The following is a 111,645-nucleotide window of genomic DNA, read 5'->3' as shown; positions in this document are numbered from 1 at the left end:
GGCCTGTACAGGGGCGGTCTATTTGGCGGAAATAGGTATTTTGGATGGGATAGAAGCGACAACCCATTGGGCTTGGGAAGGTCTTTTTCAAAGGTTTTACCCAAATGTGCGGCTTCGCATCGACCGCGGCCTTTGCTTTGCCGATGCCTCTCGCGGACCCGTAACATCGGGTGGGACAACCGAGTGGCAGGAACTCGCGACGTTCCTGATCGCGCATTATGGCGGCGCGCAAAGGGCGGTGCGGGCAGCAAAAGTCTGGCTTATGGCCAACCGCGGAGAACTCCAGCTACCATTCTCTTCAATGATCACTACGGCACCTCATGCTGACGCCATTATTTCACAGGCTCAGTTATGGATTGCCGACAATTACGCCATTGATAACCCGGTCTCAGAAATGGCTAAACGCTCCGGGTTGCCGTCAACTACGTTTGCACGACGCTTCCGCAAGGCCACCCGTAAATCACCGCAAGACTACGTTTTAGCTCTGCGAATTGAAGAGGCTCGGCAGTTGCTGGAAACTACCGATTACTCCGTAGCGGAGGTCGGAGAAACTGTTGGTTACCTTGATACGCCTTCGTTTCGGAGGTTGTTTAAGCGAAAGACCGGTCTGACTCCTGTCGAACATCGCAAAATGTTCGGCCAGTCCCGGTTCTCTAAGTTCTCCTGATGCGCGGTGTTCAAGATAGGCACATCTTTTGACCGTTTAGAGCTCACTACTGCCGGTTACTGAAACTTGCGTTTCCACTATTCGCAGCCAGAAGTGGAAAAATGACAAGGTTTGCAGATAACGATTTGCGGACAAAGCGCCTATTGCGAGATCAGAAGTTAGAATTAGGGCTCGCTCTAGGTGGGCTTTCTGCACACAATCTGCACTGGTTGCGTTCTTCGCTCCTCAATATTGCGCGCAGCGTTTCTGACAATCTGCGGGGCCAATTTACCTAGTAAAATGTGGACACCGAAAACTGGCGCTTCGCCTTTCTCAGCAAGTTCAATGGCTCTCAGATATCCTTGGAGGTATTTTTCTCCGGTATCGGTGACTTGTACGTCTGCGAAACCTAGTCCCTTTAGCACTTCGACAGTTTCTGCGGGTCGCATTAGATAGGCCCCGCTTCCGTCTTCTGACCAAGGTACTGGATGATGCGGATCGCCGGCCTCACCCAATCCGTGTTCGGTCAACGCGAAGAAAGCTCCCGGCTTGAGAACGCGGTACGCTTCGCCGAAAAAAGTGGCGCGATCCGGAACATTCATCGTGACGTGTTGAGCATACCCACCATCAAATGTTTCGTCTGCATAGGGCAATTTTTGCCCGTCGCCGTGTACGATCTTCACGTCTTCTTGCATACCAACAAGCTGGGTTAGCTTATTTCCCGCCTCAACGAAGGGTGCGGTGATATCAAGGCCGGCAACCTTGCATCCGAAGCGTTTGGCAAGATATCTTGCTGGTCCACCAATCCCACAGCCGATGTCGACCAGATACTGCTCTGCCTCGATTGGAAGAGCGTCCGCCAACTCAACAGTGGCCGGAAATCCACGTGCGTGAAAGTGATCGACGGGCGCTAACTGTTCGATAGTCACGTTCTCTGGATCGATACCGGCGGTTCGCATGGCGTCCATTACTTTGGCTAATACGTCGCCTTTTCCCCAATGATCTGAAATCGAACGTGCATCTGTCATGAGTATTCTCTCCCGCTACACGTCTAAGCGATAGCATGAAAAACTGCCTGCAAGTAGCAGTGCGACCGCGCGTGACTTTCGCTCTGGGCTCGAAGCGGTTTTGGTTATTGCCCGGGTGCGTGGAAGTTTGGCGGACAAAACTACCATCCATTGAGTGGCAGGTTAGCTTCTCGAAACTGAGTGGGGAACTAGCGGAAGGTCAGGCCCCCGTCGATAACCAGCGTCTGCCCGGTGACCGTCTCCGCCCTGCAAAAGGTCAACGCCTGCTCAGCCACATCGTCTATGGAAGTGGTCTTCTTCAGTTTCGCCGCCTCGCGCCACGTCGAAACGAAGCTTTCTGGCGCCCCGCTGCTCATCACCGTGTTCTCCATCAGACCCGGCGCCACGCAGTTCACACGCACTTCCGGCGCCAGCGTGGCCGCCAGGAACCGGGTCAGGCCCGAGACGGCTGCCTTCGTCGGTTGAAAGGCCCGGTCGGCGCCCCAGGTCCCGTGTCCAATAGTTGAGCCGAAATTGACGATTGCGCCCCGCGCGGCGCGCAGATGCGGCGCAGCGGCTCGGGAGGCGAGAAAAGGACCGCGGAAATTGATGTCGCTGATGCGGTCCCAGGTTTCCGGGTCGTAGGCGACGAGATCGCCCGCCGGCGGTCCCCCGGCCGCGCCAGCGGCGTTCATCAGGATCGCGAGGCCGCCCAGTGCCTCTGCCGCGTGCGCTACACCTGCTTCAACCGAGGCTGGGTCGCGCAGGTCGAGCCGGACGGCAACCACCCGGCGTCCGCGCTTCTCGACAGCGTTGCAGGCCTCGGCCACGCGATACTCGCCGCCGCTATAGCCCACGGCGACGTCGGCACCGGCCTCCGCGAGTCTTTCTACCAAACGGCGGCCCAGGCCTCCGCTGCCGCCAACGACGAGAGCTGGCTTTCCTGCGATATCCATGTCGTGCGCCCCTTATCCTTGAGCTGGGTTACTCCAACTATGTTCGGTGCGAGCATCGGTCGAAAGATCATCATGGATCTACGCACCTCGGACGGCAGTCACTGCTATGGCAGGCATCGGAACGTGGTATTCCTCGCCGTCGAGAAAATCCTTTAACTGGGTATCCCAAGAGGAGTAGATTTCTTTCAGGACGTCTTCATTCTGCTTGTCGAGAATAACAGCCGCCCTTGCAGCGAAATTTCGGAAATGTTTGGCGAACTGTCCTTTCGGAGCTTTGAAGACGAGTGGAACTCGGGCGCTTGAAAACTCCCTAAAACCAGCCGCTTCCAATTTCTCTCGCATGGTATCTTCCGAAGAAAGAGCGAATGGAGGCGGTGATGCAGGGACGACGGACATATCCGCAAGGCTCTGCATCGTGCCGAAGACGATCCGGAACAACGGTGACTGTGGCGGTCCAATCCAATGGGTGAGTGCTACTCGCCCACCGGGTTTCAGAACGCGCGCAATCTCGTTGAACATGGTTTCTGGGCTGCCCACATGCATAATCCCAAACGAGCAAATCACAGCATCGAAGTCAGCATCATTTTTCGGTATCGCCTCGGCATCGCCGGTTACAAAGCGTGCCGCGGGGAAAGCGCTTTGCGCCACCTTGACCATCGACGCAGAGACATCAACGCCCTCGGCGTCAGCGCCAAGTGCGATTGCTGCGCCCGCAGCCCTTCCGGTGCCGCAGCAAAGGTCTAGAATACTTTTGCCAGGGGCCAATTCGGCCATCGCCAGAAGCGTCGGAATTGCGCCGGTCGTCACCCGCCCGGTGAATTCGTCATAGGCGGCAGCGCGGGCGTCCCATCCCTCTTTTTCTGCAAACTTGAAAGCTTCGTAGGTCATGATTTTCCTCGCGTGCTTTTGTAGTCTGCTCCAAACTGGTGGACGAAAAACGCATTTGTCAGGGTCGAACCGGCCACAAGAGGGCCAAATCGGCCATCGGATTCGAAGGGGAGAGTATGAAAATGACAACCAGGGATTTCATCGCTGAACCTCTGCGGATCGACATCCTTGCGGCCGAGAGTTGCCGGGGCGCCATTCTCTACGGCATCTATGATTTGCTGACGTCGGTAGGGTCTGCGTGGTCCTACCTCACCGAGGGCGCGCCCACCCCGCCAATGACACGAGTTAGGATCGTCGCCAGAGCCAAGGAGCCATTCCGCTGCATAAGCCGCGTCCCAGTGGCACCTGACGCGACGCTTGAAGAAGCGGACGATGCAGAGATCATCTGCCTGCCAAACTTCAGGATCGGTATGATGACCCCGCCGAAGGAGGTTTTGGGGCCGGAGATCGACTGGATCGTCGAGCGACATTCGGCAGGGGCGCGCCTGGCAACGGCATGCTCTGGCTCGGCGCTCTTGGCGGACGCCGGGCTCCTCGACGGTCAAGAGGCAACGGCGCACTGGTCCATGGCTGAGGTTTTTGAGAAGCGTTATCCGCGCGTGGCTTTCTGTTCGGACCGCACGCTTACTTTTGCAGGAGAGGGAGATTGCATCGTGATGTCAGGAGGTATGGCATCCTGGCAGGACCTCGCGCTTTACCTGATTGCGCGCTATATCGGACCGGAGCACGCAGCGAAATCAGCGCGGTTCTATTGTGTTGATCCCAAACCCGACGGCCAAAGACACTACGCTGCTCCAAAGAGAAGGTTGCAGAGCGACGACGCGGTCATTCAGGAATGCCAGACGTGGCTCGCCAATGCTTATGGAAAGCGCGACGCAGTAGCGCGGATGATCTCTCGCTCTGGCCTCCCGCGACGTACATTCGACCGACGCTTCCGCGCGGCAACGGGCTACAGCCCCAAAGACTATGTGCAGTCGCTGAGGGTCGAGGAGGCCAAGCAATTTCTGGAGATGGATGACCACAGTGTCGAAGCTGTCTCCGAGGCCGTCGGGTATTCAGATTCCCGAGCGTTCCGGCGACTATTCAAAAAAATGACTGGTCTCAGCCCTGCCGAATATCGACGACGATTTTCCAGCAGAGGCTTTCTTTCGGCTCGTTGAGGCCTCTTTGGCAACGTCGGCTAAAGGCTCGGAGCGGTCATTCGATCCGATCTGATGAACGGCTTCCATGCGGACAAAACTGATTTTCGCAATCGCTGGATCAATCGCCGCTCTATCCACGCTAACCGGAAGACGAACGTCCCACATAATAGTGCGGCCTTGTTGATACACGCAGGAAACTGTTGGAGCCCCAGTTCAATGCATCACGCTAAATTCAGAACCGGTCCGTCTAGCAACCGGATCAAGTCTCCGAAATAGCCGGCGGATCTCGCAGGGCGGGTTGGATCCGATGTAATTGCGACTGCAAGATTCCGCATGCGATGCGCCGCTATGATTTGACCTCCATATCCTCGGGCCAGGGCATACCCGGACGGTGATAGAAACCAGCCGTATCCGTATTCCAGCCCAGAGAATTGTGACCGGCCGTAGGCCTTGGTGGATGCGGAAACCCAATTTTCGGGAATAACTTGATTATTCGCAAAGAAACCCTTGTCCCGCAATAGAACAGCGATCCTCAGCATCGATCTAGGTGTTATAGCCATCTCGTTACCGCCTAGATAATACCCCTGAGGATCCTGGGTCCAGGCCGGTATCTCAATTCCCAGCGGAGACCCCAATCGTGCCCGCGCCAAGGAAAGCAGGCTTTGGCCCGTCGCTTCGGTCAACGCAGCACCAAGGATGTGTGTTGAACCCGTTGAGTACAACATTCGTTGTCCGGGCTCGGCCACCATCGGCCGGGTGAGTGCATCAGCGATCCAGTTAGGCGAATTGATCCATGCACCGTAGTTGCTGCCAGACGTCCGTTCCAGCCCTGCCCGAAGTGTAACGAGGTCTTCCATCGTTATTTTTTCGGAGCCCGGAGTTGCATTCGGCGGCAGCAACCGTGGCGCCACGTCTTGCAACGTAGCCTCGACAGAAGCGATTTCCTGCTTATCGATTGCGGTTCCAAGCAACAGGGCAACGATGCTTTTCGAACAGGATTTGATGTTTGCCGGACGATCCAACCCTGACCCTCTGGGCGCCTGCGCAAATATGATGTCTTCCCCGCGCTGTATCTGAAGCGAATGGAGCTGCGGCAGGCGACCGATCATCTCGCCAATCTCTTGGGTTTGCCCCCGTACAACGAACGGCGCAGACACAGTTGCGGTCGAAGCTATCAGGAACGAACGACGTGTAAACATAGCCTTCATGTGGACACTAAACCGAAGATGTCCAGTCGCTAGACCCGTCTAAATAACAGAGTTCCATCAAAAACGGGACCTAAGATTAAGGAGTTGGGACTTATGGCAACAGTATCTCTCGATGCCAAAAATCACACCCAAAGTCGGATCAGGTTTGCGTGTTAGAATGAACTCGAGGATAGTCTAACAGGAGTGGTCCCGTTGCGACCCAATTCAATCCGTCTCTCCATCGCAATCCTGATCGTTGCCATCATTGCTGGCGCTTTCCCCAACCAAGGCGATGCGTTGTCAAAGGAAGTACCAGCTTGGCTGCAAGAAAACGTAGGCATGTCTGAAGGTCAAATCGCGCCGATCGTCTTAGAGCGAGCGCGAGCGCTTTATCAGAAGAAACTCCGGCAAGGCAAAGTTTCGAATCCCTGCTATCTGGCGAAAGACGCAACTCGTCCCAGCACCGCGCGGAATGGAAATCCTGGGCGTCGGTTTTATGTGATTTGCGAAGCGCAAAGGTCGTTCCGTGCCGTTTCATCCGGCTACGGTAATGGTCGAAAACTGCAGCGGGCTAATTTCGCAAATGGTCGACAATGCGCGAAGAACTTCAGCAACGCAGAAGGTTCGAAACTAACCGCAGGTGGATCGTACGTTACCGCCGAGACCCGGACCTCCTTCAAGGGGTATTACCGGCAGTCCGGCGAGACAAAGCCATTTTACCGCACATTCCTGTTGTTTGACGGGGAAGGAGAAACACGCAACGCCCGGGAACGCGCCATAGGTGGTCATCCTGCTGTTTTTCTAAAGTGGCAATGCCGCTTCAAGAACACGCAAAGCGCACACGCCGACAAGGATGGATTTGTCCCGTACGGCAAGCTCGTGAACTATGTCGGTGGACGTAGCAACGGCTGCACAACCTAGTCACAATCCGCTTCAGAAGAGATTTTGGCACTGGTCGAAGGTAACCCGACCACCCTCTATATCTATCCTGAATCGAAGGACATTAATGCGGTTGCCAAAGCGGTGAAGAAGAGAAAATCGCTTTCGCGCGCGGGCGTCTACTGGAACGCTGCATGTCTGAAGACGATTGGCGCACCCAAGTTTTGGCCAAAAAGAACCTTACAACCGATCATCAATCAATGGCGGGCATCCCTACCCAAACAGCCGCCGCTTGAACTGCCAATTTGTCGATAGCGGTTTCCCGGATTCGTAAGCATAAATTCTCAATCGCATGGCTTGCGTGCAAAGCCTCTAAACAGGGTGCTAGGGCAGTAGCCTACGAGCAAGACTAGGTAGGATTGGGTTCAAAGCGGATCATCGAAATTCAGTGAGAATGACAAGTAACCGAAATCATGACAGTCATCAAAACCGGTGAATGTCCTTTGCGACCCGATAGGTGTTGGCGTAGGCCTTGACGGAAGCCTGAATGGGGTCGGCATAGCCGCCACCGATTGCCATTGAGACCGGGATGCCGTGGCCTTTGCAGGCGTGCAGCACCGCCCGATCGCGCCGGATTAGTCCATTATAGGTCAGCGCAAGCCGCCCTAGCCGGTCTTCTGCCAGCGGATCAACGCCCGCCTGGTACAGAACGAAGTCGGGGCGAAATTCGAACACAGCTGGCAAGTGATCGGATAAGGCGCGCAGGTAATCCTCATCGCCGGTGCCATCCGGCAGGGCAACATCGAGATCCGCCGGAAACTTGCGGAACGGAAAGTTCTTTTTGCCGTGCATCGAAAAGACGAAGACCGATGGATTGTCGGCGAAGATTGCGGCGCTGCCGTCGCTCTGATGGACATCAAGATCGATGATTGCGACCCTTTCGACCGTGCCAGACGCAAGCATGTGGAGCGCCGCGACGGCCTGATCATTGTAGACGCAATAGCCAGATCCAAACATTGGATGGGCATGATGCGTGCCGCCGGCGAGTTGCCCCGAGATACCGTACTCCTGAGCGGTCTCGGCAGCGGCAATCGCGCCACCGACCGTGGCACGAACCCGCCTCACAAGTTCCGGGCTCCACGGGAAGCCAATCCGTTTTATGGCCTTTTCTTCCAGTTCCCCGTTTTCGAACTGCGCTACAAAACTGGCTGCGTGCGCGCGCAGTATCGATTCATCACTGGCTGGCAAAGACTCCGCCAGCTGTGCCGCCTGAAGAATATCATCTTTCAGCAGCAGCGCGTGTAGCATGTTGTACTTGCCCTTCGGAAAACGATGTCCGGAAGGCAGCGTTAGGGAGGTTGTGTGAGGCGCGTAAAATCTCATGACTTGGGTGAAGTAGAACTCCGGCAACGCGCCAAAGCATAGACGAACTCTTAACAGATCGGCAACGTCAGCCGCCGATGAAATTGCGTTTCAAATAGCGCACAAATGCACAGGAAGGAGACGGTTGATATCTGATGCGAGTGTCAGGGAAATTCATGTCTTGGTGCTGGTTTCCATCGAACTTCAGGGCTGGACCTTGTCTGGGTTGGGTTTACCAATGACTTTGAAATGTCCGGTTTGCAGCGCAACGCTAAAGTTCGAGCAGTTTGCAGCATTTCTCGCTACGGGCTCATAACGGACCTCGGTGCCGTTGCAGTACAGGCCCTTGCCCCGCCGCCAGCGGTTTACGCAGACCGGCCCATACCGGACATTGGGCATGATGACCGGATGCTACGATTAAGCGCCAAAAGCGGACGTAAAGACGGCCCCCAAATACCATGGTGCGTCTGATGGCAAGATCCAACCAAAGCCAAATCGACCAATGTATTCGTTTACATTTCTATGTAATCGTATACATTTTTAAGCAGAGAATCAACGAAATTGGGAGGAAAACATGAACAGGATTGTCAGAGCCAGCGCGGTCGCAGCAGCGATTTCGGTCTTGCCGATCGTGACATATGCGCAATCAGAAGTGGTGGTTTGGGTCGCCGGTGAACCGGGGCAAACAAATATCTACGATGATCTTGCAGAGGCGTATAACGCGCAGAGTTCGGGTGTTAAGGTCACAATTGTCAAAAACTCATCCGACTTGTTTAACCCGGCGTTGATCCCTGCCCTTTCGGCGGGTGAAGGGCCTGATCTTTTCTCGTTCGGGACCGGCCCCGGCCAACCCGCGGCCCTGATCGCGGGTGGGCTGGTTGCTGATCTGACAGATGCCTATTTCGCAAACGACTGGAGCGGCACGATCCCCGAAGGCATCGTCGTGCAAACATCAAGCGACGGCAAGCTTTGGGCCTTTGGCAACGAAGTCGAGACGACCGGCATGTTCTACAACAAGGCGATCTTTGACGAGAACGGGATTTCGGTGCCCACCACATGGGCAGAAATGGAAGCCGCCGTTGCGAAACTACAGGACGCAGGCTTCGACACGCCCATCGGTCTTGGCGCTGCCGACAAATGGCCCGTTTCGCACTGGCAATCCATGATGTTTGGTCGTTACGCTGGGCCTGAAGGTATCGAGGATGTGCTGTTCGGCGATGGCGCATGGATCGACGCCCCCTTTGTAGCCGCATCCGCAAAACTTCAGGAAATGGGCAAAGCGGGCTGGTTCGGGCCGACGCCTGTTGCAATTGGATACGGCGAATTGATGGACCGCTTCTGGGCGGGTGAAGTGCCAATGACCTTTACCGGACCTTGGGTCATAGGCGGCGGAACCGAAGCCGCCGGTGATCGCATCGGCGACTTTAGCGTCTTTGCTGTTCCTCCATTCGAGGAAGGTCAGAAAATCCACCCGACCAATTCCATCGGCAGCGGCTGGTACATTCGCGAAAGATCTGACAACAAGGACGCCGCGATCGACTTCATGAATTACATGTTCGCGTCGCAGGAAGGTCGGGTCGCGCTGCTGAACGCCGGTACAGTCCCTGTCGGTCCGCTTGATCAAGCGTTGAGCGAGGCACAGATGCCGGCCTTGGCGGTGGACATATGGAAAGCATCGGATGACTACGCGGCAAACGGGTCCGTTCCGGCGTTTCTGGACACCATCACACCAGGTAGCCTGACGACTGTTTCATATGATGGGTTGCAGGCTCTACTACTGGACGTCATGACGCCGGAGGAATTCACCGCAGAAATGCAATCCGCATGGGCGGCCGCAAAAGAAGCCGGTGAAATCATGCTGCCGGGCGGCATCGCCGAACGGTAAGGCGCTTCAACCATCCGCCAGTCCTCAAGGCCCCCGTCCTGGGACTGGCGAGAGCCCCCGGAACCACGCGCATTTGTCGAAGGTTTAGCCATGTTTCTCGACCCGGATTCCAAACTAGCGCAGCGGCTGAACCCCGTTCTGTTCCTGCTGCCCGCGCTGACGATCTATATCGTTTTTGCGATCTATCCGACCTACTCGGTATTGGAATATTCCTTTACCGATTGGGACGGTATCAGCCCCGAACGAACCTTTGTCGGGTTGGAAAACTATCAAAAACTGTTCTCTGACAAGATCTTCTGGGAGGCGTTTCGCAACACCTTTGTCTGGTCCGCAGTGATCATCTTCATCAATGTCGGACTTGGCCTCGTGATCGCTGCCATGCTTGCTCGGGTCTGGAAGGCGCGGCTGCTGATCCAGACATGCATCGTTCTTCCGGTGGTGATCTCTCCGATGGCGGTCGCAACGATCTGGCGCTGGATGTATCAGCCGACCGGTGTCATCAATCAGGTGCTTGAAAACATAGGTTTAGGGGCATTCGCCACCCCGTGGCTCGGAAGCCCCGACGTCGTGCTGTACGCACTGGCGCTTGCGCATAGTTGGTCGACCATTGGCCTGAGCGTCATCATCTTCCTCGCCGGACTTCAGGCCGTCGACGAAGATCTGTACGAGGCCGCGCGGGTCGATGGCGCCAATCCGCTGCAGTCTTTCCGCTATGTCACACTGCCCGCCCTGCGGCCTGTGACGGCTGTGGTCTTCATTCTGACGCTGACGCAATCGTTCAAGGTTTTCGACATCGTCTGGGCCACGACCCAGGGCGGCCCGATCCGGTTCAGCGAAATTCTTTCGACCTACATGTACAAGCGTGGAGCACTTGAAAATCAGTACGGTTATGGCTCGGCCATTGGTGTTGCGCTGCTGGTGATCGTCAGCATTGCAACAATCATCTACATGCAAATCCAAAACAAGGAGGACCGGTGATGGGACGCTGGATTCTTCTGTTCATTCTGGGTGTCATCGCCGTGGTGATGGTTTCGCCGCTTATTCTGACGGTCTTCACATCGCTGAAGCCCACGACAGAGCTGGTGAATCCACCCTGGTACCCGCCGATCAGCGTAACGTTTGAACACTATGCCCGAGTTTGGACCGATGGGGGCTTTCGCGTGTATTTCTTCAACACGCTGATTATCTCGGCCGTGGACGCCGTAGTCATGATCTTCATCGCTTCGCTGGCGGCCTATGCCATGGTGTTCATGGAGTTTCGCGGCAAGGTGGTGCTGCAGATCCTGTTCCTGATCGGCCTGATGATCCCAGTGACGGCAATTGTTCTGCCGCTGTTTCAAATCGTCCGATCCTTTGGCCTGCTCAACACCCATCTGGGGGTTATTTTCGCGGACCTCGCCCTTGCGGTGTCGGTTTTCGTCTTCATGTTCTCATCGTTTTTTCAAGGCGTTCCAAAGGCGCTGCACGAAGCGGCCCGGATCGACGGCGCCACTGAATTTCAGATCTATCGCCGCGTCGTCATGCCGATTGCCACGCCCGCAGTGGTGACCACCGCGCTGCTGGAATTTCTCTGGAGCTGGAACGACCTGCTTCTCCGGCTGTTGCTGTTGACCCGGGATGAAATGCGCACGCTGTCGGTCGGGCTTTTGAACTTTCAAGGCACAATGACCCGCGACGTGACCGGTCTGTCGAGCGGTACGATCATCATGGCCATCCCGGTCGTACTGCTGTTTTTGTTTTTCCAACGTCATTTCGTGCGCGGCATGACAGCCGGCGCGGTGAAGTGAGGCGATGCATGTCTAAACCCCTTCTTATCCTGGATCAGTACTTTCGTCAGTTGGAAGAGCTTTTTCGCCCGACGGCCTATGCAGCCCTTTGTGACCTTTGCGACATCCATGGTGGCGTGAACTGGGCGATGCCGCGGGAGGACTTTCTTGCCCGGCTACCGGAGGCAGAGTTTATCGCTGCCGCCAAGCCGGAACTGAACCGGCAGGAATTGGATGCAGCCAAAAACCTTCGCGCGGTGATCGAGGTCTCGGGCACCTTCCAGACCGGGTTGGACTATGACGCATGTTTCGAACGCGGCATCGAAGTGCTGTCCTGCGCGCCGGGGTTTCGACGCTCGGTTGCAGAGATGGCGCTGGGTCTGATGATTGCCGGCGGCCGTGGCATCGTTGACGAACATGAACGTTTCCGCAGCGGCTCGGAGCGTTGGTTCAACGACAATATTGGCACGGATTTTTCGCTTTATGGTCAACATATCGGGTTTGTCGGGTTCGGATCGATCGCGCAGGAATGCGTACGCCTTCTTGCCCCGTTCGCACCGAGGATCGAAGCCTTTGATCCCTGGTTGAAGGCAAGCGGCGCGACCTGCGAAGGCGTTGAATTTTGCGATTTGGAACAGGTGGTCACCCAGAACCGCCTTGTGATCATTGCAGCAACTCCGACCGAAGAAAATTATCAACTGGTGTCCCGAGCCCTCATTGAACAGATGAAACGCGGAACGCTGGTCGTTGTCATCAGCCGGTCCCACCTTGTCGATTTCGACGCCCTGGTCGAGGCCGCCAGCACCGGGCGCATTCGCGTTGCCAGTGACGTGTTTCCGCAGGAACCTGTATCCAAGCGGGCTGAATTCCGCCAGGCCGACAACGTCATCTGGTCCCCGCATCGGGCCGCCGCCGTGGAAGGCGGTCGCCATCCGATTGGCGACATGATCGTGCACGACATAGGGGCGATTTTGTCAGGGTCCTCTCAGCGCCGCTTACAGGCCGCGTCTTTGGACACCGTCAGGAAAATCATCCGCGCGCCGCTGGTGGCCGGATAAGGGAGGAAGAAATGGCTGGAGTTGAACTCAGGAACCTGTCCAAGGCCTATGGCGATGTCGAAGTCCTGCACGACATCAACCTGTCGATTGCGGATGGCGAATTCATCGTGTTTGTGGGGCCTTCAGGATGCGGGAAATCCACGCTTTTGCGAATGATTGCTGGCCTCGAAAAGGTGACAGGGGGCGATCTGATGATCGGCGACAAACGCGCCAATGACCTTTCCCCGCGCCAACGCGACATTGCCATGGTGTTCCAGTCCTATGCGCTTTATCCACAGATGACGGTTGCTGAGAATATGGGTTTCTCTCTGAACCTTGAGCGGCGGTCGAAGGAGGAAATCGCCAAAAAGGTTCAGGACGCCGCCGACGCGCTAAAGTTAGGCCCCTTCCTGGATCGAAAGCCAGGCCAGCTGTCTGGCGGTCAGCGTCAGCGTGTTGCCATCGGTCGCGCCATTGTCCGCAATCCGCAGGTGTTTCTGCTGGATGAGCCGCTGTCAAACCTCGACGCTGCGCTTCGATCGGAAACTCGGGTCGAGATCAGCGAACTGCATCAACGCATGGAGACGACGATGATCTATGTCACCCACGACCAGGTCGAAGCGATGACCATGGCAGACCGTATCGTTGTACTGAACGGCGGTTACATCGAACAGGTCGGCAGCCCGATGGAGTTGTACAACCACCCCGCCACCGAATTTGTTGCTAGTTTCATCGGCTCGCCAAAGATGAACTTTGTCAAAGGTCGCTACGCCCAGGCTTTGGGCGCCACAACCATGGGCGTGCGCCCCGAGCATTTCACCGTCGGTGCCGCCGATGACGCCTGGGAGGGCACCGTCACACTGGTCGAGCGTCTGGGACATGATACGATACTTTACGTTCGGGTGCCGGACGCGGGCGTTCTGACCGTCAGCCTGGATGGGCAGCACACGCAAATCGTGGGCGACACCATCCACTTGCGGCCCAAACCGGAATTCATTCATAAATTTAACGAGCAAGGGCGTCCAATTGCGGCCTGAGACAGACTGGTAGGTGAAATGATTTCAAAGCGTCCAACGGTCAAAGATGTGGCGCGTGAGGCTGGCGTGTCTATCGCCACCGTCAGCCGAGCGATGTCACGCCCCGACGATGTGAAAGCCGCAACCCGCGAGCATGTTTTCGAAACCATGAAGCGTTTGGGGTATCGGGCCAACCAGGCGGCGGGCGATTTGCGCCGCGGGCGCAGCAAAACCCTGCTTGTCCTTGTTTCCGAAATCACAAATGCCTTCTTCGCAGAGTTCTTCAAGGGCATCGAGGAAGAAGCGCGCGCGCATGGCTATGTTCTTCTGATTGGCGACACTTCAGAAGACGCTGAAAGCGAACGCGCATTCTCGGACATGCTTTTGATGAACAAAGCCGGCGGGCTGATCCTCAACACTCACGGCTTTTTGGAAGACCTGTTGCCCAGCGATGCGGAAGGCGTTTATTCGGGACCACCTGTTGTCTCTTGTGGCGGCCACAAAGAAATCGACCTTCCCACAGTGCGAACTGACGATGTGTTGGGAGGGCGACTGGCTGCGGGGCATTTGATAGAGCTTGGCCACCGCGACATTGTTCAAGTCTGCGGACCACTACACGCCAACGGGTTTGAACGCCGTTATCGCGGCTTTTCGCAGACTTTGAAGAACGCAGGCATCCCGTTGCTAAGAGACCGTGAACTGGTGGGGACGCTCTCTGTAGACTACGGGTTGCAGGCCGCAGAACACTTGCTTGCATCAGGTGAACTGCCAACGGCTGTGTTCGTGCACAATGACGAAACAGCAACCGGCCTGTTGCATGGGCTGGTCCGCGCCGGTGTGCGCGTGCCAGAAGACATATCGGTGATAGGCTACGACGACATGCCTTATGCCGCGGTCTTCAACCCGGGCCTGTCCAGCATCCGTTTGCCACGCCGGGAATGGGGGCAACTGGCCTGCCGCAAGCTCGTTTCGATCCTGAATGCAGAGGAAGATGCCGACCAGCCGGTTATCATCGCGCCCGAACTGATCCGCCGCACAAGCACCGCCGCGCCCCGAAAGAAAAACTGATCGGAGGCTTTTGACTATGATCCACGCCGTTGTCTGGGGCGAAAACGTCCATGAACAGACCAATCAGATTGTCGCCTCGCTCTATCCCGATGGCATACATGGCTGCATCGCCGCCGCGCTTGACCAAGACCCTGATATCACTGCGACAACCGCTACTTTGCAGGAACCGGAACATGGGCTGCCCCAAGACCGGCTGGATGGCACTGACGTGCTGCTCTGGTGGGGGCATGCGGCACATGGCGATGTCTCTGACGAGGTGGTAGACCGCGTCGCCGACGCCGTATTCGGAGGGATGGGCTTGATCCTTTTGCACTCTGCGCATTTTGCCAAAATCTTCAAAAAACTTATGGGCACCCCGTGTGCGTTGACCTGGCGCGAAGCTGGCGAACGAGAACGCCTCTGGGTGACCGCCCCCGGGCATCCAATCACGCAGGGACTGTCGCGCTTTTTCGAACTTGAGCACGAGGAAATGTATGGCGAGCCATTCAGCGTTCCAGAGCCGTTGGAAACGGTCTTTCTCAGCTGGTTTCAAGGCGGAGAGGTCTTCAGATCCGGTCTGACCTATCGACGTGGCGCCGGCAATATTTTCTATTTCCGGCCCGGACACGAAACCTATCCCACCTACCACGACGAGACTGTTCAGCAGGTTCTGCGCAACGCGGTGAAGTGGGCAAAGCCGGGCACAGCGCGCCTCACAGATGTCCATGACGCGCCCAACCGAACGACCGCAAACGCGCTTGAACCAATTGAGGAGCGCGGTCCAAAGTTGCACGCGGACGGAGAAGATGGGTATCGCTAGACGCGCCCGGTCAAGAAATCGCTGTAGCCGACGTTGATAGCCTTGGCCGACTAACCCCGATATCGCCTTTGATGATATCTGAACCTTCAAATACTGAAGATTTCTAGCCCAACAGATCCTTGAGCCAACACTAGACCCTCTCGGTAGTTTGGCGAAACAATCCAGAAATCCGTTTTCCAAAACTGCTTCATGCTCTTTGTTCACGATCAGAGTAATTCGGATGTCTCCGGCGTGCTACGCGTCTATAGGTTCGGAAAATGTTATCATCGGCCCATACAGCCGAGGCCGAATATGAAAAGCGCCTTGTCGGTCTGATGAAAAGAGGTGCCTACCTTGTCGCTCCGCTTTGTGAATCCCACACAGAAGATACGCGCTTGGTATCGCTAGGGGAATTAGGGGTTATTTGGAAGTGGCTCTAGCTCTATTTTCAACATTGCATAGTGAAGACTAGAGAGACTTCCTTTGCTTGCCGTAACGGCGGCCCCTCGGTGTCTTTGCTAAGTCCTGAGGGAACAGCGGAATTGCCTGATGTCGCTGGATTTGGAGGTAGCGCCGACAGGGATCTAAAACTCATCACTAATACGCTTTTTGCATCCTGCCCGGCTAACAGGCTATGTTGAGCGTCATGGGACGATTTTCTAGGTGTTGAGAACCTTCTTCCGGCACAACGATTGAAAGCACTCCTCTGGCCTCCGAGAAGTCTCCCGTTCCTCCGACGATTGCCCAGTCGATAACCTCCTTCGGATTGCCCGAGTTCAAAGTGTTTGAGGCATCATTGAGCAACGTGCTTGTCGCTACAAATAGACTTCCATTAGGTAAGTTGATCGACCCGTCCACCCTCACGTAGTGACCCATGTCCGCTGTACCGCCCAGCACCGTTGTAACCACATCGAACTCACCGACATAGAAGCCGTCGCGGTCTTCAAGAAACCAGTGAAGTATACGCCTGTCTCCAATTTCTGCGTATGTGGGGTCAGCTCCGACGAACTTGATAGACGTGTTGGTATGCAGCAGCTCAGTTACGCCGCAACTGACATTGAGTTCATCAGCGCCTACCTGATAGGTCAAGGCGAACACAAGACTCGCAGCAAATGCAGTATTTCGGGCGACGCTCATTTTGACACTCCCAGCCGCTACCTTATGTGAGGCCCTTGAAATAATGAATACTTTAGGCCCCACACATCTCTGAATGGTGTTGGAGATAGCAGTGACACCTTAAGGCTGTCCCAACTTCAAATGAACTTGAATTCATGTGTTTTTGCGGGTGACCGGCTGCGCGCTGTTGCCTGGATGGTGGCATAATCCATGGAGGGTGCATCGAACTGGTCAGGACTCAAAACGTCCGATGCAGCATAGTGCTCAGCTGCGTATTTTCCTTTGACTAGTTACGCTGACATTCTCAAAACACGAACAAGGGCGAGCTCTCAAACATTCGACCAGCCGCCATCGATGACATGCGCGACCCCGGTGGTATAGGCGCTTTCGTCGGATGCCAGATAAACGGCCAGCGCAGCGATTTCATCGGCCTTGCCGATGCGGCCGATGGGCTGACGTGCGATGAATGCTTTGCGGGCCGCATCGTAGTCGCCTGTCTCGCGCAACCGGGTCTCGAGCGATGGGGAGTCGACGGTGCCTGGACATATGGCGTTGCAGCGAATTCCTTCCGTGATGAAATCTGCCGCCACCGATTTGGTCAACCCGATCACCGCTGCCTTAGTCGCGCCATAGGCACAACGGCTTGGCGCTGCGATGACGGAAGAGGCAACCGAGGCGATATTTATGATAGACCCACCGCCATTTGCGATCATCCCGGGCAGAAAGGCGCGGGTCATACGGTAGGTGGCCTTCACGTTCAGACTGAAGGAAAAGTCCCAAGTCTCCTCGTCACAATCGAGGAGTGAGCCGTTCGCGACGACGCCGGCGCAATTGAATAACACATCAATCCCTGTGAATTCAGCGGCGATTGAAGTGATCGCCTCTGAATCCAGCACATCCAATTTCCGCGATTCCACACCTTGGAGTTCTGCCAGTGCCGTCTCGTCGATGTCGGTTGCAATGACGCGTGCACCTTCTGAAACAAAGGCGAGAGCCGTTGCCCTACCGATACCCTGTCCAGCCGCAGTCAGCAGGCAGGTTTTGCCCCTTAGTCTTCCCATGATTTCTCCCTCTCGTTGCGCGGCACCGGATCGGGCCTTGCCCTATCGATACCTAATCATCTTGCTGTAGCCTTGGTGTCAGTCAGTTGCGGCAATTGTTGACCCTATCCTCCGATCAAGTGTCGTTGATGCAGTCCTGCCTCTGCTGGCCCAACCCTGAAATACCGAGTTCGACGACGTCTCCTGACCTTAAGTAGCGTGGCGGCGCGAGCCCCATTCCAACCCCAGGAGGTGTACCGGTCGAAATAATGTCGCCGGGATGCAAAGTGAAAAACTGGCTGAGATAGCTGATCAGATGCGCTACACCATAGACCATTGTCCGCGTAGACCCATCTTGCATCGCAGTGCCGTTAACCTTGAGCCACATCGACAGGTCTTGCGGGTCTTCAATCTCATCGCGGGTCACCAACCACGGGCCTGTCTGTCCGAAATTGTCGCAGGACTTGCCCTTGGACCATTGTCCCTGCCGTTCAAGTTGGAACGCACGCTCGCTGACATCGTTGATGACACAATACCCGGCGACATGATTGAGCGCCTCGACTTCGGTCACATGCTTTGCCGTCTTGCCGATCACCACGCCCAGTTCAACCTCCCAATCGGTTTTTGTGCTGCCACGCGGGATGACGATCGGGTCGTTCGGGCCACAGATCGCTGACGTCGCCTTCATGAACAACACCGGCTCGGACGGCACCGCCATACCGCTTTCCTCGGCATGATCTGCGTAGTTCAATCCGATGCACATGAACTTCCCTGTGCCGCCGACACAAGGACCAAGTCGCGGCGCGCCTTCCACTTTCGGAAGGCCATAAGGATCCAGATCTTGCAGTGGTTTCATATCCGAAAGCACGTCACCTGCGATGTCAGCGACGACGGCGCTGAGATCCCGGATCTCGCCGTCAGGATCAAGCATTCCCGGTTTTTCTGCGCCCCTTGGGCCGTAGCGAAGGAGTTTCATTGTCTTTCCTCATTCAAATGGTTGCCTCAAAGCCCAAAGCCAGCGACAAAAATGGGCACTCCGCAACGTCTTTGGGATCAGTAGGTTGCCCGTCCACCGGACAGGTCAAACACTGCGCCGGTCGTAAAAGAGTTTTCAGAAGAGACAGCCCAAACAATCATGTTGCGGCCTCTTCAACGGCTAGAAAGCGCCCACGAGGTATCTTTGACAGCATGTAGCTGATGTGCTCGTCGCTCATCTGGTCGAAGATCCGGGTCTTTGCTGCGGCGGGCGTGACGCAATTAACCGCGATGTCGTGCCCGGGCAATTCCTTGCCGAGCGACTTGGTCAACCCGATGACCGCCGCCTTGGATGCCGAATAGGCCGAAGCGTTCGGATTGCCTTCTTTCCCCGCGACAGATGCAATGTTCAAGATCCGCCCATACCCCGTGGCCTTCATACCTGGTACACAGGCGCGATTGAACATGAACGTGCCATGAACATTGACATAGAACACCTTTTTCCAGGCCGCGATATCGTAGTCTTCCAAGGTTAAATTCGGCCCCGTGATACCAGCACTGCTGACTGCAATATCGGGCGCACCAAGGCGCGAAACTGTTTCGTCTAACGCAGCTTCGATCTGGCTAGGATCTGACACATCGCAAGGCACGGCGACTGAATCGCCACCGAGTTTTGCCATCGCTTCCGCGTTTGTCGTGTCCAAATCCCAGCTCGCAACGCGTACGCCACGTTCGACCAACTGGCGCGCGACTTCAAACCCGATGCCCTGCGCACCTCCGGTAATAACTGCGATGTGATCTTTCATCTCTGTACCCCTGGAATCTGTGGTTCTTTTTGACGCCTAAGGACGGGTTCGAGGCGTTCGAATGCGGTCCTCAGCGTCTCAGCCGGTTGCGCGTAGCAAAGGCGCAGATATCCTTCACCGCTGTCCCCGAAGGCAATTCCGGGGGCCAATCCAACTCCGGTTGCTTCCAAAATAACCGTCGCTGCCTTATAGCTGTCTGACATGCCGTCGACGCGAAAAAAGCTGTAGAACGCCCCGTCGGGTTCGATAAACCTGACCCGTTCAAGGCCAGACAAAAATTCCGACGTGAGCTGATACCCGACCTGAATGCGGTCTCTGAGCTCGGTGACTGCCGGCTCGCAGTCTCTCAGAGCCACAACGCCAGCGTCCTGCACAAAACCTGCGGTGCAGGATGTATTGAATTCCGTAAGCTGACCGAGTTTCGCCTCCACCGCAGCAGGGGCGACGATCCATCCCAGCCGCCACCCCGTCATGCTCCAGGCCTTGGAAAACGAATTGGCGGAAATCAGCCGATCTTCTGCGTTGGCGATATCCAGAAATGAGGGAGCGACATTTCCATGCCGATACAATCGACGATAGACATCATCCGAGACGACCCAAATCCCGTTCGTGCGACAGTGGTCCAGAAGAAATGTCTGGTCTTCCATGGGCATGGCCCAGCCCGTCGGGTTATTGGGTGAATTGATTAGCACCGCAGTCGTTTCCGGCGTCAGCATGTCCAGCAGCGCGTTTATGTCCAACCACCACGAGCCGTCCTTGGGATGCAGTGCCAATCGGCAGATGTCGGCCCCCGAGTTCTGGAATGCTGCGGCAATGTTCGGCCAGTTTGGCTCGATCACAACCACCCGGTCACCGGGCGTGACGAGCAGTTCCGCAACCAGCCTAAGTCCCTGCATGCCCGATGGCGTCATCGTCACGCGGTCACGCGTGAGGGTCGTTCCCGTCAGTTCCTGTTGATACCGACAGATCTCATCCCTCAGCGCTATGCTGCCATTATTCGGCTGATACATGTGGTTTCCTGAGCGCAGGGACTTGACCGCGGCCTCGACAATCAAGGGGTTGGTGTCCCAAGCGCCTTCGCCAAACCACAAAAGAATGACATCACTCTGTCCCATTGCGCTTTCTGCAACCGCACGAATCTTTGACGCTTCCAGTGCACGAGCACGCACAGATATGGATGATTCAAGTGGGTGAATGTTCATGAGGGAAAGATTGCAGATGTCCGTCCGGTTTGTCGCGTGCTAGATCAAACAAACGGCTAGTCATTTTGACTATTGTCTTCGGTTTGGGCGGACAAAGGGGACGAGTACAGATGGTCGACCAAATAGATGAAAAGATCCTCGCGATTCTCAGAACGGATGCGCGCATGCCGGTTGCGGAGATTTCACGCAAAGTCGGTCGGTCAAGAACCGCCGTTGTCGCGAGGATTGCCCGTCTTGAGTCCAGCGGCAGGATCGCGCGCTACACGATTGATGAGCGCGGACAGGGTGACGACGGGCTGGGCGCCATCATTCTGGTTCAGACGGTCAAACGGGGAGAGGTCGAGAAATTTTCATCGCTGATACGCACATCCGGATGGGTTTCTGCTTGCTATGGAGTATCCGGCGAGTTTGATCTCGCGGTGGTACTCAAGTCACTTGACCCAGATGTACTCGAGAGGTTCATGAGGGACCTTATTGCCACCGGAGAGATTCGACACTCAAAAACGCTGGTGAAAATTTTACGGGATTTTTGAGGCTCGTACAAACCGGTCAGCCGACAAAAACGGCTTCAAGCCAAGGCAAAGGGCGGGCAGGTGCAAGGAAATGGTGCTAGCAAAATTCATTTTCCTGAATAGCTGGATTTAGGACCTGCGCTGCTTCGCAATCATAGACTTGTTGCGTTTGTGAACGAGTGCTGCGCCGATACAGACTCCAACTACATCGCCTGAAGAGCCGACTGAGCCGGAATCGCAAAGTCTAGTTATGAATTTGCGGTTTGGGCTGACAACCGTCATTGCTTGCGATGGTGACGATAGCGCTTTTGTCCGCAAACTGTGAGTTCGATCAGTCTCAAGTTTCGCGTTCGCAGCGAATGTCCGGATCGAAGGGCCGCGCCGCAGCATCATGACCGGGCTGTGGAGGTCAGCTTAGGGCCGCGAGTAACAGCTAACCGACACCCAAAAAGTTGGAATAATTTCTAGCTCCAGCAACAGATCTGCAGCTCAGGAACTGTTTTCGTTTCTAATAGGAGAATTTTTGGGGTGTCTTCCAGTGTCGAACGTTCACCTTGTTTCTGGTCCAACTGTGACGGTTGGGTCAGGTTCGTGTGACGTTCAACAAGTACTGTGGAACGTCACTGATAATTGACTCAATTGACACCTAAAACCTCAGCAAATCGGTAAATTCCGTCATTCAATTCCGACCCAAACGTCAAGCATTTCTGACCCAAAACACTTACAAGCTTTTTCCGATGCCGGTTATGTTTCAGTTGAAGAGATCATCTCTTCTACGACGCAATGTTGGCCCATGATATTGAACCTGAGCATAGCGGCACTTGCCGTTCTGTTTCGCAGACATAGGCAAGTGCCTTGTGCGTAGAAGTACGCCCAAATTCTAAACTACGTCAGGTTGCGACGTGCGAAACATCCCTGTCTGGCGAATAGATGTCGAGGATGTTCCAATGCCCGGTCGTTGGCGTCGGATTGTTGATCATCGGGACATCAAGGACAGTTGGTTTACCGCTGGCGATTGCCGCTTCCAATGCGGGCAACAACTCGTCAGCAGCGCTGAGTCTGTGCCCTTCCGCGCCGTAGGCTCGCGCTATGTCGGCATAGCCCGGTCCGTTAGCGGGTGCGGCGGCTGATCCGGGGAAGGTGGTTCCATAGGTCAGACCGTAGTGCGCTTTTTGAAGGCCGGCGATCGTTCCGAAGGCGTTGTTGTTCATAACCAGCCAGATGATGCCCAGATCAAGCTCGACCGCTGTCGCCAGCATTGACGGGTTTTGACCAAACCCACCATCGCCAACGAGGCTAAGCACCACGCGATCCGGGGCTGCCAGTTTCGCGCCGATCGCGCCCGGAGGGCCGAAACCCATCGTTGCGAACCCGCCCGGGGTCAGGATTGAACCCGGCGTCAAAATGTCGAACTGTTGCCCGACACCGTTCTTGTTCCATCCAACGTCCGTGGTGATGATGGAATCCTCGGGCAGTGCCTTGCGGGTATCTGCCAGAATGCGCTCGGGCATCATTGGAAAGGCAGATGAGGTCGCCATTTCCACGTTGCGCGCTTTGAAGTCCGTTCGGAAGTCGGCGATCTTCTGTTCCAGCGCGGGGCGTTTGAAGCCGTCCGGATACATCTCGCGGGCGACCCGGTTGAGGACTCGTAAAGCGGCTTTGGCATCTGCAACCACCCCGATCTCGGTGGGATAGTTCCGGCCGATCTCCTGCGGTTCGATATCGATATGAATGACCTTCGATCCGGGAATGTTGAACGTATAGCCGGGATACCAACTGGAGCAATCGGCCTCTTTGAACCGGGTGCCCACGGCAAAGATGTAGTCTGCGTTCAAGCATGACTGGTTGACCAGTTCTGTGCCCCAAAAGCCGGTCATGCCCAGCACGAGCGGGTGATCATCCCGCAGCGCCCCTTTGCCCATCAGGGAATGTGCGACTGGCATACCCATATGCTCAACGAATCCGCGCAATTCCTCACTGGCTTGCGCCAGCAGGATGCCGCCGCCGACATAAGCAACCGGGTTTTCGGCCTTCGCCAACGCTTCGACAATCTCTCGCGCTGTCTCGTCGTCAATCGACGGTTTCTTGAGCGCGCGCGTGTTGTCGCGGATACGGTCGAAACTGTCGGAGGGGATCACCTCTGAAAAGATGTCCATCGGCACATTGACCAGCACCGGCCCGGGCTGGCCACTTTCGGCAAGATGAAACGCCTTTTCCAGAATCTCGGCCATCAGGTCCGCTCGATCTACGCGCCATGCACGTTTGACAAAGGGGCGATAGATCTCCCACTGGGCCGCGTCCGCGTGCAGGTTCACCTCCTGATGCGGATGTTTGCCGTAGTAATGCGTGGGAATGTCACCTGCAATTACGACCATGGGGATACAGTCCAGCGCGGCATTGGCGACCCCGGTGGCGCAGTTTGTCAAACCTGGGGAGAGGTGAGACAAAACCACCGAGGCCTTGCCCGTCACGCGGGCATAAGCGTCCGCCGCGTGGCTGGCTATTTGTTCGTGCCGTACGGTGACGAAATCGATGGGGCTTTCCGCCAGCGCGGCCAGAACCGCTATATTCGTGTGACCGCATAGACCGAACACATGTTTGACCTCACGACGCTCAAGGAAATCGACGATGTGCTCAGCAACGGTTTTGCCTTCCAATTTAGCTCCGTCCATCACGCGACCTCCTGTCCGTAGAACTCACCGAACAAGTCCGGCTCCGAGGGGCGATCCTCGGGGATGGGACGGCTGACCCAGGTGTAGTTCATCATGTGTTTCATGGTGACGTTTTCATTGGTGATGTTGCCGCCCCAGATGCCGCAGCCCAGGCTGCTGGTCATAGGCATGCCGTTGGTCCAGGCACCTGCGTTGGCCTTCGATTGTGGCTGTCGCACCATCATGCGGCTAACCGGGGCCAAGCGCGCTAACCGATCGATGTGATCGTCGTTGTGGCTGTAGATGCCGCAGGAGTGACCTTTGCCCCCGGTGTTGTAGATCTGGCTGACCGTTTCCAGCGCGTCATCGAACGTGTCGAAGTGATAAAGCGCCATCAGAGTGGTCAGTTTTTCCTTGGAGAACTTGTGCTGCGGGCCGATTTGCCCCTGATTTTCAACCATCAGAAACTTGCGATCTTCGGGGATGCTAAAACCGGCGACCTTGGCCGTTTGCTGCGGCGGACAGGCGATGGTTGGAAACGTACGGTTTCCCTTTTCATCCCACATGGCCGCTTCGAGCATGGCCTTCTCTTCATCCGAACACAGGTAGCCGCCCTCGGCTTGAAGCGCCTTGACCATATCGTCGTAAACTGAGCGCTGGATGATGATGTTGCCGTCGGCCGAGCAGCCCGACCCAAAGTCGGAGGTCTTTGAAATGCGAGTGTTCTGCGCGGCGATGTCCAGATCGGCGGTTTCATCGATGACGATGGACGAATTGCCCGCGCCGACACCATAGGCCGGGCGCCCAGAACTGTAGGCCGCTTTGACCATCGGCTTGCCGCCCGTCGCCAGCGTCAGATCACAGATCTCCATCAGATGTTGCGTCAATGGGATCGACGGTTTGCGAATGGACTGAAACAAGTCCTCGGGGGCACCGGCAGCACGACAAGCTGCGCGCATGACCTCGACCATCTCAAAGGTGGTATGGGCGGTTCGTGGGTGTGGGCTGAAGATGACCGCATTCCGGGCATTCGCGGCGGACACGCCGGTCACCGGTGGAGTCATCGCCGGGTTCGTCATCGGGATCAGTGAGGCGATCACACCGGCAGGTTTGGCATATTTCACCAGACCTTTTTCCTCATCCACCTCGACGATACCGGTCGAGGGTGTGCGCAAGACATCTCGCAGCACCATGTGAATCTTGAAGCGCTTCGCAGGACGCCCTGCGCGATCTCCGATACCGCTTTCGTCCACGCCCTGCTGGGCTAAACGCGTGAAGGTTTTCTCGTTCCCCGCATACCACGCAATGGCCTGAGACAGCCGGTCCAGCCTGTCCTGATCCCAATCCTCGATTTCGGCCATGGCAGCGCGGGCGCGTGCCAGCATATCGGCCGCCATGTTGCGGTCGTTTTCAGTGAGCTCTTTGCCCATGATGATCCTCTTGGTGTTTTAGAAATGCAGCATCAGGCGTGCGGCGCTGTGACCGCGCCCCGCCGAATGTTCGCTTGGCGTGGCTGAGACAGCGACGCGCGTGTTCTTCGAACCCCAATTCGGCCACGCGGCTTTGGTTGGGCAGTTCGATGGAATAGTCGACGGGTGGCATCCGTTCGATGATGCCGGTGAAATCGATCCAACCTTCGCCAGGATAGAGCCGCGCATCGCGCGCCAGTTGGATCATTCCCTCTCGCGTATCGGCGATGCCGGGCAGGCAATCAGAGATATGCAGGAAGTGAAACAGGTCCGAGGGGACGTGTAGCAACTCTCCCAGATCAACGCGGCTGAGGTGCAAATAAAGCGTATCGACCAGAATTCCGCCATTCGGCTGATCGGAGGCACGGACAATATCCAATGCCTCATCCAGAGTGCGCAGGCGTGAAAAACTTGGGAACTCTAGGTCCACTGTTAGCCCGTAGGGCGCGGCCAGTTCGCAGGTTTCAGAATAGACGTCGATTAGGAAGTCACGATCATCGAGGGTATTGGTCCACGCGCTCATGATCATGCGTTTAGCGCCCAATTCCCCGCCGATCTCAAGAGAAGGCTCAAAACTGCGCGGATCGACATCTTCCGTGATGCGCGCAAGTTCGACATCGAGGACTTTCAAGCCAGTGGTAGAGAGAGCAGTTTTGGTGGCTTGCACCTGTGCCTTGTCGATTGGAGATTGAGTGAATTCACCGGGCACGTGCATCGGAATGAATCGGGGGCTGACGGCATCGTAACCGGCCCGCGCGGCGATATAGACCAACTCGGGCGGCGTACAGCCAATCAGCGTTAGATGCGCCAAGGAATACAGAGAGGGGCTTGCGCCAGTCTCTTCGGGTTTCACCATGAACGATAGCTCCATGTGTCTGCGAATCTTAAATTCATCACACGTAGTAAAAAATATCTGATATTTTTTAAAATATCAACTTTTAATACTGAGCAGAAAATAGAAACGCCCGAGCAATAGCCCGGGCGTGTTTAACCTTTGTGCTGGCAGAGCATTAGATGGTGACCCAGCCACCTCCGGACTGGTGAGAGCGCACAGAGGCATCAATGAATCGGACACCGTCTGCGCCTTGTTCGACACTGGGGTAAGCAAGCCAATCGGCCGGAACGGTAACGCCATCCCAACGTGCGGCCACGGCCATGGCAAATTCCGTATAGAGGTTGGCCCAAGCTTCGATAATCCCTTCGGGGAAGCCACGCGCGGTACGGATCAGACGTTCCGCACCGGGGCCGATGCCGTGCCCATGACCTCGGCTGATGATACGATCCGGCTCACCAAACCGATTGAACTTCAGCTGTTCCGAGTTCTCCAGATCCCACTCCAAGCCCCCTTCGCTGCCGAAGACCCGCAACCGCAACCCGCCCCGGTTTCCGGGGGCAAGGCGCGTTGCCATCAGGGTGCCCGGAACCTCGTTTTGATAGCGGGTGAACATGAATACCGTGTCTTCCAAAGGCTTTGGCGCGCCGCAGACATGAAACTCGGCCCGTAGGTTGGTCAAGGGCAGGCCCGAGACAAAACTGGCGAGATGCGCGGCATGGGTTCCGATATCGCCGACACAGCTGGTCGGACCAGAAATCTTTGGGTCCAGCCGCCATTTGACATGGGGCGCATCAGCCACATCATCGGGCGTCATCCAGTCTTGCATGAACTCGACGTGGATTTGGTTGATTTTACCGATGCCGCCTTCCGCCACGATTTGTTTGGCCTGACGGATTACTGGAAAACACGACATCGCATAGCCGACAGCAAAGATGTGTCCCGTGCGCGCGGCAATCTCCTCAAGCCCCTCGGCCTCGTCGACTTCGTTGGTCAGGGGCTTGTCGCACATCACGTCAATGCCCGCCTCCAGAAACGCTTTGGCCGCTTCGAAATGAACGTGGTTCGGGGTAGTGATCATTACGGCATCCACACCATCCCGGCGCGCCGCCTCGGTTCTTGCCATCTCGTCGTATGACGAATAGCACCTTTCTGCTGGCAGATACCACTTGGCCCCACGCGCCTTGCTGCGCGCAGCGTCAGAACTGAGCGCGCCTGCGGTGACCTCCCAACGGTCGCTCATCCTCGCTGCCATCGCTTGCGTGACAGAGATACGTCCTCCGCCAACAACGCCCAGCCGCAAACGGCGAGACAACCGGGGGAAAGGGCCGTCAAAGTTCAGGTCGTCGGGTAAAAGTCTCTCAGCCATTCTGAACCTCCATTTCCGGGACCCATACGCCTTCTGGCAGCACTTCCACCGCCATGAAGATGCTGGGGGTAATCGTCTCGTATTGATGCCAGGGATAGTTGCCTTCAGCGTCATACATCGGCTTGTGCGTCGTGCCGGGGGCCATGAATTCTTCGAGGTAGAGGGTTTCAACGTCCCGTTCGCGGCATTGTTGCATTTTGCCAAAGCCTACGATTTGCGTATGCACTTCGCGAAACCCCGGTACCGGGCAGAAAGGATGATCCTTGTGCAATCCGACATTCAATGGGACCGAACCGGAATGGTACATGGTCAGTCCAACGTTACCCACGAAGACCTTTGGCGACATGTAGTGGCTGACACCGCGCAAACGCTCCTCTCGGCGAACATCAAAAGCAGATGGCCATGTATCTTTCACCCATGCGAACAACTCGTTGTCATCCGCATGGGCGTCGAAATTGTGGACAATGACTGCACGTTCCACGCCGCTAAGCGTGCTGTCTTGCACGATCACAGAGGAAAGCGGTCCAATGGTCTGATCCTCGACAGAGAGATTTCGCCCCCCAAGGTTAAGGACGATGGCGCGACCCTCGATAAATATTTTGCGCTCGTCAGTTATGTGCTGGACGCGAAAGAATGGCTGAGCAAAGTCGAGTGTCTCAATCGGCATGAACCAATTCCTTCCTTTCATCGTTAAGGAAATCGACCGGTAAAAGCTCCGGAGCCGCGCAACGGCTTTCTATCGTCTGATAGGCGCCAAATTTCGGTGCCCGTTCGATCGCGTCCATGACCTCGAAAACGTGGTAGGCAAGCGCTCCACTTGCACGGGGTTGGCGTCCTTCTTGCGCCGCCAAAGCCAGATCCAAAAGGCCGAGCCCGCGGCTGTCTTCATTGAACCCGTGTTTGTTTTCGACCACCTGCCAGTCTTCGCGGCCGGTTAGACGAGGCTGATGAGACCAGCGCGAGGTCTCCCGCGTTTTCAGCCAGACATCCCCTCGAAAGATATTGGCACCATGAACCGGGTCAGGATCAGGAATGCTGATGGTGCCGTTTTCACCGTAGATCTCGAACCGTGGGGTTTCGCTGTCCCAAATGTCGAAGCTCATGGTCATCGACCCTATAGCTCCGGATGAGAACTGAAGCAGGCTAAGGGAGTGCGTGTCGACCTCGACATCCATCCATTCGCCGTCGCGAGGGCCATTTTCGATCATCCTTTTGTCGAACGTGCGCCGAGCCATTCCGGCGACCCGGTCAATTTGCCCAAGGCAAAAGATCATGGCGGTCAGGTAGTATGGCCCAAGGTCCAGCAAAGGCCCTCCGCCCGCTTGGTAGTAGAAATCCGGGTTGGGATGATGGCGTTCCGTCCCGTGGGTACCGACATGGGCAAAAACCCCTGTCGGCTTTCCAATGGCACCTTCATCAATCAAGCGCCGAACGGTCTGCCAACGACCGCCCAGAAACGTGTCGGGCGCGCAACCGACAAGTAGCCCCTTTTCAGTGGCCGTATGCAGGATCGCCTTGCCATCCGATCGGTTCATGACCAGTGGCTTTTCGGAATAGACGTGCTTACCCGCCTCCAACGCGCGCAAGCTGATTTCGGCATGCGCCGCCGGAATAGTCAGGTTCAGAACGCAGTCAATCGTTGGATCATCGAACACCTCATCCGGCGTGCAGGCCCTGGAGATGCCGTATTGATCCGCCTTGGCGCGGCTTTCCGAAGGATCGAGGCTTGCACAGGCCACGACCTCAACGTTTGAGAATTTGGATAGTGTTTTTAGATAAATATCACTGATACGACCACAGCCGATAAGGCCGACCCGGAAGGATTTCGATGTCTCACGTGTCATCATTCCTGTCTTCGTAGAGGGGTAAGTAATTAGGGGGCATCGGCCCTTTGTTGCGGCCACCCTGGTTCATCTGTTCCCAAGCGTGGGCGAGTATTCCGACCGAGCGGGACAGGCAGAACAGCCCTCGCGACAAGGGCGCAGGAAAGCCAAGTTCGCAGAAGATCACAGCTGTCGCGCCGTCAATATTCATGGCAATTGGCCGACCGCCTCGTTGACGACCGAGTTCGGCTTGAACCTCTTCTCCGATATCGGCAAACCGGCCAGAAACTGTGCCTTCTGCCGCCGCATCTCGAACAAGTTGCATCAATCGGGGTGCGCGTGGATCGACAGGTTTGTGAAACCTGTGACCAAAGCCCGAGACTATCTTGCCATAGGTCTTGCGCCAGCTGTCCAGACCGTCCTTCACTGCGTCATTCAACGATGCTCCGCAATCCATGCGAGCTGCGATATCATAGTACAGCTCTGCACACTGCTCTCCTGCCCCGCCGTGCACGTCGCCCAGCATGTTCACCGCAGTCGCCATCGCGTTATTTAGACCTACCCCGCAGGTGGCGGCCATACGCGCAGCCGCGATTGAGGGAGCCTGTGGGCCGTGATCCACGCCTGCGACCAAAGCAGCCTCGAACAGGCGCGCCTGTGCGTCGCTGGGCAGATCACCCCGCACCATAAGCCAGATCATCTGCGGGAAAGATACGTTTCCGATCAGGTCCTCTATGGCGTTGCCACGAAAAGAGATCTGTCCGGGTTTCATGTCGATGATGGAGGTACGCCACCATTGGCGAACGGCGCGCTCATCGTCTGTCATCTGCGCGGTCATTGCGTCTGCACCTCTTTCACCGGCTGGGTTTTGCTTTGCGCAGCAAGGCGAATGGGTGCATTGCGCGCGCCATAACCGGCATAGCCCATACGGCGTTCAACAATTTCGAAGAAGAAGCCGTTAAAGATGGGGCGGCTGTATATCTGAAAATACTCAGCACTCGCCGCCCGATCGTAGAGAATGTTCCCCCTGCGCAATTGGGCGACCAAATCGTCATCCAATCCGAATGTCGCTTGCAGATCAGCGTAGTAGTTCTCCGGGATGGACAGGCTGGGAAAGCCGGACTTCCGCAACTGGGCTGAAGTTTCAAAAATATCATCCGACTGGAAGGCAATGTGCTGAACACCAGCCCCAAAGCCATCTTCAAGGAATGACGCCGCCAGTGTTCGACGCCCAACTGCCCCATTCAGGTTTAAGCGCACTTCGCCTTCGGGACTTTCGATAGCCTGGCTTTGCACGACACCAGACGGGTCGGCGACGTTCACGATAGGGGATTTTGCCATCTCGAAAGTCGAAATGTAGTAGAGTAGCCAGCTTTGCATCTCATCGTGACGCATCGTCTGGGCCAGATGGTCGATACGACGCAGACCGGCAGGTTGGGTGGCTTTGGTTTTCGCAACCGGCTCGAACTCAATGTCCCATACCCGATGGAGATCGGATTTCTCATCGATGAAATGAACGACGTTGCCACCAACGCCCCGAATGGCCGGGATATCCAGTTCCCCTGTTCCCACCGGTTGTGAGAAATTCGGCGCGCCCAACGCGGTCGCCCGCTGAACCGTCTGATCCGCATCTTTGACACGCAACCCCATGTCACAAACGGAGGGGCCGTGACCCAGGAACGCCGAATGGGCAAATCCTTCCTTTTCGGTATTCACAACGATGTTTATCGCGCCCTGCCGCCACAGCTCGACGGACTTGGATACGTGTTTTCGCTCCATTCGAAAACACATTGCTGACAGCATATCTGCCAGCTGCGCGCCGCTTGTTTCGTCGGCTGTAAATTCGACGAATTCGAAGCCTGACGCATAGACGCGTTCCGGCAGGTCCGGGATGCCGAAATCGGTTCCCGGCTCGGTCCGGGATACCTCATCCAGGAGGTTCACCAGCGACCTGTAGCCGTCTCGGGCCAGTGTTCGGCCACCGGGTTGAGGAGCTGCTTCGTTGACGCGTGCAACCGACCAAGGCCCTTTGTATCCGGCGCGGGACAACACGCGAACGAAGCCCGCAAGGTTCAGCGACCCAAGCCCCGGCAGAAGCCCAAAGTGCCGCTTGAGCCGACGTATATCCATCTCAAGCCGGGGTGCATCGGACAGTTGCACATGGAACAGCCGCTCTCCGGGAATGTCCCGAAGGCGGGCTGGTTTGGATCCGTCGGCAAGCGAGAAGAAGGAATTCAAAGCCAACCCCAGATTAGGGCTGTCGACAGCATCAACGATGCCTAACGCCTGTTCATCCGAGTGAATAAGATCCGACCATGGCAAGCCCATATAGGCCAGACGCATCCCCATTTCTTTAGCGATTTGGGCCGCCTCGCCAAGATCTGCGATTACCTGTTCTTCGGTCGCAGCGACATCGATCTCGAAGGCAGACCCGATAAGCAGCAATTCCGTTCCCAGCTCGCTCATCAGGTCGAGTTTGCGCTTCAGTCGATCAAAGGCGCGCTCACGTCCGGCTTCGGGCTGGCCTTCAAGATTATGGAAGGGTTGTAACAGGCAAATCTTAAGGCCGAGGTCTGATGCAATATTCCGGATTTGCGATGGCGGCCCATCAAAAGCGGTCAAATCCGGTTCGTGTAGTTCGACACCCTCGAATCCCGCGTCAGCGATAGCACTCAGCTTTTCAGCCAGATCACCGGGGATCGACGTTGTCGAAACCGAAAGGCACATTATCCCTGATATCCAAACATACGGGGCAACCACAGGACCAGATCAGGCATCAGCATCATGATCACGAGGGCGAAGATGAGCACCGCCAGGAAGGCCCAAATCTCCGAGATGATTTCACGCAGCGGAATGTCCGTCACGGCGTTGATCACAAAGAGTAGAATGCCATAAGGCGGAGTGATCAGACCGATCATCGAGTTCACGACGACCAGCACTCCGAAATGTACCAGATCAATCCCAAGAGCTTCGCAGGTTGGAATGAATAGGGGCACGATCACCAGAATGATCGTTGTCGCGTCCAACACGCAACCCAGCGCAAGGATCAGCAGGTTGACCAGGATCAGGAATACAATCGGGCTGACATCGGAACCCTCCAGCAGTGCCGAGATCGACTGAGGAATTTGCTCCTGAATGACGATGAAGTTCAGGATGAACGCGCCACCAATGACAACGCCCACGGCGGCAGAGGAGCGGGCGCTGTCGACGAAGACCTGATAAAGGCCGCGGAACGACAGGGCACGATAGAAGAACGCGGCCAGCAGAAGGGCATAGAATGCGGCCACGGCGGCGGCTTCGGTCGGAGTGGTGACGCCGCCGTATATGCCATAGAGCAGGATTGCAGGCATCAGCAGTGCCGGAAACGCGTTGGCGGTTTTTGCTGGCAACTCGCGCAACGGAACAGGTTCTTCCAATGCAAAATTCCGCTTGCCAGCCAGATAGTAGTTCATCGCCATGAGGACGACGCCCATGATCAGGCCCGGCAAAATGCCTGCCAAAAACAGCGACCCGATAGAAGCCTTGGAGACGAGCGCATACAGAACCATTGGGATCGAGGGCGGAATGATCGGACCAATCGTCGCCGACGCCGCGGTAATAGCAGCAGCATAACCTCGGCTGTAGCGGCCATCCTTGGTCATCATCTCAATGATGATTTTACCGATCCCCGCGGCATCCGCGACGGCCGAGCCGGACATACCCGAAAAGATCAGAGACGCTACCACGTTGACGTGCCCGAGACCGCCCTTGAACCGACCAACAGCGGCGACGCAGAAGTTCAGCAGACGGTCCGTGATCGAGCCCGCGTTCATGATATTGGCGGCGACGATGAACAAAGGCACGGCAAGCAGGATCGTGCTTTTGTAGAAGCCCTGCAGGATTTTTTCACCCGCCAGCGCGACGTCCAGGCCAGCGACACCCAGATACATCAGTGACGCTAAAAGGATGGAGTAGCCGATAGGTGTCCCGATGCCTGCCAGAACAAAGAGCGTCAGCAGGCAGGAAAGAAGTTCGAAACTCATTTGCTTGCGTCCTCGTCGTCTTCCACATCGACCCGGGGATGATCGTCGACCACGTTGAATCCCACGACCATTTCAAGTTCGGTTTTTGGAGGGCCGTTGCGCAGGATGTCGAAGAACAGCCAGCCATAGCGCGCAGCCACCACCAGCATGAACACCGCGTAGATCGAAAACACGGTGCGCAGCGGTATCTTCTCGCCCGAGAACGGATTGCGGACCGTCGCGGTCTTGCGGATTTTCATCCAGTCGATGTAATCCCACGTCGGCAGGAAGCTGTAGAGCATGCCCACCACGATTGCCGCGGCCGCGAGCATTGCAAAAACCTGACGGACGCGACGGGGCACAGACAGGTAGATGATGTCGAATTTCACGTGATCCCGTTCGCGCACGATGAAGGCGCAGCTGAAAAAGATCACCCAGACCCAAAGAATGCCGATCAATTCAAGCGTCCAACCTGCGGGGGTAAAGAAATACCGCAAGAGAATTTGCAGAAGGAAGATCAGGAAGATTGCCGCCAGCATCCCGCCGGCAATCGCTTCGGTCAGTCGGAAGAACCCCTTGATAAAGGCTTTCATTGTGGTTCTCCCTCCCTTGAATTACAGGGCTCAGTTGCCCAGAGCGTTGATCTGATCCAGAACACCATCCGGCCAGGAACCCGCGAATTCGCTGTCCAGATACATAGACTGTACCTGATCGCGGAACGCTGCGAGATCGGGCTCGTAGATCTCCATCCCCTGCTCTTTCAGGAAGCTGACGAGATCCTCTTCCTTCTGCAACTGTTTCTGACGGCCGGACTCGGCAGCTGCGTCAGCTGCTTCCTGAACCTTGGCCTGCTGTTCAGGGGTCAGGCTGTCCCAAACCTCTTTGCCAATAGCGATGTAGTTCAGGTCGACTAGGTGCGATGTCAGAACGATCTGGTTGGTCACTTCATAGAACTTCGCGTCAACCACGGTCGGCAGCGGGTTGTCCTGACCGTCAACAGCGCCGGTCGACAGCGCGGTATAAACCTCTGAAAACGCCATTGGTGTCGGAGCAGCACCCAGAGCTTTACCCAGGAACTGCCACGCATCTGTGCCCGGCATCCGCAGGTTCACACCCTCCAGATCAGCCGGAGTGCTGACGGTCAATTCATCCTTGGGTTGGCGCAGGTTCACCTGACGACGGCCCAGATACATGACCGACAGCAGTTTGACGCCCAGTTCTTCTTCGGCCTTTTGCTTGAAGGCATCCATCAAGGGATCGTTGAAGACAGCCACCTGATGCGCGGCGTCCTGGTGGACATAGCCTGCTGTAAAGATCGAAAACTCGGGGAAGAACTGTGCCAGTTCCTGCGCCGAGGTGATCGACATTTCCAGGTTGCCCCGGCTGATGGCGTCCAACTCCGTACCTTGGGCGAAGATTGTCCCGTTATAGCTGGGCTCATACGCCGCAAATTCAGCGACCATGGGTGCGAAAACCTCGGCCATTGCGACCGAGCGCTGATCGGTCTCCGATCCTGATGTTGCGAGGCGAAGTTGAACTTTGTCTTCCGCCAGCGCACCACTTGTTGCGCTAAACAGAACACCGGTTGCGACCAGGGCTGATACAGCAGCCCGGCGGGTAAGTTTGGTAATCACTTTGCTCCTCCCTGAGACATCATGATGCTTCTTTTTTGCGATTCAGAGTTTTGACCTATTTTGAACATTTTGCAAGATGTTTTACAAAATATCAGATATTTTTCATTACCTGCAATCTCTGTTGCTGCGTTTCCTGAAGGTTTCTTATCCTAACAGTCTCGCCAGTTCTGCAAGAATTCTGTATAGCTTCAATAACTTGAAGCGTTCTGAACCCTTCCCACCCAGACACAATCGGCACTGCTTCGTGCCGAGCTACTTCAACAAAGTGCCTGAGCTGATTGACCAGAGGGTCAGACGCACCCTTCTTCAGCGCGGTCGATGAAATAGGTGTCCACCAGTCCCTTTGCTCACTCTGGTAACTCCACAATCGAAGATCGGGAACGGACAACGAACCATGAGAGCCACCTATCATGTAGCTACTCTCAGTGGTCGACGGATAGATTGGATATTCCTGAGACGTCATCTCCCAGCTCCATGGAGCAACGATGCTATCGGACACACTTATGGTCCCGATCGCCCCACTTTCAAACGTCAACAGCGCGCCGGCGACATCTTCGTTGTCGTAACCCCGCTGCGATGAAGCCGACTGAGCCTGAACGGTCACGACTTCTCCGGCCAGGTACCGCAGCAAATCCACATCGTGGACAAGATTGACCGAGATAGGCCCTGCACCGGGTTTCTTTCTCCAGGGCGCAGCATCAAAATACTCGTCTGGCTTATAGAACCAGCAATTCGCATGGACAGCGCGCACATCTCCAATCTTCCCATCGACAACGGCTTCCTTAGCCGACCGGATCAGAGGATTGTGCCGACGATGATGTCCGACCATCAGTGGCACATTGGCCTTCTCCGCTGCTTGAACAAGCTCAAGTGCAGCGGTGGCTTCCACGGCGATCGGCTTTTCGACGAGAACGGGACAACCATGTCGAATACACGTGAGGCCTTGTTCAACATGAAGCGTGGTCGGGGTCGCAAGAACAGCTCCGTTCGGCGTCTGATTTGCAAACATTTCCTCAAGGGTCTCGTAACATGCGACCCCGTGCTCAACGGCGTAAGCACGACCTTCATCGCTGGGGTCGACCACCGCGACAAGATCAACATGGCGCAACGCTCGGATAGCGTCTGCGTGGCGGCGTCCAACAAGGCCAATGCCGACAATGGCAATGCGAAAGTTTCGAGACACTTTGCTTCCTTCCGGAGGGTCTGGAAGTCCCAAACCCTATGTTTGCGAACGGGCTGCATTGCCCAACTTGGCCACGACCGTATTGGGGTTTTCGCGATTCCGCAATAATGTATGATATTTTTATTTTTACCATACACCTGATTGGATTGCTGATACCTCCGAAAAATGCTAATTGAACGAAGAAACTGATAATATCGGGTGAAACGCATGGCGAAACAGCCGTCTACGATAGGTGCAAGCACTTATCAGCGCATCAAGAGGGACATCATCTTCGGGGAATTGCAGCCCGGCTCCAAACTGAAGCTGGACGCCTTGAAGGAACGCTACTCGGCAAGCCTTTCGACACTTCGTGAAACGTTGAACAGGCTCGCCAGCGACGGATTTGTCGAAGCTCCCGAGCAACGGGGTTTCCTGGTCACGCCGGTTTCACGAGAAGACCTGACCGAGATATCAGAGCTGCGCGTCCTGTTGGAATGCCACGCATTGGAGTTGTCCATTGCGAATGGCGACACGGACTGGGAAGGCAACCTCGTTGCCGCACACCACAAGCTGCACCTGATGGAACAGCAGCTTCTGAAGGGCGACGAATCCGAGAAAGAAACCTGGAAACGATATGATTGGGAGTTTCACCAAGCGATGATCGCGGCCTGCAATTCCAAGAACCTTCTGTCTCTGCATTCGATCATCTACGACAAGTACCTGCGGTATCAGATGCTCGTGCTGACTTATCGCGGCGAAGAGGCGGTCAAGGAGCACAAGGGCATGTTCGATGCCGCGCTGGCCAGAGACGCCGACACGGCCAAGAAACTGTTGGAAGATCACATCCGAAACGGTCTCTCACATACGCTTGAGGCTATGTAGCTCGCTGTTGTTTCTGCCTATCACCATCACCTGGAACAGCGACACGGGGCCTGATAGGCAAGCTTAATTTCTGTGCTTACCAGATGAATTTCGTAAGTTCATTATTCAACTTCCTTACCCCGCTGCATCAGGCAGCCGAATAAACAAGGATGAGAACGCCAAGCTTCTGCAGCCAAGGGTTGCTTTGCACCACCACAACGAACCGCGAACGTCGTTGAAGCGGTTTTATGTGAAGCGATCTCTGGTTGAGTGATGGCCGTTCAGTGGAACAAGTACGAAAGGCAGCCTTGCGGACAAACCGGACTTGTGCGATTGCGGCAATTGCTGACGCAGCATTGATTTGCTGTCGCAGCACATTCATCGCTGCGTTGCAGCTGTTGTCGCCAGACCGGTCATTCAAAGCTATGATGATGCGATACTATCAAACTGTAGTTTCGAGGCACATAGGATCAGCAACTTAGACGCCGAACAAAGCCAACGTTTGCGTTGTCGCAGGCAGTGCAGCAGGACAGGCCATGCGGGCCTTCAGCCAGTAAGCAAATTCTCGTTGTGGCTCATGCAGGTGGCGGGGAAGAGGGGGTAATTCGCGGTCGTGGAATTTTTCATTAAGTTGAGATATTGCAGAGATTGGATCTTTGGTTCTTGCTTCGTGTTTGAATTGATCGGGAACGAAGCACCAATAGTGCTTCTATTTGTTGTTATGCTTTTTTGACGAGCGTAATCTTGTTTTTCTGACAGGAAATTAACGTTACTGCCGAACGCGATAGCCGGAAGCAATGATCTTGTTTATCAGAACAGCGGCGGCCTGGTGCATGTCCTTTTCATCGTTATTGCCGACCGCTGTTTCGTGGACAGCAGCTGCGTCATGCAGAACTCCCACAATTTCATGTTCGGGCAGAAGCTCACGATCTTTAATTGCAAGCAAAAGCGCTTCACAAATTGAGAGTGCGGCCATTCCTGAATGGTCTTGCCGGTCAGCCATGGTAGACGTCCTTTTCTAACAGGCGTCCAAGCATGGAAGCGCCACGATGAATTGCACCATACTGGCATAGATTGCTGTATACTAAACTGATCGAAAGCAGTCTTGGCGTCGGATAGTTTCGCGGGCTGCTCATCGATGAAGGAAGAACACTTGCGCACTATCAAAAATAGTCCACTCACCCGAAAGCTTTCAAACTTCGTCGCTCTGACTGAGGTTGAACTTGCGGTATTGGCACGCCTGCACAAGCGTCGCAGAACCTTTGAAGCCGGACGTGACCTTGTGCATCAAGGGCAATCAGAGCAGGCGGCCTACATTCTGGCCTCGGGCTGGGTTTGTTCCTACAAAACCCAGACTGACGGGTCGCGTCAGATCGTCGATTTCCAAATACCGGGTGACTTTCTGGGCTTGCGAAGCGTTCTGTTGCACACCTCGGATCACAGCATAGAACCAATCATGGAAATCCAAGCCATTGAAGTAGTAGTGGATGATCTCCTGGAAGCATTTGCGCAGACGCCCCGGCTGGCGACAGCAATTCTTTGGGCGGTATCTCGAGATGAAGCGATGGTGGTTGAGCACCTGGTCAACATAGGACGGCGAGATGCGGGTGAGCGCATGGCGCATTTTCTTTTGGAACTTGGTGTGAGGTTGACTCAGGTCGGGATGGCAAACAAGACGGGATACACTTGCCCCCTGACACAATACCACCTTGCCGATGCGCTGGGACTGAGTGCCGTGCATGTTAATCGTGTCCTACGGCAACTGCGGGAGAAGGGGTTGGTTACTTTTCAATCCGGGCAAGTGGCATTTGATGATTATGACGGACTGGTGACGTTGGCCGGTTTTGACCCCACTTATCTGGATCAGACCGGGCCACTGTTGAAGCAATAGGTTCACCCCTTCAGCGATGCCGGGATTTTGATGATAGTTGCCTGGTTAGAGACGCCATTCGCTTCGGCAGATTTTGGATTTCACCGAAAAAGAAGCGCAAGATAAATACAGTCCGATTGCGGTACTGGATTTCCTGCGCTTCTCAAATACTCGTTAAGAACACGCCAGCAAATATCCCGCCAACACACATCACGTTGCCGGAATCCAAACATCGTTGCACTGACGCAGGTTAGTCAATTTTTGGCAGTACCTGATCCTCGGGCACCAAATGCATTTGAGATTCCAATAAAATCTCAGGTCATTGGCCGCAGACTAACATCGATCAGCGCGCGTCTGCCATTTGCACATTATTCTAAATTACAACGCCAGTACTACCGCAGCGCTTACGAGCGTGTACCGCGGCAGACTGCGCGGGGAAGATCCAACAAACTATATGGAGGACCAAGGTGAGCACGAGATCGTCCAGTTCTTTGGTGACGTTTTCAAATCCGTTCTCTTTGTCCGGCTACCCGGATGAACTTCCTGCAGGCGAGTATGAAGTAGTTGTTGTTGAAGAACTACTACAGGGCCTGAGTTTCGAAGCATATCGCAGAACCGGAACCTACCTGACAGTTCAGGGCAAAGGCAGCAAGCCAGGCCGCACGGAAATGCGCCCAATTGACCCAGAAGATTTTGAACTGGCGCTCAAGCAAGACCAAACCTTGGCCACATCTAACAATGACAGCGATGCGGCGCTTTCCCCGCAGGAGGAATAGATTATGAACACGCCCGAATGGCTTAAACCCGGAATCTACGGCGCCCTGATCGGAGGGGTTTTCGTAGGCGTCGTTGGATTTTCATGGGGTGGATGGATGACCGGCGGTAGCGCGGACAAGATGGCCAACGCCATGTCCCGCGACAATGTAATCGCTGCGTTGGTTCCGGTCTGCGTCGACATGGCGAGAACTGACGCCCAACGCGCCGAAAAAATAACGACGATCAAAGAGGCTTCTTCTTTCAAGCAGAAGGATGCCGTCATGGCGGCTGGCTGGGCAACGGTGCCGGGATCCCAAACTCCTAACAAAGACCTGGCGCAGGCCTGTATCGAGGGGCTGAACCTGGATGGATCGTAACTCAATCACTCAACATTCGGACAACGCCGTTTGCATCAGGGCAAATCGAAAGAATCAGTACCGGTTTTGCGCTCACTTAATGGCTGCGTTGTTTGTTGTCGTCTTCAGCAGTTTGGCGAGCTCCTTTATCTCATCAAGTCCCGCATCGGCCGAAACAATTTCGATCCCGGATAACGCGCATCCCAAAAAGTATGGCGACGGTTGGAAATGCGATTTGTCCTATCGGTTGAAAGGCGAAGAATGCGTGGCCATTGTCGTGCCGGGAAATGCCTACCCCACAAACAGAACCTATGGCTCAGGGTGGGCATGTATGCATGGCTTTGTTGAAGTTGGCGGCACCTCATGCACTGAAGTGATTGTGCCTGAAGGTGGATATCTCGATCCATCAGGTGAGAGGTGGCGGTGCCTGCGCGGATACACAAGAGTAGACGATAGCTGCCAGAAAATCGTGGTGCCGGATAATGCTTACCTGACGAACAGCACTTATGGATCTGCATGGCGTTGCAACCGTGGCTACGAAAAAGACGGAGAAGCATGCGTGGCAGTAGCGGTGCCGGAAAACGCTTTTCTGAACGCATCAACCAGCGGGCGTCCCTGGACGTGCGAGCGTGGGTATTTTGAGCGCGACGGACGGTGCGATGCCGTTTTTGTGCCTGAGAATGCTTTCTACGATGACGCGATCCATGGAGTTGGATGGAAATGCGAACGTGGCTACGAGGCGTCCGGTGATCGCTGCAATGCAATCGAGCTACCGGCAAATGCCCATATCGACCGATCCGGCAATGGGTGGCAATGCCACAAAAACTATCATCGATCAGAAGGGCTGTGTGTTCTGAACCAGTGAGAATTCAGACAGAAAGCCCACTTTCCCAAACTTCACAATTTTTGCCCGCCCTTACCAAGGACGCGCGTTTCACACTCTAAAAAGGAATAAATATGAAACCCGTACCCATTGCGTCGGATGCCAAGCAGTTCATTGCCAGCGATGCGCAAAAGCTGGCGCCTGAACAAGCAGTTTTTCCAGAGCTTCACCGCAAGACACTCGTGACAGATACACCGACTGCAATTGTGTATTGCGAAGGAAACTTCGCAAAGATCGATGGCAAGACGGCTAATGGTCTCGTTCGACATTCACAGGCCTATCGCGTTCTTTCGGTGATCGACAGCACGTATGGCGGTTGTGACAGTGGCAAAGTGCTTGATAATATCGCAAATCAGGTTCCCATCTTCGATGATCTTGATGCCGCCGTCGCTAATGAAGCTACGATCCCCGACACGTTTATTTACGGAATGGCGCCGGCCAGCGGCAGAATGTCCCTTGAGGATCGCGAAGTTGTTGTGGATGCGATAACGCTCGGAATGAACATCGTCAGTGGGCTGCATGAATTTCTTAGCGATGACAAAGAGCTCGCCGGATTTGCCAAAATTCACGATGTCACGATACGCGACATTCGCAAGCCGCGGCCCAATCCCGACCTGCGCCTGTTAGATGGCAGTATTGGAGACGTCCAGGCGATCCGCATCGCGGTGTTCGGCACCGATTGTGCAATTGGAAAGCGTACAACCGCGACAATCCTGACAGGCGCACTTAACGCGCATGGGATCAAAACAGTTTTGGTCGGCACCGGCCAAACTGGTTTGATGCAGGGCGCCAAGTATGGTGTCGCGATGGATTCGGTGCCGCCGCAATTTTGTTGTGGCGAACTTGAGCGCGCTGTCGTTGCGGCATCCGAGGGTGAGCACCCGGATGTAATAGTGATCGAGGGCCAGGGCGCGCTAAGCCATCCGGCTTTTTGCACATCAGCCTTCATTCTGCGAGGCAGTCAGCCACATGCAGTTATTCTTCAACACGCGCCTAAACGAAAACGTCGATGTGATTTCCCCAACATGACTATGCCCGACCCTTGCGATGAAATCACCCTGATCGAGGCTTTTGCGAACACAGAGGTAATTGGCATGACGATCAACCATGAAGGAATGAATGATGTTGAGATTTCAAAGGCCATCACAGACTACAACTGCAAATTGTATCTCCCGGTCACTGACGCATTGAACCGTCCTCCAAAAAACTTGGTGAATATGGTTCTATCTGCCTTTCCGCGCTTGCAACCCGTACGTGCTACGACGATTGAATGAGCAAGCTGCGTATCGACGTTGATCTGGACAAAATTCGGTACAACACACGGTTCCTGGTCGACCACCTTAGACCCCGCGGAATTACGGTGACAGGTGTGACAAAAGCCGTTTGCGGTCATCCTGAGATTGCGAATGCTATGCTTGAAGGTGGCGCGACAGGGCTGGCGGACGCGCGGATCAGCAATATCATGCGTATGCGCGATGCTGGAATCTCGTGCTCTATATCCTTGATCCGAACGCCCATGCTGAGCCAGGTCGCGCAAGTTGTTGATAACTGCGATGTCAGCTTCAACACTGAGATGGACATTATCGCCAGTCTGGCCATCGAGGCGCTGGGGAAGAACATTACTCACAATATTATCTTGATGGTGGAAATGGGGGATATGCGGGATGGCATCTTGCCTGAACACCTTGAAAGCACTGTGTCTCAAATTCTTAGAATGGAAGGGATTTCTCTGAAGGGGATTGGCGCAAATTTTGCCTGTCTGGGTCATGTGGCACCCTCTGCAGGAGCAATGGAATTGCTTTCTTCGCTTGCCGCCGACACCGAACTTGCAAGTGGACCCGCTCTGGAAACAGTGTCAGGCGGCGGCTCTGCCAGTTTGCCATGGGCGCTTGGCAAGGGGGCGACCGGAAAGATCAACAACCTGCGTCTGGGTGAGGCCATCCTGCTGGGTACCGATCCCGTTTCGGGATACGCGATCGACGGGCTTTACACAGATGTTTTTACGCTTTGGGCGGAAGTGATCGAAACGAAGACCAAATCAAATCCAAATCCCTTGCAAATGAATTATCCTATACTTTCAATGCAGTGTGTGACTTTAGACAGTCCTTCGAATACTCGGTCGATCCTTGCGATCGGACTCCAGGACACTGATGCGGCGGGTCTAATATTCCCTGCTGGCGTCACGTTCGTCGGAGCCACCAGTGATCATATCGTTGTAGAAAACACCAATTGGCTGCTTCGCCCTGGTGGCGAGGTGAAGCTGAGAATGAAGTATAGCGCGCTCTCGCGCGGCATGGCTGCACCCGATGTAGCAAAAGTCTTCCATGGTGATAGCGCTTTGGTTGACTGCAACGCAGCGAACACTGATCGCCCATACTCGAATCGAAAATAGCGCGCCAAGGTGCCGCCGCCTCGGTTCTGCTTCAGCCATCCGTCTTATTCTACGGCTTTACGTAGTAAATGAGGCACCCAATCCCTATATTGGACGTAGCCGCATTCACTTTTCACACCCTATCTGGGCTCGTGGGTGATGCGGACAATCAAAGGATCAAAATGATGTCTTTTAAAGACCTGACGACCAGAGCGGCTGCCGCACTGAAGGAAAACGATGCGGACGCGCCGAAAAAAGAAGTGACGTCGAAAGGGCAGGACACCGTCCCCGAAAAACCAAAGCCTAAACCCCAAAACTGATAATACCCTGCCGGGAGTGGGTGGCTTGTTCTTGTCTGCATCTCCGAGCGAGCGGTATCAGCAAAGGAGAACTACCCAAATGAACCAGATAATCAGCAAGACAATCGCAGTCTTTTCCAGGCCGTTTACTTTCCCTGGCTTCGACGAATTACTCCCGGCAGGCGAGTACGACATAGAAACTGAGCTTTCCGCACCACCAGATTATTCGGACCCAGAAGCCTGGAAGGCCTCGGTGTTAATCTGTCTGCATCCACGGAAATCTTACCCCGGTCTGGCGCGTACCTTGACCGTTTCTCTTACTGATTTGGAGAGAGCCCGCGCAAAGGATAAATTGTCTTCAAAGCAGTTGTCGCAGTTCTTGCTCGACCAACTTTTGGCCGATCCCATGGTGCAATTGATTATGGAAGCGGATGGCGTTTCAGAGACTCAACTTCGGCACCTCTACTCGGAGTCGCTCATCTCTGAGGCAGACGACATATCATCAGATCAACGAGCCCTACCGCGAGGATGCGGAAACGGTTCTCGGTATACTTTCGCTGTCCAAGCTGCTGAGAACGAAGGAATGCCGGTTCGTCCTATTAAAACCCCTCGGATTACAGGCTGTCCCATTGGACAGACTGAAATGGGCAGCTCCTTCAATCTCAAGGCTTAGGGCTCGGAACTTTCTTTTCCAGTCGCTGTATAAACCAAAACAGAAATCGAGGCTAAGAACTGATGGAAGACTCCGACGACGAAGCAGATACGATCATGGCTCGCGCCCACAATGACGTGCCGCAAGAACGCCCGTGTCTTCGTTGCAGAACTCCATTCTGGAGCGAAGGGTTCGGAGAGCGGATTTGTCGACGCTGCAAGGGGTTGAACGCGTGGCGAAATGGCGTATCGGTAAGCCCCGGGTTAGCTCGGCGTCGCTGATAACCTGACGCCGGTCTTACCAGCTTTTCTGATCATATCTCATTTTACCTCATTGGTGCTGACCCAGCCCGCTAATCCGGGCCGTTTTAGTGTGGAACCAGGTCGGTAATCGGCGCTGAAGACGAAGCGTAACCGCAATCGGATTGGAACCGAGCGGATATGGCACGCATTCGCTTCGCCGAACCAAAGTAGCTGAGATCTACCGCAAGAAAGGAAATCTCCGCGCGGTCCAACTTCTGCTCGGGCACACAAAAGTCGATAGCACCGTGCGATACTTGGGCGTTGAATTGGAAGACGCGCTAAGCATTGCAGAGCGCATAGACATCTGAGACAGTTTGGCGTTCGGCACTGTCGGTCGCCAATCCATAGCGGTTCTAGTTCTTTTACGCAGGGGGGGGACGTAGCGAGCCCTGAGCGGAAGTGTCAAAATCTTGTTGCATGCGCTCGCAGCACAGATTTCTCGGCACAGGCGCAATTTACAGGGTACCGGACCGAGCGGCCATTTGATCGCACCGCGGGTACTTGTGCAGAAGCGGCGCGAACATCCCCGCCTGACAGCCAATGTCGTCCGGCCAGTCATTCCTAGTTACGAGGAAGCCTTGATCACATACTCCTCTTTCGCCGCACTCAGGCCCGACAATTGAAACGCGGACTTAAACTGCCACCCGCTGCTAGTCTGGCCCCAAATCGATACAACGAAAAACTAATACCAGACAATTTCTTTCGGTAGTTCACCAGGAATCTTGGTCACCAGCAGTTCCAAAAACTATCTGCCCTAGTGGTGCTAGCGTTGCGACGAGGGAAACTTCCTTGACTCTATGCTGGCTAAGGACCACAAAAAGTGCATTGGTGAAAATTACTCGTCGCCGCGATGCTGCCGGTTTCGATGATCCAATGGCCTTCAGACTAACTGTAGCATGTGCCTCAGCATAGGAACGGGTTCCGCTGGGGTCTTCGCTATGAGCTCGTTCCTCGCAAGCATTTGCAACTGTCACCTGACGTGCTCCAGTCATCGCGTGACCCATGAAAGAAGGCGCCGTATGAACAGCACATGGCTCTTAAATTGCGTGCTTGATGCCCGATAGATCAGGTCTCAGGCTCAGTTTCAATCAGTCGTTCATCGTGTTTACGCGCTGCATTCTTTGTCTGATCCCGACACTCTTGGTGTTGCTCTCAGGAACGCAGCTTCCTGCCCAAGTCGCAGGCAATGCCGATGGATCGGTTTGTGACGAAGGTTTCGAAAACAAGAACGGATCGTGCCAAAGAACAGACGTACCAGAAAACGCATATTTGACGGGTAGCTCCTATGGTAGCGGCTGGGAATGCAATCACGGTTTCCAGAATGTCGGAGAACTCTGTGAGGAAATAAGAGTTCCTGAAAATGCCTATCTTGCATCAACCGGAGATCAGTGGGAGTGCAATCGGCTGTTCCAGCGTGTCGGAGAACTCTGTGAAGAAGTGATGGCACCTCAAAATGGATACGTCGAAACCCGGTTTGGCGTGCAGGAAATACACTGCAACTGGGGATTTCGTAAGGAGAACCAGGATTGTGTTGCGATAAATGTCCCGAGCAACGGCCGCCTGACTGACAAAAACAGCGCGGATGGTTGGGTGTGCATCAGAGGTTATAGGGCAGCGGATAGCGGCTGTGAGCCCGTGGCAGTTCCACAGCATGCATACCTCGCGCCTGAAACTTATTCCGGATGGAAATGCGAACGTGGTTTTCGCGCAAACCGGGACAAGTGCGTTGCGATCCTTGTCCCTTCAAACGCTCATTTGAATCGAAGAGGTGATGGTTGGGAATGTAACCGGCCGTTCACGAGACAGAACGACCAGTGCACCGAAAATGTGCCGCGACAATAAGTTAGTGGAAACCAAAGTCGCCTGACAAATCCGGAAGGACTAAGCCGTGAACTATAACTCGATTGACGAAAACCTGGGTAAAAGTCTCAAAGCCGAAAAGGCGCGTCGCCGGTCCTACAGGATTAAGATATCTATTGCGTCAGCGGTGTGTGTTGTGGCGATAATTACCGTGGTGTTTCTCTGATGCGTAAAAATGCCCCTCAAGTAACTCTTCCCGGTTCAAAGATGTCAGCTCATGGTCTGGAACAAAGAGCATTTCAGGACCGCAGTGTTCGTAAGTCGCGGAACGCTGACGTATCAGGAGTGATTGAAGAAGAATTTGGAAAGTACTTGATTAAGGCTGGCGTTCTGAGCGGCAATAGTGTTGCACGGGCATTTCCTAAGCCACCGGCTAAAACGCAGGCAATGATTGCCGATGCAGTTGGCGAAACACCAGCATTGGCCATTGAAGCCTTAAAAGAAATTCTCGAAGAACGAGACAGGAAGCGAAGCGGTCAACGCCGTTTGGAGGGAAACTCCGGCACCTTCGTTCCCAGTGAAAGAGAATATGCAGAGGCATTACGCCAGATCAGGCTCACCCCTGCGCAGGTAACAATGCTCAAAGCACTTACAATCGCAGGCAAGGAAGGTCTGACTATTGGTCACTTGTCTCAGGCAGCCTGTTACAAATCGCGCGAGGCCTGCATCAAGGTCTTCAAGAAAATCGGACTATTAATTGCTGAATATCTGGAACTCGAACTTCCCGAAGCCGGATCGGCACAGAATGATGGCGCCGCCCAGGTCCTGGCCTTTTCTCACATCGAAAGTGACGATGAGCCAGCAACTTGGATCATGCATCAGGAACTGCGCGATGCTGTTCGTTCGGTTCTATGACGTGCGTTCCAGCGCCTGCTTTTGAAGCGAAACCCGAACCGGAACAAGTGCACGAAAGGTTGCTCACGTAGCTTATGTTGGAGAAAAGACCATATCCGCTTGAATTGATCTATGTACCTGTGAAACGTGCAAAAACACTTGATCAACAAAAAGTTCTGACGCTGGCCGAAGATATTCTGAAGAACGGCCAGAAGACCCCGATCCAGATACGCTCGGACAACAAGAGGTTCGTGCTGATTGAAGGCCTTCACCGATTAGAGGCCATTCGCGCCCTAGGAGGTGATACCGTCGAAGCCTATTTGGTCCGTGCCAGACTACACTAAATACCTATTGGAATTGGCGTTCGACAAAGCCTCGGAAAATGTCAGCAGACGTTGACATTTTTCATCCCAAAGATGCAACCGTGCGCAATGAAGGCTCTCAAATAAAGTAATACGCTGGCAATCTTCCAACTCAGAGTGGTCACGCAAAACCTCGTTTAGCCGATAAAACGGTATGCGGCTGGCGAGATGGTGAACATGGTGCACACCAATGTTGCCAGAGAACCACCGCAGGATGCCTGGCAGGGCATAGTGAGAACTGCCATAGAACGCGGCGTTCTGAAGGTTCCAGCCCTCTTCCCGATCCCAAGTCGTGTGCTCGAACTGGTGTTGAATGTAGAAAAGCCAAATACCAATGGATGATGCGACAATCACGGTTGGTAGGAAAACACACGCCAACACCTCAAAGCCTCCGGCCCAAAAAACCAGAGCCAACAACCCTGCAATCGCGGCGTTTGTTCCCATCGCACTTGCCCAGTACAGCCAACCGGACCGCATGAAACCAAGAGGTAGGCGGTTTTGAAGAAAGAACGTATAGACCGGCGCTACAACGAACAGGAAGATGGGATTCCGGGTCAGACGATAAGCTGCACGCCCGAACCACTTCCGCTTCAGGTATTCCTCAATGGTCAATGTAGGGATGTCACCCATACCACGCCGATCAAGGTTACCGGTTGAGGCATGGTGAATCGCATGGCTTTGCCGCCAAACGTCATAGGGAGTAACGGTAAGAACACCCAGAACCCGGCCGATCCAATTGCATGCGCGGCGACTTCTAAAGAAAGATCCGTGACCACAATCATGCATGATGATGAAGATACGGACCAGAAATGCGGCATTCAGGATGGCCAGAAATATTGCGATCCAGACGCTGAATGACAACGCAAACCACGCTAGGGCCCATAGCGCGAATAAGGGGAAAACAGTGATCGCAAGTTCAAAAACACTGCGCTTCGCATCGGGCACACGGTACTGCGCGAGCACCCGCGTCCAGTCTTTAGGTTGCAACTTACTTGGTCTCCGACGGCTTATAGTCGCCCATTGTTCAAACGGGCACCCCATAAGGGTGCCCGTAAAAGGTCAGGCCAGTGCCAGATTGGCGGCGCTGTCGCGTCCGTCACGGCCAGCTTCGACGTCAAAAGTGACCTTCTGGCCGTCTTTCAATTCGCTGATGCCGGAACGTTCAAGTGCTGAGATATGCACGAACACATCGCGCTTACCATCTTCAGGCTCGATAAAGCCAAAACCTTTGGTCGAGTTGAACCATTTTACTGTGCCATTTGCCATGGTGGAAGTCTCCTAATACTTGCCGCCCGCATCATTGCGGCGACTCGGCGTGGTCGGTCTGAATCGAAAGACTGAACGCCGAGTTTGGGAGACAGCAGGTCGAAAAAGAAAAACGTAAGCCTTGTGTATATGGACTTTGAGTACACACGATACAAGCCTTGATACAATGGAAAGCAACAGAAGATCTGAGTCTGCCTAGCCCAATTTGGGACAAAGATAGGCAGAACGCATTGCTCTGCGTTTCGGAAATCAGAGGTCGGCTTCTGATAAAACCTGCCGAATGCGTATGCAGCAAATTGATTGCTCAGGCACGGCAGGTAGGGCTCACTGTCCGAAATCGCCGCGTGCTTCAAGAACACCGCGGCCAGGCACAAATGTTCATTGATTGAAACATTACTAAATCAACGAGTTGACCTCTCTAACGAACGGTAGATTCTGCGCGGCCCGAATCTTGGGTCATGCTGCGTTGGCATAGGGCGACTGCGAGCCTCAAAGTGCCATTAGTAGGTCCGTATCTGCGTAAGCATCGGGCAAGAAACGTTACCGATGTTACAGTTGGCCGTAAGTTCATTCAGGGCGGCCTCCAATCGCTTAAGTTCGATTATCTTCATACGCACATTGGAGATATGAAGCTCGGCCAGTTCCTTAACGGATTGGCAATCCTCGCTATCACCTTCGGACAGGTTGAGAAGCACCTTTGCATCGGCAAGCGCAAAACCCAAGTCTCGGCACTTCCTTAGAAAACAAAGCCGTCCCACATCGTGCGCAGAGTACATGCGTCGATTATTCGATGCCCTTTCTGGTTTCGGCACGATCCCTTCGCGTTCGTAGTAGCGGATAGTTTCAATTCCGACACCGCTTTGCCGGGATGCCTCCCCAATCGCAAACATGTGAGATTTCCTGTCTTGATCCTGTAGTGGCTACAGAAGTTATACGAGAGGTTGTTGTCTCTACAACTCCGCGCGACGTAGTCCATCAGGGAAACAGAATGCAGAAGTACCTTAGCCTCAGCTATTTGGGATCGCTATCAGCGCTTGGCGTCGCGACTTGCTGCGTTTTGCCCATGATGATGATGTTACTGGGGCTGGGCGGCAGTTGGTTGGCAATCTTTGGGAAGGTTGCGGCAGCGAGTTACTATGTGCTGACGATTTCAACGGCGCTCGTCGCGATATCGTGGCTGGTATCTTATCGGCGCGGTTCCTTACCGACGTTAAAATGGCGGCTTGCAGGAACAACTCTAATCACCGGCGTGGCTTGGGTCGTTGTGTTTAACGAGGCACGGATTAACGATTACCTGATCATGCAGATGTGAGACTATGACAAAACAAACTGTAGTCCTAGAAAGCACCCTGATTTGCCCGAAGTGCGGCCACAGCGAAACCGAGCAAATGCCAACGGATGCTTGCCAGTGGTTCTATGAATGCAAGTCGTGCAAAACAGTTTTGAAGCCGTTGGAAGGCGACTGTTGTGTTTACTGTTCATATGCCACGGTCCCGTGTCCACCAATTCAGCTAGGCGATAGCTGTTGCGGATGAAGTGAAGGACGGCTTTGTTGAGCAAACTGTGAACTGCCGCCGCGAGCATCGCTGCTATTTGCATGAATGACAGTTCTTTCCGCTGCTTGGCCGCACAAGATATTCGGCAGTTGCAATGTTGTTACTGCTACAAGCGCATGCAGCAATAAAATCCAGGGTACAGAATGGGCTCCTTTGAGACATTCGCCGCGTCCCGCATAAGTGTCAGGTTTTGAGTTCTCGGAGGGAAGGCCTTAGATAAAAGCCCCTACACATCGCAGTTCGGGTGTTATATGCACCGGTCTCTCGTTGAACGCCCGATCTGCTGTCACATGCCTTCGATATTGGCATTTTAGGCCGTGGCATTTTCCTTAATAATGTACCGCAGCAAGCTATTACCCTCGGCAATGAGGTCGGGGCGATCTTCGTTCTTTTTCACATCGGATGCCCACGCCATTTGATCTTTGATGAAATCGTCAATGATCGCTATGCGTTGTCCACGGCCCATTTCCTTGGTTTTGCTTTTTGACACCAAAAGCCTGTCAATATGCCCGAGTAGGTTGGGAGACAGGTCCTGATCTTTAATGAGATCATGCAGGTTCATTGGCGGTGGCGTGTCGGGTATCTGCCTGATCCACGAGATCACCAAGGCGGGTCTCAGTATGTAGAAATACGTTTTGAAGCTCACCTCCTGGCTCTCACCAACATGCTTGTCCCACTGTTTCTGCGCCAAGTTTCGATAGTGGTGCAGACAGGATTCGCCGAAGGTCGTCTTGGCTGCGAAGGCAATCAGCCGTTCACATACCGCATCATTCCATCTGTACCTGATAGGACTGGATAACCATTCCAAAATCACAGGGTTAGGTTTGATCAACAAACCAAGCGCTTTACGAATATCCCAACCGTTTATGTCCAAATCACACTCAATAGGCAGTTCGATAACATCACGACCAGGCTCAATGCTCAGATACCAGTCTGGCCGATGTACATAGATGAAGCGTACATCGTAATCGCTATCGGGAGACGGGAAACCCCATGCACGGCTGCCGCTTTCAATGGCGAAAAGCACTCGGACATCATGATCCGCTTCCAAAGCGGTTAGCTTAGATTGGATGACCTGCTCGATCTCAGGCGAAACGCTAGAGGTGAAAGTTAGACGGTTCATTGGGTTTCTCGCAGTATCAAGACGGCCATCTGGAACGGTACATCATTGTTTTATCAACAAGACCTGGGGGAGCAACCGCGGAACTATGGCCATCGGAGGCGGCATTATCATGTCCCAAACCTTGCTATTATTGGTGAGCATGTGCGGCAGAGCATCTGGCCGACTCCGCCACGCGCACTGGTTCAAATATCCGTCGAGATCATCGAGTCAGATTAACTCGTTACTCTGGTCGCTAGTTCCCGAACCACGTCCCGTGTCTCGTTCGGGTAGGCACGAATAAACCCTGCCTCGCAGGGGATTGTCTCAACTTCTCTGCGATCCAGCGCCGGAGCCAAATGGATCGCGGCGATCTCAAACTGCTCTGCCATTTGGCCCAGCGTTACATAGTGTTTTTCAAACGCCTGAATACTCTCTTCAGTGATGTAGTAACGATAGTGCTGCGTGTCCGGGTTTCGCAGCTTTACCTGCTTCAGGTATCCACAATCCCGCAATAGCCGAATTGACCCGATGCTAATTCTCAAGCGCGCCGCCGCATCCAGAAGCGACAGGTCGCCGGAAAACACGCGCTCCGATTTCTCCAGGATCTCAGCGCAGTCGATAAGGATTCCAGCCAACCCCTCTACGTCCGGATCTCTCCAAACGCCGGTCAGTCGGCCTGCTGCCCAATCGGCGACAACGCGAGCCAGGGCCACCCCGCTCTGTCGGCTGTACTCCGAGAGGGGCAACCTATGACGTGCCCGAGAGGCAATGCGCAGGCCTTCAAGCCTAGTCAGCAAAGTCTGTACCGAGGACGATGGAACATAGCGAAGAGACGTTCCAAAACGATGGGCTTCCAGAACATTATGCCGGATCAGTGCCTTAACATGGACCGGATGGATATTCAGCTGGACCGCGGTGGATTTGGTATTCTGCAACCCAGACCAGAAGTCGAGCACGGCAGCCAGATCCTCATGGCTGACATCTTTCATGTATGACAGGTCGCTCGCATTTATACCGCGAAGATGGGCGAGAATACCTCGCACCCGAACCTCGCCGACCCCATGTAGCTCCCGCGCGCGTTCAAGCGTGATGAGTTTGGGCGCTGAGATTTCCGTACCCAGAACTTTTGCGCCGGTCTGCAGCGGATAGTTTTCACGCACAAAATCCTGCACGCAAGCCCTGAGCACTGCTGTCGCCGGGTCCTCTTCAGTGTCTTTAAGCCAGGTGTAGAATTCGCCCATATCTGTCGTGAAATAGGACCGCTTGGCGGAAGACCGGCGCCTGGCACGCTCCAACTCAGATTTCAGGGCTTCCGGCCCACTCTTCAGAACCTCGAAACCAGCTGACATGGAAGTACGCTCTTGTTCGAAGTCCAAATCCGAGCGGCCAACGCCGCGATCCATGGCAATCGCCATACCTAATGTCAGAGCAGCCTGATGAAGATGCGTTAGCTCCAGCGAGTCCAACCAGTCACCGGCGACCCCAAACTCAATACGACGGCTCAGGTAAGTTTCAAACGAGGATCGCCCAAGCGATGTCGCGTCTTGAGCGGCTTCAAAGATCAAATCTTGGTGACGCGTCACTTGTTCAACCACATCATAGGTGCGATGTACGTATGACGCGTTGGGAAGCTGGAGCAGCGGAACGCCGTGTTTTGCGCAAGTCCCAATCGGAAGCACCAACCACTCAACAAGTTGAAACGCGTTCTCAGGGCCCGACCTATCAATGACATCCACAATACACTTCGGACAGATTCGGGTGGTAGCCCGACGGAACGAACCTGTGGTGGCAAAGGAATTCCCGACGCGGTACCGACAGGGGCCAACCAATCTGGATGCCGCCAATTCCAACGCCTCAAGTGGCACCCCAGCCAGTTGCGACAGCCGCTCCAGCTGATCCGGATGGGCCGAACAGATATGGGGCCATCTCAGACCTAGGTCTGAGCAGAACTCCCTCGGAATACTGCGATTGCGGCGTGACAGGCGGGCGACATAAGAGGCAGGGGTTTCCATGTGATGATGAGTCAAAGTCAGAGCAAGTAGTGCTGTCATGACAATCCTCCACTCGGCGAAGGGTCATCGGAATCCAACCAGCCCATGATGGTCCGGACATCGATGCTCAGGTAGTCTTGGGCAAGGAACGGGTTGAATGCAGGGATACACCCCGACTTGCGCCGGAATGCCTCTGCAAAATGTGCAAGACGGAGTTGGGTATCACCGTCATAAAGTGCCTCTTCTATCCCGCTCAGACACATTTCGATGAACAATCCAAACTCATTGCCACCTGCATGGACCAGCCGCTTGAGAAACTCTCTCTGTTGAAGTTCGATGGAAGGTATCAGACCAGATTTCACAACGAACTCGCCAAATATCTCTGTGATTTCGGGTTCATGGGATATCCAGCTCACTGCACCCAGGTGCACAACATCTATGCGCCTTTTAAGCTGAACATCCGAATTGATCATCTCGATCAGATCAGGCGTGCCAGACAGAACGAGACCAACCGGCCAATCCTTATCGTTCATCAGAGACTTCAGGGTGTTCACCACGTCATTGCGGGTTTTGACGCCTTTGCTGGTATAGAGGTCCTGAGCCTCGTCCAGATGCACAAACAGGGTCCTTCGCATTCGGAGGAACTGACGAACCTGCGTCCAGATGATGCCTACCGACTTGTCCCGAGCGAGCGGATATCCCAGACCGGACAGGATCGTCGTACCAACATTCTTTAGCGTCGCTGGCGACGGCACCAGTAGCCGGATCACCTCCGCCACATCCTGACCCGCCATTGGCAGGATCAGGTCAGTGTGATTGTCAAACAAGCGGTCTGCGGCGGTGGATTTACCACTGCCAGACGCCCCGATCAGAGCAATACCGCGCGCCTCGCTGCGACTACCCAATCGGATAGCCGCTCGTCTTTGGCGCAGATGACGGTCAAAAACCAGTTTGAGATCGTGGAACACCTGATGTGAAACGAACATGTCTCGAAGACGCGCTATCTGGACGTCGATCTCATCAGATGGATTGTCAGGGAGATCAGTCATTTTCAATCCTCCATTTCGAAGGTCTGGGACGATCCCCTGTGGGGCTTTGCCCCTGATCAACTGTAACCTCGGTGGTATCTTCTCCTTCGTCCAATGACGGGATGACGTGGCCGAATAGATCTGGCTCCGGCGGAAGGTCAAAGCCTTCAGGATCATCCGTTTCGATGCTCAAACCAAGGAACAGATCTTCCCTGGCTCGTCTAAGCCCAGCCGGTGTCTGACGCTTCAGGACAGCCCCGAACCGGCGCTCTTCTTCTGAGTTCTTTTGGATGATGGCGTGCAATGCGTCAGAGACAGTCTTCTCCTGAAGCACGGCCTCGGCCTTGTATTTCAGCCGCAACTGACGCGCGGTCGCTTCCCACTGTTCATAAGACACGGCGTCAAAACACTTCTGCAGAGCGCGCGCCGCATACCACTTTTTCCCGATTTGAATCATGATCCATCCGAGATCGTTCAGGTCAACTTTGATATGAACGTGACGGCGGCGGTCGTGCACATAAAACTCACGCAATGCCTGGCAGGTGTAGTCGATGCCAAACAGCCTCACTCCTTTGCCAAAAACACGCCTGCGATACCCCACACCAAAGGCTTTGCGTCGGGTGGTTTCCGCGAGCTGAGGGACAATACCCATTTTCTCGGCGAGGCGGTTCCAGCAATTATTGGGGGTTTCGCCATTCAGCCCGCGGTGCGGCATGTTGTGATACACGTCCACAACGAACCTGATGAGGATTTCCATCAGCACGTCATCTGAAAGAGAAGCCATCTCTTCCGAAGGGTAATCCCCTCGCTCTTTAGGATCGGAAAATGTGCGACCGGCGAGGAGCGGCATCAGAGCCGTCCCAAAGGTTCGAAAGATACGCTCCACGCGCCCGCGCAAACGCGGTAGTCCGCCGCGAGGCGTCTCAACAACCCCATGTGCATCAAAGACCGCACTTCGAAACGCGTCGTCCACAAAAGCAACGCCAAGATCGGTCACCAGGGAACTCACCCCGCCGTAGTGATGCCAGGTCGATTTGCAGCCAGCCGCAATCGCATGGTCCGATTTGTCGCGTGTGATGTCAGACAAAAGAGCCATGGCGTCTTGGCAATTCGGCTTTTCCGCCAGTCTCATACCCACCACACATCGCGTGGCACAGTCGATCGCGAGGTAAAGCCAACGACGCCCACGATCCAGCTTGGCGAGCTCTTCGGGACTCAAATGATCCAGCGCGCCCCTTTCAGCAAGTATCGTGATTAGATCAACACACCATTCATCTATCTCAACACGCTCCATTGGATAGCTAGCTGTGACACCTTCCTCATAGAGCGCGAACTTGCGATTGGCGTAGTCCACGCCGTGCCTTTGGACGCATGTGAAATACGGATCAAGCTCGGAAAGTGCGCGCTCAACTTTGCGCCGCGAAGGAATTGTGAGTTCCGGCTTACCCTCCACCACTCGTTGCTTGTTCACAGTTTTGAACCGGTCCCGGCACTCGTCCGCGACGTTCTTCTTGGTTAGTCTTTTCCGGGTCAAATAGGCTTCGAGGCATTCGCCCAGCAATCTCGAAGCCTCGAGGCAGAACCGCGCAGTTCGGTTGCCGGATCTATGTGTGCCCGGGATCAAACCAAGCGGAGAGCCGCCTGCTTTCTCGTATCGTTTCACCCATTCTCTTAAGGTTCTTGGACTGGGAGGATCACGGAAAACGTTTTTCTTCCCGGCCCTCGGGTTCCGCCAATTGCTTTGGGCAGCACGTGCCTGTTTGTTCACATGGGCCTCGATGGAAGGAATGGCACTCTGAAGTGAGAAATCTGTCCGCTTCGCCTCATCGACACGCTCGAACTGGTAAAACCCGTCGACCCAGGAGAAGCGCCAGACTACTTCGGATCTCACGTCATCTGGCAAGCTTGCTATTGCTTCAACACCCGCACTCATTCGCACGTCCTGGCGTTCAGGTAGATAATACCCGGGATCAAAGGTCACATCAGGTCTTTGAAGGAGGTCGGCAAATTCGTCGAATGTGAGAGACAGGTTCCTGCCAGTCTCATCAAAATCTTCGAATTGGTAACCAAAGTCGGTTTTCCGGTCTAGTTTGTACTTCCGGCCGTCAACAGTCAGAAGGCCAAAGACACTCACTCTGAAAGGCAGGTTCATTTTGCACCTCCCTTCGAAAGCAGAGTGTCGAGATCAATCAGGTGCTTTCTGTCGGCCGTTAGAACGTTTTCAAAGACCGCGATCACGATGCTCCTGAACCCTGCGCCACCGAGACCCAACAACTGGCACAGCTCGTTGACCGTTACTGGAAAACGAACGTCACAGATGATGGATTTGAGATGAGCCTGATGCTCCGAATTTCGCGTCTTTGAGAACTCAACGAAACGTTGTGCGTTTAGGGCCTCTGCGCGGGTGAAATCGCGCTCCGTCACTAACACAATGTCATCGGCAAAGTCCTTGCGCATCGCCGCGCGAATCTGCTGAAGCTCGCGTAAGAAATTCTTCTCCAACACCACCTTCCACGGCTTCACTGCTATAGCCAATCGGCGACCGTTTTTTAGCTCCGCCAAGAAATCTATGAAGTGGGTCTTCCGATTGCCTGATTGATCGCGGTAGCTGATGAATTGCGGCTGCTCCCAAAGGTTGGCGACTTCAGGGTTAGCCAGCAGCAAAAACAGTACCCGCTGTTCCAGCTTACTTTCAAATTGAACGACCCTCGGGCGGTTTTGCTCAGGCAATTGCATAACAACTCCGCCTCGGGAGCTATGTGTCGATCTCCGGGGAATACCCCGTGTCGCACGGCTGGTTTCAGGCGACATCTCGCCCGTTAATGTGAACTCATCATCTTTCATGTCTTTGATTTGGAGCGCCGACCAGCTTGGGCTGATCGTGCCTCTCCACCTTCTTTTGGTGTTCCTTGGGCAAAGCCAAGCCACCTCATCGCCCAAAGCGACGACGAAACAGTTGACTTTGCGATCATGGCGGGGGAAGAAGGTGTATCGGTAAGCTATCGATACAGAATAAAGGGTCTCGCGGTGTAGTGGCTTGCGAGGCCTTTTTCTTTTCTTCCTATGAAATTGTTACTAGCTCATCTTTGGGCACCTCCGTTATCCATAACGTTCCGGCCACAGAGCCTCGGGAGTGGTCCCAAGCTTCTCTGCTATGGCTTTCTGAACATAGTCGGAGCGCCTGTATCCTTGTGACACAGTAGACACTGAGCTGATGGAACGACCGATGTCTCGGCTCAGCTTAGCCAGTGAACTGCCCTTAAGCCGAAGGTCACATTTGATCTGCTCATGTTTGGCGAGATCGACACTCAAATTCGCTGTCATGTCAAAGGCTCCGACTGATTCCGGTTACAGAAACCTAGCAAATGACTATGCAGGTGTCATTTTTATTATTTATTAGCAATAGGTTACATATTCATGCCTCAAAGTATCAATGCTATGTCGGAAGACAATCAGCTAAGCTGCTGAAACGCCGACGGCTTTGCGTCAAGTGACGCAAATTGAGGTATCTGACGTTGAAGGAACTGGGTAAGGCTTGAACACAGTAGTCGAAATAAAGTGCGGCAGAGTTCCGACTATTTTCTTGAGAGAAACGCCAAATGCGTGGCAACCGTACCTGCGCCGCAAGCTCCTCGCTTTGCTTAAACAAAGTAAAACCCATAAAGACTTTGCTGAGCGGCTTGGAGTTAGCCCATTGGTTGTGCGACGGCTCCTGGACTTGCTTGGCGTCGATTATGTTCAACGCCTATATAGGCAATATAAAAGGGGCAAAACCTGCTCAGATATTGCCAACGCAAACGGGATCAAACCTGCAACACTGTCCAAACTCTTTAGGGAACGAGGCTTTGAGGTACAGCGTGGGGTTCGCAGACCCAAAGTGCCAAAACACAAGTTGCGCCGCATCTGGACAGAGACCCCAGTAATCAACAGGGTGGCGCGAAAACTCAAAATCCACTGGGAAACGGCGCTACGTCTGCTCGAGGATGAAAAGCTGATCGTGGGTTACAAAGGTCGACCGAGAAAACTCTCAAAATCATCACGGCCACCGTAGGTTTTTCGTATGCGCCCCAGGGGCATTCTGGCAAACCTAGATAAGTCACGGCACGACCCCGTTGCGGACATTGGCCGACGTGTGATCATGCTGCCGTGCGCCCCGTCAAAGCAGACTTCCGAAGTCTACTTGAGGGCGTCAAAACAAGTTGCGAACGGTCATTCTGAGAGCATGCTGCGAAATTCATCAAATCAACTTGAAGCTCTGTCCGACAAACCCCGGGCGTTGGCTTTGCTCAGGCTGCTGTTACGCGCCCCAACCTATAGGTCAAACGAGTTCCTCCTGTCTGACTGGTTACGCGCGATTGGACTGGCTAGTAGCTCGTCGCAATTGAAGCGCATCTTCGCGAACTTGAGGTGGTCGGGCTTCTCGAAATCAGTGATATGGAGGGTAACCTACGGGAGCTGAACCACTAATCTACTGATTACAAATACCTAGGGCTAGACGCTAACCGCTTGATGGCTAAGCGTTAGTTGCTGTGGGCGCTGAGCTTTACAAGGATTTCACAAATCAGCTATGCCTGACGTCGCTGCTCTCAGAAAAATTTGAACCCGATTTTCCCGTGGAATTCTGACAAACACCCAACTGCATGGTCAGATCGTCCATCGACACACATCTAGATAGACGTTCAAACTGGGAAGTTACTGAGGGCGCGATCGAATATGACGCAGTTCAGAAGAGTGATATCTGCTTGCGGTCGACGAGAGTTGGGGAGACACTACTCTCCTGTACGTCGAATTCGACTGATACCTCATTGAATTTCCTAGGCAGAAACGACCGAAGCTTTATGCACATTTCAAGACTACAACTCGTTAACTACCGTAACTTCGCTAGCGTAAACGTCCCCTTCAAAAAGGGCACAAACACGATCATTGGCGAAAATGGTTCGGGAAAAACGAACCTATTTCGCGCGATGCGGCTACTTCTTGACGATGATATGCTTCGTATGGCCCACCGTCTGGACGAAAATGACTTCCACCGAGGGCTAGACGACTGGCGTGGCCACTGGATTGTCATCAGTTTAGAGTTTGATGAAGTGTCTCCGGATGAAGCCATCCAAGCTCTATTTCTGCATGGAGCTGGCAATGCGGCTGGTAACCAAGTCGATCGAGCCACTTACAACCTAATTTTTCGACCAAACACTGCCACTCGGCTAGCACTATCAGAACTTACTGAGGGGGATCACGAAGGTCTGACCGCAGTGCGTAATGGAATCACCGTTGACGACTATGAAGTAGTTTTCACCGGTAGGAGCACCGCTGATTTCTCTAACCCCGTGCAGTACCGAGCAATCGTGGGAGATTTCGAGACAGTTCAGTTTCCAAATGAATTGGAGCCGTCCAGCATCGGTGCCCGCATCCCCAAAGTTCTATCAGTAGCAAAGGAAATCTCGTTTGCTTTTGTTCAAGCTCTCCGAGACGTTGTGACCGACTTTCAGAACAATCGTACGAACCCCTTACTCAGTTTGCTCCGCGGCAAAAGCGGAGATGTGGATCCCGCTTCGCTTGAACCGATCACGAGTCTCGTTAACGGCTTGAATTCGGCGATTGAAAGCTTGCCAGACGTCGGAACGATGCGCCGTGATATCCGTCAGACAATTCGCGACGCCGCCGGAGAAACGTATGCGCCAGCTGGGCTTTGGATTCGTTCTGGCGTTCCACCGGAAGCTGAGAAACTATTTCAGTCGCTCCGCTTATTCGTTGGAGAATCCGATGATGGCTATGAGGGCGCAATCCACGAACTAAGCCTTGGTGGAGCCAACCTAATCTACCTCACTCTAAAATTGCTCCAATTTCGGTACCAAAAGGACAAGCAAGTATGCGCTAACTTTCTTGTTATTGAAGAGCCGGAAGCACACATTCATACTCATATCCAGAAGACTCTGTTCGACCGACTAAACTACCCTGATACTCAAGTCATTTATTCGACTCATTCCTCCCATATCTCGGAAGTGAGCAATATCGAAAACGTAAATGTTCTTGCTCGGACGGGCGGGCGCTGCGAAGCCTATCAGCCAGCTGCAAATTTGCCCCCTAAGCAAATCCGTGGCCTTCAACGCTATCTTGATGCAGTGCGGAGCAATCTACTTTTTGCCAAGAGCGTGATGCTCGTTGAAGGCGATGCAGAAGAAATACTTCTGCCATCTCTCATCCAAGAGGTTCTAGGCGTTAGCCTCGATGAGTTGGGGATAAGCCTTATCAATATTGGAAGCACAGGTTTTGAGAACGTCGCTATTGTTTTTGACGATGATCGTGTGCGTAAGCGATGTGCGATTATTACTGACCTAGACACGGCATTTATAGACACAACCCCTGACCCCCTTGATAACGAAAGCAAGCAAAAGGCAAAGGCCAAAGCACTGGGATCACAGCAGGCAGGTTTGTTACGCCAAAGTCGGTTGGACGCATTTGTTGAGGACAACCCGTGGGTCTCGGTGCACTACGCACCCCACACTTTCGAAGTCGATTTTGTTGCGGCGGGCAATCAAAACTACGTGGTAGCAACGCTGTCGGAGTTATATTCCAACCCCGCTACAATTACTTTGGCCAAAGAAGAACTGAAGTCAGGCGACATTGCCAAATTCGGTACGAGGGCACTCACTTTATCAAAGGGCGCTGGCAAAGGTTGGTTCGCCATTCAGTTGGCAAAAGAAATTGACCCCGATACTGAGTTGCCAGACTACATTGCTCAGGCCTTGTTTACTACCCACAGTCCAGCCGCGTCTGTGCTAGCGAATATTCTACTTTACCGTCTCAGGTGCCTTGAAAGCAAAGGGAACTGCGCCGCTGAGGATGCCGCAACAATAAGGGATAGCGTAAGTCTATACCGAAGCGAGATAATAGACTTTTCGGATTTACTCTCGGAGTTTGCCGAGAAATTCCCGACCGACCAAATTGGTCGAGTTTTGGCTCATGCCTTATGAGTTTTGTCTGGCAACGAGACGACCTAAACCAAGAACAGGTCGACGCAATTACAACGCAGGGAAATGTTTTCCTAACGGCCTGCCCCGGTAGCGGCAAAACCCGCGCACTTACCTACAAAGCCGCACTTGAGTTGACGCAACTTGCAAACAACAAGCAACGTGTCGTTGCTATTACATACACTCACAGGGCAGCAGATGAAATAAAGGAGAGGATCGAATCTATGGGTGTGGATACCTCCCAGCTGTGGATCGGTACCATTCATGGTTTCTGCCTAGAATGGATATTGCGGCCTTACGGTGTTTATCATGAAGCACTAAAGAATGGTTTCCGTGTCATTGACGCACACGAAGCTGAACAAAAGCTGGCTGAACACTGCAAGACATCCAGACCCCGGGTTCGTCCATTTGAGTGTGGATACAATTTCACGAGTAAGGGCTTCGAACTACGCGAGAATCGTGAACGCTTAAGAGTTTCAATAACAAGTGTCCTTGAACGATTTTGGTCCGACCTAGAGGCGAACCGCCAAATCGACTTCGAAATGATACTGAAATACGCCTATGACCTTGTTGTTTCTGTGCCGTCGATCGCGACTTTGCTCGGTCAGATTTTCCGCTACGTCCTAGTAGACGAGTACCAAGACACTAAGGAAATCCAATACAATATTGTCGCCCAAATAATGAGAGCTAGCGGCGGTGGAACCAATGCATTTGTTGTCGGTGACGCTAATCAGGCGATCTTCGGGTCCCTCGGTGGATATGCAATTTCGGTCGAACAGCTTTCTGAACTATGTCAATCTCACTTCACGGAAAAAAACCTGACTACCAATTATCGCTCGTCCAGCAAAATCGTAGATTACTTTTCGGGATTTCAAGTCGCCTCCACTAAAGTCGATGCTGCAGGAAAGCACCGTGAATTTCCAAGTTTCATTTCCTATAACCGATCAATCAACCACAAAGAAATCGAAGATGAGCTTGTTCGTTTGCTTCGCTACAACATTGATGTGGTCGGGATAGAACCGCATGAAATCTGTATCGTCGGGCCACAGTGGATACCACTCGCCTCAATCACCCGACGCCTAATGTCTGTTTTACCAGAGTACAGTTTTGATGGCCCCGGCATGGCACCGTTCGGAAGAAACGTAGATAATTTCTTTTATAAGCTTGCGCGGCTAGCGTTAACCGAACCTGCTCCCCAACTGTACATTCGACGTTTGCGTTGGGCTGGCGAGATTCTGAATGAACTCGAAACTGTTGGAGCGCATGTTAGAAACATGTCGCGCAAAAGGCTTCTTCGCCTCAGCAACGAAATCAAGATAAGCGAAGAAGATGGTGTTGCCTATCTCCACACATATTTTGATGAACTGTTTTACCAACTAGAGATCGATCTTCCGGATCATCCCGCCTTACTGGATCACCATAGTGCATTTTTTGCTGACGCTACTGCTCGAATAGAGCGACTTGAAGCGGACGGTGTCCAAGGAATATCCAACATTGCAATGTTTCGTCGTGTCTTTGCGAGTCGCTCTGGAATTACGATCTCAACCATTCACAATGTCAAAGGAGCAGAATTCGACGTCGTCATAGCGTTCGCCTTACTCCAAGGAATGGTGCCTCATTTTGCCGATCAAAGCACAGACAGCGCAAAAAAACTTGTTTACGTAATTTGCTCACGTGCCCGGAAAAATCTTCACCTCATCTCGGAAACGGGCCGTACGAACCGCCGCGCTCCATACGAACCTACAGAAATCATAGCTGACTTGGAATTTAACTATGACGAAGTTCAGTAGCGTACAAACTTTGCGGCTGGGCATAGTTTAACATCAAACCGGAGGAATTGTTGCCCCGGAAGGTCCCAACCGCCACTTAACACCAAAAGAAAAAGCTTAAACGCATACAGCATTACGAAAAGTGATAACCAAGGTAGGAAGCAATGGCAGGTCCTGGGCAACACTTCATTCCACAGCATTTTCAGAAGCCGTTCGTCATTTCAGATGGCTCTGACAAGCTTTGGATGTATCGGAGGGATCAGGAGAAACCCGTCCCCGTGGGACGGAAAGATGCGGCGAAACAACACCACTTCTATTCGAAACCGTCAGCGGACGGAATCCCTACGCTCGATGATCTTATAACTGACTACGAACACCATGTTTTTGCGCTTGTTGACGAGCTGCGGAATCTGTCCGTGGGGCAGCTTGCGGATGCTGATACTGTGGCGGAAGTTGCGGCCCATCTGTCTATCCGATCTGCACATACAAGAACCTTCATCGTGGAAGGCGCAAAAAGCATGGCAGAGTTCATCAAGAGGCTGGTTGATCAGCCAAAGGAACTCATCGATGTCGAGAGCTTACACGCTACTAAAGTTCCTCCAAGAATAGAAGCGCTCATACATGATGGGATCGTGAAAAACGGCATCGACACCTTTACTGGAGTTAGCGTTGAAACGATAGGTCGCGCGCTATATTTCGAACTCCGAGAGAATGGCACGCGTATGCTCGAAGATGCCAAAGCATCACTGTTGCCGTACATTGAGCAGTTCATGTTCAACCCGAAAGAGTTAGCACGTGCAGCACATGTAAATGCTCTCTCTGAGTCGTTAGCGCCTGAGGGCGTAATTAAGAAGCTCAATAAGTTGGAGTGGCGAGTAGTCGAACACAGCGACAGCCCAGCAATTTTACCTGATTGCGTTTGCATTTCGCTCGACGAAAAAGACGGATGGCAACCGCTGTTTCTAAGTGGAAAGAGGCCTGGGTTTGTTGTCTTCCCACTTACACCAGATAGGCTTTTGGTAGGCACCGAGAATGAAAATGTAGAATTTGAACCCACTGGCTACAACCAAGCTGCGTCCTCAGTCTGCTTAGACTTTTTTCTGTCTTCTGAGCGGCATGACGAACTTGCTTTTCGCCAAGCAACGCTAGGGGACCAACTTCGCGGGAAGATTTCTGACCTAATCGACGAAGGCCTAGCAAAGGCAGCACAAGAACTTCTTCCGCAGGTCCACAAAGGTATTCCAGAAATATCCGGGGCGGCGAACAATGTTGCTCCCAAAAACGACGAGACACTATCGTTCAGTTTGTCATTGCAAGGTTTTGGAGACGAAGAATTCGCCAATGCGTTAGTTGAGAAAATCCAGCAGGAAATAATTAAGCTACTTCCCAGCGAAGCTTTTCATCGAATTGAAGGCTTTACGTTCGCTTGTAACTACGAAGATGCTTTGAATGGTATTGATCGCGGATTTGAAGCTCCCCCTTTAGAAACGACGCCAAGCGAATTTGGCCTTGGCGTAGCAATGCCAATAAATGTTCATCGCGACGGCGTAATAAAGACCCAATTTGTGTTTCGGGACTTTCTCGCCATTCAATTGATGGAGGAAGACCCAAAAGAACGCGCTCCAGCATTGGAAATGCTTAACGATCAACTTGCTAGTACATACTTACAGCACTTGACGCTTCGAAAGTTTCCAGAACAGATGTTCTCTCGCCTAAACAACGCGATTGAGCAAATTCTGTATCAATCTGCAAATGCCGTATTTGACAGCTATTTTAGCGCTAGAGTTTGTGCAACGGAGTATTCTGACTTTGACCACGCTGAAACTCTGTTGAACGATCAAATCAATATGGCCTACGAGCAGATTGTAGCCAGAAGGCGAGCCTACAGGGAAACCGGTGAACTAGACCGTTTCATAAACTACTCGCTCCGAGCCTTGAGATTGGTTTTGAGATCATCCGCTCGTTTGATTGGAATGTACCATTCCCTTGAGCAGCCACGAGAATTGCCAGACTTTTTGCGAACGACACTTGAAGATATGGAGATGATGTCTTGGCACAGACTCTTTGAGAAAGACCTTGAAGCATTTTTTCTCAACATTCAGGAATGGAACGACTTTGAGGAAATTCTATTCACTAACAGACACTTAGAGAGATGGCTGCTTCGCTTTGGAGTTCTACTGGAAAATCAGGAACCTAACGGCATCTATGTTCACGTTCCGCAGGCTTCTGATGCGGACTACCTGTTGGCTTTATCGAAGAACTCGTCAAACTAGATCAAACCCCTCTTCGCCGCGTCGAACTCAAGGCACATCGACCTGGGCGACGGCAACGAGCACGACGAGAGCGTGGGTTAGAACGGTGCTTCCAACTCATTCGACAATTGAACACGCGGATTGTCATCGGGCGTCAGGCCGACCTCTTCCAGCAGTTCACGCGGTACCAGACGCTGTCATCCACGTAAAAAGCCATCGCTACAAGCACAACCTTGCGCTTCTTTTCCCGGGCTTTCTCGGGATAGATTGAAACGAAGGTATTGCCAAAAAGCGACTCGTGTCCGCTTTCACTCATTTGTGTAATTTATTGTCGCGGCTGCAGCTAATGACCGGTTTCCGCCCGATTCATTAGAATAACATCGCGTTCTGGCGCAAAAAGTACCGGCCCGACCTGCACCGCCGCACTTGTTTTGGGGCCGCGGGATTTGGACAAGCCAATCGCCCCTGGCCATGAGGGGTAAGACGCTGCCTTCCCCCTCGGGCAACCCTATTAGACAACACCGTGTCCTCGGTTGGGCCTGCGGGCCGCACCACTATTGTCGAATAGCATTGCCTCGCCCCCATCCGCGTTCGCCACGTGGCAGATCAGCAGGAAAAGGCGCCTTCGGCGTCTGATCTGCAAATCAGTCCTGAATTTCCCAACAGGGAAGTCAGTAGCATTGAAATCGCTCTAGGTGCTTGATGAAGGAAGTGAGGCGAAAATGGCAAGGTTCTGTCGCAGGTGGCAGAACTATGTGTCGCCTGACAAATGGAAAATGGCGGACCGAGGAGGATTCGAACCCCCGACCCCTTGATTCGTAGTCAAGTACTCTATCCAGCTGAGCTATCGGTCCGCGTTGGTGAGGCGGTATTTAGACCTGAGGCAGAGGGGGCGCAAGCCGATTCTTCAAAAAAACTTCAAAAATTCATTTCACCACGCGGGAGCCTTATTTCAAAGGTGGTTCCCTCAGGGCCGGTCTCTTTCAAGAACAGGTCTCCTCCGTGACCGCGTACCAGCTCTTGCGAAATTGCAAGCCCGAGACCAGAACCTCCTTTGCGTACCCCGCCTTGAAACGGGGTAAACAGATTCTCTTGGGCTTTGGGTGGTAGGCCCGGGCCTGTGTCGCTTATTTCAATACACCAATCTGAATCTTGCTCGGATGCCGTGACACTCACGCGACCTGGCTTGCCTGAGGCCAAAAGCGCCTGTCTGGCGTTGCGCACGAGGTTCATGATGACCCTGAAGATCTGTTCGGGATCAGCACGGACGATCAGTTCCTCAGGAACGTCGTTCACGATTTCGACGCAAGCATTGGCGATAGCGAGGCGTTCGCTGGACACGACGTCAGCGGCGATGTCTCGCAGCCGTACCATCGTGAGCGTCGGAGCGGGCTCCTCCGCCCGCCCGAAGGCCAAGGTGCTTTCACATAAGGAAACGGCCCGAGTGATCGAATTCACCAGTTTTGGTGCCATGCGTGCAACCAGTGGATCATCGCTCGATTCAATGCGATCAGTGAACAATTGCGCCGACGTCAGAATGTTGCGCAAATCGTGGCTAACCTTGGCGACTGCCCCGCCCAATTGCGCCAGACGTTCGCGTTGTTTCAGGGCTTGCGTCAAATCGGTTTGCAACATCTGCAAGGCTTCTTCAGCTTCGCGTAATTCCGTGACCCGCGAGTTGGGGGAAATAATACCGCGCGCATCTTCGGGCGCACTGGCATAGCGCTGCATATATCCGACGACGCCTTTGATCGGGCGCACCAATACAATGCGCACAGCAAGAAAGAGCAAAGACGCAGTGATGATTGAAATGAAGAAAGATAAGCCCAAAATACGCAGCCCGTAATCCGTCATCGCCATGCGCAACGGGTCGCTGTCCATGGTGACTTCGATCAATAGGCCTGCATCCTTCACCGGGGCACCAATGACGCGGATGACCTCGTTCTCAGGCGTAAAGAAGCGCTGGGTGGCGTCGCGGATCAGAACCCAAGCGCTGGCATTGCGCAGGTCATAGGTCTTGGTAATCTGGTCAGGGATCGGAGAGGACAGCATCAACTGGCGTACCTCGTCACGGCGTAGCACGACGTTATAAACACCAGCATTCGCCAGCAGCTCAGCCTCAAGCTCGTCGGCCAGCATGTCATCTGCCAGCAATGCGAGTGAGGCGATCTGCGCGCGCTCTAACCGATTCAGCAAAAAATCTTCGCGAAACCGCGCGATCGAAGGCACAAAGATCAATATCTCGGCCAACATAACGAAGACCGTCGTCAGGATCAGAAATCGGCCCGACAGCGAATTCACTTTGCGCTCCTTCTTGCGTCAGGGGATCCAGCGCTGGACGAACCTGACCACTCGTTTAACCGCTTGATTCTCAAACAGCCTTGGCGAGAAATAAGCGCCCGCCACGCGTTTGTTAAGCTCTCCGATCGTCGGATAGGGCGAAACCATCGCGGCGATCTGACCCATTTTAAGGTTATTGGCCAAGGCCAGTGACCACAAGTTGATCAATTCTCCGGCCTGATGCCCTACGATTGTCACGCCAACCGGTCGGCCTTTTACGACCATCACCTTAATGAATCCCTTCGTCTTCCGTTCGGAAATAGCGCGGTCATTGTGGTGGTAGTCGAACCGGGCGATCTCCATCGCGTCACCATGCTGATGACGCGCCTGCGCCTCGGTCAGTCCGACCTGCGCCAGTTCGGGATCGGTGTAAGTGGCCCAGGGAATATGCGCCGTTTTCGCTTTGGAAGGCAGTCCAAACAGAGCGGAACGGATAATGACTCCGGCGTGATACCCAGCCACGTGGGTGAATTGCAGCCCGCCTGCCACATCCCCTATTGCGTAAACCTTGCGGTTAGATGTCCGAAGCGACTGATCGACATTGATGCCAGTAGGCGTACGCTCGATCCCTGCTGCCCCAAGGTTCAAACGATCGACATTGGCCTTTCGCCCTACCGCCAACAAAAGATGTGATCCCGCGTAGATTTCCCCATTCTCGGTGACCACCTCAACGGCACCCGCATTGTCACGGATCTGAGCAACCATCGCGCTTTCATGGATCGCAACGCCTTCAGCCTTCAAGCTTTCCAATACGACTGAGGCAGCTTCGGGGTCGTCCTTGCCCAGCGCCTTCATCCCTTCGATCACGGTCACTTCGCAGCCCAAACGGATATGTGCCTGTGCCATCTCCATGCCAATCGGGCCTCCGCCGATAATCAGCAGATGCGCAGGCTTGTCGCGCAGATCGAATATGGTCTCGTTGGTGTAATACGGCACCTGATCCAGACCCGGCAATGGCGGTACCAGTGGGGACGAGCCGGTCGCAATCACCACACGCCGTGCGGTGATCAGTTGCTCACCTGCCTGCACCTGCGTAGGCGAGACAAAGCTACCGTATTCTCGGATGACCTTAACGCCGAAACCTTCGAATCGCTCCTGACTGTCCATAGGTTCAATTTGCGCGATCACTCCATGAACGTGATCCTTGGCAGCGGCGTAGTCGATCTGAGGCGCGACATCCGTGACGCCAAAGGCAGAACTGTGGGCCTGTCCATAGGCTGCCTTGCCACTGGCGATCAGAGCCTTCGAGGGAACGCAACCGAAGTTCAGACAGTCGCCGCCCATCTTATGGCCTTCAAGCAAGACGACATCCGCCCCCATCTGGCTCGCTCCGGCAGCGACAGACAACCCACCCGACCCGGCGCCGATCACCAGGATATCGGTTTTCAGTTCTTGCATGTATCAGGTGTCCTTTCGGCCACGAATGGAATTTATGACAATCGGCAATGCAGCCAGAACACACAAACCAATGATGGGGCCGATGACAAATGGCTCCCATAGCAATGACACATCCGGCGTTTCGCCCCGGTCAAATACGCCACCTAGCCCGACGCCGATCCACGTGTAGACAATACCACCCGGAATGATTCCCAGCGCCGTGGTGATCAGGAAGTTTCGGAACTTTACGCCAACCAACGCAGGCACCAGATTTGCCACGAAGAATGGCACAACAGGGACAAGGCGCAAAAGGAACAGCACCGAGATTTCATTCTCGCGCAGCCCGTTCTTTAGCTTTTTGACGGTCCCTTCCGACGATTCCAGCCGCGCCGTCAGCGATTCTCCTAATCCCCAGCGTGCCGCCAGAAAGATGGCCGAGGCCCCTATTGTGGCTGCAAACACGTTAAAAACTGTACCGGCGACGAGGCCGAACAAAAACCCTCCTGTCATCGAAGCCACAGCGGCACCCGGCAACGAAAAGGCAACGATCACGATGTATATGCCAATGAACGCAGCCGCCATCGCCCAGTAGTTTCCATCCCGCCACGCCAAAAGCGCCTCGCGGTTGTTGCGCAGGGTCTCAAATGTCAGGTAGTCGCCCAAGGTAAAGAAACCCAATGCGGCGACGGCGAGGATCACCAGCAGAGGTATGTGGCGCGCAAGGCCGCTGCGCGAGGTCTGAGTCGTATCACTCATCAAACTGTCCGGTTTGGTGCGTTTCATTCTGCCTACAACATGCGACGCCAAAGGCCCGCACAACAGGTACCTCACGGGGCGTTGATGTCTGCAACCGGGAATGTGAGAAATTGGGGGCCAAAACCTTTAATTTGAAACCTTTTGCTGGTGGCGGTTACAGAATTGTTGCAAAAGGCGTCGAAACCCCCACCTAGGGGTTTGACTTAGCACCCGTGACCCAGTAGAGGACGGGCTTCGAACACTCGGGCCAGGCGAATCCGCGCCGCACCCACCGCTATAGATTGGAGACGGAGCGATGAAACGCACCTATCAGCCTTCGAACCTGGTTCGCAAACGCCGCCACGGTTTCCGCGCGCGCATGGCCACTAAAGCCGGCCGCAAAATCCTGAACGCGCGCCGCGCACGTGGCCGCAAGTCGCTGAGCGCGTAAACCGCCTCACTGATCAGGTAATGAACATGACGCCGCCGGAGGCCCCTGAGGATGGTAACAACCAGCCGAGGGTCAAGCCCCCGGCGGCGTCCGTTTGCGCGCGTGAAACATTGATTGTTCTACAGAATCGCTCGGACTTTCTGAAAGCTGCGCGGGCAAAGCGACAGGGCACTGCCTCGATGATGGTGCAGGCTCGGAAGCGCGCGCCCGACGAAGCGACAGGTATTCGCGTAGGCTTCACCTGCTCAAAAAAAGTTGGCAATGCCGTGGCCCGCAATCGCGCCAAGCGCCGCCTGCGTGAGGCTGCGCATGCCGTTTTGCCCAGTCAGGGTCAAGTCGGTTGGGATTACGTTCTGATTGGTCGCGCCGAAGTGACGGCTGCGCGGCCCTTCGATGTCTTGAAAGACGATCTGCGCTACGCCCTGCGCAAGTTGCATGGTAGCAAATGACCTTGCTCGCAAAATTTATCGCTCTGCCGATCAGAGCCTATCGGCTGATATTCAGCCCTTGGGTCGGGTTCAATTGCCGCTATCAACCCACCTGTTCGGCTTACGCGCTGGAGGCACTGGAAAAGCATGGCCCGATCAAAGGCACATGGCTGGCCGCCAGACGCATCGGACGCTGCCATCCATGGGGTGGCGACGGATATGATCCCGTACCGGACGATAAACCCTGACCCTTGCCCGGTTCACCCATCTGCGATAGGCCCCGCCCATGTTTGATGAAGCCGACGATATCCATCCACTCTTTGCCGGTGCACCTTCGACCACCGAGTTCAAGAAGCTGCGCAAACGCATTGTGCGCCATACGCGCGAGGCAATTGCGCAATATGGGATGGTCGACCGCACTGGCGACACACCCCGGTGGCTGGTCTGCCTGTCGGGCGGAAAAGACAGCTATACTCTGCTGGCCGTGCTGTACGAATTAAAATGGCGTGGTTTGCTGCCTGTCGATCTTTTGGCCTGCAATCTGGATCAGGGGCAACCTGGGTTTCCCGCGACGGTCCTGCCTGAATTTCTTGAGCGTATGGGTGTTCCCCACCGTATCGAATATCAGGACACCTATTCCGTTGTGATGGACAAAGTCCCGCAAGGCCGCACATATTGCGCGCTGTGTTCACGCCTGCGCCGAGGCAACCTCTATCGCATCGCGCGCGAGGAAGGGTGCTCAGCGGTAGTGCTGGGTCATCACCGGGATGATATCCTTGAGACCTTTTTCATGAACCTGTTCCATGGCGGACGTCTGGCGACGATGCCACCGAAGCTAGTGAATGAAGAAGGCGATTTGTTCGTTTTCCGCCCCCTCTCCCACGTCGCCGAAGCGGATTGTGAGAAATTCGCCAACGCGATGAACTATCCCATCATTCCTTGTGACCTTTGCGGCAGTCAGGACGGCCTGCAACGCCAGCAGGTGAAGCAGATCCTTGATCAATGGGAAACAAACGCGCCGGGGCGGCGGCAGGTGATGTTTCGGGCGCTGACCAACGCACGGCCTTCGCATCTTTTGGACCCGAAACTCTTTGATTTTGCAAATCTCTCCATTGATCCGATTCAAAAAGACGAAAATTCGGACGAAATTCCCAAGTTACGTTAACGCCTGACTCAGATTGGTTTCTTACGGTTGGCTTGCGCGATCCTAGCTCAAGTCAAAGGCCGTAATACCGATGCGGAAAATTCTCTCTGTAAACCGAAGCCTCGATGCCCTGCGTGTTCTTATTTCAGGACCGCAAATTCTGGCTTTTGTACCAGCTGCCTGTTTGGCCGCCTTTTGGTTGGGCGGTGAACGCGCGCTAATCGCCACCGCCTTAGGCTTGCCACTTGTATTCGCAGCAACGGGCATCTGGGGTGGTCGATCATATACTGCGCGCAGCTCAGGAATGCGTCCCAGTGGCGCGGTTCCTTATGACGTGTTCCAAACCGAAATGCAGATGTTGAATGACGTGGTTCAAAAATCCAATGAAAACGCCGCCTGCATCGCCGTTGCGCTGGATGATTATCTCGACCTTCTGGATCTGCACGGCCAGGCCGCCGCAAATCATGTGAATCGACAGGTCAGCGATCGCATCCTTTCGGTCATTCGCAGCCAGGATATTTTTGCACAGATCGACCAGAACCGGTTTCTCATCGGCCTTTACCCTTCACCGCATCTTGACCTCGAAGCATGCATCCAGATGTCAGGTCGCATTCAAAGCGCCATCGAAGAACCCCTTATCGTGAATGGTACAAGTGTCTATCAATCCTGCTCCATTGGCTTCTGCCTGCATTCTGACCTGCGCGAACCCGAAGCGATTGGGTGGATCGGTGCTGCCACCGCAGCTCTTTCCGAGGCGCAAAGAAGTGGGCCGTCAACTATACGCGCCTATTCAGCAGCGACCCAAAGGCGGTCATTGGTCCGTGCCAACCTCAGGAAAGAGTTCGAGGCTGCGTTGGACAATGGGGAACTCCGGCCTTGGTTTCAGCCCCAGATATCGACCGACAATGGCAACATAACCGGATTTGAGGCGCTAGCGCGTTGGGAGCATCCGGTCAAAGGCGTTCTTGGTCCACAGGTATTCCTGCCTTTCGCCGAGCAGGCCGACCTGTTGGAACGATTGGGGCAGGTCATGCGCCATCATGCATTCGACGCGATGCGGGCCTGGGATCGCGCGGCATTGATTGTTCCAAGGATCGGGATCAATTTCTCATCCGATGAACTGCGCAACCCGGGCCTGATAGACAGGTTGAAATGGGAGTTGGATCAATTCGATCTGACCCCTGACAGGCTGGCGGTCGAAATCCTGGAAACGGTGTTCTCGCGGCGGCCCGACGACGTGATCACGCGGAACGTAACCGGTATGGCAGCCCTTGGGTGCTGCATTGATCTGGACGACTTTGGCACTGGGCATGCGTCGATCGCATCGATCAAGCGATTTGATGTCTCGCGCATCAAGATCGACCGGACTTTCGTCGCAAAATCCGATCAAGACCCCAGTCAGCAACAATTGGTAAGTGCCATTCTGACCATGGCGGAGCGGTTGAACCTCGAAACGCTTGCGGAAGGTGTTGAGACGCCGGGCGAACATGCGTTGATGGCGCAATTGGGCAGCAATCACGTCCAAGGTTTTGGGGTTGCCCGGCCGATGCCGTTCGACCAGACATTGGATTGGATCGCCGCACATCGTGCCAAGCTTGCGGGCGCGCCCAAGATCGGTCGCAAAATGGGATGAAATCGGCAGTTTCGGTGCGCCAAATCCAGCGCTGCGGTGATTTGATGGGCGATTCCGCTTGACCTTTGGGGCTGCACTCTGTTGAACCCACCGGGTGTGTTTCACTGCTCAAGGTGGCTGTCCCCGATGGACGATCAGAATAAGAATCTTATCCTCGCAACCGCGCTCAGCTTTCTGGTGATCCTGGTCTGGTTTGTGTTGTTCCCTCCGCCGGAACCAACCACGACACAGGAACAGGCAGAAATTGCAGCCCTGGAAGGTGACGAGGTACAAACACCCAGCGCCACAAGCACCGTGGGTGAGGCGACAGCGACCGCCGAAGAAACGCTGCCGGAAGAGCAAGCACCCCGAGTGAACATCGATACCCCCCGCCTTGAGGGAAGCTTGTCCCTGTCGGGCGGTCGGATCGATGAGTTGTTTTTGAAAGACTATAAAGTTTCGATCGAAGAAGGCGCACCGATTGTCGAGCTGCTGTCTCCGGTTGGGTCTGAATCTGCCTACTATGCGCTTTATGGTTGGGCTCCGGGTACCGGGCTAGCAGGAGCCGATGTTCCTGGTCCCAACACACTCTGGACACTGGAAGAGGGCGAAACGCTTGGCTTAGACAACCCGATCACTCTGGCCTGGGACAATGGCAACGGCTTGACCTTCCGCCGCATCATCTCGGTTGATCAGGATTACATGTTCACCGTGACCCAATCCGTTGAGAACGCGACCCAGTCCGAGGTGGGTATGGCCCCCTATGGCATCCTCGCCCGTCACGGCATCGGAGAGGACGGAGATCTGCCTGGCCTGAAAAACTTCTTCATCCTGCATGAAGGTGTAATCGGAATGGCCGACGGGACACTGTCCGAAGTCGATTATGGCGATGTCCGCGATTTCGATATCGATCCGAATGAACGTGCACAGGCCGAGGTGTATCAGGTTAAGGAAGATGGCTGGATCGGCTTCACCGACCACTACTGGATGACCACGCTTATTCCTGAGCCCGGCTCGACGTTCAAAGCGGCCGCAAAATATGACTCGCGTCGCAAAATCTACCAAACCGAGACGGTGCTGCCGACGGTTACGGTTGCTCCGGGCGGGACCGCTGAGGTGACCACACGCCTTTTCGCCGGTGCCAAAGAATGGGAAGCTATTCGTGAATATCAGGCGGAAGGCGTACAGAAATTCATCGACAGCATCGACTGGGGCTGGTTCTTCTTCCTCACCAAGCCGATCTTCTGGTTGCTGCACAACATCAATCTGCTGATTGGGAACATGGGCTGGTCCATCATTGGCCTGACCCTGATCATCAAGGCAATCTTGTTCCCGCTGGCCTTCAAATCTTATGTCTCAATGGCGAAGATGAAGGAGTTGCAACCGCAGATGGAGGCCCTGAAAGAGGCCGCAGGTGATGACCGTCAGAAGATGCAGCAAGGCATGATGGAGCTGTACAAGAAGGAAAAAGTAAACCCGGCCGCCGGCTGTTTGCCAATCCTGATGCAGATCCCGATCTTCTTCTCGTTGTACAAGGTGATCTTCGTCACCATCGAGCTGCGTCAGGCCCCGTGGTTTGGCCCGTTCCAGGACCTCAGCGCACCGGACCCGACCTCGATCTTCAACTTCTTTGGTTGGTTGCCCTGGGCCGCTCCCGCGCCCGAAAGTTTCATGGCGTTAATTTTCATCGGAATCCTGCCGCTGCTGCTCGGTATCTCGATGTGGCTGCAGCAAAAACTGAACCCGGCACCAACCGATGCAACACAGGCGATGATCTTTGCCTGGATGCCGTGGGTGTTCATGTTCATGCTGGGCGGGTTCGCCAGCGGTCTGGTTGTATACTGGATTGCGAACAACACGATCACATTCACCCAGCAATACCTGATCATGCGTAGCCAGGGCTACACGCCTGACGTATTCGGCAACATCAAGTCCGGCTTCAAGAAAACGCCAAAGACGGATGACAAATGACCGGCACAGTGAGCGCCCTGTGGCGGCACCCGATCAAAAGCCACGGGCGTGAAAGCCTTGATCAGATTACCATGACCCCCGGGCATACCATGCCCGGGGATCGTGTTTGGGCGGTTGCGCATGAGGCATCGAAGGCCGATGGCTCGGAATGGATGCCATGTAACAATTTCAGCCGCGGGGCAAAGGCCCCTCAGTTGATGGCAATCTCTGCGCAATTGCATGGTGACGTGGTCACACTACGCCATCCTGACCGCCCTGACCTGAGCTTTGAGCCCGACACGCAGCAGAACGCCTTTCTGGACTGGGTCAAGCCGTTGATGCCGGCTGATCGCGCAGCGTCCGCTCGCATAATCCGCGTGCCCGGGCGTGGTATGACAGATAGCGATTTTCCATCGATCAGCCTGTGCAACATGGCCTCGCACCGTGCAGTTGAGCAAAAGCTGAACCGTGGTCTGTCGACCATCCGCTGGCGCGGCAATATCTGGTTCGACGGTCTGCCGCTGTGGGAAGAGTTCGACTGGATCGGCCACGACATCCGCATCGGTGATGCAACCCTGCGCGTCCGCGAGCGTATCACGCGCTGTCTGGCGACGACCGCCAACCCTGAGACGGGCGAACGCGACGCGGACACTCTGGGCGCTCTGAACAGCTGGGCCCATCAGGATTTTGGGGTTTACGCCGAAGTGCTGGACGGGGGCACCATTCGCACTGGCGACAAGGTTCAGATACTATGACCACGCTTCCCTTTCCTTTGGCCGAAACACCAGACGCGTTCGCTGCAGAGACCGGGCGCAAACTGTTTGCCGGACCATCAGAGTTCGTCAAAGGCGTCGTCGCCATGGACGGCCTGCCCGCCCCGGACCGGTTGGAGGTCTGTTTCGCGGGTCGCTCAAACGTGGGCAAATCCAGCCTGATCAACGCGCTGACCGGCACCAAGGGTCTGGCGCGCGCATCCAATACGCCGGGCCGCACGCAAGAGATCAACTTTTTCACGCAAGGGCCAGAGCTCTATCTGGTCGACCTGCCAGGCTATGGCTATGCCAACGCGCCGGTAAAGATCGTGGAGAAATGGCAGCGTCTGCTCAAAAAATACCTGAGCGGTCGCCAGACGCTGCGCCGCGCCTTCGTGTTGATCGACTCGCGCCATGGGGTGAAATCCGTGGATGCCGAGATCATGAAACTGCTGGACACCAGCGCCGTGACCTTTCAATGCGTTCTGACAAAGGCCGACAAGGTCAAGGCCAAAGACCGCGAGAAAGTGCTGGATCAAGTGCGCAGCGCCCTGTCCAAACACCCTGCTGCTTTCCCCGAAATCGTGCTGACTTCGTCCGAGAAAGGCGATGGCATTCCAACGTTGCGCTCGATCATCGCACATCTGGAATAGCTTCGCCCTTGGCAGCACCGCACAAAGGCCCTAACACGGTGTGCCAGAGGGACCTAAGCCATGAAGACACGAGATATGAACCGGGACTGGATCGCCACCGCAGCCACACTCAACAGCGCCCTGCCCTATCTGCAGCGATATGACGGTGCAATCGTCGTCATCAAGCTGGGCGGGCACGCCATGGGCAGCGACGAAGCCATGGAGAGCTTTGCGCGCGACGTCGTTCTGATGCGTCAGGTTGGCGTCAATCCTGTGATCGTGCATGGCGGCGGACCAATGATCAACGCAATGCTGGACAAGCTAGATATTCAGTCCGAATTTGTCGGCGGTAAGCGTGTCACCGACAAGGCCACTGTCGAAGTGGTTGAAATGGTCCTTTCGGGGCTTGTGAACAAGCGCATCGTACAGGCCATAAACGGACAAGGCGGCTCAGCCGTGGGCCTGTCGGGCAAAGATGCCAACCTCATGATCTGCGACCAGACGGACCCGTCACTTGGATTTGTCGGCTCTCCGTCCGAGATGAACCCCAAGGTTCTGCATGATCTGTTTTCGCATGACGTGATCCCGGTAATTGCGCCGTTGGGTGCTGGCCGGGATGGCGAAACCTTCAATGTGAACGGCGACACGGCTGCGGGGGCCATCGCCTCGGCCCTGAAGGCGGACCGCCTGCTGCTGCTGACCGATGTTTCCGGCGTCAAGAACGCGGCCGGAGAGGTTGTGACAGAGCTCAAGGCCGGGCAGATCCGAGAGATGACACTTGAGGGAACGATTGCAGGCGGCATGATCCCAAAAACCGAAACCGCGCTGGATGCGTTGCACAGCAGCGTCCGGGCCGTTGTCATTCTGGACGGACGTGCGCCCAATGCCGTATTGCTCGAACTGTTTACCGAGCACGGTGCCGGATCGTTGATCCGACCGGACTGAATCCTGATCACGGGCGGAGGGCAAATGGCAGAACCGATCCAAGAGGCCTCTGACACTTTGTCTTACGCCCGCGTCGATGATGCGGTACAGGCTGAGGGTCTGATCGTAATGGGGGCGTTCTATCCCCGGCTGGTAGAGTCCAAGCAATTGGACAGCGGCACTCTCGTCTTGCTTGGTGCGGCGGATGCATTCTGGCCGGTTCTAAAGGCTTCGACTGAATGGCAAGATGATCAAAGCGATCCGGTGGACCGCTGGTCAACCCGGGTCATTGGCCGGCTTTCTGAAATGCTTGGCGCGCAACCCTATTTTCCATTTGGTGGACCACCTTATGCGCCCTTCATTGACTGGGCCCTGAAATCGGGACGGACCTTCAGCAGCCCTGTTGGCGCGCTGTTGCATGATACGGTTGGCATGATGATCTCATTCCGGGGGGCTTTGCACTTTCGGGGTGAATTCTCGATTCCTGATGTTTCTGGCGTCTCCCCTTGCACCACATGCCCTGCGCCCTGCACCACTGCCTGCCCGGTTGGTGCATTGAACGCGGCAGAGTTCTATAACGTCGACGCATGCCACTCGCATCTATCAACAATCGAAGGTCAGGCTTGCATGACCGGAGGGTGCCTTGCCAGACGCGCCTGCCCCCTCAGCGTAGGGTCGGGACGGCTGCCTGAACAATCCGCGCACCACATGCGGGCCTTTCACCCGTCATGACCCACACCCTGATCCTGACGCGGCACGCCAAATCCAGCTGGGATGACCTGACGCTTTCTGATCACGACCGACCGCTGAACAAGCGGGGGCGAAAATCTGCGCCAGCCGTGGGGGTTTGGCTGTCTGTGAACGACTGGCAGCCTGACGAAGTCCTCAGCTCAACCGCCCGACGCACCCGCGAAACGTGGGAGAGGATGGGGTTGAGCGCAAGTAGGACAAGGTTCATCCCAGCCCTGTACCACGCGGAGGCAGAAACAATGTTTGAGCAGTTGTCCGAGGCGACGGGTGCGACAGCTCTGATGTTGGGCCATAACCCCGGGATCGCGGAATTCTCTGAACGGATTGTGAAGCAGGCCCCGGATCATCCGCGATTTCGCGACTATCCCACCTGCGCCACAACTGTTTTACGCTTTGACATATCGGATTGGTCTGAAATTCGATGGCACAGCGGATCCGTTTTGGGGTTTGCCATTCCGCGTGAGCTGCTGGAATAGAAAAAGGCGGGGCCAGACCCCGCCTTTCTTTGTAATTGCACCTAACCTTAGTGACCCAGGATCTGGCTGAGGAACAGCTTGGTCCGCTCGCTCTGCGGGTTGTTGAAGAACTCTTCCGGTTCGTTCTGTTCCACAATCTGACCGGCATCCATAAAGATCACGCGGTTGGCGACCTGACGGGCAAAGCCCATCTCGTGGGTCACACACAACATGGTCATGCCTTCTTCGGCCAGTTCGATCATGGTGTCGAGCACCTCTTTGATCATCTCAGGGTCCAGCGCCGAGGTCGGTTCGTCGAACAGCATGATCCGCGGCATCATGCAGAGCGAGCGCGCGATCGCTACACGCTGCTGCTGGCCACCCGACAACTGACCGGGATATTTCAGCGCCTGATCCGGGATCTTCACCTTTTCCAGGAAATGCATCGCACGCTCTTCGGCCTCTTTCTTCGGCGTTTTGCGCACCCAGATCGGGGCCAGCGTGCAGTTTTCCAGAATGGTCAGGTGCGGGAACAGGTTGAAGTGCTGAAACACCATGCCAACCTCGGACCGGATCTTGTCGATGTTTTTGAGGTCATTCGACAGCTCGGTTCCGTCCACGACGATCGTGCCCTGCTGGTGTTCTTCCAGCGCGTTCAGGCAGCGGATCAGGGTGGATTTTCCGGAACCGGAAGGCCCCGCGATCACGATCCGCTCGCCCTGATTGACGGTCAGATTGATATCGCGCAGCACGTGGAAAGACCCGTACCACTTGTTCATGCCGTTGATTTCGATGGCGACCTCGTCGCTCACCTGCATCTTCGAGCGGTCGATTTCGCGTTCTACTGCAAGTTCAGACATGTGTTGAACTCCTTAACGATGGTCCGTGGCAAGGCGACGCTCGAGCCACTGGGAATATTGAGAGATGCCGTAACAGACGACGAAGAACAGAAGCGCGGCAAACCCCAAAAGCTCCCAATAGACGCCGTTCCACTCGGTCGACGCCAGGATGGGGCCCCGGATCATGCCCACCAGATCGAACATCGAGATGACCGAAACCAGTGTGGTATCCTTGAACAGGCCAACGGCCACGTTCACGATACCAGGGATCGAGATCTTCAGAGCCTGCGGCAGGATGATCAGACGCATCGCCTGCGGGTAATCCAGGCCCAAGCTATCTGCTGCCTCATACTGTCCGCGCGGCAGAGCGGCCAGGCCACCCCGGATCACCTCGGCGATATAGGCGGCCGAGAACATGGTGATCATGATCACGACACGCAGGAACAGGTCGACCGTGCTGTCAGGCGGGAAGAAATAAGCCAGCATCACCGAAGCCACAAACAGCAGCGTGATCAGAGGCACACCGCGGATGAACTCGATGAAGATGACACAGACCCATTTGATCAGCGGCATCGTTGACTGGCGTCCCAGAGCCAGAGCAATCCCAAGCGGTACTGATAGCGACACACAGGTCACACCCAGCATCATGTTCAACATGAACCCGCCTAGATCACGGCTTGGAACATAGGTCAGCCACGCATTTTCTGACGCGCCCTCTGGGATCAGCGCCCCGCCGACATTCCAGACGATCAGCGCAGTGACGATGGCGCCAAAGAAGCCTGCGGCAAAGCTCTTGTTGCCCAGTTTCTGGAAGACAAAGCCTGCGGCGACACAGCCGATCAGCGCAACCAACGGCACAAGGATAGTACCACCCCAGATCAGCCAGAAGGCAAGGAATGGATAAAGGCCGGTGAAGATCAGCATCTTGCGGGGAAGGTCAAAGAACAGGACCGGCGCAAACGCAACCAGCATCAGCACAAAGGCCAGGTTTGGCCGCCAATAAGCCTCGTCAGGGTATTTGAACCCATATATCAGCTGTGGCCAACGCTCGGTCAGGACCGCGAAACAGGCCCCGGTTTTCCCTGCCAGAATCTCGCGACATTCCGCCAGCGAGTTGGCATTCCACACCCCATTCAGAATCCACGGCAGTGTATTCTTCAAAATGAGGTAGATCAGGATCAGTGAGATCACCGTCAGGATCGTGTTCGCGACTCCCGAGAACAAGTTCTCGCGCATCCACTTGACCACACCAACCTCATTTGCCGGTGGCGGAGAGGGAGGGATTGTGCCTTCTGCCACGAAGGCGATCGAATTCGTCGTTTGATCACTCATGGCTCAGCGCTCCTTCAACTTGACGGATGCGTTGTAGATGTTCATCACCATCGAAATCAGCAGCGACGCTGTCAGGTAGAACAGCATCAACAGCAGAACACACTCGATAGCGCGGCCTGTCTGGTTCAGCGTGATACCCCCCAGGGTCGCGGTGATATCCGCATAACCAACGGCAATTGCCAAAGACGAGTTCTTGGTGATGTTCAGATATTGCGAAATCAACGGCGGAATGATCACCCGCAGCGCCTGCGGCAAGATCACGAGGTTCATGACCCGACCCGGGCGCAAGCCCAGAGCCGACGCAGCCTCGGTCTGACCTTTTGAAATCGCCTGAATACCTGCGCGGACGTTTTCCGCGATAAAGGCACCAGTGTAGATCGACAGGGCAAACCAAAGGGCGATCAGCGGACCACCGACCTTGATACCACCGCTGAAATTAAAGCCCTTCAACTCGGGGACATTCCAGGTCAGACCCATCAGGAACATCAGGATTACGAAAGGAACCAACCAGACCGCCAGTTTTGGCAGCAAGGTCTTGGGACGCTCGCCTGTTTCCTCTTGCTTGATGGTGGCGCGTTTCTCGATTTCTTTGGAAACGAACCAGGACCCGACCAAAACGGCAAGAACAAGAACCCAGTTCAGGAAAGCCGAACTGAAGAACCCGTTCGCGAAATCCGGGCGCGGAATATAGACGCCGCGGTTGGTGAATGCGAAGAGATCCAAAACCATGCTCGAAGTGGGGTTCTCACCTCGGAACTCACGCGGTCCCGGCAGCACCGCCGTCATGATGGTGAAGATTATGATGATCCAGATCAGAACCGGAATGTTCCGGAAAATCTCGACATAAACCGCCATCAGCTTTGAGACGAGCCAGTTGTTGGACAAGCGCAGAACGCCGGCGATCACACCAAATACAGTTGCAGTGATACAGGCCAGAAAGGCCACCAGCAGAGTGTTCAGAATGCCGACAACAGCCGCACGCCCGTGTGAAGACTGGCTGTCATATTCAATGAGGCGTTGGTTAATATCGTACCCAGACGGATCGCCAAGGAATGAGTAAGAGATGTTAAGGCCGGCGGCCCTAAGGTTCTGGATCAGGTTGTTACCTAGATACCAGATGCTAAGCGCAATAACGATGGCCGCGATCACCTGAAACGTCAGCGAGCGATAGCGGGTATCGTTTATGAGCATAGACAACCGAAAGTCAGCTTTCGGCGGGTCAGTCATAGTCGACATATTTTGGAATCCCCGTGCATTTCGGACGCTTCATAAACCGGCAGGGTTTTCCCCGCTCTTGAGCCGCCCGTAGCATTTTGATGGAAAAGAGGGCGCAGGTTGCCCTGCGCCCTCTCCTCTGTGGGTTTTAGCGGAACGGCGGCGAATACAGCAGACCACCTTCGGTCCACTGCGCGTTAAGGCCGCGTGCCAGACCGATCGGGGTTTCTTCACCGATGTTCTTGGCAAAAACTTCGCCATAGTTACCACCAGCTTTGATAGCTTTGGCGGCCCAGTCAGCGTCCAGACCCAGCATCTCACCCAGAGTACCTTCGGTACCCAGCAGGCGGTTGACTTCCGGGTTGTCGGTGCCAGCAGCCATCTCATCGATGTTTGCCGAGGTTACACCCAGCTCTTCAGCCGAGACCAGTGCATTCAAGGTCCAGCGGACAACATCGCCCCACTCGTGATCGCCGTGACGGACCAGCGGGCCCAGCGGCTCTTTCGAGATGATTTCAGGCAGCAGCACGTGGTCACCTGGGTTTTCGAACGTGGCGCGGGTTGCGGCCAGACCCGATGCGTCGGTGGTGTAAACGTCACATGCACCAGCAAGGTACTGCTGTTGCGCTTCGGCGTTGGTTTCGATCGGAACCGGCTCATAGCTGATGTTGTTCGAGCGGAAGAAATCCGCCAGGTTCAGCTCGGTGGTGGTGCCGGTTTGGATGCATACGGTCGCGCCGTCCAGTTCTTTGGCCGAGCTTACGCCCAGTGCCTTGGGAACCATGAAGCCTTGGCCGTCATAGTAGTTAACGCCGACGAATTCGAACTTCAGATCGACATCGCGGCTGAAGGTCCAAGTGGTGTTACGTGCCAGCATGTCGATCTCGCCGGACGCCAGCGCGGTAAAGCGTGTCTTACCGGTGGTCGGAACGAATTCAACTGCGTTCGCGTCACCTAATACAGCTGCAGCAACAGCACGGCATAGGGAAACATCGAAGCCCTGCCATTCGCCATTCGCGTCGGGCGCCGCAAAACCAACCAGACCGGTGGTCACACCGCAGTTTAGCTTGCCGCGTGCTTTGACGTCGTCAACGGTCGCAGCCGCAGCCGCACCAGCAGCCAGGCCGGCAATTGTTGCCATGCCCAAGATTACGGATTTTTTCATTTTTACCTCTTCCTGATTTTCCGCCTCTAGTTGAGACGGTTCGACCCAGCGCTGCCGCGCCGGAAAGGTTACCCAAAAGGTCTCTCCCCTTTAGTGGCACGAGTTTGGGCGTATTCATCAACAAACGTCAAGGGCCGGATCAGCGAAAACGATAGGTGAATTTACGTATTATTCGGGCTGAAATCACAATTTGACGCCAAAAAGTCTCAAGTAGAGAGGTCATAGAAGCGCTTTGCATGCAGGAAGGCGGCTTCTTTCACTTCGGCGGCGGCGTGCGCCTCGTCGTCATGGCCCCATTGCTCAATCTGCCAAAGCTCATCCAGTCGCGAAATGCGCCATATCTCGTCCGGTTTGCGCCAATTCTGTGCAGCCGCAAAACCAAGAATCAATGACCCGGACAGGCTGACGAGGTCGTGAAACGCGGCCAGTTGGAACGCGCTTTGCTCGTGCACCCGACCTCGCAATCGCTGCAACGCGTCAGCGGCCTGCGGTTGGTGTACCACACCCACGATCGGAAAGAGCCGTGCGTTCAGTGTGTCAGCAGCCCAATCCAAGGCCGAGTCCCACGCGTCTGACTGTCGTTTTTGCAGGGTTTCGGGATGGGTCGCCCGATAACACAGCAGATCCGAGTCACCGTAATCCGCAAGCATATCGGCAACTTCGCCATGCTGTTGCTGAACTTTGTCGATTGCGGCATTGGCAGAACGGGTAAACGGCATCGTGGCCGGGTCAACTTCTTTTTCTTGCGCGTCCCATTCTTGGGCAACCGCCTCGGCCATGGCACGCGTCGGCAGGATCAACGCAGCTTTTGCTGGCGTTTTGACCCGGCGGCCGTCCAGTTCAACGGTATACCCCCCGTCCGCCTCGACAACAGCGCTTGTGGTCCAGAACCGCTTTGGCTTCCAGTCGCTCATTTCATTAGCCCCAGATATTAGCCAGCGCTTCTGGCAGTTGCTCAAATGTATCGACTACATATCGCGCCGCGCCCAGAGCTGCACGATCATGATAGCCCCAGCTGACACCGATCCCGGCAACCTGCGCGGCAGCGGCCATATCCATGTCAAAACTGGTATCGCCGACCATCGCGGCTTGTGCTGCGGTCACTCCGGTTTCGGCCAGGGCCGTTTCGATCATAGAAGGATGTGGCTTGGATGGGTGATGGTCCGCTACTTGGCGGGTTACGAAATATCGTTCCAGCTCGTGCGCCTCAAGCAGCGCTTCAAGCCCGCGCTGAGATTTGCCTGTAGCCACTCCCAAAAGCACCTCGGGCTGTGTGTGGAGCCGTTCAATCACCTCTCGCGCGCCGGGATAAAGCGGTGAGCTTGCAGCCCCCTGCTCTAACCGTTGCGCATGATATGCCTTTTTGTACCCTTCGACCAATGAGCCCTGAACCTGTTCCGACTGATCCGGTGCTAGGCGCGCCATTGCGTGCGGCAGAGACAGGCCAACGATGGACAGGATCGCGGTACGATCTGGAATTGGCAGCGATTGCGCCTGAAAACATGCAGCCATCGCAGAAACAATAGCACCTTGACTGTCGACCAGCGTGCCATCCACATCGAACAGGACCAACCGCAAAGGGGCGCTCATCGCAGTTCCTCAAACGGATCATCCGCGGCTAGATCTACGGTCCAGCCCAATGTCTCCCAACTATGCTTCATATGCTCGGGCAAGGGTGCCGTGATCGAGATAGGTTTTCGGCTCGAAGGGTGTTCGAACGAAAGGCTGCGCGCATGCAGATGAAGCTTCTTGCTGATGATCCCGCCCAACTGCGCGCCCCAACCGTCGCCAAGGTTCTCTTGCCCGGACCCGCCATATTTTCCATCGCCGATGATTGGATGGCCAATCGCCGCCATGTGTGCACGCAACTGATGGGTTCGCCCGGTCACAGGCTCCATTGCGACCCAGGCCGCCCTACCCGCGACCCGATAGAGCGTCGCATAGAGCGTATGTGCGCGCTTTGCCCCAGGCGTATCGTTCACTTCGCTGGGATGCACGGCGATCATCTTCTCGCCCTCGCCCTGTTTGCCATGCCCTGACGCTTTGACCAGACCGGTCTTGATCTCGCCCAGATAAGGCGTTGGCACACCAGCCACGAGGGCCCAGTAGATCTTGCGCGTATTGCGATGCCGGAACGCTGCGGTTAGTCCTTTGGCGGCCTCGCGCGTGCGGGCCATCAAAAGAACGCCGGATGTGTCTTTGTCCAACCGATGCACAAGACGCGGGTTCTCGTCATAGCCAAAGCGCAACGCTTCGGACAGGCTGTCCACATAGCGGGTCTGACCGCTGCCGCCCTGAACCGGCAGGCCATGCGGCTTGTTCAACGCCAGAACATGGTCATCCTTATAGATCACACAGGACTGGATCATCTTCGCGTCCGCATCCGAGACACGATGCTTCACGACTGCGGGCTTGTGATCCGCGTCCGGCAGCGGAGGCACACGCACGGACTGCCCCACCTCCAACCGGGTCGAGGCTTTTACCCGCCCACCATCGACGCGCAGTTCACCCTTGCGGCACATCTTCTCGATCCGGCCCTGGCTGACATGAGGAAACAGGCGGCGCAGCCAACGATCCAGCCGCTGGTCGCCATCGCCCTCTGCTACGGTGATCACCTGTACGCCGCTCATGCCATTGCCCCTTGTTCCGCGCGGCTGATCCGCCCGAATTGTGCTTGTTTCAGTGCCTTAGAAATCATGCGCGTCTGTCGCGCGCATCGGGTGCAGAGTCAAGCCTAGCCCGAATTGCGCTGGGATCTCAGCTTGGCGAAATACTCCAGCCGTTTTTTCAGCTCCCGTTCGAACCCACGTTCAACCGGCTGATAGAGCACCGGGCGTTTCATATCATCCGGGAAATAGTTCTGACCCGAAAACCCATCTTCGGCATCGTGGTCATAGGCATAGCCTGCCCCATACCCTTGATCTTTCATCAGCGAGGTCGGCGCGTTCAGGATATGTTTGGGCGGCGGTTCGCTGCCCGATTGCTTGGCCAGCCGCATCGCCGCTTTATACCCCACATAGGCCCCGTTCGATTTCGGAGCGAGCGCCAGATAGACCAAAGCCTGCGCCAGCGCCAGCTCACCCTCGGGCGAGCCCAACCGCTCATAGGTTTCCCAACTGTGCAGGCAAATCGATTGCGCCTGCGGATCGGCCAAGCCGATATCCTCGACCGCCATCCGCGTGATCCGGCGCGCCAGATAGCGCGGGTCTTCACCACCGGTCAGCATCCGCGCAAACCAATAGAGCGCTGCGTCCGGATCCGATCCGCGTACCGATTTGTGCAGGGCCGAGATCAGATTGTAATGCTCGTCCCCCGACTTGTCGTATTTTGCGGCACGCCGCATCAGGCGCGTTGACAAAGCCTCGGGATCCAGATCGGCGTCCACTTTCCAGGCGGTAACCTGTTCAATCAGGTTCAATAGCGCGCGCCCGTCACCATCAGCCATCTCTTGTAGCGCTTGGCGGGCGGCAGACGTCAGCGGCAATGCGCGATCCAGCTCTTTCTCGGCGCGTTGGGTCAGGCGCTCAAGATCAACGAGACTGAGGCGCTCCAGTACCAGCACCTGAGATCGACTGAGAACCGCCGCGTTCAGCTCAAACGACGGGTTTTCGGTCGTCGCGCCCACCAGAAGGATCGTGCCATCTTCCATATGCGGCAGAAACCCATCCTGCTGCGCTTTGTTGAATCGATGGATTTCGTCGACGAACAGCAAAGTGCCCTGTCCGTTCTGACGCCGGATCTTGGCGGCTTCGAACACCTTTTTCAGATCCGGAACACCCGTGAAAATCGCGCTGATCTGCACGAAATGCAGATCGGTTTCCTGGGCCAGCAGCCGGGCAATGGTCGTCTTACCGACACCCGGAGGTCCCCAAAAGATCAGGCTGGACAAGCTACCCGAGGCCAACATCACTCCAAGCGGCGCCTCTGTGCCTAGAACCTGCTCTTGCCCGATCACCTCAGATAATGACTGCGGTCGCAAGCGATCCGCCAGTGGACGATGAGGCGAGGCTGCGGGCGCGGCGGAACCAGTATCGAAGAGATCACTCACGGGTTACAGCCTGAACCGCAACGAAATCGCGCGACCACCCCGTTCAAGCGCAATCTGAACTCTGCGACCCGGATCGGTTAAAGCCTGAACAACATCCTCGGGTGCATCGATACCCGAGCCGTTGATATCCACCACAACATCGCCGGCGCGCAATCCTGCCCGCGCGCCATAAGGACCGGGATCAACAACAACGACGCCGGTCTGCGACAGTGTCAAACCCAGCCGCACGATCACGGCCGGATTAATGCCAGACACCGTCAACCCTGGAAGCGCGGTATCCTCATCCAATGTGGTCTCATTTGCGGCGGGGGTTTCAGGCGCCCTGATCAAAGCCACTTCAATCTCTGCCTGATCCTCTCCGCGCAGCCGGGTCAACACCGATTTCCCGCCAACCCCCGCGACGGCCATCCGAAATTTCATTTCAGCCGGAGAGTTCACTTCATCCCCATCGACATGAGTGACCACATCCCCGACCTGTAGGCCCGCATCTGCCAGCGGGCTGAGCGCATGCAGGTCGGAAATCACGACGCCCAGTGGGATAACCATGCCCAGAGACTCGGCGATATCCGCACTCATGTGTTGACCGGCCATACCCGCCCAGGGGCTAACAAAGCTCTCGTTACCAGCTTGCGCCTGTCGCAGAAACTCAGCCACCAGATTGGCAGGGATGGCAAAACCAATCCCGTTCGACCCGCCCGAACGGGTCAAGATCGAGGTGTTGATCCCAATAAGGTCGCCGTTCACATCGATCAGCGCACCGCCAGAATTGCCGGGATTGATTGCTGCATCGGTCTGAATGAAATACCCACGCGCATTTCCCGTCGCGGTCCCGGTACGCGCAAGCCCTGAAATAATGCCTGAAGACACCGTCTGCCCCACACCGAACGGGTTGCCGATGGCCAGTGCCAATTCACCAACCTCAACGTGATCCGAGTCGCGCATCTGTAGAAATGGCAGGCCCGCGGCCTCTTCCAGCCGTAAAATGGCGATATCGCTTTCCTTGTCCCCGAGCACGACCTCGGCGGAGTATTCTCGGCGATCCGTCGTCACCACCTGTATTTCGGTGGCTGATCCGACGACGTGGTAGTTGGATACGACAAATCCATCACCAGACAGGATGACACCCGAACCCAATGAGTTCTGAACACGCGGTCGCGGTTCGCCAAAGCCCCTACCAAAGAAATCCTGAAAAAACGGATCGGAGAACAGCGATTGCCTCCGACCCTCGCGCACGATTTTGGCATATATATTCACTACGGCAGGTGCTGCCGTTTTGACCACCGGCGCAAATCCCAGACCGATCTCGGCCTGGGATTGCGGAACGCGGGTTTCGGCGGAGGCCTGCGCGCACAGCATTATTAGACACGTGGCGATAACGGTACGGATCATGCAGCCTCCTATCGGACTTGGCCGAAGATATGCGGAGCCGTAGCCGCGAATGCAAGAGCCTATCCTAAACGAAAAACCTCCGCCCGGTTTCCCGAACGGAGGTTCCAATCTGGCCCAGGGCCAAATCTTATTCTTCGTCTGCGGCCTCTTCGGCAGCAACGCGGGCTTTGTCTGCCGCGCCTTTGGCGTCGACGTCGCGATCAACAAATTCGATGATCGCCATCGGCGCCATATCGCCATAGCGGAAGCCTGCTTTCAGGATACGGACATATCCGCCCTGACGTTCGGCATAACGGGGGCCCAGAACTTCGAACAGCTTGGAGACGTCTTTGTCTTCTTTCAGCTGCGCTGCGGCCTGACGGCGGGCGTGCAGGTCACCGCGTTTGCCCAGGGTGATCAGCTTTTCAACGATCGGGCGCAGTTCTTTTGCCTTGGGCAGAGTTGTCTTGATCTGCTCATGTTCGATGAGCGAGCCAGCCATGTTTGCAAACAGAGCCTTACGATGCTCATGAGTACGGTTCAGGCGGCGATAACCACGTGCGTGACGCATATTTCAATTCCTTCTTTCACGTTTTGCTTTGTCCGGCCTCCGATGCGCGTCAGAAGCTCTCCTTGGGGCGGGTTTGCCCAAAATGCGAAGGGGCCCGAAGGCCCCGTCAGGGTCGGTCACGGTTGCCCGTGATCGGATGCCGTCCTTTACGCGAATCTCTTCTGCTCAGCAAGCCTGAAATTCAGGCCTTTTTCGCTTAGATCGAGCGCTGGTTTACACGCGCGGATTGTTGTTCAGGGCTTTCCACCCGTTCGCTGTAACGATCCGTCAAATAGTCCTTCAAATCCCGCGTCAGCAAGGTGAATTTAACCAATTCCTCCATCACATCAACGATGCGGTTGTAGAAGGCAGACGGCTTCATCCGGTCTTCGTCGTCGAACTCGGTAAAGGCGCGCGCGACCGAACTTTGATTGGGGATCGTCAGGCACCGCATCCAACGCCCGAGCACGCGCATCTGATTGACGGCATTGAAACTTTGAGACCCACCGCTGACCTGCATCAGAGCAAGCGTTTTGCCTTGGGTCGGACGTACCGCACCGATAGACAGCGGTATCCAGTCAATCTGTGCCTTCATGATCCCGGTCATCGACCCGTGCCGCTCGGGTGAGCACCAGACCATACCCTCGGACCAGGTCACTAGATCGCGCAGCTCTTGTACCTTTGGATGGTCAGCCTCGGCATCATCTGGCAAGGGTAGGCCCGATGGATCAAATACGCGCGTTTCACATCCCAAGCGGTGCAGGATTCGGGCGGCTTCTTCATTAGCAAGCCGGGAGAACGAGCGCTTTCTCAATGACCCATGCAGCAACAGGATGCGCGGCGGATGAGACGAACGAAGCGGAGAGGACAAGGCCTCATGGTCCGGAAATCGAAACCGAGCATCTTCAAGGTTTGGCAGGCTCTCAGGATCAGTCATCAATTCACTTATCCGACTAAGGGAATTCAGCTTAGCGGTTAGCCCATTGGATAAGATAAATGCAAGTCTATTTCATGATTTCGTGAAATAAGTATCCAGCCAAAAAAAGAGCCGGGCACGCCCGGCTCAATCTTCGATCTAAAGAGACACTTAGAACGCGTCTTCGAATTTCTTGGCCAGATCTTCGATGTTGTCGGGCGGCCAATCCTCGACATCCATGCCGAGGTGCAGACCCATGCCGGACAGCACTTCCTTGATCTCGTTCAGCGACTTGCGGCCGAAGTTCGGGGTGCGCAGCATCTCGGCTTCGGTCTTCTGGATCAGATCGCCAATGTAAACGATGTTGTCGTTCTTCAGGCAGTTTGCCGAACGAACCGACAGTTCCAGTTCGTCCACTTTTTTCAGCAGCAGCGGGTTGAACTCCAGACCATCATCTTCGTCCTGGCGGCCAGCCGATTCCGGCTCGTCAAAGTTGACGAAGATCGACAACTGGTCCTGCAGGATACGAGCGGCAAAGGCCAGCGCGTCTTCAGGTGTGATCGAACCGTCGGTGTCGATCTTCAGGGTCAGCTTGTCATAGTCCAGAACCTGACCTTCGCGGGTCGGCTGAACGTCATAGGCAACCTTTTTGACCGGCGAATAGATCGCGTCGATCGGGATCAGGCCAATGGGTGCGTCTTCGGGCTTGTTCTTCTCAGCCGAGACGTAACCTTTGCCGGTGTTGACGGTCAGTTCCATGAACAGGTCGGCGCCATCGTCCAGGTGGCAGATGACGTGATCGCGGTTCAGAACCTCGATACCGGCGCTTTCGCTGATGTCGCCTGCGGTGACAACGGCAGGGCCCTTGGCATTGATCGACAGGCGCTTGGGGCCTTCGACTTCCATGCGCAGAGACACGCCTTTGAGGTTCAGGATAATGTCGGTGACGTCTTCACGGACGCCTGCGACCGAGGAGAACTCGTGCAGGACGTTGTCGATCTGAACGCTGGTGATGGCCGCGCCTTGCAAGCTGCTCATCAGAACGCGGCGCAACGCGTTGCCCAGAGTCAGGCCAAAGCCACGCTCCAGCGGCTCGGCAACCAGGGTTGCCTGACGTGCCGGATCGTTGCCCGGCTTGCCGTCAAGCTGGGTCGGCTTGATCAATTCTGCCCAATTCTTATGGATCATGTAATCCCTCCATTCCTGTCCGCGCCCCATGACCAACAAGGTGCAGACGCCCGAGGTTCAAAATGACGTGCTGGGGCCGTGCAAAAACACGGGCCCCAGCCTAATTCAAAATCGCTTAGACGCGACGACGCTTCGGCGGACGGCAGCCGTTGTGAGCAATCGGGGTCACGTCGCGGATCGACGTGATGTTGAAGCCCACTGCAGCCAGCGCGCGCAGAGCCGATTCACGACCCGAACCGGGGCCCTGAACTTCGACTTCGAGCGTTTTGACGCCATGTTCCTGCGCCTTCTTGCCTGCGTCTTCTGCAGCCATCTGTGCGGCGTAGGGTGTCGATTTCCGCGATCCCTTGAAGCCCATGGTACCGGCAGACGACCACGAAATGGCGTTACCCTGTACGTCCGAGATCAGGATCTTGGTGTTGTTGAAGGTCGAGTTCACATGGGCAACGCCCGATGCGATGTTCTTACGCTCTTTGCGCTTAACGCGAGTCTTGTCACGTGCCATCGGTCAGACCCTCCCTTATTTCTTCTTACCGGCAATGGCCTTTGCGGGGCCTTTGCGGGTACGAGCATTGGTATGGGTACGCTGACCGCGAACCGGCAGGTTGCGGCGGTGACGCAGACCGCGATAGCAGCCCAGGTCCATCAGGCGCTTGACGTTCATCTGAACTTCACGACGCAGATCACCTTCGACGGTGAAATTTGCATCGATGTGCTCGCGGATGGCCAGAACTTCGGCGTCGGACAGTTCGTTGACGCGACGGTGCGCTTCAATGCCTACGGCTTCGCAGATCGCTTTGGCCGAGGTGTTTCCGATACCGGTGATATATGTGAGGGCGATTGGTACCCGCTTTGCAGTCGGGATGTTTACGCCGGCAATACGTGCCACGTGTCACTTTCCTTTTCGTTGCGGTTCCGTAACTCCAGAACCTTTTTTCACAACGCTTTACCGTGGCAGTGTCGCCAGAGGGTTCAGCATTATTCGAGGTGGTCGGGGCATTTGAGACGAATCCCGCATGCGGTCTTGATTCCCTTTAGGGATGGGGGTCGATATGGGCTTTTGGCAGCGCCGTCAAGCCTATTCCATCAATGCCCGATTCTCAGCCGTTACCGGTGGCGTCACCACCTTTATCCAAGACGGTGGCAATAGCCCCCTGAACCTCATCGATCTCGCCCAAACCATCGACCCAGGACAGGTTGCCTTTGGCGTGGTAGTATCCGATCAGCATCGAGGTTTTCTTGTAATATTCCATCAGACGGGTTTTGAGGCTTTCCTCATTATCGTCCGCACGGCGTTTGAAATCGTTTTCCTTGCCGCAGTTGGAGCATTTGCCATCCGCCGGGATCGGCTTGGTGATATCGTTGTAGACCTCACCACATCCGCCGCAGGTCGATCGCGCCGTAATCCGTGCGACCAAGGCATCGTCATTGACTTCCATCGCAACAACAGCGTCCAGCGTCTCGCCAGTGCTGTCCAGCAATTCACCCAAAGCATCGGCCTGCGCCAACGTGCGTGGGAAACCATCAAAGATGAAACCTCCCTTGGCACCCTGTTCCAGCTTTTCGCGGATCAGGCCGATCACGATCTCATCGGTGACCAGTTCACCCTTGGCCATCACCTCAGCCACGCGGTTGCCCATTTCAGTACCGCTGTCTTTGGCTTCGCGCAGCATGTCGCCGGTGCTCAGCTGAACCATCCCGCGGGTTTCAACCAGGTGACGCGCCTGCGTGCCCTTGCCTGCCCCCGGGGGACCGAGAAGTATGATGTTCATCGACGAGCAGCTCCCTTTCTGCCGCGTTTCTTGCTTTTGCCGCGCAGCTGGGACTTTTCAATCAGCCCTTCGTATTGATGCGCCAGCAAATGGCTCTGGACCTGCTGGATCGTGTCCATGGTCACCGAGACGATAATCAGCACGGACGTGCCGCCAAAATAGAACGGAATGGCGAACTGGCCCCGCAGGATTTCAGGCAGCAGACAGACCGCAGCCAGATAGGCCGAGCCCAGAACGAGCACGCGATTGACCACGTATTCCAGATACTCGGCGGTTTTCTTGCCCGGACGGATACCCGGCACAAAACCGTTTTGCTTTTTCAGGTTGTCCGCAACATCGTCCGGTTTGAACGACACGTTGAACGTGTAGAAATAGGCGAAGAATACGATCATCGACGCGAAGAACAGCAGGTACAGCGGCTGTCCGGGGCCAAAGTTGGCCAGCAGCCAAGACATGACCGGGCCATTGGTGGCGCCCGACGAGAAGGTCGAGATCGTCACCGGCAGCAGCAGCAGCGAGCTCGCAAAGATCGCCGGGATGACGCCCGCCGGGTTTACTTTGACCGGCAGGTGGCTGGAGCCGCCTTCATAGACTTTCATACCCGCCTGACGGCGCGGGTATTGGATATGGATCTTGCGCAGAGCACGCTCCATGAACACCACAAAGGTGATCACGGCAATCACCATGACGATCACACCCACGATCACAGCGGGGCTGATCGCGCCTGAGCGACCAGAGGCAAAGAACTGCGCCAACGCGGCCGGAACCTCGGCGATGATACCGACGAAGATGATCAGGGAAATACCGTTGCCGATACCGCGTGCGGTGATCTGCTCACCCAGCCACATCAGGAACATGGTACCGCCGACCAGGGTAATCATCGTCGACATACGGAAGAACATGCCCGGATCGGTCGCCAGATCGCCCGATTCCAGCGAAACGGCCAGACCATAAGCCTGAACAGTGGCCAGCGCCACGGTGCCGAAACGGGTGTATTGATTGATCTTCTTGCGCCCTTGCTCGCCCTCTTTCTTGAGCTGTTCGAGCGCGGGAACCATCGATGTCAGCAGCTGCACGATGATCGAAGCCGAGATGTAGGGCATGATGCCGAGGGCAAAGATACCCATCCGCCCCAGCGCTCCGCCGGTGAACATCGAAACCATGCCGCCGATGCCCTGCCCCGCTTGCTCCATGAACTCACGCAGCGCTTGCCCGTCGATCCCCGGCACCGGGATAAAGGTGCCCAAGCGATAGACGATCAGCAAACCCAGTGTGAATAGGATGCGGTTGCGCAGATCGGTGGCTTTGCCAAGGGCAGCCCAGCTTGTGTTGGCTGCCATTTGTTCTGCTGCTGATACCATAAATCGGTCTCTCTTATGTAAACGCCGCCCGGAACCGTTTTCCGGCTCGGGCGGCGTCTGGGAAAACTTAGTGCTCTATGTAAGCGGGTCTTTGCCCGCTCACAAGCGCTTACTCTGCCGCAGCAGCTTTTGTGACCTGAAGTGAACCGCCCGCTTTTTCTACCGCTTCAATAGCAGCTTTCGAAGCACCGGTGACTTCCAAGTTCACCTTTGCGCTGATTTCGCCTTTGGCCAGAACGCGAACACCGTCCAGCTTGCGGCGAACCAGACCGGATGCAACCAGCGCATCCTCGGTAATCGCTGCTTTGGCGTCCAGCTTGCCAGCGTCGACGAATTTCTGGATCAGGCCCAGATTGATAACGGCGAATTCCTTGCGGTTCGGCTTGTTGAAGCCACGCTTGGGCAGGCGCTGGTACAGCGGCATCTGGCCGCCTTCATAGCCATTGATGGCCACACCCGAACGGGATTTCTGGCCTTTGATACCACGGCCACCCATTTTACCTTTGCCGGAACCGGGACCACGGCCAACGCGGGTGCGTTTCGGTGCGGCGCCAGGATTGTCGCGCAATTCATGCAGTTTCATATCGCTTCTCCTAAGCCGGATGTGACCCCCGAAGCGTGATGGGCCAACCACGGCGTTTCTTGGTTTTGATTCTCGTGGATAGAAATCCACCGGAGCGCTCTACAGTGTTGCGGCCTCGGTTGCAAGGTTTGTTGTATCCTGGTTACAAAAACCAAAAAGAGGCGCCGAAATGGCGCCTCTTCAACGGTGAGTGGTTGGGGTGTTACGCGCAATATGCGTGGTCGCGTGCTATATCTGCGATATCGCAACGGCGAACGCCGATATCGTCCAGCTCGCGGTTGCTCAGGCTTTGCAACTCGCGATAGGTGCGGCTGTATTCTGCAGCCCGTGCGCGGTTTTCTTTTACGCGCTCAACAAAGCTCGCAATACGAGCGTTCAGGTTGAAGCCGCCATGTGTCAGTGTAGCTGTATGTGCCATATCTAATTTCCTTTCTGTTCCAGGGCGTATTCCCTGGGCGTTTCCATTTGTTCCTTTGTGGACAAGGATCAGATAGGAGCATTAGATACCGCTAACAACGCGCGTTTTGGTCTAGCCGGTATGCGTTTGATGAATGGCAAATTACCCATGAAAATAGTGCCCTGACAAAGCCTCAAGCCTGAGCCAGACTAGCCTCATTTCTCGATGAGGTTACACATGTCGATATTGCACTTGTCCATCACCGCCGCAGACCCCGAGGACGTCGCAAAGTTTCTGGCAGATATTATGGGCGGCGAAGCGTTGCCATTTCCCCCATTCCCGGACTCGTGGATTGCGTTTGCCGAGAAAGACAACGGGACAGCAATTGAAGTATATCCATTGACCCATACCCTGATCGCTGGCCCAGATCGGGTAACCTGCAAGGTCGGCGATATGGACCCCTCGTCAACATTCGCTCATATCGCGCTTGGTTCAGTCCTGTCGCAACAAGACCTGCTCAACAAGGCGCACCAAAAAGGCTGGACTACCCGAGCGTGTAATCGCGGTCCGTTTGAGTGTGTTGAAATCTGGTTGGAAAACCGGGTCTTGATCGAAGCCCTCGACAAAGACATGCAGCGCGACTACCGCGCGGGAATGACAATGGAGAATTGGGCAGCGATGTTTGGCTTCACGCGCTGATCCGGCACCTCTACCTCACAATAAAAACGCCTCCGGCACTGCCGGAGGCGCTTTAACTTCAAAGAACTCGCGTTTAACCGCGCTCTTCGATGATCTGAACCAGATGCGGGATCTTGTTGACCATGCCGCGAACGGAAGGAGTATCCTCCAGCTCACGGGTTTTGTTCATCTTGTTCAGGCCCAGGCCGATCAGGGTTGCGCGCTGTTCGGCGGGGCGTCGGATCGGGGAGCCGATCTGCTTGACGACGATGGTTTTTGCCATGGGTCGCTCTCCTTATGCTTCTGCTTCAGCAGCAGCTGGTGCTTCGTCCCGCTTGGGCAGGATGTCGGCAACCTTTTTGCCACGACGTGCGGCAACCGAACGCGGGCTCTGCTCTTTCTGCAGGCCGTTGATGGTGGCGCGGATCATGTTGTACGGGTTCTGCGAGCCCAGCGATTTGGACACAACGTCCTTGACGCCCAGCATTTCGAACACGGCACGCATCGGACCACCGGCGATGATACCAGTACCCTCAGGTGCGGTGCGCATAACCACTTTACCGGCGCCATGGCGGCCCTCGATATCGTGGTGCAGGGTCCGGCCTTCACGCAGTTGCACGCGGATCATCTGACGCTTGGCTTGCTCGGTCGCCTTGCGGATGGCCTCGGGCACTTCTTTCGCCTTACCCTTGCCAAAGCCCACACGGCCTTTCTGATCGCCGACAACCACCAGCGCGGCGAAGCCAAAGCGCTTACCACCTTTTACGGTTTTCGACACACGGTTGATTGCGACCAGACGATCTGCAAATTCCGGTGCTTCTTCACGGTCGCGGCCACGGCCCCGACGGTTTTCACGTTCTGCCATTTGGCATCCCTTTTCTCATGTGGCGCTTGCGGCGCCGTTTTCTTCAATCCAAGTGAACCCCGACTGTCGCCGAGGCCCCCGGATCATCGGGGCGGATCGAAACCCGCCCGCAATCTTTGGTATCGCGCATCTTGACCCGAAAACCGGTTCCCACTTTTCGGGATGCGCTTGGTCTTAGATCTTCAGACCACCCTCACGCGCAGCGTCGGCGACAGCCTTCACTTTGCCGTGGAACAGGAAGCCGCCACGATCGAAATAAGCCTCTTCGATGCCTGCCTTCTTGGCACGCTCGGCGATGGCCGCACCCACTTTGGTGGCCGCTTCGACGTTGTTCTTGCCAACAACGCCCAGATCCTTTTCCAGGGTCGAGGCCGAGGCCAAGGTCACGCCACGAACGTCGTCGATCAGCTGAACAGAGATGTTCTTGTTCGAGCGATGGATCGACAGGCGTACACGGCCTGCGTTGACCTTGCGAAGTTTGTTCCGAACGCGCAGGCGGCGCTTCAGAAACAGGGTTCTTTTGCTGTTTGCCATTGTTTGCGTCCTTACTTCTTCTTGCCTTCCTTGCGGAAGATGAACTCGCCCTTATAGCGGATGCCCTTGCCTTTGTACGGCTCGGGACGGCGCCATTCGCGGATTTTGGCCGCGACTTCGCCCACCTGCTGCTGGTCGATACCTTCCACAACGATCTCAGTCTGCTTCGGCGCGGTGATGGTGACACCTTCCGGAGCAGTGAAATCGACATCATGGCTGTAGCCCAGGTTCAGCTTCAGGGTGTTGCCCTGCATCTGAGCCCGGTAACCAACACCCTGGATTTCCAGCTCTTTTTTGAAGCCGTTTGTGACGCCTTCAACCAGATTGGCGACCATAGTGCGGCTCATGCCCCACTGCTGGCGCGCACGCTTGGACATGCCACGAGGGTCGATCTTGACCACGTTGTCTTCAACCGACAGCGTTACGTCGTCGGTAGCGGTGAAGCTGCGGGTGCCTTTCGGACCTTTCACTTCGATGGTCTGACCCGACACAGAGGCGGAAACGCCGCTGGGCAGCTCGACCGGTTTTTTACCAATACGAGACATTGCAGACCTCCTTAGAAGACGGTGCAGAGCACTTCGCCGCCAACATTGTTGGAGCGAGCGTTTGCATCCGACATCACACCTTTCGGAGTGCTGACAATCGACACGCCCAGACCCTGACGGACCTGCGGGATGTCATTGACGCCCATGTACACGCGGCGACCGGGTTTCGAGACCCGCTTCAATTCGCGAATAACAGGGGTGCCTTCGTAGTATTTCAGGCTGATTTCGATGGCCGGATGACCGTTTTCACCGGTCGTCGCTTCGTAGCCACGGATGTAACCTTCGTCCGCCAGCACGTCCAGAACCCAACCGCGCAGCTTGGAAGCCGGGGTGGAAACGGTGGACTTGCCGCGCATTTGCGCGTTGCGGATACGGGTGAGCATATCGCCGATAGGATCATTCATATCTATGTCTCCCTTACCAGCTCGATTTCACCATGCCGGGGATCTGACCAGCAGAACCCAGCTCGCGCAGCGCGATACGGCTGACCTTCAGCTTACGGTAGTAAGCGTGGGGACGACCGGTCAGCTGACAACGGTTGTGCAGACGGGTAGCCGAGCTGTTGCGCGGCAGTTTCGCCAGTTTCAGACGCGCTTTGAAACGCTCTTCCATCGGCTTGCTCTCGTCATTCGCGATTTCTTTCAGCTCGGCACGCTTTGCGGCATATTTGGCCACCAGGCGTTCGCGCTTCTTCTCGCGTTCGATCATTGCTTTCTTAGCCATGTCTCTATCCTCCCGGCGCTTACGCGTTGAACGGCATGTTGAATGCTTTCAACAATGCCTTTGCTTCAGCGTCGGTTTTCGCTGTGGTGGCAATTACGATATCCAGGCCCCAGACCTCGTCGACCTTGTCGAAGTCGATTTCCGGGAACACGATGTGCTCTTTCATGCCCATGGCAAAGTTGCCACGACCATCGAAAGACGGCTTAACACCGCGGAAGTCACGAACGCGAGGCATCGCGATGGTGATCAGACGATCCAGGAATTCGTACATCCGGTCACCGCGCAGGGTCACTTTCGCACCCAACGGCATGTCTTCACGGACGCGGAAACCCGCGATCGACTTCTTCGCCTTGGTTGCAACGGCCTTCTGGCCAGCAATCGCAGTCAGATCCTCGACAGCAGCTTTCGCTTTCTTCGAGTCTTTGACAGCCTCAGCACCACAACCGATGTTCAGAACGATTTTTTCCAGCTTGGGCAGCTGCATGTCGTTCTTGTAGCCAAACTCTTCTTTCAGAGCGGCACGGATGGTTTCAACGTACTGAGTTTTCAGACGCGGGGTGTAGGTTGCGGTATCAAGCATCGATCACGTCCCCTGTGGTCTTGGCGAAGCGCACCTTCTTGTCGCCTTCCATGCGGAAGCCAACGCGGGTAGCTTTGCCGTTTTTGTCCAGCAGTGCCAGGTTCGACAGCTCGATCGGGTTTGCCTGAGGCAGGCGACCACCTTGCGAGGTTTGCGACTGACGGGTGTGGCGGATGGCGATGTTGATGCCATCAACAACAGCTTTACCGGCTTTCGGGTCAACCGAGGTGATAGTTCCCTCTTTGCCCTTGTCCTTACCGGCCAGCACGACGACCTTGTCGCCTTTGCGGAGTTTAGCAGCCATGATTACAGCACCTCCGGAGCCAGCGAGATGATTTTCATGAAGTTCTTGCCGCGCAGTTCGCGAACAACGGGGCCAAAGATACGGGTACCTACGGGCTCGTTGTTATTGTTCAGGATGACGGCGGCATTGCGATCGAAACGGATCGCGGTGCCGTCTTCGCGACGGACTTCCTTGGCGGTGCGTACGACGACGGCCTTACGGACGTCACCTTTCTTTACGCGGCCGCGCGGGATGGCTTCCTTCACCGAGACGACAATGATGTCGCCAACGGAGGCGTATTTACGCTTGGAACCACCCAGGACCTTGATGCACTGAACTCGGCGTGCGCCGGAGTTGTCAGCGACATCCAGATTGGTCTGCATCTGGATCATGTGGTTTCTCCCGACCTGTGGGGGCTGGTCTCGTTAAATCCCCCAGGGTTTCGACAAATGAAAAGTCCTGGGGGCTTACGCCTCCAGAACCTCCCAACGTTTCGTCTTCGATTTCGGCGCGCATTCGATAATGCGTACGGTGTCGCCGACCTTGAAGGCGTTCTTTTCATCGTGAGCCCGGTATTTCTTGGACTTACGGATGGTTTTCTTCAGAACCGGATGCGTAAAGCGGCGCTCGACGGATACGGTTACGGTCTGTTCGTTGGCGTCGCTGGTCACGGTGCCTTGCAGGATACGCTTGGGCATCTGATTACTCCTCGGATGCCGCAGCAGCGGCCTTTTCGTTCAGGATGGTTTTGACACGGGCAGCATTGCGGCGGGCCGCTTTGATACCGGCTGTGTTTTCCAGCTGACCGGTTGCCTGTTGAAAGCGCAGGTTAAAGCTTTCTTTCTTCAGGTTGGCCAGTTCCTCGCGGAGCTGGTCCGGGGTCTTGTCACGCAGTTCTTGGGCGTTCATCGCCTTTTTCCTTTGCTCAAAACACCAGAAGGCCCCGTACACGGGTCACCTTTGACCTGGTGGATGAATGATAGACATACGAATCGCCCGGCAACGCCGGGAGACCGCAGGATGCCGCCGTATAAGGGTTTGGGGGGTGGGTGGCAAGGGAAAGTTTCAATCCGTTTTCAGGCGGATGAATCTGCCCGTTTCCCAATTCCTGCCGCCCTCAGAACCCGGGCCGTCAGATCACAACCGCGACCAGTCTTGATCCTGAAAAAAAGCGGACGGGTGTTCAGGTGCCCTTCTCCTGCATTTTCCGAACCATGTTCAGCCGCGCGCGATGCGGCAGAAACGGCATGACCCAGCCCAGCATGAATGCAAGCGGCTTGTCGTTGATCACCGTAAGCTTCCCGTCGATCATGGCGTCATAGCCGATTTTGGCCACGGCCTCAGCGGTCGCGCCTTTTTGGGCAACAAGCTTCGTGCCCTCAAGATTTGCCGCAGCAGCAAACTCGGTCGCGACATACCCCGGCTCCAAAGCGGTCACAGTGACGCCCTTACCTTTCAGCTCTTCCGCGAGCGCCTGACTGAAACTTGAAACATAGGCTTTGGTGGCAAAATAGGTCGCTTGCAGCGGGCCCGGCATATGCGCCGCAGTCGAACTGACATTCAGTATCTTCCCACCACCACCTCTGATCATATCGGTGCCAAACATATGACTCAGAGAGACAAGGGCATCGACGTTCAGCCGGATCATATCCAGATCGTCCGAAAGGCGGCGATCCAGAAAAGCCCCATGCCCCCCAAATCCGGCATTGTTGATCAGATAGTCGACCGTCAGGTCTTCGCTCTTGACGGCCTCATAAAGTTTTTCCGCGCCTCCAACAGCACCCAGATCAAGCGGAATCGCAGTGACAGTAACACCATGGGCGGCCTCAAGCTCTGATCTGAGGGCATCCAACGCATCCCCGCGCCGCGCACTGATGATCAGATTGCCGCCTTGTGACGCATGATAACGTGCCAATTCCCGGCCAATTCCGGATGAAGCGCCTGTGACGAGAGCTGTTTTAGTCATAATATCCTCCGACAAAGCAACCTGAGCGCTTTCAACTTGGCGCTTCAAGACGCTTCACTCCCATTTATAGTTGAAGCTGACAGAAATCCGCTCGTCCTCGGCCATGTTCATCGGCACCTCGTGGCGCAGCCAGCTTTCCCACAGCAGGACGTCACCTACCTGCGGCTTCATATAGATGAAAGGCTGCAATTCCCGGCGCCCGCCCTTCAGCCGCGTCGGTGCGGCCATCATGCGGCCCGACCGCGGGTCTTCCAGTTTCAACGCACTGGCCCCTTCGGGCATGGACACATAAGTCGTGCCTGAGATGACGCTGTGCGGATGCAGGTGGCTGGCATGCATCCCGCCTTCAGGGAGGATATTGATCCACAGATCCTCAAGCTTCAGTGCGCGGTCGTCCAGATCAAACTCCAAATCCTTGGCAAAAGCAGCGACGTGCTGATCCAGCACTTTGACAAGATCGGCAAATATAGGAAACCGCCAAGGCAAATCGGTCAGCGAAGCATAGCTGGTGTAGCCTGGATACGCATTCGCTTCACACCAGTCCTGCCCGGCCTCATCATCTTCAGCAATGACGAAGCATGAACTTTCCAATTCCTCCGCGTCGATCCTGGGATCGAACTCGGACAGGGCTGCGCGATAGAGTCGTGTGACGAAGAGTGATTCAATCTGTGCCATGGGCCGGGCATACCCCAGCCCTCTCGGCAAGACCAGCCGCTTAGGTCTTGATAGGCCCTTTGCCACAGCGCGGTATCGGGCGACCTCCGTCGGCATAGGCGAGGCACAGCACGATCTCATCCGGTTTCGGCGCATCTGGGATGTTCAGCGTCATCGTGTCGAAATGATCGAACGACCACGGATTGTCCTTGTGACCCAGCGGCAGATCAATCGCGCAACCCGGCGCGCCCAGTTTGGCGTTGGACGGTATCACCGCTTCACCTCCGCCCGCCGCAGCGCGCATGGGCGCACCGAGTTTGGGTTGAATCACCGCCCCACCCTGCTCAAGATCGCCATTCATGCCGACAATCGCGGCTTTACCGTAAGAGACCGGCGCTCCGTCCAGTTGAGAAATCGCCTCGGCAGCGAGTTCCGGGCCCAGAATGGCGCCGATCTCGAACAACTCTGAAAGATCGTCCGAGAAGCGCCCGGCCAGAGGGTTCTGCATCACTGCCAGCGCTGCGACCCGATTGATCGGATCACAAGGTTGGCCCAACTGGTCGGTGGATATGACTTCTTTAATGAACAATTTTTTACGTAGCTGAACCATAGGTCCCTCCCATACCTGTAAGCCAACCTAGGGGTGCGGCGGAGGGAGGTCGACGTTTTTCACAATCCACGAAGCACGGGCTGCCGATCCAAAAGAAAACCCCCGCCGGTTTCCCGACGAGGGTCATTCATGTAACGAGTGAGGTCAAAGCCCCAATCGCTTACCAGTCTTCGCGGACCACAACGCGGGTCTTGATCGGCAGCTTCATCGCGGCCAGGCGCAGGGCCTCGCGGGCGATGTCGTCATTGACGCCGTCAATTTCGAACATCACACGACCGGGCTTTACTTTCGCTGCCCAGAAGTCAACGGAGCCTTTACCTTTACCCATACGGACTTCGGTCGGCTTCGAGGTCACAGGAGTATCCGGGAAGATCCGGATCCAGACGCGGCCCTGACGTTTCATGTGACGGGTCATGGCACGACGTGCAGCTTCGATCTGACGCGCGGTGACGCGCTCGGGCTGCAGTGCTTTCAGACCGTAGGTGCCAAAGTTCAGATCGGAACCGCCTTTGGCGAGCCCCTTGATCCGGCCTTTGTGCATCTTGCGGAATTTAGTACGCTTTGGTTGAAGCATATCTTTCCCTCCTTAGCGACGACCGCCACCAGCACCACGAGGTGCAGGGCCGTCCTGGAGTTCCTGTGCTTTACGGTCACGTGCCTGCGGATCGTGCTCCATGATCTCACCTTTGAAGATCCAGACCTTGATCCCGATGATCCCGTAGGGGGTCATCGCTTCGGCATGTGCGTAATCGATGTCGGCACGCAGGGTGTGCAGAGGCACGCGGCCTTCGCGATACCACTCGGTCCGTGCGATTTCGGCGCCGCCCAGACGACCAGCGACGTTCACCCGGATACCCAGGGCGCCCATGCGCATGGCATTCTGAACCGACCGCTTCATCGCGCGGCGGAACGAGACGCGGCGCTCCAGCTGCTGAGCAATGGACTCGGCAACCAGCTGCGCGTCAAGCTCGGGCTTGCGCACTTCGACGATGTTCAGGTGCAGTTCGCTGTCGGTCATACGAGCAAGCTTTTTGCGCAGAACTTCAATGTCTGCACCTTTCTTGCCGATGATGACACCCGGACGAGCCGTGTGGATCGTAACGCGGCACTTCTTGTGCGGACGTTCGATGATCACACGGGCAACACCGGCCTGTTTGCACTCTTTGTTGATGAACTCACGGATTTTGAGGTCTTCCAGCAGAAGATCACCGTAGTCCTTGGTGTCGGCGTACCAGCGGCTGTCCCAGGTTCGGTTGACCTGCAGGCGCATGCCGATCGGATTTACTTTATGACCCATTAGGCTTGCTCCTCAACTTGACGCACCTTGATGGTGATCTCCGAGAACGGCTTCATGATCTTGCCGAAACGGCCACGGGCACGCGGACGACCGCGCTTCATGACCAGGTTCTTGCCAACCCATGCTTCGGCGACGATCAGTTCGTCAACGTCCAGGTTGTGGTTGTTTTCGGCATTCGCGATTGCGGACTGCAGGCACTTCTTGACGTCCTGCGCGACACGCTTGTTCGAGAAAGTCAGGTCGGTCAGAGCCTTCTCAACTTTCTTGCCGCGGATCATTTGCGCAACCAGGTTCAGTTTCTGCGGGCTGGTGCGAAGCATGCGGGTTTTCGCCATTGCTTCGTTTTCAGCCACGCGGCGGGGGTTCTTTTCCTTGCCCATGACTTACTTCCGCTTCGCTTTTTTGTCTGCGGCGTGGCCATAATAGGTGCGGGTCGGCGAGTACTCACCGAACTTCTGACCGATCATGTCTTCCGAGACGTTGACGGGGATGTGCTTCTGGCCGTTGTACACACCAAAGGTCAGACCCACGAACTGGGGCAGAATGGTGGAACGACGCGACCAGATTTTGATGACTTCGTTGCGGCCCGACTCGCGCGCTGCTTCGGCTTTTTTCAGCACGTAAGCATCGACGAAAGGACCCTTCCAAACAGAGCGAGACATAGATTAACGTCCCTTCTTCTTGGCGTGCCGCGAGCGGATGATCAGCTTCTGGGACGCTTTGTTCTTGTTGCGGGTACGCTTACCCTTGGTGTCCTTACCCCACGGAGTAACCGGCGTACGGCCACCCGAGGTACGACCTTCACCACCACCGTGCGGGTGATCGATCGGGTTCATTGCAACACCACGAACCGACGGACGTACACCCTTGTGGCGCATACGACCGGCTTTACCGAGGTTTTGGTTGCTGTTGTCAGGGTTGGACACGGCACCGATGGTGGCCATGCATTCTTGACGGACCATGCGCAGCTCGCCCGAGCTCAGACGGATCTGAGCGTAGCCGCCATCGCGACCCACGAATTGAGCGTACGTACCGGCCGCACGTGCGATCTGACCGCCTTTGCCAGGCTTCATCTCGATGTTGTGGACGATGGTACCAATGGGCATGCCCGAGAACGGCATTGCGTTGCCCGGCTTGATGTCTGCCTTGGCGGATGCCACGACTTTGTCACCAACAGCCAGACGCTGCGGAGCCAGGATGTATGCCTGCTCGCCGTCTTCGTATTTTACCAGTGCGATGAATGCGGTCCGGTTCGGGTCATATTCGATCCGCTCGACGGTTGCCGCGACATCAAATTTGTTCCGTTTGAAGTCAACGATCCGGTAGAGACGCTTTGCGCCACCGCCGCGGCGGCGTGAAGTGATCCGTCCGGTGTTGTTCCGGCCGCCCGATTTGGTCAAACCCTCTGTGAGAGACTTGACCGGACGTCCTTTCCAAAGCTCCGAACGGTCGATCAGCACCAGCCCGCGCTGGCCCGGCGTCGTCGGCTTGTACGACTTGAGTGCCATGCTTTCTGTCTTCCGTTTAGCAAGTGCGGGGATTTCCCCGCTATGTGATAGGCCCCCGTAGGTGCCAAGGGTATAGGGCCCCGAAGGTCCCCGGTTACAAATATCAGAGGCCCCGGAACGAATCCGAGGCCGCAAGATTGGGAGCATGTAACAGGGTTGGGGGTGGGTGTCTATAGGGTGCGACCGGAATTTAAATGCCATTTCGGCACGAAAACCAATGCCGCCAGTCCAAACCTAACCGTATCCTAAAATGGAATCTCATCGTCATCAATTTCGGGTTCTGTCCGCTCGCATGCCTCTAGTCGCAAAACTATATTTTCCAAGACAATACTCCGCTTTTCTTCTGACAATCCTCTCAGGAGATTGATGAACCTGAGTAGTGTCTCAACATAAACCTCGGTACTTTTCCAATAACTGAACGCGCCTAACACAAAAATAGAGACTAACTTGTTCGGTGCGGCAACAGTCTCTTCAAGCATCGTTTTTCAGTACAGCGCTTCAAGCTTTACGAGAACTTTTGTCGGATCTCGATCGAACCTAGCATCCGATTGGATGGAAGACACAACTTCCGACAACTCCCCAGCAAAATTCCGATAGGTTTCTACTTCCCCATCGGAAAACGATAACTCCGCGAATTTGCCCTCGTTGATCGAGCGCTTCACGTCTTCAAAGGACTGTGTTCGGCGTGACCGGTCGGACTCGCACATTGAAATCAATAGTAGCCTGTACTTGAAGTCGCTTAGTCCACATTCCTGAATAGCCAGTTGAAACAGCTTTCCAACAAAATAGACCTCCGTTTGAAAGTCGTAGATATTGTCCGCGAATTCTGGAGGGGTCTCACACCACCAGTTCAAAGAGATGCTCTTTCGGTCATCTTCGCGTTGGCCCAACCCAATCTCTTTTCCGAAGCCAAAATCTATGATCTTTGGCGTACTTGTCTCATCAATCAGAATGTTTGCCGGACGAATGTCCCGATGCAGGACACCGCGCGCTTGCAAATGGGTAAAACCGTCAACTACGCCTTCAAATACCCTATCGGCGTTAGCGGGGTTTTTCTTGAGATAATCCAGTAACTCTAATCCCGAGACGTACTCCATTACGATGTACGATGTTTTGTATTCACTGTAGTCGAAGTAGTTGAAGACCCTGACTACGTTTGGGTGATTTAACCGAAAGAGAATTCGCGCTTCATCACGGAACCGTCCGAGCAAATCGAGAAAGAGACCGGGGTTTTCTTCTTCGGATATGATCGGAAGATATTTCTTAGCAACAAAATCGGCATCCATACCTTCGTCTCGGATATGGACGGTCTCACCGCACGCGCCGCTTCCCAGAACCTCCAACAATGTGAATTTAGCAGGGCGGTTGAATTCAATGGTTTTTGCTTTGTGCATTCTTCGTAGAGTTCACATCAAATTTGGAACGGCAACTGTCATCCAATGAAACCATTGCTACGCAATAAATCAATGCCATGCCTCCAAACAAAAAAACCCCCGCTTTCGCGGGGGCCTTTATCTCATCCCGAGTACGGGTCCGATCAGAGACCGGTGCTCACGTCGATGGTGTTACCCTCTTCCAGGGTCACATATGCTTTTTTGACGTCTTTCCGACGGCCCAGCTGGCCGCGGAACCGTTTGACCTTGCCTTTGGTCACGGTGGTGTTCACCGCTTTGACCTTCACACCAAACAGCGCCTCAACGGCCTCTTTGATCTGCGGCTTGTTGCTGTCGATCGCAACTTCAAAGACAACCGCGCCGTTTTCGGACGCCATGGTCGACTTCTCAGTGATGACCGGCTTTCGGATCACGTCGTAGTGTTCTGCCTTCGCGCTCATTTCAGACGAGCCTCCAGTGCTTCGACAGCCGCTTTGGTGAGCACCAGAGTGTCACGCTTGAGGATGTCATAGACGTTTGCGCCCATCGACGGCAGGATATCCAGACCTTCGATGTTCTTGGACGCTTTCAGGAACCCTTCGTTCACGGTCGCGCCGTCGATGACCAGAGCGCGTTTCCAGCCCAGGTTTGCAACCTGTTTGGCCAGAGCGGCGGTCTTGCCTTCGGCTTCGGCGTTCTCGATCACGACCAGTTCACCTGCCTTGGCTTTTGCCGACAGAGCGTGGCGCAGGCCAAGCTTGCGGAACTTCTTGGGCAAGTCGTGACCATGCGAACGCACGACGGGGCCTTTATAGATACCACCACCTCGGAAGATCGGCGCGTTACGGTCACCATGGCGTGCGCCACCGGTACCCTTCTGGCGATAGATCTTCTTGGTCGAGTAGCTGGTTTCCGAGCGGGTCTTGACCTTGTGGGTGCCGGCCTGCGCGTTGTTGCGCTGCCAACGGACCACACGGTGCAGGATGTCCGCGCGCGGCTCGAGGCCGAACAGGTCCGCATCCAGCTCGATGTTGCCGGCTTTGCCGCCGTCCAGTTTGATTACATCAAGTTTCATGCTTCACCACCTTCCGCGGGCGCTTCTTCCGCCGGTGCTTCGGTTGCGGCACCTTTCACGGCTGCCGGGAAAGGCAGACCTTCGGGTGCTTTCTTCTTGACGGCGTCCTTGACGGTCACCCAGCCCGATTTCGGTCCGGGAACGGCGCCTTTGATGAACACCAGGTTCCGGTCGGCGTCGGTTTTGACAACTTCCAAGTTCTGGGTGGTAACACGGGCAGCGCCCATGTGACCGGCCATCTTCTTGCCTTTGAACACCTTGCCCGGGTCCTGACACTGACCGGTCGAACCGTGCGAACGGTGGCTGATCGAAACACCGTGCGAGGCGCGCAGACCACCAAAGTTCCAACGCTTCATCGCACCGGCAAAGCCTTTACCGATCGAGGTGCCCGAAACGTCAACTTTCTGACCTTCCAGGAAGTGTTCTGCCGAAATCTCGGCGCCCACATCGATCAGGCCATCTTCGGAGACGCGGAACTCGGCCAGCTTACGCTTGGGCTCGACCTTGGCAGCGGCATAGTGACCGCGCATGGCCTTCGAGGTGCGTTTTGCTTTGGCAGCACCAGCGCCCAACTGAACAGCTGTGTAGCCGTCTTTGTCAGCGGTACGCTGTGCAACGACCTGCAGGTTGTCCAGGTGAAGAACGGTCACAGGGATCTGCTTGCCGTCTTCCATGAACAGGCGGGTCATGCCAACTTTTTTTGCGATAATACCAGAGCGCATGAATAATACCCTCCGATCTTACGACTGCAGCTTGATCTCGACATCCACACCAGCAGCGAGGTCGAGCTTCATCAGCGCGTCAACGGTCTGGGGGGTCGGATCAACGATGTCCAAGAGACGCTTGTGCGTACGGATCTCGAACTGGTCGCGGGATTTCTTGTCAACGTGAGGGCCACGGAGAACCGTGAACTTCTCGATCTTGTTCGGCAGCGGGATCGGGCCGCGCACGTTCGCGCCGGTCCGCTTGGCAGTGTTGACGATCTCTTGCGTGCTGGCATCCAGAACGCGATAGTCAAATGCCTTCAGCCGAATACGGATATTTTGGCTTTGCATAGATACAGCCTTTTATCAGGCGTTGAGGTTGAGAGGAGGACAGACGCGCATCGCCAACCCTCATCGAACCCAAAAGGCGGGAATCACCCCGCCTTTGTCCGCTATGAGCGAACTCGCGCGTATTAGTGGGGTTGGTGGGGTTTGGCAAGGGGGGAATTACTATCACTTTGAAGGGCTGTTAAACGCGCTCGAACTCCATTGGTGACAAATAGCCGATTTCAGACCCCTATCTCACGAGAGTGATATCGGAAGCTGATCCAGCTTCTAGTCGCGTTTACCGTTAACCGCGTGCAGTCTACTATATATTTCATGAGCGTGCCCATCAGTCATTCCTGTCACAACATCCACTAGAACCTTGAGCGTGTCGTATGCGTCGGACCCAAACGTCGACATGTCAATATTGTCAGACGGCAGCAGCTCAACCATAATCCGGTCGGATTTACTGAGATTTTTACGATCGCCTTGCATGGAAAGTAGTCGATCCAAAGGACCCGCAAACTTCGAAAGAAGGGCTGGTAAGATGTGAATTGCTTCTGCATCGGCCAATCCTTTCTCGCCGCCGTAGTGCAAAAATTCCTGAGCCGCGTCACGAATTTTTTCTATATGGCTCGACAGACCACAATTATCCAACAACCCTCCCCTATAGGTACCGTCCATAATCTGTGTATAACCGCGTTGAAATCTCGACACCGCTTCTTCCAACAACGCCGGGGCAGCTGCCGCCGCTAGGTAGTTGATCCTGTCCATTTCACGATCATTGACTTCGCTGTATCGATATAAGTAACCTCTTGCTTCTGCAGTTGATTTAAGGAGTCCCTCTGCAGTTTCGAAGGGAATTCGTCCCGCTCGAAAGCCGTCTTGTAGGTCTGTTGTCAAATACGCTATATCGTCTGCCGCTTCTACGAGGAAAGATAGCGGATGCCGCTGAAAACAACCCTCATCGTCTTTTGTCAAGCCACAGCTGTCGAAGATCCTTTCGACCGCACTAATGTCATCATGGAAAAAGCCGAACTTCTTCTTTTCTTTTGCCGTTTTGTGGTTAGACGGAAATGGGTATTTGCACATTGATGCCAATGTGGCGTGCGTAAGCTGTAACCCGCCACGCTCCCTCCATCCTTGCAGCCGTGTAATAATTCTAAAGCTCTGAGCGTTCCCATCAAAATTGAGAAAATCAAACCTGCGGATATCGTTTTCCGCAAGCCGTAAGTTCGAGTAGTCGCTACTAGTGTACCAGTATCGGACAGCATCCTCACCAACATGGCCAAAAGGAGGATTACCTAGATCGTGAGCTAAGCAACCCGAAGAAACCACTTCGCCAATGGCTTCAGGTGGATGATTTATGCCCTCTCGTTCTACTAAAAATGCACCAACCATATTTCCCAATAGCCGCCCGAAATAAGCAACTTCGTAGGAGTGCGTGAGTCTGTCTCGAACGAAGTCGTTGTTAGGAAACGTGAAAACTTGAGTCTTGTTTTTTAACCGACGAAACGCAGATGAGTGTATTACTCTTCCATAATCTTCTTGAAAATCACTGACTGAAATCTTGTCCTTATCAGCCGCTTGAGGTGGTCTTGTTCCCGTGTCCGAAATAAAGCGGTCACTGTTTAGTAGCTTTTTCCAATCCATACGCACTCTCATAGTGTAAATTCCAGCAGCCCTTACACTTACTTTTTGGCCCCTTAAAGGAAACTATCTAAATAAAAATGCGACTCCAAGTATTTAACACAAAGTAGAAAAAGGCCGCCCCGGTGTGGGACGGCCTTCTTTTGTTCAATCGAGTTGCCGCTGGCAGATTTTCCTATGGAAAATCGCCCGCCGCAACCAGGCGCGACAAGCGCGCCTTATTCAACGATCTTCGACACAACGCCGGCGCCGACGGTGCGGCCGCCTTCGCGGATGGCGAAGCGCAGGCCGTTTTCCATCGCGATCGGTGCGATCAGCTCAACCTCGAACGACACGTTGTCGCCGGGCATGACCATCTCGGTGCCAGCCGCCAGGGTCACGGTTCCGGTCACGTCAGTTGTACGGAAGTAGAACTGAGGACGGTAGTTCGCGAAGAACGGAG

Annotated in this window: 119 protein-coding genes, 1 tRNA gene and 2 pseudogenes (1 of these 122 only partly in view); 42 read left to right on the top strand and 80 right to left on the bottom strand. The window is 55.1% G+C overall.

Going from position 1 to position 111,645, the window contains the following annotated elements; translation table 11 throughout:
- Positions 1 to 667: the 3' portion of a helix-turn-helix domain-containing protein gene (locus ACR0NN_RS17005; protein WP_170747003.1), read on the top strand. Its footprint begins 347 nt before the window's first position; the window shows 667 of its 1,014 coding nt (coding positions 348–1,014); its start codon lies off the left edge, out of view; its stop codon occupies positions 665 to 667.
- A 176-nt stretch (positions 668 to 843) separates the two neighbouring features.
- Here ACR0NN_RS17005 and ACR0NN_RS17000 read toward each other — a convergent pair whose 3' ends face one another.
- The 3 genes from ACR0NN_RS17000 to ACR0NN_RS16990 all read right to left on the bottom strand — a co-directional run bounded on the left by ACR0NN_RS17000 (position 844) and on the right by ACR0NN_RS16990 (position 3,497).
- On the bottom strand, positions 844 to 1,674 hold the full coding sequence (locus tag ACR0NN_RS17000) for a class I SAM-dependent methyltransferase (protein WP_170727960.1): 831 nt from the start codon (positions 1,672 to 1,674) through the stop codon (positions 844 to 846).
- A gap of 188 nt (positions 1,675 to 1,862) precedes the next feature.
- A complete protein-coding gene (locus tag ACR0NN_RS16995; RefSeq protein ID WP_170727959.1) occupies positions 1,863 to 2,609 on the bottom strand; it encodes an SDR family oxidoreductase in 747 nt (248 codons plus the stop codon).
- A 78-nt stretch (positions 2,610 to 2,687) separates the two neighbouring features.
- Positions 2,688 to 3,497, bottom strand: a complete 810-nt coding sequence (locus tag ACR0NN_RS16990) for a class I SAM-dependent methyltransferase (RefSeq protein ID WP_170727958.1) — start codon at positions 3,495 to 3,497, stop codon at positions 2,688 to 2,690.
- 122 nt (positions 3,498 to 3,619) lie between these two features.
- Here ACR0NN_RS16990 and ACR0NN_RS16985 point away from each other — a divergent pair, with 122 nt between their 5' ends.
- On the top strand, positions 3,620 to 4,657 hold the full coding sequence (locus tag ACR0NN_RS16985; RefSeq protein WP_170727957.1) for a helix-turn-helix domain-containing protein: 1,038 nt from the start codon (positions 3,620 to 3,622) through the stop codon (positions 4,655 to 4,657).
- Between the two features lie 203 nt (positions 4,658 to 4,860).
- Here the strand turns inward: ACR0NN_RS16985 and ACR0NN_RS16980 are convergent, their stop codons facing one another.
- A complete protein-coding gene (locus tag ACR0NN_RS16980) occupies positions 4,861 to 5,838 on the bottom strand; it encodes a serine hydrolase domain-containing protein (protein WP_480685201.1) in 978 nt (325 codons plus the stop codon).
- Between the two features lie 201 nt (positions 5,839 to 6,039).
- Here ACR0NN_RS16980 and ACR0NN_RS16975 point away from each other — a divergent pair, with 201 nt between their 5' ends.
- Both ACR0NN_RS16975 and ACR0NN_RS16970 read left to right on the top strand, forming a co-directional pair.
- Positions 6,040 to 6,747, top strand: a complete 708-nt coding sequence (locus tag ACR0NN_RS16975) for a hypothetical protein (RefSeq protein WP_480685170.1) — start codon at positions 6,040 to 6,042, stop codon at positions 6,745 to 6,747.
- Between the two features lie 24 nt (positions 6,748 to 6,771).
- Positions 6,772 to 7,020: a hypothetical protein gene (locus ACR0NN_RS16970; protein WP_480685168.1), complete on the top strand. Its 249-nt coding sequence runs from the start codon at positions 6,772 to 6,774 to the stop codon at positions 7,018 to 7,020.
- Positions 7,021 to 7,188: 168 nt separating this feature from the next.
- Here ACR0NN_RS16970 and ACR0NN_RS16965 read toward each other — a convergent pair whose 3' ends face one another.
- Positions 7,189 to 8,088, bottom strand: a complete 900-nt coding sequence (locus ACR0NN_RS16965; RefSeq protein ID WP_170727956.1) for a histone deacetylase family protein — start codon at positions 8,086 to 8,088, stop codon at positions 7,189 to 7,191.
- Positions 8,089 to 8,641: 553 nt separating this feature from the next.
- Here ACR0NN_RS16965 and ACR0NN_RS16960 point away from each other — a divergent pair.
- The 7 genes from ACR0NN_RS16960 to ACR0NN_RS16930 all read left to right on the top strand — a co-directional run bounded on the left by ACR0NN_RS16960 (position 8,642) and on the right by ACR0NN_RS16930 (position 15,638).
- Complete coding sequence (locus tag ACR0NN_RS16960) at positions 8,642 to 9,952, top strand: extracellular solute-binding protein (protein WP_170727955.1); 1,311 nt, start codon at positions 8,642 to 8,644, stop codon at positions 9,950 to 9,952.
- 90 nt (positions 9,953 to 10,042) lie between these two features.
- Positions 10,043 to 10,930 carry a carbohydrate ABC transporter permease gene (locus ACR0NN_RS16955; RefSeq protein ID WP_170727954.1) on the top strand — a complete coding sequence of 296 codons (888 nt, stop codon included), beginning with the start codon at positions 10,043 to 10,045 and terminating at the stop codon, positions 10,928 to 10,930.
- Positions 10,930 to 11,739, top strand: a complete 810-nt coding sequence (locus tag ACR0NN_RS16950) for a carbohydrate ABC transporter permease (protein ID WP_480685166.1) — start codon at positions 10,930 to 10,932, stop codon at positions 11,737 to 11,739. Before ACR0NN_RS16955 ends, ACR0NN_RS16950 begins: the two co-directional genes overlap by 1 nt.
- A gap of 8 nt (positions 11,740 to 11,747) precedes the next feature.
- Positions 11,748 to 12,776, top strand: a complete 1,029-nt coding sequence (locus tag ACR0NN_RS16945; protein ID WP_170727952.1) for an NAD(P)-dependent oxidoreductase — start codon at positions 11,748 to 11,750, stop codon at positions 12,774 to 12,776.
- 11 nt (positions 12,777 to 12,787) lie between these two features.
- Positions 12,788 to 13,792 (top strand): sn-glycerol-3-phosphate ABC transporter ATP-binding protein UgpC, encoded by a 1,005-nt coding sequence (locus tag ACR0NN_RS16940; protein WP_170727951.1) that lies wholly within the window; start codon positions 12,788 to 12,790, stop codon positions 13,790 to 13,792.
- Between the two features lie 18 nt (positions 13,793 to 13,810).
- Complete coding sequence (locus tag ACR0NN_RS16935; protein ID WP_170727950.1) at positions 13,811 to 14,839, top strand: LacI family DNA-binding transcriptional regulator; 1,029 nt, start codon at positions 13,811 to 13,813, stop codon at positions 14,837 to 14,839.
- Between the two features lie 16 nt (positions 14,840 to 14,855).
- Complete coding sequence (locus ACR0NN_RS16930; protein WP_170727949.1) at positions 14,856 to 15,638, top strand: ThuA domain-containing protein; 783 nt, start codon at positions 14,856 to 14,858, stop codon at positions 15,636 to 15,638.
- Positions 15,639 to 16,241: 603 nt separating this feature from the next.
- Here ACR0NN_RS16930 and ACR0NN_RS16925 read toward each other — a convergent pair.
- The 5 genes and pseudogenes from ACR0NN_RS16925 to ACR0NN_RS16905 all read right to left on the bottom strand — a co-directional run bounded on the left by ACR0NN_RS16925 (position 16,242) and on the right by ACR0NN_RS16905 (position 20,756).
- On the bottom strand, positions 16,242 to 16,754 hold the full coding sequence (locus tag ACR0NN_RS16925) for a hypothetical protein (RefSeq protein WP_170727948.1): 513 nt from the start codon (positions 16,752 to 16,754) through the stop codon (positions 16,242 to 16,244).
- A 308-nt stretch (positions 16,755 to 17,062) separates the two neighbouring features.
- Positions 17,063 to 17,797, bottom strand: coding sequence for an SDR family oxidoreductase (locus ACR0NN_RS16920; RefSeq protein ID WP_480685199.1), 735 nt, complete (start codon positions 17,795 to 17,797; stop codon positions 17,063 to 17,065).
- Between the two features lie 112 nt (positions 17,798 to 17,909).
- Positions 17,910 to 18,749 carry a fumarylacetoacetate hydrolase family protein gene (locus ACR0NN_RS16915; protein ID WP_170727946.1) on the bottom strand — a complete coding sequence of 280 codons (840 nt, stop codon included), beginning with the start codon at positions 18,747 to 18,749 and terminating at the stop codon, positions 17,910 to 17,912.
- A gap of 77 nt (positions 18,750 to 18,826) precedes the next feature.
- Positions 18,827 to 19,554 (bottom strand): annotated as a pseudogene (locus tag ACR0NN_RS16910) (SDR family NAD(P)-dependent oxidoreductase).
- Positions 19,551 to 20,756, bottom strand: a complete 1,206-nt coding sequence (locus tag ACR0NN_RS16905; RefSeq protein ID WP_170727945.1) for a pyridoxal phosphate-dependent aminotransferase — start codon at positions 20,754 to 20,756, stop codon at positions 19,551 to 19,553. The pseudogene ACR0NN_RS16910 and the gene ACR0NN_RS16905 overlap by 4 nt, the downstream one beginning before the upstream one ends.
- Before the next feature lie 65 nt (positions 20,757 to 20,821).
- Here ACR0NN_RS16905 and ACR0NN_RS16900 point away from each other — a divergent pair, with 65 nt between their 5' ends.
- On the top strand, positions 20,822 to 21,289 hold the full coding sequence (locus ACR0NN_RS16900; RefSeq protein WP_480685164.1) for an Lrp/AsnC family transcriptional regulator: 468 nt from the start codon (positions 20,822 to 20,824) through the stop codon (positions 21,287 to 21,289).
- 869 nt (positions 21,290 to 22,158) lie between these two features.
- Here ACR0NN_RS16900 and ACR0NN_RS16895 read toward each other — a convergent pair.
- The 12 genes from ACR0NN_RS16895 to ACR0NN_RS16840 all read right to left on the bottom strand — a co-directional run bounded on the left by ACR0NN_RS16895 (position 22,159) and on the right by ACR0NN_RS16840 (position 36,230).
- Positions 22,159 to 23,940, bottom strand: coding sequence for a thiamine pyrophosphate-binding protein (locus ACR0NN_RS16895; RefSeq protein WP_170727943.1), 1,782 nt, complete (start codon positions 23,938 to 23,940; stop codon positions 22,159 to 22,161).
- Positions 23,940 to 25,349 (bottom strand): aldehyde dehydrogenase family protein, encoded by a 1,410-nt coding sequence (locus ACR0NN_RS16890; protein WP_480685163.1) that lies wholly within the window; start codon positions 25,347 to 25,349, stop codon positions 23,940 to 23,942. Before ACR0NN_RS16890 ends, ACR0NN_RS16895 begins: the two co-directional genes overlap by 1 nt.
- On the bottom strand, positions 25,330 to 26,259 hold the full coding sequence (locus ACR0NN_RS16885) for a sugar phosphate isomerase/epimerase family protein (RefSeq protein WP_480685161.1): 930 nt from the start codon (positions 26,257 to 26,259) through the stop codon (positions 25,330 to 25,332). The genes ACR0NN_RS16890 and ACR0NN_RS16885 overlap by 20 nt, the downstream gene beginning before the upstream one ends.
- A gap of 139 nt (positions 26,260 to 26,398) precedes the next feature.
- On the bottom strand, positions 26,399 to 27,589 hold the full coding sequence (locus tag ACR0NN_RS16880) for a Gfo/Idh/MocA family protein (RefSeq protein ID WP_170727941.1): 1,191 nt from the start codon (positions 27,587 to 27,589) through the stop codon (positions 26,399 to 26,401).
- Positions 27,582 to 28,256: a hypothetical protein gene (locus ACR0NN_RS16875; RefSeq protein ID WP_170727940.1), complete on the bottom strand. Its 675-nt coding sequence runs from the start codon at positions 28,254 to 28,256 to the stop codon at positions 27,582 to 27,584. Before ACR0NN_RS16875 ends, ACR0NN_RS16880 begins: the two co-directional genes overlap by 8 nt.
- A complete protein-coding gene (locus ACR0NN_RS16870; protein WP_480685158.1) occupies positions 28,246 to 29,433 on the bottom strand; it encodes a Gfo/Idh/MocA family protein in 1,188 nt (395 codons plus the stop codon). Before ACR0NN_RS16870 ends, ACR0NN_RS16875 begins: the two co-directional genes overlap by 11 nt.
- Positions 29,423 to 30,238: a citryl-CoA lyase gene (locus tag ACR0NN_RS16865; RefSeq protein WP_170727962.1), complete on the bottom strand. Its 816-nt coding sequence runs from the start codon at positions 30,236 to 30,238 to the stop codon at positions 29,423 to 29,425. Before ACR0NN_RS16865 ends, ACR0NN_RS16870 begins: the two co-directional genes overlap by 11 nt.
- A gap of 8 nt (positions 30,239 to 30,246) precedes the next feature.
- Positions 30,247 to 32,139 carry a TIM barrel protein gene (locus ACR0NN_RS16860; RefSeq protein WP_170727938.1) on the bottom strand — a complete coding sequence of 631 codons (1,893 nt, stop codon included), beginning with the start codon at positions 32,137 to 32,139 and terminating at the stop codon, positions 30,247 to 30,249.
- Positions 32,139 to 33,434 (bottom strand): TRAP transporter large permease, encoded by a 1,296-nt coding sequence (locus ACR0NN_RS16855; protein ID WP_039534137.1) that lies wholly within the window; start codon positions 33,432 to 33,434, stop codon positions 32,139 to 32,141. Before ACR0NN_RS16855 ends, ACR0NN_RS16860 begins: the two co-directional genes overlap by 1 nt.
- Positions 33,431 to 34,006 (bottom strand): TRAP transporter small permease, encoded by a 576-nt coding sequence (locus tag ACR0NN_RS16850; RefSeq protein ID WP_170727937.1) that lies wholly within the window; start codon positions 34,004 to 34,006, stop codon positions 33,431 to 33,433. Before ACR0NN_RS16850 ends, ACR0NN_RS16855 begins: the two co-directional genes overlap by 4 nt.
- A gap of 30 nt (positions 34,007 to 34,036) precedes the next feature.
- Entirely contained in the window at positions 34,037 to 35,047 is a 1,011-nt protein-coding gene (locus ACR0NN_RS16845; protein ID WP_170347411.1) for a sialic acid TRAP transporter substrate-binding protein SiaP, read from the bottom strand.
- Positions 35,048 to 35,138: 91 nt separating this feature from the next.
- Positions 35,139 to 36,230 (bottom strand): Gfo/Idh/MocA family protein, encoded by a 1,092-nt coding sequence (locus ACR0NN_RS16840; RefSeq protein ID WP_170417471.1) that lies wholly within the window; start codon positions 36,228 to 36,230, stop codon positions 35,139 to 35,141.
- 207 nt (positions 36,231 to 36,437) lie between these two features.
- Here ACR0NN_RS16840 and ACR0NN_RS16835 point away from each other — a divergent pair, with 207 nt between their 5' ends.
- A complete protein-coding gene (locus tag ACR0NN_RS16835; protein ID WP_170347413.1) occupies positions 36,438 to 37,091 on the top strand; it encodes a GntR family transcriptional regulator in 654 nt (217 codons plus the stop codon).
- Positions 37,092 to 37,839: 748 nt separating this feature from the next.
- Here the strand turns inward: ACR0NN_RS16835 and ACR0NN_RS16830 are convergent.
- A complete protein-coding gene (locus ACR0NN_RS16830) occupies positions 37,840 to 38,073 on the bottom strand; it encodes a hypothetical protein (protein WP_010442296.1) in 234 nt (77 codons plus the stop codon).
- Between the two features lie 135 nt (positions 38,074 to 38,208).
- Here ACR0NN_RS16830 and ACR0NN_RS16825 point away from each other — a divergent pair, with 135 nt between their 5' ends.
- From ACR0NN_RS16825 to ACR0NN_RS16775, 11 genes and pseudogenes are all read left to right on the top strand, one after another.
- Complete coding sequence (locus tag ACR0NN_RS16825; RefSeq protein ID WP_170772338.1) at positions 38,209 to 38,961, top strand: Crp/Fnr family transcriptional regulator; 753 nt, start codon at positions 38,209 to 38,211, stop codon at positions 38,959 to 38,961.
- Positions 38,962 to 39,407: 446 nt separating this feature from the next.
- Entirely contained in the window at positions 39,408 to 39,716 is a 309-nt protein-coding gene (locus tag ACR0NN_RS16820; RefSeq protein ID WP_170499210.1) for a hypothetical protein, read from the top strand.
- 3 nt (positions 39,717 to 39,719) lie between these two features.
- Positions 39,720 to 40,073, top strand: a complete 354-nt coding sequence (locus ACR0NN_RS16815) for a hypothetical protein (protein ID WP_170329075.1) — start codon at positions 39,720 to 39,722, stop codon at positions 40,071 to 40,073.
- Between the two features lie 79 nt (positions 40,074 to 40,152).
- A complete protein-coding gene (locus tag ACR0NN_RS16810; protein ID WP_480685155.1) occupies positions 40,153 to 40,917 on the top strand; it encodes a hypothetical protein in 765 nt (254 codons plus the stop codon).
- Between the two features lie 92 nt (positions 40,918 to 41,009).
- Positions 41,010 to 42,209, top strand: a complete 1,200-nt coding sequence (locus tag ACR0NN_RS16805) for an N-acetyltransferase DgcN family protein (protein ID WP_480643321.1) — start codon at positions 41,010 to 41,012, stop codon at positions 42,207 to 42,209.
- Positions 42,206 to 43,327 carry an alanine/ornithine racemase family PLP-dependent enzyme gene (locus tag ACR0NN_RS16800; RefSeq protein ID WP_480643322.1) on the top strand — a complete coding sequence of 374 codons (1,122 nt, stop codon included), beginning with the start codon at positions 42,206 to 42,208 and terminating at the stop codon, positions 43,325 to 43,327. The genes ACR0NN_RS16805 and ACR0NN_RS16800 overlap by 4 nt, the downstream gene beginning before the upstream one ends.
- Before the next feature lie 131 nt (positions 43,328 to 43,458).
- Complete coding sequence (locus tag ACR0NN_RS16795; protein WP_480685152.1) at positions 43,459 to 43,626, top strand: hypothetical protein; 168 nt, start codon at positions 43,459 to 43,461, stop codon at positions 43,624 to 43,626.
- Positions 43,627 to 43,705: 79 nt separating this feature from the next.
- Positions 43,706 to 44,278 (top strand): hypothetical protein, encoded by a 573-nt coding sequence (locus tag ACR0NN_RS16790; protein ID WP_480643325.1) that lies wholly within the window; start codon positions 43,706 to 43,708, stop codon positions 44,276 to 44,278.
- A 388-nt stretch (positions 44,279 to 44,666) separates the two neighbouring features.
- Positions 44,667 to 44,867 (top strand): annotated as a pseudogene (locus ACR0NN_RS16785) (tyrosine-type recombinase/integrase); the annotation flags it as partial.
- 1,717 nt (positions 44,868 to 46,584) lie between these two features.
- Positions 46,585 to 47,274, top strand: a complete 690-nt coding sequence (locus ACR0NN_RS16780; protein ID WP_170334759.1) for a hypothetical protein — start codon at positions 46,585 to 46,587, stop codon at positions 47,272 to 47,274.
- 74 nt (positions 47,275 to 47,348) lie between these two features.
- A complete protein-coding gene (locus ACR0NN_RS16775; protein ID WP_170334757.1) occupies positions 47,349 to 47,597 on the top strand; it encodes a ParB N-terminal domain-containing protein in 249 nt (82 codons plus the stop codon).
- Here the strand turns inward: ACR0NN_RS16775 and ACR0NN_RS16770 are convergent.
- From ACR0NN_RS16770 to ACR0NN_RS16760, 3 genes are all read right to left on the bottom strand, one after another.
- Positions 47,589 to 48,602 (bottom strand): fatty acid desaturase, encoded by a 1,014-nt coding sequence (locus ACR0NN_RS16770; protein WP_480643326.1) that lies wholly within the window; start codon positions 48,600 to 48,602, stop codon positions 47,589 to 47,591. The genes ACR0NN_RS16775 and ACR0NN_RS16770 overlap by 9 nt on opposite strands.
- Positions 48,603 to 48,674: 72 nt before the next feature.
- Positions 48,675 to 48,881, bottom strand: coding sequence for a cold-shock protein (locus ACR0NN_RS16765; RefSeq protein ID WP_170430361.1), 207 nt, complete (start codon positions 48,879 to 48,881; stop codon positions 48,675 to 48,677).
- Positions 48,882 to 49,381: 500 nt separating this feature from the next.
- The gene (locus ACR0NN_RS16760; RefSeq protein WP_170499190.1) at positions 49,382 to 49,771 is read right to left on the bottom strand and encodes a MerR family transcriptional regulator; all 390 of its coding nucleotides are present in this window, start codon (positions 49,769 to 49,771) and stop codon (positions 49,382 to 49,384) included.
- A gap of 98 nt (positions 49,772 to 49,869) precedes the next feature.
- Between ACR0NN_RS16760 and ACR0NN_RS16755 the strand changes: the two genes are divergently transcribed.
- Together ACR0NN_RS16755 and ACR0NN_RS16750 are read left to right on the top strand one after the other, a co-directional pair.
- Entirely contained in the window at positions 49,870 to 50,193 is a 324-nt protein-coding gene (locus tag ACR0NN_RS16755; protein WP_170499188.1) for a hypothetical protein, read from the top strand.
- Positions 50,194 to 50,197: 4 nt separating this feature from the next.
- Entirely contained in the window at positions 50,198 to 50,416 is a 219-nt protein-coding gene (locus ACR0NN_RS16750) for a GDCCVxC domain-containing (seleno)protein (RefSeq protein WP_237217120.1), read from the top strand.
- Positions 50,417 to 50,747: 331 nt separating this feature from the next.
- Here ACR0NN_RS16750 and ACR0NN_RS16745 read toward each other — a convergent pair whose 3' ends face one another.
- The 6 genes from ACR0NN_RS16745 to ACR0NN_RS16720 form a co-directional block, all read right to left on the bottom strand.
- Positions 50,748 to 51,560, bottom strand: a complete 813-nt coding sequence (locus ACR0NN_RS16745; protein WP_480685150.1) for a nucleotidyltransferase domain-containing protein — start codon at positions 51,558 to 51,560, stop codon at positions 50,748 to 50,750.
- 212 nt (positions 51,561 to 51,772) lie between these two features.
- Positions 51,773 to 53,590 (bottom strand): TniQ family protein, encoded by a 1,818-nt coding sequence (locus tag ACR0NN_RS16740; RefSeq protein ID WP_170469396.1) that lies wholly within the window; start codon positions 53,588 to 53,590, stop codon positions 51,773 to 51,775.
- Entirely contained in the window at positions 53,587 to 54,579 is a 993-nt protein-coding gene (locus ACR0NN_RS16735) for an ATP-binding protein (protein WP_170736880.1), read from the bottom strand. Before ACR0NN_RS16735 ends, ACR0NN_RS16740 begins: the two co-directional genes overlap by 4 nt.
- A complete protein-coding gene (locus ACR0NN_RS16730; protein WP_480685147.1) occupies positions 54,572 to 56,710 on the bottom strand; it encodes a transposase in 2,139 nt (712 codons plus the stop codon). The genes ACR0NN_RS16735 and ACR0NN_RS16730 overlap by 8 nt, the downstream gene beginning before the upstream one ends.
- Positions 56,707 to 57,294: a TnsA endonuclease N-terminal domain-containing protein gene (locus ACR0NN_RS16725; protein ID WP_480685145.1), complete on the bottom strand. Its 588-nt coding sequence runs from the start codon at positions 57,292 to 57,294 to the stop codon at positions 56,707 to 56,709. Before ACR0NN_RS16725 ends, ACR0NN_RS16730 begins: the two co-directional genes overlap by 4 nt.
- A 363-nt stretch (positions 57,295 to 57,657) precedes the next feature.
- Positions 57,658 to 57,882, bottom strand: coding sequence for a helix-turn-helix domain-containing protein (locus ACR0NN_RS16720; RefSeq protein ID WP_480685143.1), 225 nt, complete (start codon positions 57,880 to 57,882; stop codon positions 57,658 to 57,660).
- Between the two features lie 211 nt (positions 57,883 to 58,093).
- On the opposite strand from ACR0NN_RS16720, the gene ACR0NN_RS16715 reads away from it, so the two are divergent.
- The 4 genes from ACR0NN_RS16715 (at position 58,094) to ACR0NN_RS16700 (ending at position 65,571) form a co-directional block, all read left to right on the top strand.
- Positions 58,094 to 58,609, top strand: coding sequence for a hypothetical protein (locus tag ACR0NN_RS16715; protein ID WP_480685142.1), 516 nt, complete (start codon positions 58,094 to 58,096; stop codon positions 58,607 to 58,609).
- 787 nt (positions 58,610 to 59,396) lie between these two features.
- Complete coding sequence (locus ACR0NN_RS16710) at positions 59,397 to 61,532, top strand: ATP-dependent nuclease (RefSeq protein WP_480685140.1); 2,136 nt, start codon at positions 59,397 to 59,399, stop codon at positions 61,530 to 61,532.
- Positions 61,529 to 63,319, top strand: coding sequence for a UvrD-helicase domain-containing protein (locus ACR0NN_RS16705; RefSeq protein WP_480685138.1), 1,791 nt, complete (start codon positions 61,529 to 61,531; stop codon positions 63,317 to 63,319). Before ACR0NN_RS16710 ends, ACR0NN_RS16705 begins: the two co-directional genes overlap by 4 nt.
- 143 nt (positions 63,320 to 63,462) lie before the next feature.
- Complete coding sequence (locus ACR0NN_RS16700) at positions 63,463 to 65,571, top strand: DUF4238 domain-containing protein (RefSeq protein WP_480685136.1); 2,109 nt, start codon at positions 63,463 to 63,465, stop codon at positions 65,569 to 65,571.
- 756 nt (positions 65,572 to 66,327) lie between these two features.
- Here ACR0NN_RS16700 and ACR0NN_RS16695 read toward each other — a convergent pair.
- The 4 genes from ACR0NN_RS16695 to ACR0NN_RS16680 form a co-directional block, all read right to left on the bottom strand.
- Positions 66,328 to 66,404 (bottom strand) — tRNA-Arg (locus tag ACR0NN_RS16695).
- A gap of 64 nt (positions 66,405 to 66,468) precedes the next feature.
- On the bottom strand, positions 66,469 to 67,851 hold the full coding sequence (locus ACR0NN_RS16690; protein ID WP_480685134.1) for a sensor histidine kinase: 1,383 nt from the start codon (positions 67,849 to 67,851) through the stop codon (positions 66,469 to 66,471).
- A gap of 18 nt (positions 67,852 to 67,869) precedes the next feature.
- Positions 67,870 to 69,288, bottom strand: coding sequence for an FAD-dependent oxidoreductase (locus ACR0NN_RS16685; RefSeq protein WP_170727766.1), 1,419 nt, complete (start codon positions 69,286 to 69,288; stop codon positions 67,870 to 67,872).
- A gap of 3 nt (positions 69,289 to 69,291) precedes the next feature.
- Positions 69,292 to 70,023, bottom strand: a complete 732-nt coding sequence (locus ACR0NN_RS16680; protein ID WP_170727762.1) for a TVP38/TMEM64 family protein — start codon at positions 70,021 to 70,023, stop codon at positions 69,292 to 69,294.
- Positions 70,024 to 70,318: 295 nt separating this feature from the next.
- Between ACR0NN_RS16680 and rpmH the strand changes: the two genes are divergently transcribed.
- The 11 genes from rpmH to ACR0NN_RS16625 all read left to right on the top strand — a co-directional run bounded on the left by rpmH (position 70,319) and on the right by ACR0NN_RS16625 (position 79,121).
- A complete protein-coding gene (rpmH, locus tag ACR0NN_RS16675) occupies positions 70,319 to 70,453 on the top strand; it encodes a 50S ribosomal protein L34 (RefSeq protein WP_005980833.1) in 135 nt (44 codons plus the stop codon).
- A gap of 26 nt (positions 70,454 to 70,479) precedes the next feature.
- On the top strand, positions 70,480 to 70,902 hold the full coding sequence (rnpA, locus tag ACR0NN_RS16670; RefSeq protein WP_170727760.1) for a ribonuclease P protein component: 423 nt from the start codon (positions 70,480 to 70,482) through the stop codon (positions 70,900 to 70,902).
- On the top strand, positions 70,899 to 71,129 hold the full coding sequence (gene yidD, locus ACR0NN_RS16665) for a membrane protein insertion efficiency factor YidD (protein WP_170727757.1): 231 nt from the start codon (positions 70,899 to 70,901) through the stop codon (positions 71,127 to 71,129). The genes rnpA and yidD overlap by 4 nt, the downstream gene beginning before the upstream one ends.
- A 38-nt stretch (positions 71,130 to 71,167) precedes the next feature.
- Positions 71,168 to 72,046, top strand: coding sequence for a tRNA 2-thiocytidine(32) synthetase TtcA (ttcA, locus tag ACR0NN_RS16660; protein WP_170727755.1), 879 nt, complete (start codon positions 71,168 to 71,170; stop codon positions 72,044 to 72,046).
- Between the two features lie 70 nt (positions 72,047 to 72,116).
- Positions 72,117 to 73,658, top strand: a complete 1,542-nt coding sequence (locus ACR0NN_RS16655; RefSeq protein WP_170727753.1) for a GGDEF domain-containing phosphodiesterase — start codon at positions 72,117 to 72,119, stop codon at positions 73,656 to 73,658.
- 126 nt (positions 73,659 to 73,784) lie between these two features.
- Positions 73,785 to 75,608 (top strand): membrane protein insertase YidC, encoded by a 1,824-nt coding sequence (gene yidC, locus ACR0NN_RS16650; RefSeq protein ID WP_170727750.1) that lies wholly within the window; start codon positions 73,785 to 73,787, stop codon positions 75,606 to 75,608.
- Positions 75,605 to 76,342 carry an MOSC domain-containing protein gene (locus ACR0NN_RS16645; RefSeq protein WP_170727746.1) on the top strand — a complete coding sequence of 246 codons (738 nt, stop codon included), beginning with the start codon at positions 75,605 to 75,607 and terminating at the stop codon, positions 76,340 to 76,342. Before yidC ends, ACR0NN_RS16645 begins: the two co-directional genes overlap by 4 nt.
- Positions 76,339 to 76,992 carry a ribosome biogenesis GTP-binding protein YihA/YsxC gene (gene yihA, locus ACR0NN_RS16640; protein WP_170727743.1) on the top strand — a complete coding sequence of 218 codons (654 nt, stop codon included), beginning with the start codon at positions 76,339 to 76,341 and terminating at the stop codon, positions 76,990 to 76,992. Before ACR0NN_RS16645 ends, yihA begins: the two co-directional genes overlap by 4 nt.
- Before the next feature lie 60 nt (positions 76,993 to 77,052).
- A complete protein-coding gene (argB, locus tag ACR0NN_RS16635) occupies positions 77,053 to 77,916 on the top strand; it encodes an acetylglutamate kinase (protein ID WP_170727739.1) in 864 nt (287 codons plus the stop codon).
- 24 nt (positions 77,917 to 77,940) lie between these two features.
- Complete coding sequence (locus tag ACR0NN_RS16630) at positions 77,941 to 78,627, top strand: ferredoxin (protein ID WP_170727737.1); 687 nt, start codon at positions 77,941 to 77,943, stop codon at positions 78,625 to 78,627.
- Entirely contained in the window at positions 78,624 to 79,121 is a 498-nt protein-coding gene (locus tag ACR0NN_RS16625; protein ID WP_170727733.1) for a histidine phosphatase family protein, read from the top strand. The genes ACR0NN_RS16630 and ACR0NN_RS16625 overlap by 4 nt, the downstream gene beginning before the upstream one ends.
- A 47-nt stretch (positions 79,122 to 79,168) precedes the next feature.
- Here ACR0NN_RS16625 and ACR0NN_RS16620 read toward each other — a convergent pair whose 3' ends face one another.
- The 18 genes from ACR0NN_RS16620 to ACR0NN_RS16535 all read right to left on the bottom strand — a co-directional run bounded on the left by ACR0NN_RS16620 (position 79,169) and on the right by ACR0NN_RS16535 (position 95,855).
- Entirely contained in the window at positions 79,169 to 79,960 is a 792-nt protein-coding gene (locus tag ACR0NN_RS16620; protein ID WP_269149813.1) for an amino acid ABC transporter ATP-binding protein, read from the bottom strand.
- A 12-nt stretch (positions 79,961 to 79,972) separates the two neighbouring features.
- On the bottom strand, positions 79,973 to 81,271 hold the full coding sequence (locus tag ACR0NN_RS16615; protein WP_170727730.1) for an amino acid ABC transporter permease: 1,299 nt from the start codon (positions 81,269 to 81,271) through the stop codon (positions 79,973 to 79,975).
- 3 nt (positions 81,272 to 81,274) lie between these two features.
- The gene (locus tag ACR0NN_RS16610) at positions 81,275 to 82,507 is read right to left on the bottom strand and encodes an ABC transporter permease subunit (RefSeq protein ID WP_170727728.1); all 1,233 of its coding nucleotides are present in this window, start codon (positions 82,505 to 82,507) and stop codon (positions 81,275 to 81,277) included.
- A gap of 127 nt (positions 82,508 to 82,634) precedes the next feature.
- Positions 82,635 to 83,651 carry an amino acid ABC transporter substrate-binding protein gene (locus tag ACR0NN_RS16605; RefSeq protein ID WP_170687286.1) on the bottom strand — a complete coding sequence of 339 codons (1,017 nt, stop codon included), beginning with the start codon at positions 83,649 to 83,651 and terminating at the stop codon, positions 82,635 to 82,637.
- A 206-nt stretch (positions 83,652 to 83,857) separates the two neighbouring features.
- A complete protein-coding gene (locus tag ACR0NN_RS16600; RefSeq protein ID WP_170727726.1) occupies positions 83,858 to 84,565 on the bottom strand; it encodes an ATP12 family protein in 708 nt (235 codons plus the stop codon).
- A gap of 4 nt (positions 84,566 to 84,569) precedes the next feature.
- Entirely contained in the window at positions 84,570 to 85,241 is a 672-nt protein-coding gene (locus ACR0NN_RS16595) for an HAD-IA family hydrolase (RefSeq protein WP_170727723.1), read from the bottom strand.
- Positions 85,238 to 86,281 (bottom strand): RluA family pseudouridine synthase, encoded by a 1,044-nt coding sequence (locus ACR0NN_RS16590; protein WP_170727719.1) that lies wholly within the window; start codon positions 86,279 to 86,281, stop codon positions 85,238 to 85,240. Before ACR0NN_RS16590 ends, ACR0NN_RS16595 begins: the two co-directional genes overlap by 4 nt.
- A 104-nt stretch (positions 86,282 to 86,385) precedes the next feature.
- Positions 86,386 to 87,699, bottom strand: a complete 1,314-nt coding sequence (locus tag ACR0NN_RS16585) for a replication-associated recombination protein A (protein WP_170727717.1) — start codon at positions 87,697 to 87,699, stop codon at positions 86,386 to 86,388.
- A gap of 3 nt (positions 87,700 to 87,702) precedes the next feature.
- Positions 87,703 to 89,088, bottom strand: coding sequence for a trypsin-like peptidase domain-containing protein (locus ACR0NN_RS16580; protein WP_170727715.1), 1,386 nt, complete (start codon positions 89,086 to 89,088; stop codon positions 87,703 to 87,705).
- A 127-nt stretch (positions 89,089 to 89,215) separates the two neighbouring features.
- Entirely contained in the window at positions 89,216 to 89,638 is a 423-nt protein-coding gene (rplQ, locus tag ACR0NN_RS16575; protein WP_170727711.1) for a 50S ribosomal protein L17, read from the bottom strand.
- A gap of 196 nt (positions 89,639 to 89,834) precedes the next feature.
- On the bottom strand, positions 89,835 to 90,554 hold the full coding sequence (gene arsH / locus ACR0NN_RS16570; RefSeq protein WP_170727708.1) for an arsenical resistance protein ArsH: 720 nt from the start codon (positions 90,552 to 90,554) through the stop codon (positions 89,835 to 89,837).
- A 150-nt stretch (positions 90,555 to 90,704) separates the two neighbouring features.
- Positions 90,705 to 91,721, bottom strand: coding sequence for a DNA-directed RNA polymerase subunit alpha (locus ACR0NN_RS16565; RefSeq protein WP_010437127.1), 1,017 nt, complete (start codon positions 91,719 to 91,721; stop codon positions 90,705 to 90,707).
- Between the two features lie 115 nt (positions 91,722 to 91,836).
- Entirely contained in the window at positions 91,837 to 92,226 is a 390-nt protein-coding gene (rpsK, locus tag ACR0NN_RS16560) for a 30S ribosomal protein S11 (RefSeq protein WP_008757289.1), read from the bottom strand.
- A 15-nt stretch (positions 92,227 to 92,241) separates the two neighbouring features.
- Positions 92,242 to 92,610, bottom strand: coding sequence for a 30S ribosomal protein S13 (rpsM, locus tag ACR0NN_RS16555; RefSeq protein ID WP_008757392.1), 369 nt, complete (start codon positions 92,608 to 92,610; stop codon positions 92,242 to 92,244).
- Between the two features lie 211 nt (positions 92,611 to 92,821).
- A complete protein-coding gene (locus ACR0NN_RS16550; protein ID WP_170687294.1) occupies positions 92,822 to 93,493 on the bottom strand; it encodes an adenylate kinase in 672 nt (223 codons plus the stop codon).
- The gene (secY, locus tag ACR0NN_RS16545) at positions 93,490 to 94,854 is read right to left on the bottom strand and encodes a preprotein translocase subunit SecY (protein ID WP_170687295.1); all 1,365 of its coding nucleotides are present in this window, start codon (positions 94,852 to 94,854) and stop codon (positions 93,490 to 93,492) included. The genes ACR0NN_RS16550 and secY overlap by 4 nt, the downstream gene beginning before the upstream one ends.
- Before the next feature lie 109 nt (positions 94,855 to 94,963).
- Positions 94,964 to 95,437, bottom strand: a complete 474-nt coding sequence (gene rplO, locus ACR0NN_RS16540; protein ID WP_170687296.1) for a 50S ribosomal protein L15 — start codon at positions 95,435 to 95,437, stop codon at positions 94,964 to 94,966.
- Between the two features lie 202 nt (positions 95,438 to 95,639).
- Positions 95,640 to 95,855, bottom strand: coding sequence for a DUF1127 domain-containing protein (locus ACR0NN_RS16535; RefSeq protein WP_170687297.1), 216 nt, complete (start codon positions 95,853 to 95,855; stop codon positions 95,640 to 95,642).
- A 216-nt stretch (positions 95,856 to 96,071) separates the two neighbouring features.
- Here ACR0NN_RS16535 and ACR0NN_RS16530 point away from each other — a divergent pair, with 216 nt between their 5' ends.
- Positions 96,072 to 96,533: a VOC family protein gene (locus ACR0NN_RS16530; RefSeq protein ID WP_480685125.1), complete on the top strand. Its 462-nt coding sequence runs from the start codon at positions 96,072 to 96,074 to the stop codon at positions 96,531 to 96,533.
- A 73-nt stretch (positions 96,534 to 96,606) separates the two neighbouring features.
- Here ACR0NN_RS16530 and rpmD read toward each other — a convergent pair whose 3' ends face one another.
- The 26 genes from rpmD to ACR0NN_RS16400 all read right to left on the bottom strand — a co-directional run.
- On the bottom strand, positions 96,607 to 96,795 hold the full coding sequence (rpmD, locus tag ACR0NN_RS16525; RefSeq protein ID WP_170727699.1) for a 50S ribosomal protein L30: 189 nt from the start codon (positions 96,793 to 96,795) through the stop codon (positions 96,607 to 96,609).
- 12 nt (positions 96,796 to 96,807) lie between these two features.
- Positions 96,808 to 97,377 (bottom strand): 30S ribosomal protein S5, encoded by a 570-nt coding sequence (rpsE, locus tag ACR0NN_RS16520; RefSeq protein ID WP_155148691.1) that lies wholly within the window; start codon positions 97,375 to 97,377, stop codon positions 96,808 to 96,810.
- A gap of 174 nt (positions 97,378 to 97,551) precedes the next feature.
- Positions 97,552 to 97,911, bottom strand: coding sequence for a 50S ribosomal protein L18 (rplR, locus tag ACR0NN_RS16515; RefSeq protein WP_170727697.1), 360 nt, complete (start codon positions 97,909 to 97,911; stop codon positions 97,552 to 97,554).
- Between the two features lie 11 nt (positions 97,912 to 97,922).
- Entirely contained in the window at positions 97,923 to 98,456 is a 534-nt protein-coding gene (rplF, locus tag ACR0NN_RS16510; RefSeq protein WP_039538290.1) for a 50S ribosomal protein L6, read from the bottom strand.
- Positions 98,457 to 98,467: 11 nt separating this feature from the next.
- On the bottom strand, positions 98,468 to 98,860 hold the full coding sequence (gene rpsH / locus ACR0NN_RS16505) for a 30S ribosomal protein S8 (protein ID WP_010437099.1): 393 nt from the start codon (positions 98,858 to 98,860) through the stop codon (positions 98,468 to 98,470).
- A gap of 13 nt (positions 98,861 to 98,873) precedes the next feature.
- The gene (rpsN, locus tag ACR0NN_RS16500) at positions 98,874 to 99,179 is read right to left on the bottom strand and encodes a 30S ribosomal protein S14 (protein ID WP_010437098.1); all 306 of its coding nucleotides are present in this window, start codon (positions 99,177 to 99,179) and stop codon (positions 98,874 to 98,876) included.
- A gap of 19 nt (positions 99,180 to 99,198) precedes the next feature.
- Positions 99,199 to 99,759: a 50S ribosomal protein L5 gene (gene rplE / locus ACR0NN_RS16495; protein WP_170478252.1), complete on the bottom strand. Its 561-nt coding sequence runs from the start codon at positions 99,757 to 99,759 to the stop codon at positions 99,199 to 99,201.
- Complete coding sequence (rplX, locus tag ACR0NN_RS16490) at positions 99,752 to 100,063, bottom strand: 50S ribosomal protein L24 (RefSeq protein WP_010437096.1); 312 nt, start codon at positions 100,061 to 100,063, stop codon at positions 99,752 to 99,754. Before rplX ends, rplE begins: the two co-directional genes overlap by 8 nt.
- Before the next feature lie 2 nt (positions 100,064 to 100,065).
- Positions 100,066 to 100,434 (bottom strand): 50S ribosomal protein L14, encoded by a 369-nt coding sequence (rplN, locus tag ACR0NN_RS16485; RefSeq protein ID WP_008757934.1) that lies wholly within the window; start codon positions 100,432 to 100,434, stop codon positions 100,066 to 100,068.
- 75 nt (positions 100,435 to 100,509) lie between these two features.
- Entirely contained in the window at positions 100,510 to 100,740 is a 231-nt protein-coding gene (rpsQ, locus tag ACR0NN_RS16480) for a 30S ribosomal protein S17 (protein ID WP_068340771.1), read from the bottom strand.
- Positions 100,741 to 100,744: 4 nt separating this feature from the next.
- A complete protein-coding gene (gene rpmC / locus ACR0NN_RS16475; RefSeq protein ID WP_010437082.1) occupies positions 100,745 to 100,951 on the bottom strand; it encodes a 50S ribosomal protein L29 in 207 nt (68 codons plus the stop codon).
- Positions 100,952 to 101,225: 274 nt separating this feature from the next.
- Entirely contained in the window at positions 101,226 to 102,008 is a 783-nt protein-coding gene (locus ACR0NN_RS16470) for an SDR family NAD(P)-dependent oxidoreductase (RefSeq protein ID WP_170727692.1), read from the bottom strand.
- 54 nt (positions 102,009 to 102,062) lie between these two features.
- Positions 102,063 to 102,683: a 2OG-Fe(II) oxygenase family protein gene (locus tag ACR0NN_RS16465; RefSeq protein ID WP_170609980.1), complete on the bottom strand. Its 621-nt coding sequence runs from the start codon at positions 102,681 to 102,683 to the stop codon at positions 102,063 to 102,065.
- A 40-nt stretch (positions 102,684 to 102,723) separates the two neighbouring features.
- Positions 102,724 to 103,272 carry an amino acid synthesis family protein gene (locus tag ACR0NN_RS16460; RefSeq protein ID WP_170727687.1) on the bottom strand — a complete coding sequence of 183 codons (549 nt, stop codon included), beginning with the start codon at positions 103,270 to 103,272 and terminating at the stop codon, positions 102,724 to 102,726.
- A gap of 160 nt (positions 103,273 to 103,432) precedes the next feature.
- Positions 103,433 to 103,846 (bottom strand): 50S ribosomal protein L16, encoded by a 414-nt coding sequence (rplP, locus tag ACR0NN_RS16455; protein WP_039538270.1) that lies wholly within the window; start codon positions 103,844 to 103,846, stop codon positions 103,433 to 103,435.
- A gap of 12 nt (positions 103,847 to 103,858) precedes the next feature.
- Complete coding sequence (gene rpsC / locus ACR0NN_RS16450) at positions 103,859 to 104,569, bottom strand: 30S ribosomal protein S3 (protein ID WP_008758042.1); 711 nt, start codon at positions 104,567 to 104,569, stop codon at positions 103,859 to 103,861.
- A complete protein-coding gene (gene rplV / locus ACR0NN_RS16445) occupies positions 104,569 to 104,949 on the bottom strand; it encodes a 50S ribosomal protein L22 (RefSeq protein WP_039538267.1) in 381 nt (126 codons plus the stop codon). The genes rpsC and rplV overlap by 1 nt, the downstream gene beginning before the upstream one ends.
- A gap of 3 nt (positions 104,950 to 104,952) precedes the next feature.
- Positions 104,953 to 105,231, bottom strand: coding sequence for a 30S ribosomal protein S19 (gene rpsS / locus ACR0NN_RS16440; protein ID WP_005980699.1), 279 nt, complete (start codon positions 105,229 to 105,231; stop codon positions 104,953 to 104,955).
- Between the two features lie 3 nt (positions 105,232 to 105,234).
- Positions 105,235 to 106,077: a 50S ribosomal protein L2 gene (rplB, locus tag ACR0NN_RS16435; RefSeq protein ID WP_120633917.1), complete on the bottom strand. Its 843-nt coding sequence runs from the start codon at positions 106,075 to 106,077 to the stop codon at positions 105,235 to 105,237.
- Between the two features lie 485 nt (positions 106,078 to 106,562).
- Positions 106,563 to 107,471: a protein kinase domain-containing protein gene (locus ACR0NN_RS16430; RefSeq protein ID WP_170727684.1), complete on the bottom strand. Its 909-nt coding sequence runs from the start codon at positions 107,469 to 107,471 to the stop codon at positions 106,563 to 106,565.
- 143 nt (positions 107,472 to 107,614) lie between these two features.
- On the bottom strand, positions 107,615 to 107,911 hold the full coding sequence (locus tag ACR0NN_RS16425) for a 50S ribosomal protein L23 (protein ID WP_010437040.1): 297 nt from the start codon (positions 107,909 to 107,911) through the stop codon (positions 107,615 to 107,617).
- Positions 107,908 to 108,525 (bottom strand): 50S ribosomal protein L4, encoded by a 618-nt coding sequence (rplD, locus tag ACR0NN_RS16420; RefSeq protein ID WP_010437039.1) that lies wholly within the window; start codon positions 108,523 to 108,525, stop codon positions 107,908 to 107,910. Before rplD ends, ACR0NN_RS16425 begins: the two co-directional genes overlap by 4 nt.
- On the bottom strand, positions 108,522 to 109,247 hold the full coding sequence (gene rplC, locus ACR0NN_RS16415; RefSeq protein WP_039538255.1) for a 50S ribosomal protein L3: 726 nt from the start codon (positions 109,245 to 109,247) through the stop codon (positions 108,522 to 108,524). Before rplC ends, rplD begins: the two co-directional genes overlap by 4 nt.
- Positions 109,248 to 109,265: 18 nt before the next feature.
- The gene (gene rpsJ / locus ACR0NN_RS16410) at positions 109,266 to 109,580 is read right to left on the bottom strand and encodes a 30S ribosomal protein S10 (RefSeq protein ID WP_008756422.1); all 315 of its coding nucleotides are present in this window, start codon (positions 109,578 to 109,580) and stop codon (positions 109,266 to 109,268) included.
- 264 nt (positions 109,581 to 109,844) lie between these two features.
- A complete protein-coding gene (dgt, locus tag ACR0NN_RS16405; RefSeq protein ID WP_170727676.1) occupies positions 109,845 to 111,206 on the bottom strand; it encodes a dGTP triphosphohydrolase in 1,362 nt (453 codons plus the stop codon).
- Between the two features lie 215 nt (positions 111,207 to 111,421).
- The coding region (locus ACR0NN_RS16400; protein ID WP_480685119.1) for an EF-Tu C-terminal domain-related protein at positions 111,422 to 111,645 on the bottom strand (224 nt) is incomplete at its 5' end.

The sequence above is a fragment of the Ruegeria sp. BA2 genome, assembly GCF_056539605.1.
Note: the sequence above shows the minus strand (reverse complement) of the source record. Positions and strands in the feature narration are given on the sequence as shown.

What these genes read in the sequence shown, in the direction of transcription:
- ACR0NN_RS17000 (WP_170727960.1), bottom strand. Translation starts at nt 1,674, where the DNA reads ATGACAGATGCACGTTCGATTTCAGATCATTGGGGAAAAGGCGACGTA.
- ACR0NN_RS16995 (WP_170727959.1), bottom strand. Translation starts at nt 2,609, where the DNA reads ATGGATATCGCAGGAAAGCCAGCTCTCGTCGTTGGCGGCAGCGGAGGC.
- ACR0NN_RS16990 (WP_170727958.1), bottom strand. Translation starts at nt 3,497, where the DNA reads ATGACCTACGAAGCTTTCAAGTTTGCAGAAAAAGAGGGATGGGACGCC.
- ACR0NN_RS16985 (WP_170727957.1), top strand. Translation starts at nt 3,620, where the DNA reads ATGACAACCAGGGATTTCATCGCTGAACCTCTGCGGATCGACATCCTT.
- ACR0NN_RS16980 (WP_480685201.1), bottom strand. Translation starts at nt 5,838, where the DNA reads ATGTTTACACGTCGTTCGTTCCTGATAGCTTCGACCGCAACTGTGTCT.
- ACR0NN_RS16965 (WP_170727956.1), bottom strand. Translation starts at nt 8,088, where the DNA reads ATGAGATTTTACGCGCCTCACACAACCTCCCTAACGCTGCCTTCCGGA.
- ACR0NN_RS16960 (WP_170727955.1), top strand. Translation starts at nt 8,642, where the DNA reads ATGAACAGGATTGTCAGAGCCAGCGCGGTCGCAGCAGCGATTTCGGTC.
- ACR0NN_RS16955 (WP_170727954.1), top strand. Translation starts at nt 10,043, where the DNA reads ATGTTTCTCGACCCGGATTCCAAACTAGCGCAGCGGCTGAACCCCGTT.
- ACR0NN_RS16950 (WP_480685166.1), top strand. Translation starts at nt 10,930, where the DNA reads ATGGGACGCTGGATTCTTCTGTTCATTCTGGGTGTCATCGCCGTGGTG.
- ACR0NN_RS16945 (WP_170727952.1), top strand. Translation starts at nt 11,748, where the DNA reads ATGTCTAAACCCCTTCTTATCCTGGATCAGTACTTTCGTCAGTTGGAA.
- ACR0NN_RS16940 (WP_170727951.1), top strand. Translation starts at nt 12,788, where the DNA reads ATGGCTGGAGTTGAACTCAGGAACCTGTCCAAGGCCTATGGCGATGTC.
- ACR0NN_RS16935 (WP_170727950.1), top strand. Translation starts at nt 13,811, where the DNA reads ATGATTTCAAAGCGTCCAACGGTCAAAGATGTGGCGCGTGAGGCTGGC.
- ACR0NN_RS16930 (WP_170727949.1), top strand. Translation starts at nt 14,856, where the DNA reads ATGATCCACGCCGTTGTCTGGGGCGAAAACGTCCATGAACAGACCAAT.
- ACR0NN_RS16925 (WP_170727948.1), bottom strand. Translation starts at nt 16,754, where the DNA reads ATGAGCGTCGCCCGAAATACTGCATTTGCTGCGAGTCTTGTGTTCGCC.
- ACR0NN_RS16915 (WP_170727946.1), bottom strand. Translation starts at nt 18,749, where the DNA reads ATGAAACTCCTTCGCTACGGCCCAAGGGGCGCAGAAAAACCGGGAATG.
- ACR0NN_RS16905 (WP_170727945.1), bottom strand. Translation starts at nt 20,756, where the DNA reads ATGAACATTCACCCACTTGAATCATCCATATCTGTGCGTGCTCGTGCA.
- ACR0NN_RS16895 (WP_170727943.1), bottom strand. Translation starts at nt 23,940, where the DNA reads ATGGACGGAGCTAAATTGGAAGGCAAAACCGTTGCTGAGCACATCGTC.
- ACR0NN_RS16890 (WP_480685163.1), bottom strand. Translation starts at nt 25,349, where the DNA reads ATGGGCAAAGAGCTCACTGAAAACGACCGCAACATGGCGGCCGATATG.
- ACR0NN_RS16885 (WP_480685161.1), bottom strand. Translation starts at nt 26,259, where the DNA reads ATGGAGCTATCGTTCATGGTGAAACCCGAAGAGACTGGCGCAAGCCCC.
- ACR0NN_RS16880 (WP_170727941.1), bottom strand. Translation starts at nt 27,589, where the DNA reads ATGGCTGAGAGACTTTTACCCGACGACCTGAACTTTGACGGCCCTTTC.
- ACR0NN_RS16875 (WP_170727940.1), bottom strand. Translation starts at nt 28,256, where the DNA reads ATGCCGATTGAGACACTCGACTTTGCTCAGCCATTCTTTCGCGTCCAG.
- ACR0NN_RS16870 (WP_480685158.1), bottom strand. Translation starts at nt 29,433, where the DNA reads ATGACACGTGAGACATCGAAATCCTTCCGGGTCGGCCTTATCGGCTGT.
- ACR0NN_RS16865 (WP_170727962.1), bottom strand. Translation starts at nt 30,238, where the DNA reads ATGACAGACGATGAGCGCGCCGTTCGCCAATGGTGGCGTACCTCCATC.
- ACR0NN_RS16860 (WP_170727938.1), bottom strand. Translation starts at nt 32,139, where the DNA reads ATGTGCCTTTCGGTTTCGACAACGTCGATCCCCGGTGATCTGGCTGAA.
- ACR0NN_RS16855 (WP_039534137.1), bottom strand. Translation starts at nt 33,434, where the DNA reads ATGAGTTTCGAACTTCTTTCCTGCCTGCTGACGCTCTTTGTTCTGGCA.
- ACR0NN_RS16850 (WP_170727937.1), bottom strand. Translation starts at nt 34,006, where the DNA reads ATGAAAGCCTTTATCAAGGGGTTCTTCCGACTGACCGAAGCGATTGCC.
- ACR0NN_RS16835 (WP_170347413.1), top strand. Translation starts at nt 36,438, where the DNA reads ATGGCGAAACAGCCGTCTACGATAGGTGCAAGCACTTATCAGCGCATC.
- ACR0NN_RS16830 (WP_010442296.1), bottom strand. Translation starts at nt 38,073, where the DNA reads ATGGCTGACCGGCAAGACCATTCAGGAATGGCCGCACTCTCAATTTGT.
- ACR0NN_RS16825 (WP_170772338.1), top strand. Translation starts at nt 38,209, where the DNA reads ATGAAGGAAGAACACTTGCGCACTATCAAAAATAGTCCACTCACCCGA.
- ACR0NN_RS16815 (WP_170329075.1), top strand. Translation starts at nt 39,720, where the DNA reads ATGAACACGCCCGAATGGCTTAAACCCGGAATCTACGGCGCCCTGATC.
- ACR0NN_RS16810 (WP_480685155.1), top strand. Translation starts at nt 40,153, where the DNA reads ATGGCTGCGTTGTTTGTTGTCGTCTTCAGCAGTTTGGCGAGCTCCTTT.
- ACR0NN_RS16805 (WP_480643321.1), top strand. Translation starts at nt 41,010, where the DNA reads ATGAAACCCGTACCCATTGCGTCGGATGCCAAGCAGTTCATTGCCAGC.
- ACR0NN_RS16800 (WP_480643322.1), top strand. Translation starts at nt 42,206, where the DNA reads ATGAGCAAGCTGCGTATCGACGTTGATCTGGACAAAATTCGGTACAAC.
- ACR0NN_RS16790 (WP_480643325.1), top strand. Translation starts at nt 43,706, where the DNA reads ATGAACCAGATAATCAGCAAGACAATCGCAGTCTTTTCCAGGCCGTTT.
- ACR0NN_RS16780 (WP_170334759.1), top strand. Translation starts at nt 46,585, where the DNA reads ATGCGTAAAAATGCCCCTCAAGTAACTCTTCCCGGTTCAAAGATGTCA.
- ACR0NN_RS16775 (WP_170334757.1), top strand. Translation starts at nt 47,349, where the DNA reads ATGTTGGAGAAAAGACCATATCCGCTTGAATTGATCTATGTACCTGTG.
- ACR0NN_RS16765 (WP_170430361.1), bottom strand. Translation starts at nt 48,881, where the DNA reads ATGGCAAATGGCACAGTAAAATGGTTCAACTCGACCAAAGGTTTTGGC.
- ACR0NN_RS16760 (WP_170499190.1), bottom strand. Translation starts at nt 49,771, where the DNA reads ATGTTTGCGATTGGGGAGGCATCCCGGCAAAGCGGTGTCGGAATTGAA.
- ACR0NN_RS16755 (WP_170499188.1), top strand. Translation starts at nt 49,870, where the DNA reads ATGCAGAAGTACCTTAGCCTCAGCTATTTGGGATCGCTATCAGCGCTT.
- ACR0NN_RS16750 (WP_237217120.1), top strand. Translation starts at nt 50,198, where the DNA reads ATGACAAAACAAACTGTAGTCCTAGAAAGCACCCTGATTTGCCCGAAG.
- ACR0NN_RS16745 (WP_480685150.1), bottom strand. Translation starts at nt 51,560, where the DNA reads ATGAACCGTCTAACTTTCACCTCTAGCGTTTCGCCTGAGATCGAGCAG.
- ACR0NN_RS16740 (WP_170469396.1), bottom strand. Translation starts at nt 53,590, where the DNA reads ATGACAGCACTACTTGCTCTGACTTTGACTCATCATCACATGGAAACC.
- ACR0NN_RS16735 (WP_170736880.1), bottom strand. Translation starts at nt 54,579, where the DNA reads ATGACTGATCTCCCTGACAATCCATCTGATGAGATCGACGTCCAGATA.
- ACR0NN_RS16730 (WP_480685147.1), bottom strand. Translation starts at nt 56,710, where the DNA reads ATGAACCTGCCTTTCAGAGTGAGTGTCTTTGGCCTTCTGACTGTTGAC.
- ACR0NN_RS16725 (WP_480685145.1), bottom strand. Translation starts at nt 57,294, where the DNA reads ATGCAATTGCCTGAGCAAAACCGCCCGAGGGTCGTTCAATTTGAAAGT.
- ACR0NN_RS16720 (WP_480685143.1), bottom strand. Translation starts at nt 57,882, where the DNA reads ATGACAGCGAATTTGAGTGTCGATCTCGCCAAACATGAGCAGATCAAA.
- ACR0NN_RS16710 (WP_480685140.1), top strand. Translation starts at nt 59,397, where the DNA reads ATGCACATTTCAAGACTACAACTCGTTAACTACCGTAACTTCGCTAGC.
- ACR0NN_RS16705 (WP_480685138.1), top strand. Translation starts at nt 61,529, where the DNA reads ATGAGTTTTGTCTGGCAACGAGACGACCTAAACCAAGAACAGGTCGAC.
- ACR0NN_RS16700 (WP_480685136.1), top strand. Translation starts at nt 63,463, where the DNA reads ATGGCAGGTCCTGGGCAACACTTCATTCCACAGCATTTTCAGAAGCCG.
- ACR0NN_RS16685 (WP_170727766.1), bottom strand. Translation starts at nt 69,288, where the DNA reads ATGCAAGAACTGAAAACCGATATCCTGGTGATCGGCGCCGGGTCGGGT.
- ACR0NN_RS16680 (WP_170727762.1), bottom strand. Translation starts at nt 70,023, where the DNA reads ATGAGTGATACGACTCAGACCTCGCGCAGCGGCCTTGCGCGCCACATA.
- rpmH (WP_005980833.1), top strand. Translation starts at nt 70,319, where the DNA reads ATGAAACGCACCTATCAGCCTTCGAACCTGGTTCGCAAACGCCGCCAC.
- rnpA (WP_170727760.1), top strand. Translation starts at nt 70,480, where the DNA reads ATGACGCCGCCGGAGGCCCCTGAGGATGGTAACAACCAGCCGAGGGTC.
- yidD (WP_170727757.1), top strand. Translation starts at nt 70,899, where the DNA reads ATGACCTTGCTCGCAAAATTTATCGCTCTGCCGATCAGAGCCTATCGG.
- ttcA (WP_170727755.1), top strand. Translation starts at nt 71,168, where the DNA reads ATGTTTGATGAAGCCGACGATATCCATCCACTCTTTGCCGGTGCACCT.
- ACR0NN_RS16655 (WP_170727753.1), top strand. Translation starts at nt 72,117, where the DNA reads ATGCGGAAAATTCTCTCTGTAAACCGAAGCCTCGATGCCCTGCGTGTT.
- yidC (WP_170727750.1), top strand. Translation starts at nt 73,785, where the DNA reads ATGGACGATCAGAATAAGAATCTTATCCTCGCAACCGCGCTCAGCTTT.
- ACR0NN_RS16645 (WP_170727746.1), top strand. Translation starts at nt 75,605, where the DNA reads ATGACCGGCACAGTGAGCGCCCTGTGGCGGCACCCGATCAAAAGCCAC.
- yihA (WP_170727743.1), top strand. Translation starts at nt 76,339, where the DNA reads ATGACCACGCTTCCCTTTCCTTTGGCCGAAACACCAGACGCGTTCGCT.
- argB (WP_170727739.1), top strand. Translation starts at nt 77,053, where the DNA reads ATGAAGACACGAGATATGAACCGGGACTGGATCGCCACCGCAGCCACA.
- ACR0NN_RS16630 (WP_170727737.1), top strand. Translation starts at nt 77,941, where the DNA reads ATGGCAGAACCGATCCAAGAGGCCTCTGACACTTTGTCTTACGCCCGC.
- ACR0NN_RS16625 (WP_170727733.1), top strand. Translation starts at nt 78,624, where the DNA reads ATGACCCACACCCTGATCCTGACGCGGCACGCCAAATCCAGCTGGGAT.
- ACR0NN_RS16620 (WP_269149813.1), bottom strand. Translation starts at nt 79,960, where the DNA reads ATGTCTGAACTTGCAGTAGAACGCGAAATCGACCGCTCGAAGATGCAG.
- ACR0NN_RS16615 (WP_170727730.1), bottom strand. Translation starts at nt 81,271, where the DNA reads ATGAGTGATCAAACGACGAATTCGATCGCCTTCGTGGCAGAAGGCACA.
- ACR0NN_RS16610 (WP_170727728.1), bottom strand. Translation starts at nt 82,507, where the DNA reads ATGTCGACTATGACTGACCCGCCGAAAGCTGACTTTCGGTTGTCTATG.
- ACR0NN_RS16605 (WP_170687286.1), bottom strand. Translation starts at nt 83,651, where the DNA reads ATGAAAAAATCCGTAATCTTGGGCATGGCAACAATTGCCGGCCTGGCT.
- ACR0NN_RS16600 (WP_170727726.1), bottom strand. Translation starts at nt 84,565, where the DNA reads ATGAGCGACTGGAAGCCAAAGCGGTTCTGGACCACAAGCGCTGTTGTC.
- ACR0NN_RS16595 (WP_170727723.1), bottom strand. Translation starts at nt 85,241, where the DNA reads ATGAGCGCCCCTTTGCGGTTGGTCCTGTTCGATGTGGATGGCACGCTG.
- ACR0NN_RS16590 (WP_170727719.1), bottom strand. Translation starts at nt 86,281, where the DNA reads ATGAGCGGCGTACAGGTGATCACCGTAGCAGAGGGCGATGGCGACCAG.
- ACR0NN_RS16580 (WP_170727715.1), bottom strand. Translation starts at nt 89,088, where the DNA reads ATGATCCGTACCGTTATCGCCACGTGTCTAATAATGCTGTGCGCGCAG.
- rplQ (WP_170727711.1), bottom strand. Translation starts at nt 89,638, where the DNA reads ATGCGTCACGCACGTGGTTATCGCCGCCTGAACCGTACTCATGAGCAT.
- arsH (WP_170727708.1), bottom strand. Translation starts at nt 90,554, where the DNA reads ATGACTGATCCTGAGAGCCTGCCAAACCTTGAAGATGCTCGGTTTCGA.
- ACR0NN_RS16565 (WP_010437127.1), bottom strand. Translation starts at nt 91,721, where the DNA reads ATGATCCATAAGAATTGGGCAGAATTGATCAAGCCGACCCAGCTTGAC.
- rpsK (WP_008757289.1), bottom strand. Translation starts at nt 92,226, where the DNA reads ATGGCACGTGACAAGACTCGCGTTAAGCGCAAAGAGCGTAAGAACATC.
- ACR0NN_RS16550 (WP_170687294.1), bottom strand. Translation starts at nt 93,493, where the DNA reads ATGAACATCATACTTCTCGGTCCCCCGGGGGCAGGCAAGGGCACGCAG.
- secY (WP_170687295.1), bottom strand. Translation starts at nt 94,854, where the DNA reads ATGGTATCAGCAGCAGAACAAATGGCAGCCAACACAAGCTGGGCTGCC.
- rplO (WP_170687296.1), bottom strand. Translation starts at nt 95,437, where the DNA reads ATGAAACTGCATGAATTGCGCGACAATCCTGGCGCCGCACCGAAACGC.
- ACR0NN_RS16535 (WP_170687297.1), bottom strand. Translation starts at nt 95,855, where the DNA reads ATGGCACATACAGCTACACTGACACATGGCGGCTTCAACCTGAACGCT.
- ACR0NN_RS16530 (WP_480685125.1), top strand. Translation starts at nt 96,072, where the DNA reads ATGTCGATATTGCACTTGTCCATCACCGCCGCAGACCCCGAGGACGTC.
- rpmD (WP_170727699.1), bottom strand. Translation starts at nt 96,795, where the DNA reads ATGGCAAAAACCATCGTCGTCAAGCAGATCGGCTCCCCGATCCGACGC.
- rpsE (WP_155148691.1), bottom strand. Translation starts at nt 97,377, where the DNA reads ATGGCAGAACGTGAAAACCGTCGGGGCCGTGGCCGCGACCGTGAAGAA.
- rplR (WP_170727697.1), bottom strand. Translation starts at nt 97,911, where the DNA reads ATGGCAAACAGCAAAAGAACCCTGTTTCTGAAGCGCCGCCTGCGCGTT.
- rplF (WP_039538290.1), bottom strand. Translation starts at nt 98,456, where the DNA reads ATGTCTCGTATTGGTAAAAAACCGGTCGAGCTGCCCAGCGGCGTTTCC.
- rpsH (WP_010437099.1), bottom strand. Translation starts at nt 98,860, where the DNA reads ATGAATGATCCTATCGGCGATATGCTCACCCGTATCCGCAACGCGCAA.
- rpsN (WP_010437098.1), bottom strand. Translation starts at nt 99,179, where the DNA reads ATGGCTAAGAAAGCAATGATCGAACGCGAGAAGAAGCGCGAACGCCTG.
- rplE (WP_170478252.1), bottom strand. Translation starts at nt 99,759, where the DNA reads ATGCTTGATACCGCAACCTACACCCCGCGTCTGAAAACTCAGTACGTT.
- rplX (WP_010437096.1), bottom strand. Translation starts at nt 100,063, where the DNA reads ATGGCTGCTAAACTCCGCAAAGGCGACAAGGTCGTCGTGCTGGCCGGT.
- rplN (WP_008757934.1), bottom strand. Translation starts at nt 100,434, where the DNA reads ATGATCCAGATGCAGACCAATCTGGATGTCGCTGACAACTCCGGCGCA.
- rpsQ (WP_068340771.1), bottom strand. Translation starts at nt 100,740, where the DNA reads ATGCCCAAGCGTATCCTGCAAGGCACCGTGACCAGCGACGCCAACGAA.
- rpmC (WP_010437082.1), bottom strand. Translation starts at nt 100,951, where the DNA reads ATGAACGCCCAAGAACTGCGTGACAAGACCCCGGACCAGCTCCGCGAG.
- ACR0NN_RS16470 (WP_170727692.1), bottom strand. Translation starts at nt 102,008, where the DNA reads ATGACTAAAACAGCTCTCGTCACAGGCGCTTCATCCGGAATTGGCCGG.
- ACR0NN_RS16465 (WP_170609980.1), bottom strand. Translation starts at nt 102,683, where the DNA reads ATGGCACAGATTGAATCACTCTTCGTCACACGACTCTATCGCGCAGCC.
- ACR0NN_RS16460 (WP_170727687.1), bottom strand. Translation starts at nt 103,272, where the DNA reads ATGGTTCAGCTACGTAAAAAATTGTTCATTAAAGAAGTCATATCCACC.
- rplP (WP_039538270.1), bottom strand. Translation starts at nt 103,846, where the DNA reads ATGCTTCAACCAAAGCGTACTAAATTCCGCAAGATGCACAAAGGCCGG.
- rpsC (WP_008758042.1), bottom strand. Translation starts at nt 104,569, where the DNA reads ATGGGTCATAAAGTAAATCCGATCGGCATGCGCCTGCAGGTCAACCGA.
- rplV (WP_039538267.1), bottom strand. Translation starts at nt 104,949, where the DNA reads ATGGGCAAGGAAAAGAACCCCCGCCGCGTGGCTGAAAACGAAGCAATG.
- rpsS (WP_005980699.1), bottom strand. Translation starts at nt 105,231, where the DNA reads ATGTCTCGCTCTGTTTGGAAGGGTCCTTTCGTCGATGCTTACGTGCTG.
- rplB (WP_120633917.1), bottom strand. Translation starts at nt 106,077, where the DNA reads ATGGCACTCAAGTCGTACAAGCCGACGACGCCGGGCCAGCGCGGGCTG.
- ACR0NN_RS16430 (WP_170727684.1), bottom strand. Translation starts at nt 107,471, where the DNA reads ATGCACAAAGCAAAAACCATTGAATTCAACCGCCCTGCTAAATTCACA.
- ACR0NN_RS16425 (WP_010437040.1), bottom strand. Translation starts at nt 107,911, where the DNA reads ATGAGCGCGAAGGCAGAACACTACGACGTGATCCGAAAGCCGGTCATC.
- rplD (WP_010437039.1), bottom strand. Translation starts at nt 108,525, where the DNA reads ATGAAACTTGATGTAATCAAACTGGACGGCGGCAAAGCCGGCAACATC.
- rplC (WP_039538255.1), bottom strand. Translation starts at nt 109,247, where the DNA reads ATGCGCTCTGGTATTATCGCAAAAAAAGTTGGCATGACCCGCCTGTTC.
- rpsJ (WP_008756422.1), bottom strand. Translation starts at nt 109,580, where the DNA reads ATGCAAAGCCAAAATATCCGTATTCGGCTGAAGGCATTTGACTATCGC.
- dgt (WP_170727676.1), bottom strand. Translation starts at nt 111,206, where the DNA reads ATGGATTGGAAAAAGCTACTAAACAGTGACCGCTTTATTTCGGACACG.